This is a genomic window from uncultured Lacinutrix sp. (assembly GCF_947500605.1).
Lineage (GTDB): Bacteria > Bacteroidota > Bacteroidia > Flavobacteriales > Flavobacteriaceae > Lacinutrix.
The window spans coordinates 57,672-143,537 of record NZ_CANMSJ010000010.1; the positions used below are offsets into that span (position 1 = coordinate 57,672).

Below are 85,866 nucleotides of genomic sequence, written 5' to 3' on the forward strand. Positions count from 1 at the left end.
TCAACGTTAAATTCACGTCTTAAACGATCTACAATAACATCAAGGTGAAGTTCACCCATACCTGATATAATAGTTTGTCCTGAAGCTTCATCTGAACGTACTGTAAAAGTAGGATCTTCTTCAGCTAATTTAGCTAAACCAATACCTAATTTATCTACATCTGCTTTAGTTTTAGGCTCAACCGCAATACCAATTACTGGATCAGGGAAGTCCATAGACTCTAAAACAATAGGATGATCTTGATCTGAAAGTGTATCTCCTGTTTTGATAGATTTAAATCCAACAGCAGCTCCAATATCTCCAGCTTCTATATAATCAATTGCATTTTGCTTATTAGCATGCATTTGATAGATACGTGAGATACGTTCTTTTTTACCTGAACGATTATTTAAAACATAAGAACCAGCATCAAGACGTCCTGAATAAGCTCTAAAGAAAGCTAAACGACCTACGAAAGGATCTGTAGCAATTTTAAACGCTAAAGCAGCAAAAGGCTCCTTTACACTAGGCTTACGAATTTCTTCTTTATCTGTATTTGGGTTAACACCAACAATACCTTCCTTATCCATTGGAGAAGGCAAGTAACGACATACAGCATCTAATAAGAACTGAACACCTTTGTTTTTAAATGCAGAACCACAAATCATTGGAATGATTGCCATATCCATTACAGCAGCTCTAAGTGCCTTATGCACTTCTTCTTCTGTAATAGAATCTTCATCTTCCATGAATTTTTCTAAAAGATTCTCATCATAACTTGCTACTTCTTCAATTAAAAGTGCACGATATTTACGAGCTTCTTCTTTCATATCCTCAGGGATTTCGATTACATCGAAAGTTGCTCCTTGAGTTTCATCGTGCCATACAATAGCACGGTTTTTTACTAAGTCAATAATACCTTTAAAATCTTCTTCATCACCAATGTTCAAAACAATTGGCACTGCGTTAGATTTTAACATATCTTTTACTTGCTGACAAACACCTAAAAAGTCTGATCCTTGACGGTCCATTTTATTAACGAAACCAATTCTTGGCACTTTATAGTTATCTGCTAATCTCCAGTTAGTCTCAGACTGAGGCTCAACACCATCAACTGCACTAAATAAAAAAACTAAACCATCTAATACACGTAAAGATCTATTTACTTCTACAGTAAAATCTACGTGACCAGGAGTATCAATAATATTGAAATGATAATCCATTGTATCTGGAGTAGACTCAGCATTTTCTAATGGAAACTTCCATGTACAAGTTGTAGCTGCAGATGTAATAGTAATACCACGCTCCTGCTCTTGCTCCATCCAGTCCATTGTAGCAGCACCATCGTGTACTTCACCAATTTTATGTGAAACTCCTGTATAATAAAGAACACGCTCTGTTGTTGTTGTTTTACCAGCATCAATATGAGCAGCAATTCCTATATTTCTTGTGAATTTTAAATCTCTTGCCATTTCTTATTAAAATCTAAAGTGAGAGAATGCTTTGTTTGCTTCAGCCATCTTGTGAGTATCAACTCTTTTCTTAACCGCCGCTCCTTCTTCTTTAGCTGCTGCTAAAACCTCAGATGCTAAACGTTGTGCCATAGACTTTTCGTTTCTTTTTCTTGAATAACTAATTAGCCATTTCATTGCTGTAGAAACCTTACGATCTGCACGTATAGGGTTTGGAATTTGAAATGTTGCTCCACCAACTCTACGACTACGTACTTCTACGTGAGGCATAACGTTAGACAATGCTTCTTTCCAGATTTCCAAAGCTGTTTTTTCTTCGTCTGTTTTCTTAGACTCTACGATATCTATTGCATCGTAAAATACTTTGAAAGCTACTGACTTTTTACCATCCCACATCATCATGTTTACAAAACGAGTCACTAACTGATCGTTAAAACGAGGATCTGGCAAAAGCGGTCTTTTTTTCGCTGCTCTTTTTCTCATGTCTTCTTAAAGTTTTTTAAAATTACTTCTTAGGGCGTTTAGCACCATACTTAGATCTACGTTGCGTACGACCATCGACACCTGCGGTATCTAATGCTCCACGTACAATGTGGTATCTAACTCCTGGTAAATCTTTTACCCTTCCACCTCTAACCAATACTATCGAGTGCTCTTGTAGATTGTGTCCCTCTCCACCAATGTATGCATTAACCTCGTTACCGTTTGTTAAACGAACCCTCGCTACCTTACGCATTGCTGAGTTAGGTTTTTTTGGAGTCGTCGTATAAACACGAGTACACACACCACGTCTTTGCGGACAAGAATCTAAAGCAGCCGATTTACTCTTCTTGGTTATTTTGGCTCTTCCTTTTCTTACTAATTGTGAAATTGTTGGCATATATCTTAATATATAAATTTAATTGACCTCTTTTAAGAGGGCTGCAAATGTAGAAATTTATTTTTGAATTTCAAACCCTAATAGATTAATTTTCAATACTTTTTTAAATTTCTCAATTTGAATATATTATATGTTTAGTTTTTCCGTTAGATTTACGCTATATAAAACAGTTTTAAATCGTGCAAAAATACATCACCATCCTAATATTATTTTACTGTTTTTTTAACTCAGAATTGTTTGCTCAAAATTTAAATCTAAAAATCATCGGAGCAAATAGCTATGAAACTGAAATTATTGATGATTTTGATTACAATAAAAATCACACAGACTATAATTCTATTTCTAATGAGGGAGATTTAATACAACAACAAATAATTGAAAATGGATACATTGAAAGTATCCGTTATGCAAACAAAAAAATAAACGATAGTACATTTCAAATAAAATTTCAACTTAATTCAAAATATGAAAATATTGAAATAGAATATAATAAGTCAGAATTAATCGAAAACATAATAAATTCTGTTTCTGAAAAAAGTTTCGAAAATCATTTTACAGTACCATTTCTAAATATTGAAGAAACACTCCTATTAATTAATACAAAATTGGCTAATAATGGTTTTCCATTTACAAAAACTAGACTCTCAGAAATAACCATTAAAAACAAAAATACTTTAGCTGCATACCTTATTATTGAAAAGGATGGAAAAAAGCGAAGTTTAGATAAAATCATTATTAAAGGATATGAAAAATTTCCGGAATCTTATTTAAAAAGGTTTTTAAAGATAGAGCCTGAAAAAACATTTAATATTGAAACAATAAAATCTAAACTGAATGCATTAGATAATTTACGATTTGCACAACAAACCAAAGAACCCGAAATTTTATTCACGAAAGATTCTACATCCTTATATATATACCTCCAAAAATCACAAAGCAATACTTTTGATGGTTTTCTAGGATTTAGTACTAATGAGGAAACAAATAAAATAGATTTTAATGGCTATATAGACCTAGAGTTAAACAATAACCTTAATTACGGAGAGACTTTCAATATACTTTATAAAAGTGACGAAAGTGAGCAAAAGAATTTCGAGGCAACTATTAATATGCCTTATTTATTTTCATCTCCGATTGGCACCGAATTTTCATTAAAAATTTTAAAAAGAGATAGCTCTTTTACATCTGTAAATCAAAAAGCAAATGTATTTTACCAAATGAATTCGAAAAACAAGCTTTTTTTAGGTTTAGAAGCCACTGAATCCAGCAACCTACTAAATGAGGAAATAAACACTGAAATACAAGACTACAAAACTAAACTTTACAATCTAAAATATGTTTTTGAAAACAGCCAAAACCGTAATTCTTTATTTCAAACTAAAAGTTTTACATCAATAGAGCTAGGTATTGGAAATCGTAAAATAAAAATAAACAGTGAAAAGCAAGAAAAATTAGAAGTTCATGCATTTCATAGCTTTTACTTAAACAACAAAAATAGCCTTTACACAAGAATAAAAGCCTCCATACTAAACTCTAATACATATCTAGAAAACGAACTCTTTAGGTTTGGCGGTATAAATTCTATTAGAGGCTTTCAGGAAAACAGCATATTAGCTAACCAATACCTAGTGTTCAACACAGAATACAGATACCATTTAAGCAACAATATATATGCACACACTATACTAGATTTCTCTAATTTTGAAAACAAGATATCCAACATAAAAGAAAATCTTTACGGGTTTGGTTTTGGTTTTGGAGTAAAAACTAAAGCAGGATTGTTAAAATTTAATTTCGCAAACGGAAAAACAGAAGCTCAAAACTTTAAATTTTCAAACAGTAAAATCCACATCAGTTTAGTATCAATTTTCTAGCATTACTTCTTAAAAAATTCTTTTTTTTCAAAAAAAATTGAAATTTTAACCATTAATTATTGTTTTATTAACTTTTTATTATGATTTTTGACACAGACTAATTCAAATAAAATATAAAATGAAAACAAAGTTTAGTGGAATTTTAACGCTATTACTAGCGTTTGTTGTGCAACTCACGTTCGCACAAGGAAAAACAATTTCAGGTACCATCTCCGATGGAGACAATCTACCGTTACCTGGAGTAAATGTTCTTGTTAAAGGTACTAGCAATGGTACTACAACAGATTTTGACGGTAAATATTCAATTTCAGCAAATACAGGAGATGTTCTTGTATTCTCTTACGTTGGTAACACAGTGGAAGAGACTGTAGGTTCTGAAAGTAATATCAGCTTTATTATGCAGGAAAATGCATTAGAAGAAGTTGTAATTACAGCTCTTGGTATCAAAAGGGAGAAAAAAGAACTTGCATATCAAGCAGAATCGATAAAAAGTGACGACTTGATAACTGTTAATCCAACTACTGCCGCTCAAGGTTTAGTAGGTAAAATTTCTGGTTTACAGATTAATGTTCAGGATAACGGTGTAAACCCTTCTTCTCAAGTATTATTAAGAGGACTTCGTTCTATTGGACAAAACAATTCAGCTTTAATTGTAATTGATGGTTCTAGAGCAACTCAAGGTGCGTTTGATGATTTAAACCCGAATGATATTCAAGACATTAACGTTCTTAAAGGTTCTACAGCTGCTGCTCTATACGGGTCAGATGCTGCAAACGGAGCTTTAATTATTACTACAAAAAAAGGTGAAAACAATTCTAAATTTAAAGTTGGTCTTAGATCTACTTCTACTTTTACTGAAGTAGCTTACATGCCAGAATTCCAAACTGAGTACGGTACGGGATGGCAAGGTGAATATGACACTATAGAAAACACGAATTGGGGACCACGTTTTGACGGTGTTGTAAGACAAGTTGGTCCTACTTTTGCTGACGGAAGCTTTCAAGAGCTTGCTTATTCTCCAATTGAAAACAATCTTTTAGATTTCTACGAGACTGGAACAAATTTTCAAAACACTGTTTATTTTAGTGGTGGTGATGAAAATAGCAAGTTTTACATGTCTTTAGGTGATCAAAAATCTGAAGGTATTGTAAAGAGAGATGAGTACAATAGAACTACAATAAGAGTAAATGCTTCTCAGAAATTAGGAGATGTTGAATTATCTTTAAACTCAAGTTTCTTTAGAGACAAAACTAATGTTGTAGGTGGATCTATTGGATCTCAAGACAGACCTTTATACTGGTTCGTACTTAACACACCAGCAAACATTCCATTATCATCTTATTCTGATTGGAGAAATGATTTATACGCATCTCCAGATGGTTACTTTAACGGATACTACCAAAACCCTTACTGGGCAATTGACACTAACAGAGATACAGATCGTACTAATAGAGTTAACGGTAACATCCAAGCATCTTGGGAAGCTGCAGAATGGTTAAATATTACTGCTCGTTTTGGATTAAACAATGCTTCTGGTACTGGTAAAAACTACAGAGCTGTACAAAACTATACTGGCGATTATACAAGACCTGATGCTGTTTCTTCTTTTGTTACAGATAGTGAATTCCAATCTACTATTTATACAACTGATTTAATTGCTAATGCAGATTTTAACTTATCAGAGGATTTTACATTAAAAGCTATTGTTGGTGCTACTAACTATACTTCTAAGTTTAGAAATAGTACTCTTACTGCAAACAACTTAAGTATTCAAGGTTTTTATGATATTTCTAATGGTACAGGAGAATTAGCTGCAACAGTTGATGAAACTCAATCTAGAACATATGGTTTCTTTGGAGAAGCTACTATAGGATACAAAAAATTCTTATACTTAACAGCTTCAGGAAGACAAGATTACACATCTACTCTTTCTCCTGAAAACAACAGTTATTTCTACCCAGCAATTGGTGTTTCATTTGTAGCATCGGATGCATTTCCAGCAATAAAGGACGGACCTATTGATTTACTTAAAGTTTCTGCAAATAACTCTACGGTATATAACGATTTACCTATCTACCAAATTAATGAGCGTTTTCAACAATCTGCTTCTTTCCCATTCGGAACAACAAATGGTTTCTTTGTATCTCCAACAGCTGTTGATGCAGATATTAAGAAAGAGAAAATTAACGCAACAGAATTTGGTTTAAATGTATCTATGTTTAGAGGTCGCCTAACATTAGATGGTGCATATTCTAAAACAGTTATTACAGATAACATTGTAAGTACAACTCCTTCTGTAGCTTCAGGTTCTGGCGCTTATTTAACAAACATTGGAGAATTAGAAAACACTTCTTTAGATTTCACTCTTGGTGCGGTTGTAATAAAAACAGATGGTGGATTTAATTGGAATACTAATATTACTTATTCTGCTGCTGAAACTGTAGTAAATACAATTGGACAAGGAGTTTCAAGTGTAAACCTTGGTTCTAATATTTATGCAATTGAAGGTTCTGCTTTCCCACAAATACAAGCTACTTCTTACGAAAGAGATCCTCAAGGAAGAATTATTGTAGATGCTGCAAATGGTAACCCATTAGTTGGTGGATTGAAAGAATTAGGAAAAACAACTCCTGATTATGTTATTGGTATGACTAATGCATTTTCTTACAAAGGATTTACATTATCTGGTACTTTAGATTACAGAACTGGACATGTTTACTATTCTCAATTAGCAGATGCTATGGAATTTACAGGTAGATCTTTAGAGAGTGTTTCTAGTAACAGACAAGATTTCGTATTACCAAACTCTGTAATCAATACAGGTACGGCTGCAAATCCAGTATATGTTGCTAACACAAACATTCCTGTAACAGGTGGTAGACAAAGTTATTGGACAGATACTTATAATGATATTAAAGAAAACTATGTAAGAGATGCTACAGCGGTTAAATTACGTGAACTTGCATTAAACTATAGTTTACCAAGCGATATTATTAAAAATTTAAAGTTATCTAGAGTTACTATTGGTATAGTAGGAAGAAATCTTGTTACTTGGTTACCTGCTGAAAATAGATTCTCTGATCCAGAATTTAACAACAGTAATACTAACGCAATTGGTACTGGTGGATATTTCCAGTCTCCTCCTACACGTTCTTACGGTGTTAACTTAAATATTGAATTCTAAAAAAAAAATAATGATGAAAAATATAAAGAAATTATTAATGTTATGTTTTGCTTCTGTAGCATTATACTCTTGTAGTGAAAGCTATTTAGATGTAAATACAGATCCAAACAATCCTACAGAAGTAGGTCCAGAATTAATACTTCCGGTTGCGCAAGTATATACTGCCAATAATTTATTTGGTAATAGATCAGCGAATACGTTAGGTAACATGTTGATGTATAACTGGAGTCAAAGTGATGGTTTTTCTTGGTACTACGATGAATTCGAATACCAAGCAGATGCAACTTTTTATGGTGGAATTTTTAACCAAGCTTATGGTTCTACTTTAAAGCAATACCATGCACTTACTACCTTAGAAGGTGCTGAATTTGCAAACTACAATGCTATTGGTGAAATCATGAAAGCGTTACAGTTTCAAATATTAGTAGATGCTTATGGTGACATCCCTTATTCAGAAGCTTTACAAAGAGGAGAAAACCCAACTCCAAAATATGATGATGCTGAAGCAATTTACGATGATTTAATTGTAAAATTAACTCAAGCAATTGCGACTATTAATAATGCTGGTGCTTCTGCATTAGTTCCTTCTGCAGACGATACGATGTTTGGAGGAGACATGGATAACTGGAAAAAATTTGCTAATACTATTAAATTAAGAATATTAGTTAGACAATCTGGTATGGCATCTAAAGCAGCATACATTGCTACTGAAATGAATGTTATTACAAACGAAGGTTCTGGTTTTATTACTAGTGATGTTGTAAACAACCCTGGTTATTTAAATGAAGAAGGTAAACAAAGTCCGTTTTATGCTGATTTTGGTTTAACTGTTTCTGGAGAAACTCAAAACAACGGTCAAGCAACATCTGCTTCAGATTTTGCAGTAGCTACATTAGATGGTTTTAATGATGCTAGAATAGATTTCATATATGCTTTACCTGTTGATCCATTAGGAGCTCCTGGTGAACATGTTGGTGTGCCACAAGGTATCTTAAATTATCCTAGTGATAATTCTTTAGAACCTGAGCACGTTTCTCTTTTAGGACCTGGAATATTAATTGATTCTACTCAAGATGCTCCAATTTTCACACTTACTGAAGCTTTATTCTTACAGTCTGAAGCAGCTTTCAAATCTATATTAGTTGGAAATGCACAAGCTTTATATGAAGCAGGTGTTACTGCATCTTTCGAAAGATTAGGAGCTACAGGAGCAGCTACTTACTTAACTCAAGGTATTCCTAATACTGGTTGGAATGCATCTACAGATAAGTTAGAGGCTATTATCACTCAAAAGTGGATTGCTTTAAACGGAATTAACGGATTTGAGTCTTGGATAGAATATAACAGAACTGGATTCCCAGCTAACTTACCTGTATCTATGTTAGCAACAACTGCTGATAGACCTGTAAGATTAGCTTATCCTAATAGTGAAATATCTTCAAATTCAGGAAATTTACCATCACAGCCTAACGTATTTACAGATAAAATCTTTTGGGCTAACTAAAAAAAAAAATCAATATGAAAAATTATAAAATATTAAGTCTATTATTATTATTCTTTGTCGCAACTTCTTGTTTAGTTGATGATGAAGTAGAATCTGATAGCTACGGAGACGCTAAAGACCTTGCAGGTTTTACATCTTCAACACGTTCTTTAAGTGGTGTTACTAATGGAGACGAATATAACTTCAACATTAACTTAGAAAGAGTTGGACCTTCTCTTACATCTGCAACAAGTAATGTTGCAATGTCTGTAACGGTAGACCCTACTTCTACTACTGCAATAGAAGGTGTACACTATACATTAGGTGCGACTTCTACTACTTTAGAAGCAAGTAACAACTATGTTGGAAACTTACCTATAACTATGCTTACTACTGGTATTGTAGCTCCTTTAGCTGAAAATCCAGTTTTAAAATTAAACATAGTTAGCGTAGATGGTGATTCTAACGTAATTTTAAATGGAAGTAAATCAAGTATCGAAATTACTTTTGTATACCAATGTTTCGCAGATTTATCTGGAACTTACATGGTAACAAATGATTTCTGTGCTCCTTCATTTACAACAACTATCTCTTCAGATGGTGCTGGTGGATGGTACATAGGTAGTGCTGATGGTGGTTTCTTACACCAATGTACAGGTAATACTACTTTACTAAATGCAGGAACAATTGTAGAGTTATGTGGAGACATTCTTCCTTCAGGTGATCTTGACTTTGGTACTGGAGGTTCTGGTAACGGAATTGGAGATGTATTAGGTGGTACTTGGGATGCTGTTAATGGTGTTTTAGTATTAAATAACCAAGATGTATTTTTTACTGGTGGACCATACTTATGGACGTCAACTTACACTAGACTATAAATAAATTTAGAAAAACATTTATTATGAAAAAAATTAAAAAATTATTATTCTTAACTTGTTTGTCTGTAAGTATTTTTGCTTGTGATGACGCAAGAGATACAAATCAAGAGGCAGAAGGTGTAGTTGGCTTTGACAAAAAAGCAATGGTTTCTGTTACTCCAGATGTTTTATCTGGTGATGTTAATGAAGGTGATGTTATTACCTACACAATTAACATGGATAAGGCTGTTACAGTAAATGTTGGTTTTGTAGCTGTACTTAAAGGAGGAACTGCTGATGCAGCTGATATAACTTTAGGAAGTGCTACAATTTCGAAGTATAATACTTCTACTACAATTTCTGTATCTATAAATGATGATTCATTTCCAGAACTTGATGAAACAGCAATTATTACAATTGAAGCTGATGGTGTAACTAGTGGTTACTCTGTTCACCCAGATAGTAATATTCCTAACTATTCTTACAACATTATTAGCCCAGTTGATCCTAGCGATTTAATAGTTGGATTAGAATGGGATACTACTAGTGCTCCAGATATTGATATGGTTTCTTTTAATGGTACTACAGAATGGGATAATCAAGCTACTGGTGATCATCCAGAAGTAAAAAACTTAGTATGGGGAGTTGACCCAGATGGAACTTACTTTTTAGGTATTGATCCTTACGAAGTTGAAGCTGGTATTACTTCTTTCTCTTACAAGTGGACATTAGGACAACCTGATGGATCTATAACTGTAATCGAAGGAACTTTTGACTATGAAAATAGAGATACTGTATACACTACTGCTGCATCTGCTGCTTTAGGTTCTACTATTTATTTATTAGTACAAGTTGAGAAGACTGGAACTACATATGTAGCAACAGGATTATAATACTTAATTAAAATTTTATTTTAAAGAGCCTGATTTATATCAGGCTCTTTTTTTATACCTTTACACCAATGAAAGATAATACACAAATATTTGGTTTAAGAGCTGTTATTGAAGCTATAAATGCAAACGAAACAATAGATAAGGTGTTTTTACAGAAAGGCCTTAAAGGAGAATTATTTACAGAATTGGAAGGGCTTTTAAGACGAAAAGGAATTAACTCGTCTTATGTTCCTGTAGAGAAACTTAACAGATTAACAAAAAACAACCACCAAGGTGTTGTTGCACAAATTTCTGCAATAGAATTTCATGACTTAGACACTTTAGTAGAAAAAACCATTGAAAGTGGTGTTACTCCCCTATTTCTTCTATTAGATCAAATTAGTGATGTTAGGAATTTTGGCGCAATAATTAGAACCGCAGAATGTACTGGAGTACACGGTATAATTATTCAGAAAAAAGGTGGAGCTCCAGTTAATGGAGATACTATAAAAACAAGTGCTGGTGCTGTATTTAAAGTGCCAATTTGTAAGGTTGACCATATTAAAGATGCTATGTTCCATATGCAATCTTGTGGTATAAAAGTAATTGCAGCTACAGAAAAAACAGACGATACTATTTTTGATGTTTCTTTTAAAGAGCCTTGCGCTATTATTATGGGAAGTGAAGGTCGTGGTATTAATCCTTCTGTTTTAAAACTTGTAGATGCTAAAGCTAAATTACCATTACTTGGTGAGATAGAATCCCTTAACGTTTCTGTTGCTTGTGGTGCTTTTTTATATGAAGCTGTAAGACAACGTCTATAATTTTAATCTTTATTTTCTTTAAATATGTAATTTATTTCTGAAATCTCATTCGAAATTTCAGACGTTTCCGAGAACCATTCATTTACGGGAGATAATTCTATAAAGTTTCCGCTTTCATCAAAGTACTTTAAGAATTCATCTTCTTCATCATTATAGTCTGGTTCTTCCCATTTATATCGCTTTACTTTAACTATTTCTTTCCTAAAAATTAAAGCGAAAACTAGTCCTGCAATCAAACCTGCAGTATGTCCTTCCCAAGATATTTGTTCATCTATAGGAAAAGCATACATAAACATACTGCCATAAATAAAAACTACTACTAACGACAAAGCGATTAGTTTATAATGTCTAGCAAATATGCCTTTGAAAAAGTTGAAACTGAATAACACATAAATTAAACCACTTGCTCCTATATGGTAAGATGGCCTACCTATTAACCATGTTATAAAACCTGAAAGCAAAATGCCATAGATTATCACTTTAAAAGCGATTGGTCTATAAAAATAAAACAAAGCTGAAGACAGCACAAACAAGGGAACCGTATTGGAATATAAATGTTTAATACCTGAATGAATAAATGGACTAAACAAAATACCTCGTAATCCTTTTAAAGTTTGTGGATAGACACCGTACTTGTTAAAACGAAGAGCAAAACGAATTTCGATTGCAAATACCAACCAAATTAGAAGTACAAATAATAATGGATACAAAAGAGTATCTGTCGAAAATGCAAAAGGTTGATGTTGTTTTTTCATATTTTAATAAATATAGCAATTTATAATCCATTTATTAAAAATTGTAACAATGTCAGTTGAATGAAGAATAGAAAGGTTTGTTTGAAATCGTATTGCCTTTTTTTGGCAAAAGATCGAGTGATGAGAGCCTGACTTTTTTGTGAAGTATGAGCAAAAAAGGCACGCCATAAAACAAAAAAAAGATTAATTTTACTTTATGAATATTCCTTTAGCCGAAAGATTAAGACCTAAAACATTAGAAGATTACGTTAGCCAGGCACATTTGGTTGGTGAAAACGGAACACTTACAAAACAAATTAATTTGGGCATGATTGCCTCGATGATTTTTTGGGGACCTCCAGGAATAGGAAAAACAACACTTGCAAATATTATTGCAGAAACATCTGGCAGACCATTTTATACATTAAGTGCTATTAGTTCGGGTGTAAAAGATGTGCGTGATGTAATAGAAAAAGCCAAACAAAGTGGTGGTTTGTTTACTACTAAAAACCCTATACTTTTTATAGATGAAATACACAGATTTAGCAAGTCTCAACAAGATTCTCTTTTACAAGCTGTAGAAAAAGGATGGGTTACTTTAATTGGTGCAACTACCGAAAATCCTAGTTTCGAGGTTATTCCTGCTTTATTGTCACGCTGTCAGGTTTACATTCTTAAACCGTTTGATAAAAACGATTTAGAGGTGCTTTTAAAACGTGCTATAGAAACTGATGCCGAAATATCTAAGAAAAATATAAAGCTTAAAGAAACCGATGCATTACTAAGGCTATCTGGCGGTGATGCAAGAAAATTATTAAATATTTTTGAGCTTATTGTAAATTCTGAAGCTTCTAACAAAGTAACAATTACTAATGAGCTCGTTTTAGATAAGGTACAAAACAATACTGTGCGTTACGATAAAACTGGAGAACAGCATTATGATATCGTTTCGGCGTTTATAAAGTCTATTCGTGGTAGCGACCCAAATGCTGCCGTGTATTATTTAGCACGAATGGTTGAAGGAGGAGAAGATGTAAAATTTATTGCTAGACGTTTACTTATTTTGGCTAGTGAAGATATTGGAAATGCTAATCCTACGGCATTAGTAATGGCAAATACTACATTTCAAGCTGTTACTACTATTGGTTACCCGGAATCTCGTATAATATTGAGCCAATGTGCAACGTATTTAGCCTGTTCTCCTAAAAGTAATGCTGCGTATATGGCTATTGGTCATGCTCAACAATTAGTTAAGCAAACGGGTGATTTATCTGTGCCATTAGCAATGCGAAATGCGCCTACCAAACTTATGAAAGAGATTGGTTATGGTGAAGATTATAAATATTCTCATGATTATGAGAACAGCTTTGCCTCTCAAGAATTTTTACCTAAAGAGATTGTTAACACAAAACTTTATAATCCTGGTGACAATGCTAGAGAAAAAGCACAGCGCGATTTTTTAAAATCGCGCTGGAAAGAAAAATATGGTTACTAGTTTTAAATTTTATATAAACTAAAACTTGATGTTTACAATTTTTGTTTGCAGGATTTCATTTTTGTAATATTCTAATATCCAGTTTGCATCTAACTTATATAATATTGCATTTTCACCTTCAACTAAATAAACATTAGACATACCAGTTTCTTTTATATTGTAAACCACTTTTGGTGTACTATCTACTAGTTGAAATCCGTTTTCTATTTTTTGTGCATATAAAACATCTACTCTCTTAAAAGTTTCTGGCGATGGAGAAACAGCAACTATTTCTTTAGCTTTAGCCACTACTACATCTTCTACTTTAGATTCTTTAACAACTACTTCCTTTTCGTTTTTTAAGTTTTCTATTTCTTCTTTTAACATCTTAATCTCCTCTTGCTCTTTAGCTATATCTGGCGTATTACTCTTTAATAAAAGCATATTTTCGGGATTATAACTATAATTAGCACTTTCAATACTTTTAAACGCATTTCTTAACGCTTGATTATAGGCAATTTTAAAATTTTTATCTCTAGATTCACCTTCTGTACTTGTAAAAACAACTTGATTTTTACAATTTGTTAATTGTACAACTAACTTTGTTTTAAACATTGTAGATTCCTTTAATAGATTTGCTTTTAAACCAAGACAGTTATTTTTCGCGTAGTCACTTGGTAAAACTTCATCTTCTATTAAGGCTTCGAAATTATATTTTTCGAATAGAAATTTTGTTAATGAATTTAATCTATACTGATCTGCTTCTTTTAAGAAATCGAACTTATTTGGAATAATAATATATTTATAATCGTTTAAGCTTTGTTGTGCTGATACTGATGTAAAAGCGATTAAAGCAAGTAAAATTAAAACTGTTTTTTTCATAATAATATTTATAAGTATTTCTTTAATTCAAGTAAGTGGTTGACTTCTTTTATTTCGTTTTCTAAATCCACATTATGGTAATTATAACAAATAGCATCTAAACCAATGTTTAATGCTCCAAGAATGTCGGCTTCATAATTATCTCCAATCATTATGCCACTCTCTTTAGAGATATTAGCCATTTTTAAAGCATGATTAAACACTTTAGGATTTGGCTTTTTAACACCAACGGTTTCAGAACTTGTAACAGTATTGAAGTAATGTGCTATTTTAGATTTTTCTAATTTTACTTGTTGCACTTCTTCAAAACCATTTGTAATGATATGTAATTTATATTTTGATTTTAAATAGTCTAAAATTTCAATGGTACCATCGAAAACATGATTGTAAGTTGTTAAATAGTCAATATAATCTATAGATAATTGATGTATTACATCATCTTGAACAACCATCTCCAATGCATCGAAAGAATCTTTAAGTCTTCCATAGCGCAAATTACTTTTAGAGACTTTTTCGTTTGTAAACAATTTCCAATATTTTAAATTTATTGGTTGGTAAACTTCCGAAAAACGATCTAAATCCACAACAACATTATTTTTTTCGAAAATAATTTCAAAGGTTAATGCTGAGTTTTTATCGAAATCCCAAAGTGTATGGTCTAAATCGAAAAAGACATCTGTAATTTTAGTTTTCATGTGAAGAATCGAGTATTATATTAAAAAGTTCCTTGTAGGCTTTCCAAATTGGATAAGCGCCAAAGGTATAATTATGAAACACAGAAACAAACTCACCATTAACATTTTTAACCTCTTTAATTATTCGGTTAAGATGCATTTTCTTATCTAAAGTAGACTGGTATTTTAATAATGCGTTATCAAGAACATGATAAGTATTTATACGTAATGGTGTTTGAATTTCGTAATCCAAATCGTAGAAAAAGAAAGGTGTACAGGTTCCTGCACGAAAACCAATATGATTAATATAACCCATTGTGAAATCTTCTGGAATTTCTAATTCCATTAGGTTTCTATAAGATTCTGGCAAGTTTAATTTTGAGAAAGACTGTCTAGATGCACATAAATCTTGGTTAATTATCGCTTCCATTCTCAACTTTTCGGTTTTAAGAATTGAAATATTATTTAAAGCAAAATAAGAGGCTTTTAGTCCTATTCTAGAGTAGTCTCCTACTTCTTTTATTAGGGAAATAAACTTGCTTTTTTGGGCATTTATATTTTTATCGTAAGTAGATAAATCACCAATTAAAAAGAAAAACACAAACTTATCTTTAACTTGTTTCTGCCTATTAATAATATACTTGAAGGTATCGAAAGGATCGTGTTGAAATCCAAAAATTACAGAATATCTCTTGTATACATTTTTTAATCTAAGACGAAACAAGTCACTAAACGTACCACCAATAGTACGCATAATTCCTTTTAATTTATAATTATATGCCATTGGCACATCTATTACTGGTGTAATTTTATACTCTCGTTCTGGAAATAAAAATTCTGGGTATTGTATCTCTAATGCTTTTCTAAATTTAAACGCCCAAATATCTACAACCGGTTGTCTTAAAAAACCATTATTAAAAGCCAAACTTTCCTCTGCTGTAAAACGACCAAACTCATCTTTTACGTGAGGTAAATATTCTTCGTAACGGCTTAATAAATAAAATGATGCTGCAAAAATATCGAATGGTAACGCGCTTTGTTCTCCATTAGCAAAAAAACATTTTGTTTCTTCCCAATCGCTTACCTTAGTTTCTACATCGCTTAAACCTTGCTCGAAAAGTAACTCTTGAGAACGAATAAAAAACTCGTTGCCTAAAGGTTGCCTTGAATAAGACATTTTCATGCTGTCGTGCGCTATAAAATCTTCTACTGTTGCAGTAAAACTCACTGGTATACCTAAAATTCGCGTACATATTTGCTTAAATGTATAGCGTAGTCTTGGTGTAATTTTATGAGTGTAAACTAATAACATAGGCAGTGACAAATTCTAAAAGGTTAAAAATACCAAATTCCAACCGCAATTGCTGTAAAACTATAATTGTTTAAGTAATATTAATAAGAATTTAGGATTCTAAAGAATACCTTCATCAGCAAAGCTAAAATAAGCGCTTTCTGTAATAATTAAATGATCGAGCACTTTAATATCTAAACTTTGGCCTGCTGTTTTTAACTTTAAAGTAAGGTCTTTGTCGGCTTGACTTGGTTTTAAGGTTCCTGAGGGATGGTTATGCGCTAATATAATACCAATAGCTCCAACTTCTAAAGCTATTTTAAGTGCCAACCGCACATCTACCAAAGTACCAGTAATACCACCTTTACTTAATTGATTTTTTTGAATAACTTTATTAGAATTGTTTAAATACACTATCCAAAATTCTTCGTGTGGCAGCTCTCCAATTAAAGGCTGCATAAGTTCGAATACAGATTTGCTAGAAGTTATCTTTTTACGCTCTAAAGCCTCACCTCCTCTTCTACGTCTTCCCAACTCTAAAGCAGCTACAATAGAAATGGCTTTTGCTTCGCCAATACCTTTAAATTCCATAAGTTGTTTTATGGATAGTTTACCAAGTTCGCTTAGGTTATTATCTGCGCTTGCTAGAATACGTTTGCATAAACCAACGGCACTTTCCTCTCTATTTCCAGAACCTATTAATATGGCAACCAACTCGGCATCGCTTAAAGTTGCTTTACCTTTATCTCTTAGTTTTTCTCTAGGCTGATCGTCTTGAGACCAGTTTTTTATGGAGAATGAAGCTAATTTTTCTGTCATTTAGTAAATCTACATATTTTTAACGACTTTATAATGAAGCACTTTCACCTCAGCACTATTAATTTATAAGTTCGTTTAATTGTTGTAAATTTCAGTTTATTATACAATAAATTTTGAGTTTGAAATATCCACCAAAACATCACCAAGACAACGATAGAAATCATATTATTAATGTCATTAAAACCTATCCATTAGCAACGCTTGTTTCTGTAAAAGACAATGAGCCTATAATTACACATTTACCATTAATTTTAAAGAATGATAAATTGGTAGGGCACATAGATATTTACAATCCACAAACCGAATTACTAAAAGGCAATAACGATGTAACAATATTGTTTTACGGTCCGCAATGTTATATTTCTCCAAGTATTTACAGCACAACACAATTACCAACCTGGAACTATATTCGCGTACACCTAAAAGGAAAAGTAAATGCTATAGAAAGCACAGAAAATTTAAAAGAATCGCTTATAGATATGACCGAGTTTCTAGAAGCGCCCGACCATAAATATGTTTTAGGTGCAGATAATCCAAGATTAGATGCTAACCTTAACTATATAAAAATGTTTGAGATTGAAATTGAGTCTTGGGAAGGTAAATTTAAACTCTCACAAGACAAACACCCAAAAGATATTAAAAGTGCGAGAGCCGAATTAGTTCGCGCTAACCAAGAGAGTCTTAAGGTGTTTTTGGATGGAGTCTTTGAGTGATTTTCTCAACTTGACTTTGTCAAAAAAAAAGCCTGACTTCGTTTAACTTATCATATAAAACATTGAAACGATTTTATCTTTACAAAAAATTATACAAATGAAAAAAAATCGATATTTATTAATAATCCTTATTAGTTTTCTGTTACTTAACTCTTGTTCAGATGATGATGATAATGATGCTATACAAACTTGTCCTCAAACTGAAATTGCTTCAATGAAAATTAATGGAGAATTAAAACAATTTGAAATTAATGGAAGAGGAATTGATTTAGATAACGATGGCTCAGGTCACACTTTAAGTTTGTGGCTATTTACAGGTGTTTTTCAACCACAGCAAGACTCATATGCAGTAACCATAGAACTGCCATATAAAAAAACAGGCACTAACATCATTGAGGGATTTAATTATTTTAGAGTTCAAAATGCAACTTCTACAGAAGGTGATTTTGTTGAAGGTGAATTTGAAAGTAAAGTTATAGTTAATACAAATTCGTGTTTTAGCGCTTCTTTTTCAGGACATGCAATAATAGACGGAAATGAAATTGTAATCACGGAAGGAATTGTTAAACATGTTTACGATGAACCTTTCGACTAATAATCTCATTTAAAAACGTTATATGACTTACGACTTGATCTTTGCTTATTTGTAAAATACTGCTAAATTTTTCAAGACCAATTTTTATTTGGGAAACTCTGTACTAAAAAAAGCAACTAACCATACACAAAACCGTTAAACAAAAGCTTCAAAAACTACCCAATAACCGCCTGCAAAGCCTCAAAATCCAATCCACCATAATTACCAGAACTCATTAATAATAATGCTTTATCTTCAAAATTCTGAGAGAATAAAAAGTCTTTAAATTCCTCTGGATTAGTATAGATAATTAAATCGTTGCGCTCGAAAGCACTAGCTATTTGTTCTTTTGTAACTTCTTCAAGCTTTTTAATTTCTACTGCATGAGGAGAATAAAAAACAACGGCAACATCGGCAGCATCAAGTGCGCCTTTGTATTCTTTTAAAAACTCAGCATTTAAACTACTATAAGTATGTAATTCTAGACAAGCAACTAACGTACGGTTTGCGTACTGCTCTTTAACAGCATTTGTAGTCGCTTCTACTTTACTTGGTGAGTGTGCAAAATCTTTGTAAGCAACACTGTTTTTGCTTTCTGCTATTTTCTCTAAACGTTTACTTGCACCTTTAAAAGTGGAGATTGCTTCGTAAAAATCGTCCTCATCAATTCCCATGTGTTGGCAAATCCATTTTGCTCCTGCAAGATTGTTTAAATTATGCTTCCCAAAAACCTCTATTGGCAAAGGACCTTCTGGTGTTTCTAATAATGTTTCTCCGTTTTCTACAGTATATTCTGGAGTTTGGTAAGCAATTTTTCTAATTTGGTTTTCGCTAGCTTCCACTACTCTTTTAACCTCAGCATCTTCTTCGTTATAATTAATGCTTCCGCCTTGCACTATCGAATCTACAAAAATACTAAACTGCTCTACATAGTTTTCGTACGTTGGAAACACATTAATATGATCCCAAGCTATTCCGCTTAACAAAGCAATATTTGGTTTGTATAAATGAAATTTTGGTCGTCTATCTATTGGAGAACTTAAGTACTCGTCTCCTTCAAGAACAATAAAATCGTTCTCTTCTGTTAGTTTCACCATAACATCAAAACCTTCCAGTTGTGCACCAACCATATAATCAACATCGCGATCATGATAATGCATAACATGCAAAATCATAGAAGTAATAGTTGTTTTACCATGACTTCCACCAATTACTACTCTGGTTTTATGTTTAGACTGCTCGTATAAAAACTCTGGGTAACTGTATATTTTTAGTCCAAGTTCTTGTGCTTTTAGCAACTCTGGATTATCCTTTTTAGCATGCATTCCTAAAACAATAGCATCTAAATTAGATGTTATTTTTTCTGGAAACCATCCAAAAGCTTCAGGCAATAAACCTTTAGTTTCTAATCGCGATTTAGAAGGCTCGAAAATAGTATCGTCACTTCCTGTTACTTGGTATCCTTTGTTATGTAATGCTAGTGCTAGGTTGTGCATTGCACTACCGCCAATGGCTATAAAATGTACGTTCATGTTCTTATTTTGAAGTATTCAAAGATAGTAATTGATAGCTGAATTTTGAAGTGAATTTTATAGTTGTTTTATATATGAAATAAAAATATGCATTCCATGTTACTTGTCATTCAGAAGGAGGAGCGACTTAAGAATCTTTAATCACCTAAACAAAGAGATTCTTCGCTGCTCTCTGAATGACAAGCATTATACAAAAGTACTCTATAAATCTCAACGTAACCTCAACGAAAATAAGTGTTATAAAAACAAACTCTCATGCCACTTGTCATTCAGAAGGAAGAATGACTGAAGAATCTTTAATCACCTAAAAACAAGATTCTTCGCTGCGCTCTGAATGACAAAACAAAGACTACAAAAAGTACTCTGTGAATCTCTGCTTAACTTCAGCAAAACTAAGTGTTATAAAAACAAACCCTCATGCCACCTGTCATTTAGAAGGAAGAATGACTGAAGAATCTTCAACCATCTAAAAAACAAGATTCTTCCCTGCGTTCTAAATGACAGAACAAAGCCTATAAACTCTCAATCTCTTCCTTAAACGCCTTAAAAACTTCAATTTTAGGCAAACTAACTATAGCTTTATCTATCCAAACTGTAGCTTGTTCTTTATTCTTTTTATGCTTATAAATTTGTGCTAATCTGTAATATGCCCAAGCTTTCGGCACACCATCTTTAGCACTATAATTCTTGATATAAACTTTAAGGCAAAACTCACCTTTTTCTAACTGCACATTATAATCTGCACACACCTTCCCAATTTGGTAATGCATCGCATTGCGTTTGTGCTTTAAATGTGCTGCTTCAATGTTGCTTATTGCCTCAGTAGATTTCCCTTCTTTTTCGTAAAGCTTTGTTAGCTTATCGTAACAAGTAATAGAGCCACCTTCCTCAATGGCTTTCTTATAAAATTTTTCGGCTAATTCTGGTTCGTTATCGTATTCATAAATATAACCTTTGGCCAAATAACCATCTACTTTAGATAGGTTTTCTAACTCATTGGCATACTTAAAACTTTTGCTTTTACTACCTCCAATAATACCTGGCAATTGCATGTATAACTCTACTAATGCCCAACGTGTATCTATATGTTTAGGATCTAGTTCTGCAGCTTTTAAAAAAGCACCTTTAACATCGCCTATAATTCCTAATGCCTTTATTTTACTAATTGTTAAGGCTTTCATGCCTAAAGCACCACCATATTTATAATGATAATTAGCCTCGTTTGGTTTTGTTTCAACTAACTTTTTATAATACACAATAGCATTGTCCCATTTTTCTTGATGTCCGTAAGCATCACCTAGTAATTCGGTTGCCTTAATATCATTAGGATTTGTTTCTAAATAAGAAATTAAACTTTTTTCGGCTTTGATAAATTGCTTATTATTCATCATTACTTCTGCTTCAGAAACAGAAGTTTGCCCTAATAAAATTAGAGGCAGAAAGAATAATACTAGCAAGATGTTTTTCATAATTTATAAGTTAGCGCTAAAATAATAATCTATTGGTATTGTTTTTGATTTCCTCAACGAAAATAAAAGCTTTACTTTTAATAACGCTTAGTTTACTCATTGAAACGTCTATGTCACACATTTAGTGTTTTCTTAATGAGACTTCGTAATTATATTGCCTTAAAAATGTACAAAATGAACAAATTAGTTTCCATATTAATGATTATCCTTTTTGCCAATACTTCTTTTTCTCAAACCAATAATTATTCCAATTTATGGACAGACGTTGAGAATTTTGAAATTGAAGGTTTGCCAAAATCTGCATTAAAAGCTTTAGAGAAAATTAAAGCTAAGGCTAAAGCCGAAAACAATTCACCTCAACTTATTAAAATAATGCTGTTTAAAAGCAAGTTTATGCTTACGCTGGAAGAAGATGCGCAGCTTAGTATTATTAATGCTTTTAAAACTGAAATAAATAAAACTAACGCACCAACTAAAAATGTGTTAGAGAATATTTTGGCAACTTTATACTGGCAATATTTTCAGCAAAACAGATATAAATTCTACAACCGTACAAAAACGAATGAAAAAGCAGATAATGAAGATTTTAGAACTTGGGATTTAGAAACACTTTTTGAAGAAGTCCATTTACACTATAAAAATTCTTTAGACAACGGATTGATTTTACAGCAAACCGATTTAAAAGATTTTGATGTTTTACTAAATAAAAATGAAGGTTCTAAAATTTACAGACCAACGCTATTTGATTTTTTAGCACACAATGCGCTTATTTTCTATAAACATAAAGAAAGCCGAATCACAAAACCTGCATATAAATTTATTATTGATGATGAAGAATATTTATCGGCTTCATATAAATATGCGAATTTAAGAATCGTATCTAAAGACACATCTTCCTTAGAGTTGAATGCGTTAAAACTATATCAAGAGCTTATCAAATTTCATTTAAAAGACAAAGAACCTTACGCTTTAGCCGATGCCAATATCGAACGTTTAAATTTTGTAAAACAATACGCTACTTTTAGTAATAAAGAAGCCGTTTATATTGACGCCCTTAAAGCAGAAATTGAAAAACATAAAGCGCACGAGGTCTCTGCTTTATACAGTTTTCAGTTAGCCTCAATTTATAATACCCAAGGCACATCTTACGATGCAGAAGCAAACCCAGAGCCGCGATGGAAAATTAAAGAAGCCATTGCCATTTGCGATGCTGCTATTTCCAAATTTCCAAAAAGTAAAGGTGCAGAACAGTGTAGCGTGTTAAAGCAACACATGGAGAACCCGAATTTACAAATAATGACAGAGGCAACACTTCCTATTCAAAAAGAAGCGAGACTTTTAGTTACTTACAAAGAATTAAATGCTGTTAATCTTACGGCTTATAAACTTTCAGAAAAACAATATAACGCCTTTGCAAAAATTTATAAAAAAGACGAGCGAGATGCCTTTATTAAGAACCTTGATCCATCTAAAAACTGGGATGCATCACTTAAAAACGACAAAGATTACCAAATTCATACTACCGAAATCCTGATGCCTAAACTGGATAACGGTCGTTATCTAATAACCGCTAACACTTCAGCTTTAAAAGAAAACTTTACTGCATATACGTTGGTTCAGTTTACCAACATTGCAATGTTGGAACATGACGATTCAGAGAAAAAATACCTGCAATTTATTGATAGAAATAATGGTGAACCAATTGCGAATGCAAAAGTAACTATTGAATACACGTATGGAAATGAAAAAGTTGAAACCGTTAATACAACAACCGATTCTAAAGGTAAACTAACCATTACTAAATCTAGAAAAAGAAGAAATAATGCCAATATAAAAATTGAAAAAACTGGTGATATTGCATATTATCAAAACATTTACATAAATAGTTATTATAGAGATAGAAATAGAGATGATAAACCAAGGTATAATACTTTTGTTTTTACAGATAGAAGTATTTACAGACCAGGACAAACAGTCTTTTTTAAAGGTATTACAATAAAAACCGAAGACAACAAGTCTCAAGTTATTGCAAACAAAAAAATAAAAGCCATCCTTTTTAATGTTAATGGCGAAACGGTAAAAGAACTCGAATTAAAAACTAACGATTATGGTTCTGTTGCCGGTGAGTTTATTTTACCAGATGGCGGATTAACAGGTAATTTTACTGTTCGTTTACAAGGTAACAACTCACATAGTGGTTATACTAGTATTCAAGTTGAAGAATATAAACGTCCTAAATTCGAAACCAATTTTAAACCTATTACCGAAACCATAAAGGTTAACGATAGCGTAAACATTACAGGAGAAGCTTTAGCTTTTGCAGGATCGACTATTAGCGATGCAAAGGTAGTTTACCGTGTAAAACGTAATGTGCAATATCCGCGTTGGTACTATTGGAGACAACCTAACAACTCTTCAAATCAAGGACAAGAAATTACACAAGGCGAAACCACTACAGATGCTGCTGGTAATTACGAGATTACTTTTAAAGCCATTCCAGATGAAACTGCAGACAAAACAAGCTTGCCTATTTTTAACTACGAAATTACCGCAGATGTTACAGACATTAATGGAGAAACCAGAAGCACATCTACAATTGTTAATGTTGGTTATCATGCTTTAACGGCAACTATTGCTATTGGAAACAGTTTAGACAAAACAAGTAAAGATCATAAAATAGCAATCGATACACGTAATCTAAACGGTGAGTTTGTTCCTGCAAAAGGCACACTTAAAATATATAAGCTTAATGCTCCAGATAATGTATTAAGAACAAGACCTTGGCTAGCTCCAGATTATCAAAATTTTACCGAAACCGAATTTAAACAACGTTTCCCTCACGATGCTTATACAAACGAACACCAACCTGAAAACTGGAAAAAAGGAAAACTTGTTTTCGATAAAAAATTCGATACCGAAAAGTCTAAAACATTAGATTTAGGAAACATTAAAAAATGGAGTTCTGGTGAATACATTATACTACTAGAAACCAAAGATAAATTTGGACAAGCTGTAAAAGACGAAGCAAAAACAAGAGTGTTTAGCGAGAAAGACCAGCTATTGGCAGACAACCAATTATTCCAGATTACAACAGACAAAGAGACTTACACTACTGGTGATACCGTAAAATTAACATTAGCGACTGCTGCAGATAATATTTGGGTTACTGTAGACGTAGAAAAGGATCACAAAATTATTAATACATACATCGTAAAACTAAACAAAAACAAGAAATCTATTCGTATTCCTGTAACACCAAAAGATCTTGGTGGCTTTGCAATACATTACAGTTTTGCTGCTTTTAATAGTTTCCATACTAATACGGTTAAAATAAATGTTCCGTATCCTAAAACCGATTTAGAAATTGAAACGCTAACCTTTAGAGACAAGCTTCAACCTGGAACAGACGAGACTTGGAAATTTAAAATTAAAGGCCCAAAAGGAGATAAAGTAGCAGCCGAGCTATTAGCAAGTATGTACGATGCTTCTTTAGATGAATTTAAACCTCATAACTGGAATTTTAATCCTATTTATCGTTATACTTATTACTCTAGCTTTAGACGTAATGCTTACAAGAGTTTTTCTAATACTAATTTTAATGTGCAACGCAATACGGCTTTTAAGAACTACCCTAATTATGAACCACAACAGTTCGACCAATTAAACTGGTTTGGCTTTAATTTAAGCAGCCCATGGATGTACGAACAATATTTATGGAAACTACAACAAAAAAAGACTATTACTAGTTATGATAAAGACCTTAAAAAAGGAACTATTATAGGATATGTTTTTGGCATAGACAATTTGCCGCTTCCAGGAGCAAAAATATATGTTTCAGGAGAAAAAACAACAGCAACTTCAGATTTCGATGGCTACTTTTCTATTGCAGCTAAAGTAGGAGATAAAATAGTAATATTCTATGTTGGCCAAGAAACCTCCATTACATTAGGAAAAGACAATACTTTAAAAATTTATTTACATACAAGTGAAAGTAATTTAGAAGAAGTTACAATTACTGCTTTGGGAATTAAAAGAGAAAAAGATGAAACAACAACAGTTAATCAAGAACGAAAAATGACTCCTCCTGCAATGAAAATGGAAGATAGTGATGATAATGGAGATCCTGAATATTATTTTTACTTGAATAAAGCTAAATTAGTTCCTAACGATAAAATTTCAGCTAGTTCTGCACAAATGTTTATTTACGATGTTCCTAAAAAAACAGATTTCATTGGAGTGAAAATCCGTAAAAACCTTCAAGAAACAGCATTTTTCTTTCCGCAATTACAAACCGATAAAAACGGAAATGTCTCATTCAGTTTCACAACGCCAGAGGCACTTACCAAATGGAAATTACAACTGCTTGCACATACTAAAACATTAGAAAATGCAACCACATCTCTTACTACGGTAACTCAAAAAGAATTAATGGTATTACCTAATGTGCCTCGTTTTTTACGTCAAGGTGATCAAATTAAAATATCGACTAAAATATCTAATCTAACAGATAAAGAATTAAAAGGTGTTGCAGTGCTTCAGTTGTTTAATGCCTTAACAGGAGAATCTATAGATAACGAATTGTCTAACGCTAATAACGAGTTAGGTTTTACAGTAGACGCTAAAGGCAATACAAGCGTCACTTGGGATTTAGATGTTACAGACAATGTACAAGCCATTCAATATAAAATAATAGCAAAATCTGGTAATTATAGCGATGGAGAACAAAACGCATTACCTGTGCTAACCAACAGAATGTTAGTGACAGAGAGTTTACCAATGTGGATTCGTAGTAACCAAACTAAAACATTCACTTTAGATAAGCTTAAAAACAATACCTCAACAACACTTAAAAACCATAAGTTAACGCTAGAAATGACTAGTAATCCAGCATGGTATGCAGTACAAGCATTACCATATTTAATGGAGTATCCTTATGAATGCAACGAGCAAACCTTCTCTCGTTTTTATGCAAACGCATTAGCTAGCCACATTGCAAACTCAAATCCTAGAATTCAAGAGGTATTTAACCAATGGAAAAACACTGATGCTTTATTAAGCAACTTAGAGAAGAATCAAGAATTGAAATCTATTTTAATTCAGGAAACACCTTGGTTAAGAGATGCGCAAAGTGAAACCGAACAAAAAAAACGTATCGCGTTGTTATTCGATTTAAATAAAATGAATAACGAATTAGCGCGTGCTAAAAACAAGCTAAAACAAAACCAAATGTCTAATGGTGCATGGTCTTGGTTTGGAGATTATCGTGCTAATAGATATATCACTCAACACATTATTACAGGTTTTGGACACTTAGATAAACTAAATGTCGTTAAAAGCGATAGCGAAGAATCTATGATTAATAAAGCACTAAATTATTTAGATGCCGAATTTATTAAAGAATACAAAGACATTAGAAAATACAATAAAGAGGCCGATTTAAACACAGACCGCTTAAGTTACACACAATTGCATTATCTATACATGCGAAGCTTCTTCCCAGAGAAGAAACCAAGTAAAGAAGTTAGTGAAATTATGGCTTATTACCATTCTCAAATTAAAAACTATTGGTTAAAAAGACCTTTATACGCTAAAGGGATGATGGCTTTAGTAACATATAGAATGAAAGACGAAGTAACTTCTAAAAAGATTTTAAACTCTTTAAAAGAAACAAGTGTTACTAGCGAAGCATTAGGCATGTATTGGAAAGAAAACACAAATTCTTGGTATTGGTATCAAGCACCAATTGAAACGCAAGCATTAATGATTGAAGCCTTTTCTGAAGCTGGAACTACTATACAAACTGAAGCGAAAAATCTAGAAACTATAGACGAGCTTAAAATTTGGTTACTTAAAAATAAGCAAACCAACCGTTGGAAAACAACTAAAGCAACAACAGAAGCTGTTTACGCTTTACTGCTTCAAGGAAGCGACTGGCTTAGTGTTACGGATATGGTAGAAGTTATTGTTGGCGGACAACCTATTGAACCATCAAAATTAGAAGCAGTAAAAGTAGAAGCTGGAACTGGTTATTATAAAACAGCTTGGAATGGTTCTGAAATTACACCAGAAATGGCAGAGGTTAAGATTACTAAAAAAGGAAATGGAATTGCTTGGGGAAGTTTATACTGGCAATATTTTGAGGATTTAGATAAAATTACCTCAGCCGAAACACCTTTAAAACTGAAGAAGAAACTCTTCAAAAAAACAAATACAGATAAAGGTGAAGTAATAACTGATATTACTAAAGACACTAAGCTGGAAGTTGGAGATTTAGTTCGTGTTCGTATAGAGTTACGTAGTGATCGTGCTATGGAATTTGTACACATGAAAGATATGCGTGCAGCTGGTTTAGAACCTGTAAATGTATTATCGAAATACAAATACCAAGATGGTTTAGGTTATTATGAAGCAACAAAAGATGCTTCAACCAATTTCTTTTTCGACTATTTACCTAAAGGTATTTATGTTTTTGAATACGATTTACGTGTGAGTAATGCAGGAAATATGAGTAACGGTATTACAACAATACAAAGTATGTATGCTCCTGAATTTAGCAGTCATAGTGAAGGTACTCGTATTACTGTGGAATAAAATTCCTTTGAAAAAAGGAATCTCAGACTATGGAACCCTTATTACATACTTTCAGTTACACTGAGATTCACAGAGCTAACAAAGAGTTTACACAAAGAAAACACAGAAAGCTTTAAAATAACTCATGAACATTTGTCATTCCTGCGAAGGCAGGAATCCATTTTATCGTTATGCATTATAGATTCCTGCCTTCGCAGGAATGACAAATAGATGTAAGCTCAAACATAAGTTAACGACCAAGGAAAGCAATTAGATAGAATATAATCCTTAACTTTAAGTACTAACCAAAAACAAATAATATTATGAACTCAAAAGTATTTATGATTCTAAGAATTTTACTTGGAATCTTCGTTTTAATTTTCGGAATAAATAAATTTTTAAACTTCCTACCTGCTCCAGAAGGTATGAGTGCAGATGCAGGTGCTTATTTTGGCGCATTAGTAAACTCAAAAACTATGGTCTTAGTTGCTATAGTAGAAATAGCTGCAGGTTTAGCCTTAATCTTAAATAAGTTTGGAGCACTAATGGCTTTAATTTTAATGAGTGTATCTGTAAACGCAGTATTATTTCATGCCATTTTAGACCCTGCAAATATTGCTCCAGCACTAGCTCTATTAGCTTTAAACATTGTTGCATTAATTGGCTATAAAGATAAATACAAAACCTTATTGAGTTAATTCAATAAATTACTGTATAAAAAAAAGGCTTCCAAATTGGAAGCCTTTTTTATTCTATATTATCTATAACTAGTAATACTATTTTAAACTCGCTAAACTTGTTTTCACCGTTTCAATTTTAGCTAAAGCATCAGCTTCTTTTTTCTTTTCAGAAGCAACAACTTGCTCTGGAGCTCCTGCTACAAAACGTTCGTTAGAAAGCTTCTTTTGTACAGATTTAAGGAAACCTTCAGTATAGTTTAATTCTTCTGTTAACTTTATAATTTCTGCTTCAACATCAATAGCACCATCCATTGGTATAAAATACTCGTTAGATTTTACTCTAAAAGTTAATGCACCATCTACAGCTTCATTTACGTACTCTATACTTTCAAGATTACCCAATTTAGATATTACTTCGTCAAAAGTAGTGTTAGACTTTTCGTTATTAATTACAGAAAAACCTATAGCATCTTTAAACGCAATATTCTTTTCTTTTCTAACTGTTCTTATTCCTGAAATAACTTCCGAAGCAAACTCAAATTGAGAAATTAATTCTTTATTTATTGGTTTAGCTTCTGGCCATTTTGCAATAATTAAAGCTTCTTCTGGAGTACGCTCTGCAATATATTGCCAAATGTCTTCTGTTAAAAATGGCATAAAAGGATGTAATATTATCAAGTTCTCCTCGAATATCGCCATTACTCTATTGTATGTTTTAGCATCAATAGGTTGTTGATAAGCAGGCTTAACTATTTCTAATAACCATCCACAAAAATCATCATAAATCAATTTATAAATAGACATTAAAGCATCGCTTAAACGGTATTTACTAAAGTGATCTTCTATTTCTACTAAAGCGGTTTGAAACTTAGCTTCGTACCAATCTAAAGCAATTTTACTTGAGTTAGGCTGCGGTATTGTATCGTTAACTTCCCATAAATTTGTTAAGTTAAAAGCATTCCAAACCTTGTTTCCAAAACCTTTCCCTTGTTGGCAAAGTGCTTCGTCAAACATTAAATCGTTTCCTGCTGCACTACTAAATAACATACCAACACGTACACCATCTGCACTATATTCTTCGATAAGCTTTAAAGCATCAGGAGAGTTTCCTAAAGATTTAGACATTTTACGTCTTTGCTTATCGCGAACTAAACCTGTTAAGTATACATTGTTAAAAGGTTTTTCGTCTTTATACTCGTAACCTGCAATTATCATACGTGCTACCCAGAAGAATAAAATATCTGGACCAGTTACTAAATCGTTAGTAGGGTAATAATATTTAATTTCTTCGTTTTCTGGATTTCTAATACCGTCGAAAACACTCATTGGCCATAACCAAGAAGAGAACCATGTATCTAAAGCATCTGTATCTTGTTTTAAATCTTCAGCTTTTAAATCTGATTTACCTGTTACTTTCTGAGCTTTTTCTACTGCAGCTTCAATAGTTTCTGCAACTACAAAATCTTCTTTTCCATCTCCATAGAAATACGCAGGAATTTGTTGTCCCCAAAGTAACTGTCTAGAAATATTCCAATCGCGAATATTCTCTAACCAGTGACGATATGTGTTTTCAAACTTCTTAGGAAATAATTTAATTTCAGCATCTTCACCTAAAACAGCTTCTATTGCTGGCTTAACTAACTCTTCCATTTTTAAGAACCACTGGTCGCTTAATCTTGGTTCGATAACTGCTTTTGTTCTTTCGGAAGTTCCTACTTTATTAATATGCGTTTCAGTTTTAACTAAAACACCTGTTTCTTCTAATAATTTAGCAACATTTTTTCTTGCTACAAAACGATCTTGACCTTGAAATTGAAGTCCGAAACTATTTAAAGAAGCATCATCATTAAAAATATCGATAACCTCTAATTTATGCTTGTCTCCTAAAACTTTATCATTTTCATCGTGAGCAGGTGTTACTTTTAAACAACCTGTACCAAATTCTAAATCTACGTATTCGTCCTCTATAATAGGAATAATTCTTCCGCAGATAGGCACAATTGCTTTCTTACCTTTTAAATGAGTAAAACGCTCATCTTCTGGATTTATACATATTGCTGAATCACCAAAAATAGTTTCTGGTCTTGTAGTAGCGATGGTTAAAGTATCGTCGCTTCCTTCAATTTTATAATTTATATAATATAGGTTTCCTTGACGCTCTTCGTGTATTACTTCTTCGTCAGATAATGTTGTTTTAGCTTCAGGATCCCAGTTTACCATACGGTAACCTCTATATATTAATCCTTTTTCGTGTAAATCGACAAAAACCTTAATTACAGCTTCAGACATATCGTCGTCCATTGTAAATTTTGTGCGTTCCCAATCGCAAGAACAACCTAATTTTTTAAGTTGATCTAAGATTACACCACCATATTCTTCGGTCCATTCCCAAGCGTGTGCTAAAAACTCATCTCTTGTTAAGTCGTTTTTATCAATACCTTGTTCTTTTAAACGCGCAACAACTTTTGCTTCGGTAGCAATAGAAGCATGATCTGTTCCTGGTACCCAACATGCATTTTTACCTTGTAAACGTGCACGACGAATTAACACATCTTGAATTGTGTTATTAAGCATATGTCCCATGTGCAGTACACCTGTGACGTTTGGTGGAGGAATTACAATGGTGTAAGGTTCTCTTTCGTCTGGTGTAGAATGAAAATAATTATGCTCTGTCCAGTAGCTGTACCACTTGTCTTCTACGTTCTTTGCATCATATTTAGATGGAATGCTCATACTTTGGAATAGTTTTTGAATATTGATTAGCAAAAATACTTATATTTCTGTTTCTGCGAAATTTTAACCTGTATTAATGTATAGTTAAATGTGTTGAATGTACTTGCGAGATTGTATTACATCTAATATTTTTGCAGAAGGAATAAAAAGTAGTTAAATTTACGAACATTAAAAATCAAAATAAAATGAAAAATTTAATAACATTATTATTTGTAGGATTGATTACATTTTCAATTAATGCACAAGAAAAAGTAGCAAAAATTGAATTTAAAGAAACAACAATAGATTACGGTACCGTAGAGAAAGGAGCCAATGGCGTTAGAACTTTTGTATTTACAAATACTGGAGATGCTCCATTAATTGTATCTAAAGCAAGTTCCACTTGTGGCTGTACTGTTCCTAAGGCACCTAAAGCTCCAATTATGCCAGGAATGACTGGAGAAATTGAAGTAAAATATGACACTAAACGTGTTGCACCTATTAGAAAAACAATTACTGTTTTATCTAATGCAGTTACTCCAACAGTATCTTTAAAAATTAGAGGAGAAGTTATTGATCCTTCTAAAACAAGTGTATTAGAAAAGTCTAAGAACAAAAGCGTAATGGAGAAATAATCCATTAACCTTAAATATTTTAAAAGCCGAAAACTTAAGTTTTCGGCTTTTTTTATTTTATTAAAGATTCTAGTTTAAATTTAAACTTTATTTTTCGACCAAATCTGTCTACTACTAAATTTATTTGGTTGCCCTCTTTACCATAAAATTGATATATTAATTCCTGTAAACTACATTTTAACGTGTCATTTCCATTAACCCTAATAATTATGTCACCTATTTGGAGTCCTGCTTTAGCACCTGGAGAGTTAGCCCTAACAAAAACAATAGTGTAAGCACTTTTTACAACTAATTTTCTTGTGTTTGCAAATACAGCTTGAACATTAAGAGAATAACCATTTTTTTTGTCAGTTATATAATTTGTATTATTACTTTTATCGTACTCTGTAAAAAGCCTTACGCCTTCATTTTCGACTTCAATACCACTTTTATTATAGCTAAATTCCTTATTAAAATTAGAGTTACGCTTAAATACAACTTGAGCTTTGTTATAGTCCATGGTAATGTTAAAACGTTTTAATATTTCACCACCAATACTTCCACTTCTTCCTTTTATCTCTCTTAACAAAGATGTATATAAAGAATCTGGATAGGCGACTAAAGGTCTATTTAGGGTAAAAGATTTTAATTTAAAACCATCAATCTTAGAGCGCTTACCATGTACGCTTCCACTTAATCCATAACCTAAGAAATCGTTGAAATAATTATTTTTAGCTCCTATATCTAAACTATCATTTTCAAAAAGCCATAAAGCATCACTACTACCGGAGTCTATTAATAGTTTTACAGGAATATTTTTATCCTTAACAATAGCCGAAGCATTTAAATACGGTTTATTATTAACAAATTCCAGTTCAAAAGTTTCACATTTTTTACATGTTTTATACTTATAACTACTTGGATTACTTATTTTTATTTGTTTTTTTGAATAGTTAATATCTACCACTAAATCCTTAAATAGATCGTATCCAATAATCCCATGAATTGGAATTCCTAATTTTGGAGCGAAATTTATTGAAGAATCAAAAACAACATAAAAATCTTGATTATTATTTACTGCATCACCAATCTTAAAAGTGTTTCCAGAAGATTTTAAAGCAGGTAATTTAGCATTATTACCTAACCCTTTAAGAAAAATAGTTTCCGCATTTAATATTTCTAGAGAGTCTGAAGCTTTTAAAAAATTAAATATAATAGGCTTACTAACTCCAGAATCTAAAAGAAAAGACTGTTTTACACCATTAACTTCAACTGGAATAACAATTACATTATTAATTAATTTAAAATTAATTTTATCGAAACCGCTTTTATTATCTATAACATATTTGCTTTGTGTAAAACAAAAAAGCGGTAACCATACTAAAATAAAAAATAAATTAATTTTCATAGCAAAGGAAGTTAAAAAATTTAATAACACAATTTAGACTTTTTTTTTGCAACTTTGTTTTTTAAAATACAATCATATGCCATCGATTTCTAAAAAAGGGCTATCAATGCCTGAATCTCCAATAAGAAAGCTTGTTCCATTTGCAGAAAAAGCATCTAAACAAGGGAAAAGTATTTACCATTTAAATATTGGACAACCTGATATTAAAACACCTCAAATAGCTTTAGACGCTGTAAAAAACAACTCTTTAGAGATTTTAGCTTATACTAGATCTGAAGGTTCTGAAACTTACAGACAAAAAATAGCAGACTATTATGCTAAAAATGATATTAATGTAAAACATGATGACATTATTGTTACTACTGGAGGAAGTGAAGCACTTTTATTTGCCTTTGGAAGTATTATGGATGTCGATGATGAAGTTATTATTCCAGAACCATTTTATGCAAACTACAATGGTTTTTCAACAGCATCTGGAGTAAAAGTTGTTCCTGTGATTTCTAAAATTGAAAATAATTTTGCACTACCTCCTATAGAAGAGTTCGAAAAATTAATTACGCCAAAAACTAAAGCGATTTTAATTTGTAACCCAGGAAACCCTACAGGTTATTTATACTCTAAAGAAGAAATTAAAAAACTAGCAGACATTGTAAAAAAGCATGATTTGTTTTTAATTGCTGACGAAGTTTATAGAGAATTCGCTTACGATGGTGCTAAACATTATTCTATTTTACAAGAAGAAGGGTTAGACGATTATGCAATAGTAATCGATTCTGTTTCTAAACGTTATAGCATGTGTGGCGCTAGAATTGGTTGTTTAGTTTCAAAAAACAAACAAGTAATAAAAACGGCTTTAAAATTTGCTCAAGCAAGATTAAGTCCGCCTACATTAGCACAAATTGCAAGTGAAGCTGCTTTAGAAACTCCACAAAGTTATTTTGATGATGTTATTGAGGAATATGTAGAAAGAAGAAACACTTTAATTACAGAATTAAATAAAATAGAAGGCGTTAAAGTTGGCAATCCAAAAGGTGCTTTTTACTGTATAGCAGAGCTACCTATAAAAAACAGCGATAAATTTGCACAATGGCTTTTAGAAGAGTTTGATGTAGACGGAGAAACAATAATGGTTGCTCCTGCTGCAGGTTTCTACTCTACTCCTGGCGTTGGTTTAAATCAAATTAGAATTGCGTATGTATTAAATAAAGAAAGTTTAATTAAATCTGTAAATATTCTTAAAGAAGCATTAAAAATTTATAAAGACTAGTGCGAATTTCACACAACATATCTTTAAAAGACTATAATACATTTGGTATTGATGCAAAAGCCAGACATTTTATTTCTGTGAATAATTTTCCTGAGTTAATTTCTGTTTTGCAACTTAAAGACTATCCTAATAAATTAATTCTTGGTGGAGGCAGTAATATACTTCTAACTAAAGATGTAGATGCACTAGTAATACATATTAATTTAAAAGGAGCCACAATTATTAACGAGGACACCAATCATGCATTTATTAAAGCAAGTGCAGGAGAAAACTGGCACGAGTTTGTACTTTGGTGTTTAGATAATAATTTTGGAGGTTTAGAGAACATGTCTTTAATCCCAGGAAATGTTGGCACATCTCCAATACAAAATATTGGAGCTTATGGTGTAGAATTAAAAGATCATTTTGTGTCTTGCGAAGCACTAAATCTTGATACTTTAGAAATTGAAATTTTTAAAAATGAAGACTGTAATTTTGGTTATAGAAATTCAATTTTTAAAAATGAAGCTAAAAACAAATACATAATACTAAGTGTTGTCTTTAAGCTAACTAAAAAGGAACACCAATTACATACTAATTATGGTGCTATTATTTCGCAACTAGAAGAGATGCAAATAAAAGCACCAACAATTAAAGATGTTTCTAACGCAGTTATAGCGATAAGACAAAGTAAACTTCCGGATCCCAAAAAAATTGGCAATAGTGGTAGCTTCTTTAAAAACCCAGTTATTTCTATTGACGTTTTCAACAAGCTAAAGGAGAATTTCCCTAAAGCACCTAGCTATCCTGTTACAGAGAATACGGTAAAAATTCCAGCGGGTTGGTTAATTGAAACTGCAGGTTTTAAAGGCAAAACTTTTGGTAATTATGGTGTACATAAAAACCAAGCGCTTGTGCTTGTAAATTATGGAGGCGCAAAAGGAAAAGACATTCTTGAGCTTTCTAAACTAATTCAAAAAACAATTTATCGTATCTTTAATATCTCGATTGAAGCCGAGGTAAATATATTATAAGCAATAAGTTTGCAATCGTAAAGTTAAACTAACTAATAAAAGACACCAACATAGTTTGAGTACTTCAATTGAACAAGATATTATAGCATTATTAGAAGAAGGCGATAAAAAGGCCATTTCGCTATTATACGAGCACTACTCTGGTGCTCTATTAGGTGTTGTTAAAAAAGTAATTTCAGACGATGATATTGCTCAAGATGTACTACAAGAAAGTTTTATAAAAGTTTGGAAAAAAGGCAAAACTTACGATGCCTCTAAAGCTAAGCTATTTACATGGCTATATCGTATTTTTTACAATTCAGCAATAGATAAAGTCCGCTCTTTAAATAATAAAACAAACAAAGAAGTCCAGATTGAAGATTCTAACGTATATAAACTGACGACCAATAGTTTAAATCAAGACACTCTAGATATACAAAAGCATTTGAGTAGTTTAGAATTAAAATATCAGGTGGTTTTGAGCGCGCTGTTTTTTGAAGGCATGACCCAACAAGAAGCAAGCGAAGAACTAAATATTCCGTTAGGAACAATTAAATCTAGATTAAAAATAGGTTTACGTGAATTGAAGAAAATTTACAACCCTTAATTGTAATGTGATGACTGTTGATAAAGACACATTTTTAAAATCTGATTTGTTAGAAAGATATCTAACAGGTCTAACCAATACCCAAGAGAGTCTTGAGGTAGAAAACTATATAAATAAGTTTCCAGAAGTTAAGGAAGCCTATAATATTCTTGAAAGCAAACTACAGCTAGTAGCCTTTGCAAATGCAGAAGAAGCTCCAACTCACCTACTAGGTTCTATATTAGAATCTTTAGATGAGAAACCTGTTATTGCTCTAAAAGCAAAACCAAAAAAATCAAGATTTAACTTTGGAATTGCAGCAAGCGTAGCAGCATTAGTATTTGCTGGAAGCTCTATGTATTTCTATTTACAGAATCAAGACTTACTAAATGAGAATCAAGTAATTGTTGATGAACTATATGATTTAAGAAGCGATATAGACCAAAATAATTCAAAACTTGAAGCTTTAGCCGAACAATTTTCTCAGTTAAATAATCCTGAAACGGAAAAATATATTTTAAATGGGAATCGTCGTGCTAAAAACTTAAAAACTATAGCCTATATAAACCCTAAAGAAAAAACCTCCATGATAGATGTTGTTTCTCTACCAACTTTACCAGATAATCAAGAATATCAAATATGGGCAGACTTACAAGACAAACAAGTTAATTTGGGTATCCTAAGTGTTAGAGATAGACGCTTACAGCAAATACCTTATACTAAAGATGCTTTAGGTTTAAGTATTACAATCGAACAAAAAGGCATAAAACGAAATGACAATTCTGCAGACACTCCTGTTGCGGAAATAGAATTAAAACTTGAAGATTAATATTTACAAATAATTAAAATAAAAAGAGCCTCATAATATTATGAGGCTCTTTTTATTTATGAACAATATATAGCTTAATTACTATTATTTGGCGCCATAAATTTATAAACGATACCTGCTAAAACAGCACCTACTATTGGAGCTACCCAAAACAACCATAATTGTCCCATAGCATTTGCTCCTGCAAATATGGCAACAGCGGTACTTCTTGCTGGATTAACAGATGTATTTGTAACTGGTATACTAATTAAATGAATTAATGTTAAAGCTAAACCAATAGCCATACCTCCAAAACCTGGAGAAGCATTTTTGTGAGTTGCTCCAAGAATAACAATTAAAAACATAAAGGTCATAACTACCTCAATTATTAACGCTCCTACTAAACCGAAATTAACACCATAAACGTTAGCATCATAAAAATTTGTTGCAAAAGCACCTGGACTAGAGCCAATACCCGAAAAATCTACAGAACTACTTACAATTAAATATAATATCGCTGCACCTGCAAAACCTCCTAATACTTGAGCAATAATGTATCCTGGCAAATCTTTACCATCAAATCGGCCACCCATAAATAAACCAATAGAAACAGCCGGATTAAAATGACCTCCAGAAATATGACCTAATGCATATGCACCGGTAAGTACCGTAAGACCAAAAGCAAGAGATACACCTACTAATCCTATTCCAACATCTGCAACACCTGCCGCTAATACTGCGCTTCCACAACCACCTAGTACTAACCAAAAAGTACCAATAAATTCTGCTAATAGTTTTTTCATAATTATAATTAATTTAAAGTTATAGCAATCAATGTATTTGATTTTAGATCTTTGAGACAAATAGCGATTGTTTTTATAAATAATTACGACTAACGGTTAATAATACAGATAAATAAACGAGTTTTATTAAGATACTTTTATGTGGTATAAAACTATTATCTTTGTAACATTATTTATTAAAATTAAAATAACGTGAAACTTTTACTACTTACTTTAGCATTATTAGGCATTGCAGTTGCAGGAATTGCTATTAAAATTTGGGCAAAAAAAGATGGTAAATTTGCAGGCACTTGTGCCAGCCAAAATCCTATGCTTAATAAAAATGGAGATGCTTGCGGTTTTTGTGGTAAAACTCCAGATCAATTCGATAACTGCAACGAAACACAACACTCATAAAACTTTATGATTTTACTTGATGTTATTTTCTACAGCTTTGTTGTTGTAGCATCTATTCAAGTGGTATACTATGGTGTACTTTTTGGTAGTTTTTCTTTTAAAGAAGAAAAAACAAGCAAACAAAAAAGCAGTCCTGTTTCGGTATTAGTATGTGCTAAAAACGAAGCAGAAAACTTAAAACAGTTTCTCCCTTCTATTCTTAACCAAAGCTATAAGGATTTTGAAATTGTTTTAATAAATGATGCCTCTATTGATGATACATTAGAAATCATGGAAGGTTTTGCCGAAAAGCATGACAATATAAAAATTGTTAATGTAAAAAATATCGAAGCCTTTTGGGCAAACAAAAAATACGCACTCACACTGGGAATTAAAGCTGCAAAACATGATCATTTATTGTTTACAGATGCCGATTGCCAACCTGTCTCAAACCATTGGATTAGTGAAATGGCTTCACATTTTAGTAATGAGAACACCATAGTTTTAGGGTATGGAGCTTATAATAAAATTAAAAACTCATTTCTAAATAAAATAATACGTTACGAAACACTATTAACAGCAATTCAGTATTTTTCGTTTGCAAAATTAGGCATACCATTTATGGGTGTTGGCCGTAATTTAGCATACAGTAGAGAGGAGTTTTTTAAAACAAATGGTTTTATAAAACACATAGACATTAGATCTGGAGACGACGATTTATTTATTAATGAAGCTGCAAATTCTAAAAACACATCTATTTGTTATACAAAAGATAGCTTTACAACCTCTAATCCTAAAACAACTTTTAATCAATGGTTTCGCCAAAAGCGTCGCCATATTTCTACGGCAAATAACTATAAATTTATACATAAAGCTTTACTCGCTTTATTCTATATTTCCCAAATTTTATTTTGGACACTATTAACCATATTGTTAATTAATCAATCTTATTGGCAATTTACTTTAAGCTTATTAGCGTTTAGATTAATAATTCAATATCTATCTATTGGCTTTTCAGCAAAAAAACTAAATGAAATAGATGTATTGTATCTACTCCCTTTACTAGAACTGTTTTTAATTGGTTTTCAATTAACTATATTTATCGCAAATCTTATATCAAAACCTAAATATTGGAAATAGAAGAAGCTATTGCAAAAGCAAAACAGAATAACCAAAAAGCGTTCAATTTTTTATTGGACGAATATTGGGATTATGTTTATGGATTTCAGTTAAAGCGCGTTACAAACGAATATGATGCTGAAGATATAACCATACAAACCTTTTCTAAAGCTTTTGATAAAATTGATAAGTTTGATGAAAAATACGCCTTTAAAACATGGCTTATTACCATTTCTAAAAACATACACATAGATTTAGTTAGAAAAGAGAAAAGCTCTATCTACTCTAAAATAACAGACCATCAAGACGATAAAATTTACCGTGTTCAAGACGATTCACCTTCTCCTGAAGACAAGTTAATTACCGAGCAAAATTTAGCAAAATTACTTCGAGATATAAAAAAGTTAAAACCACATTATCAAGATGTAATTAACCTGCGTTATTTTCAAGAATTAAGCTACTCCGAAATTAGCCAAGAGCTTAACGAACCAATGAATAATGTAAAAGTAAAATTGCTTCGTGCTAAAAAATTATTAGCAGAAATTATTAAAAGATAATAGATAAAGTTAGCACTTACTATTTTATAGAATACTTCGTATCTTTGTAGCTCGAAAGAAAACCTATGAGCACAGAAACTCCTTCAACTATAGTTACAAAAGAAAGACAACCAAAACCAAAATGGCTACGTGTAAAACTGCCTACAGGAAAGAAATACACAGAGCTTCGCGGTTTAGTAGATAAATACAAGTTAAATACAATTTGCGCCTCTGGTAGCTGCCCTAACATGGGTGAATGCTGGGGAGAAGGCACAGCTACTTTCATGATATTAGGTAATGTTTGTACACGATCTTGTGGTTTTTGTGGTGTAAAAACTGGAAGACCAGAAACTGTAGACTGGGACGAACCAGAAAAAGTATCGCGTTCAATTAAAATAATGAAAATTAAACACGCCGTACTTACAAGTGTAGATCGTGATGATTTAAAAGACATGGGAAGTATAATGTGGGCAGAAACTGTAAAAGCTGTTCGTAGAATGAATCCTGATACGACGCTTGAAACATTAATTCCAGATTTTCAAGGTATAGAAAAACATATTGATAGAATTATAGATGTTGCTCCAGAAGTAGTATCACACAATATAGAAACAGTAAAACGTTTAACGCGAGAAGTTAGAATTCAAGCAAAATACGAACGTAGTTTAGGTGTTTTAAAATATTTAAAACAACAAGGACAACGCAGAACTAAATCTGGTATTATGCTAGGTTTAGGCGAAACTCGAGAAGAAGTTATAGAAACTTTACACGATTTACGTAATAGCGATGTAGATGTTGTTACTATTGGGCAATACCTTCAGCCAAGTAAAAAACATTTACCGGTTAAAGAGTTTATTACGCCTGAACAGTTTAAAGAATACGAAGAAATTGGATTAGCTTTAGGTTTTCGTCATGTAGAAAGTAGTGCATTAGTGCGCTCTTCTTACAAAGCTCAAAAACACATAAACTAAATGATTACAGTTACAATAAACGGTTTTGGTCGAATTGGCCGTCGTGTTTTTAGACTGTTACAAGATCATAAAAATATTAAAGTCGTTGCTATTAACGATTTGGCAGATGCCAGAACGTTAAGCCATTTACTTAAATACGATAGTATTCATGGTGTTAATAATGCTGAAATTTCTAATACAGAAAATAGCATTATAGTTAACACTAATGAAGTTATTCTATTAAATCAAAAACATCCAAAAAACATAGATTGGAAACCTTTTAGTCCGGACTTTGTTATTGAAGCCACAGGGAAATTTAAAACTACAGAGGATTTAGAATACCATTTAAAAAATGGCGCTAAACGTGTAATTTTAAGTGTTCCTCCAATAGATGACACTATAAAAACCATTGTATTAGGAACCAACGAAAACATTTTAGATGGTACCGAAACAATAATTTCTAACGCTTCATGTACCACAAATAATGCAGCTCCAATGATTGCTATTATTAATAAACTTTGTGGTATTAACCAAGCCTATATTACCACTATTCACTCATATACTACAGATCAAAGTTTACACGATCAACCGCATCGAGATTTACGTCGTGCAAGAGCAGCAGGCCAATCTATAGTACCAACTACAACAGGTGCAGCAAAAGCTTTAACTAAAATTTTCCCAGAATTAGCCAACGTTATTGGTGGTTGTGGCATTAGAGTTCCAGTTGCTAATGGCTCATTAACAGACATTACTTTTAATGTTAAAGAAACAGCTACAATAGAAACCATAAATGCGGCTTTTAAGAAAGCAGCTGAAAATAAATACAAAAACATTCTTGAATATACTGAAGATCCAATTGTGTCTATAGACATTGTTGGTAATCCACACTCTTGTATCTTCGATTCTCAAATGACTTCTGTTATAGGGAATATGGTAAAAATTATTGGCTGGTATGATAATGAAACAGGCTATTCGAGCAGAGTTATTGACTTGATTATCAATTTATCGGAAAGAAAGACACTTTTATCGGTTTAATAATTATATTTGTTATTGAAAAATCATCCTAAAATGTCCCAATTCTGCAAAATACTCTGTGCTATGTTTTTGTTTCTTGGAGCACTTGCAAATGCGCAAGAGCCTACACAAGAAGAACTTGAAACGCTTCAAACACAAGTGAATGCAGAACTTTCTTTTGCTCAAAAAAGTATTGAAGACTCTCAATATCCTCAAGCCAATGCAAGTTTAGAAAATGCTTTAATTAATGCCGAAAAACTAGCAAACAAAAAGAGCTTAGGAATAATATATTCTAAATTAGGTAAAATTCAACACTTACAAGAAAAGCACGACCAAGCAATTACTACGCTTATAAAAGCAGTAGAAGTTCAACGTTTTGCTAAAGACAACTTTAATATTGCTGAAACATACAAAACACTTGGAGATGTTTATTTTAGCACTAATAGATATGAAAAAGCTTTAGATTATTACAAATCTGCCGAAACATTATTTAAACAAGAAGATTTACATAAATACGAAACAGAAGCTGTATTAAAAAAAGGACAAACCTTTTTAGCTTTAAACGAATTTAAAAATGCCGAAAGCACTTTTAACGAAGCCATCTCTTTATCTAGACGCTTTCAATTCGAAAAACTACTAAGCCGCAGTTTACTTCAATTAGGTGAAGCACAAGCAAAGAATGGAAGCTTAGGCCTAGCTTTAAAAAATGCTAACGAAGGCTTTAATATTGCAAAAGAAAACAAAATACTAGATGTCTTAAGCGCTGGTTATTTAACATTAAGTAATTTAAAAGAAGCAGATGGCAACTACCGTCTTGCAAATAAGTACTTAAGAGCACATTTAAAACTTTCTGATTCATTAATGACTATAAAGAGAGCATTAATCTCATCAGAAAAAACAAGCGAACTTTTAGTATCAAATCAAATTAACTACCAAAAACAAGCGCAAGCAGATTTAGAAGAAGTAGCCAGTTCTAACACATTTACTCAATTAATTACAATATTAAGTATAGCACTAATTACTATTCTTTCTCTTTTAACCTTATCACTTTACAAAAACAACAATATTAGATTAAAGTCTAACAACGTTTTACATAAAAAAAATAGCGAGTTAATAGTAAGTAAAGAAAAAGCAGAGCTAGCTTCTAAAACAAAAGCAAACTTTTTATCTACTGTAACCCACGAGCTACGCACACCATTATATGCCGTTACAGGTTTAACAAACATGTTGTTGGATGAAAACCCAAAGCCTGAGCAGATACCGCATTTAAAATCGTTAAAATTCTCGGGAGATTACCTACTAACTTTTATTAACGACATCCTTCAAATTAATAAAATTGAAGCTAATAAAGTAGAGGTAGAAAGCGAAGTTTTTAATTTAAAAAAGAAAATCGCAAATGTTATTTCGGCATTAAACAACTCAGCAGTTGGAAACAATGTAAAATTACATTTTGAATACGACGATAATTTACCACACAATTATAATGCCGATCAACTTAAGATATCTCAAATATTAATTAATCTTATTGGTAACTCGATTAAGTTTACTAAAAATGGAGATATATGGGTACGTGCTTCAAAAATTAGCGAAGAGAACGGCGTTTATAACGTTCGTTTTGAAGTTCAAGATAATGGTATTGGAATAAGCACAGAAAAGCAAGAACATATGTTCGAAAGTTTTTCTCAAGGATCTATTCAAATAAATAGAAAATACGGAGGAACAGGATTAGGACTTTCTATTGTTAAAGGATTAATAGATATTTTAAAAGGAAAAATATATCTTAAAAGTATGCTTGGACAAGGCTCTACATTCTTTTTCGAACTTCCGCTTCAGTTTGCTGAAGAAGCAATAGAAAAAGAACAAATAAGTTACTTTAAAGATATAAGTGAGGTGGAATTAAGCGATATTAAAATTCTTATAGTTGAAGACAACAAAATCAACCAAATGATTACTAAGAAGATTTTAAATAAAATGAAGCTTAAATGTGAGGTTGTAGAAAACGGAGAAGATGCTGTAGAAAAAATAAAAACTAATACATACGACGTTGTATTAATGGATATTCACATGCCTGGAATTAGCGGTATCGAAGCAACTAAAATTATTAGAACCTTTAATAAAGACCTTACCATTTTTGCACTTACTGCTGTAACTATTGAAGATAAGATGGTAGAATTTGACGAGGCAGGTTTCACAGATATTATTAGCAAACCATTTAAACAAGAAGATTTCGAAAAGAAACTATTCGATGCTTTAATTCTTAAAGAAAATGCTTAATCTTCAATTTTAGTTTTTACTAATTTATCGAAAGCCTCATTGTTATCTATTGCTACTTCTATTGGTAAATAATAGAGTTTAGAATTTAAGTTTTCTTCAGCAATTAATCTTACATAATCTTTTTCTGTAGTAATAATCAATTCGTTTTTAGATATTGTTTCAATCTCTTTTTTAGAAAAATCATGATGATCACTATATTCTAAATGATTAAAATCTAATCCTTTGTTTCTTAAAAAAACAACTAATGGTTTTGCATTTGCAATACCGGTAACAAGCGTAAATGTTTTTAAATTCGATAAAGCAATATTGCCTTTTAAACCAATAACTTCTTTCCCATAAGTTATACTACTAAAAAAAACATTTTGATACGGTTTAGGCTTCAACCTGGCTTCTACCTTATTTTTTTCTTCAATAGATAAATTATTAGGACACTTAGTAACCACAATAATTTGCGCACGCTTTGCTCCTTGTCTTGGCTCTCTTAAATCACCTGTTGGCAAAACAATATCCTTGTAATATAAATTTGAGTAAGTGGTTAATAAAATATTAAGCTTCGCTTTTACTTTTCTATGCTGAAAGGCATCATCAAGAATAATTAAATTAGGTTGTTTATCGAGAGTTCTAAGATTAGAAATTCCATTTTGTCTATCCTCATCTACTGAAACTTTAATATCCGCTTTAAATTTATTATAAAACTGAAAAGGCTCATCTCCCAATGTTTGCGCAGAAGCCTCATTAGAACCTAAAACAAAACCTTTGGTTTGCCTGCCGTAACCTCTACTTAAAGTTGCTAAGCTATACTTGTTTTTTAATAACCGTATTAAATACTCTACCATTGGCGTTTTACCAGTACCTCCTGCACTCAAATTCCCAACGCAAACAACTGGAAAATCGTAAGATTTAGAAGTTTTAATATCTAAGTCATACAACTTATTACGCAACCAAGTAATAACATAGTAAAAGGGAACAATAGGAAATAATAAGACTCTAATAAATTTCATTAATAAGGTTTAAGCATAACGAAAGTAAAAATTTTATATTTGTTAAACAGAAATTCAATTAATCAATTCCTAAAATATATGATAATTCAAGATGTTATTAATCATTTAGAAGACTTTGCTCCTTTGGCTTACGCCGAAGACTTCGATAATGTAGGCTTACTTGTAGGAGATAAAAACACAAAACTTACAGGCGTTTTAGTAACACTTGACACTTTAGAAGCCGTAGTTGACGAAGCTATTAAAAACAACTGTAACCTTATTGTTAGTTTTCATCCTATAATTTTTAAAGGATTAAAAAAGCTTACAGGTAAAACATATGTAGAACGTACTGTTCAAAAAGCAATAAAAAATGACATTGCTATTTATGCTATTCACACAGCATTAGACAACCATATAAATGGTGTAAACGATATGATTTCTGAACAATTAGGTCTTTCAAATCGAAAAATATTAATTCCACAAGCACAAACCATAAAAAAACTAACCACTTATGTTCCAAAAGATGAGGCCGAAAATTTAAGACAAGCTCTTTTTAATAGCGGTGCTGGCACTATTGGCAATTACAGTAATTGTAGTTTTAATATTGAAGGTGTTGAAACCTATAAAGGCAACGAGAATTCTAATCCTACAAAAGGAAATAAGGAAAATATTCATTTTGAAAAAGAAACCCAGATAAATGTAACATTTGCAAAGCATTTAGAAGCTAAAATTCTAGACACTTTATTTAAAAATCATTCTTATGAAGAAGTAGCATACGAGATTACAACTCTAGAGAATAAAAACCAAAATATTGGCATGGGAATGGTTGGAGATTTAGCAAAACCAATGTCCGAAACCGAATTTTTCGACTTCCTTAAAACTAAAATGAATACAAAAAACATTCGCCATTCAAGTTTTTTAAATAAGCCTGTTCAAAGAATTGCCGTTTTAGGTGGTTCTGGCAGTTTTGCAATTCAAGCAGCAAAGTCAGCAAAGGCTGATGTTTACGTTACTTCAGACCTAAAATATCATGACTTCTTTTCTGCAGAAAGCAATATTATTTTGGCAGACATAGGACATTATGAAAGCGAACAATACACAAAAAATGGTTTAGTAGCGCATCTTACAAAAAAAATTAGTAATTTTGCAATCGTTTTATCGACGACAAACACCAATCCTGTTAAGTATTTTTAAAATATGGCAAAGAGTAAAGAAATAAGTGTAGAACAACGTTTAAGAGCTTTATACGATTTACAACTAATCGATTCTAGAATCGATGAAATAAGAAGTGTTCGTGGAGAACTACCTTTAGAAGTTAGCGATTTAGAAGATGAAGTCACTGGGTTAAAAACAAGATTAGCGAAACTTGAAGACAATTTAGCGTCTACAGATTCTCAAATTAGTGAAAAAAAGAACCTAATTGAAGAAGCTAAAACGTTAATAAAAAAGTACAGCGAGCAACAAAAAAATGTTAGAAATAACAGAGAATTTAACTCGATTACTAAAGAAGTAGAGTATCAAGAACTTGAAATAGAGCTTGCTGAAAAACACATTAGAGAGTTTAAAGCACAAATTGAGCAGAAGAAAGAGGTTATTGACAAAACTAAATCTCATGCTAAGGAACGCGAAACGCACCTTAAGCACAAAAAGAATGAATTAGATGCAATTTTAGCTGAAACTGAAAAAGAAGAAGAAGCTCTACTTAAAAAATCTGAGGATTATAAGAAGAAAATTGAAGAGCGTTTAGTAAAAGCTTATAATAGAATACGTACTAATGTAAAGAATGGTTTAGCTGTTGTACCAATCGAAAGAGGTGCTGCTGGAGGTTCTTACTTTACAATTCCACCACAAGTACAGATGGAAATTGCTGCTCGTAAAAAAATTATTACAGATGAGCATTCAGGACGTATTTTAGTTGATGAAGCTTTAGCTGAAGAACAAAAAGAAAAAATGGCTAAAATGTTTAAAAAACTATAATTCCATTTTAAATTATATAATTAAGCCTTCATTTTTATGAAGGCTTTTTTTTTGCTTAATACCCAACAAAGCTAAGATAGCATTTAACAAAACTTTAAATGATTCTTTGTAAAATACACGACACTTATCCGACTTAACTAAAAACACATATTAAAGCACTTATGAAAAAGATAATACTGTTAGTTGCAATAAGTTTAGCATTTAGTTGTAAAAACACTGCTCAAAATAAAGAAGACAAAACAAATAGCCAATCTGTAAAAACCGCTAAAGCTATAGAAGTTCCATTAGAAAACGGAATGGCAAAGGCTTATTTTGCAAGTGGATGTTTTTGGTGTGTAGAAGCCGTTTACGAAAGCGTTAAAGGTGTACAAGAGTCTATTAGTGGATATTCAGGCGGACATACAAAAAACCCAACTTACCAAGGTAGTAACACAGGTAGAACTGGACATGCCGAAGCTGTTGAAATAATTTATAATCCTGAGACAGTAAGTTTTGAAACTTTAGTAGACGTTTATTTTGCTTCACAAAACCCTACACAGGTTAACGGACAAGGTAATGATAGAGGTTCTCAATACCGCTCAATTATTTTTTACCAAAACGATGAGCAAAAACAAGTTATTGAAACAAAAAAAGCTGCATTAGCAAAAAAACTAGGCAAGACTATTGCTGCCGAAGTTTATCCTTTTCAAAAGTTTTGGATTGCTGAAGACTATCATCAAGATTATGAGAAATTACACCCTAATAATTCTTACATTCAAAATGTATCTGTTCCAAGGTTAAAACGTTTTCAAGCTAAAATGCCAGAAGTTTTAAAAGAAAAACATTAGAGTTTAGTCGCTTTAATTTCAAAAATAAGAGGATATAATTTATCCTTTGTAACATAATTGCCCGATTTGGTTTCGACTAATTCGGGCAGTACGTTATATGGGCTTTCGTCATACTCGTTTAAATACTCAATTTTTAAACCAGCACTTGTTAAAGCATTTATGACTTCACTTAAACCATGATTCCAACCGTATTCTTTACTCATCATTTTTGAGTCTTGATTTGCATACGTCCCTTCATATTCCTCGTAGATTACTTCATCTTGCATATAACCGTATTTCATAATTGGTTTGCCTTCTAAGTAATCGAACATCCAAACTATTGGATGAAATTCTACCATATAAAACGTGCCTCCCTTTTTAAGTTTCTCAGCAATCATTTGTCCCCAAGGCTTTAAATCTGGTAACCAACCTATTACACCATAACTAGTAAAAACAATATCAAAAGCACCTTCAACATGCTTACTGGCATCTAAAACATTACAGCATACAAATTGGGCTTCTAAGTTTAATTCATCATTAAGCTGTTGCGCTAATTTTACGCCCTCATCACTTAAGTCTACACCAACACATTTGGCTCCTAACCTACTCCAACTTAAAGTGTCTTGTCCGAAATGACATTGCAAATGCAATAACGATTTACCGCTTACATCTCCTAATGCATCAAGTTCGAAACGCATTAAAGAAGTTTTCCCTTTTTTAAAAGCTTCCATTGCGTACATATCGCTTTCAGCATGCACTTTTACTTTGTCATTCCATGTTGCTTTGTTTGCACTAAAGTATTCCGAATTATTACTCATAATCTCACAGTTGGTTTATTTCATGTGTTGCTATTCATTACTTTTTAGCGTCACATATTGTTCGTTATTAATCATTTCTTTTAACAATCAAATTTTGAACAAGCTCGTTTCAAAACTAATTAATATTTCTTAGCTTTGAAAGAAAACCAAAAACCATGTATAGATTATTAATTGTTTGCTTGCTTATTCTTTCATCTTGCAAAAAAGAAACGCCTCAAAAAGAATATACGTTAGCCGAAAAAATAGCTAATGCACATGGTTTCGAAAACTGGGATAAAGTAAAAGAATTTCATTTTTCATTTAATGTCGATAAAGACAGTTCTCATTTTGGTCGCTCATGGATTTGGAAACCAAAAGCTAATGAAGTAACGATGCTTACAAAAAAAGATACGATTACATATAAGACCTTTAAAATTGAACAAGAAAGTTTAGAAGCAGATCGTGCTTTTGTTAATGATAAATATTGGGCGTTATTTCCATTTCAATTAGTTTGGGATACTAGTGCAACTCTTGGAGAAACTTCTAAAACCGAAGCTCCAATAAGTAAAAAAGAACTTAATAAAGTTACGTTAACCTATCCTGTAAAAGGAGGTTATACTCCTGGTGATGCATACGATATTTATTACGACGATACTTACACTATAAAAGAATGGACTTTTAGAGAGGCGAATGCAAAAGAGCCATCTATGACTAATACTTTTGAAAACTATAAAGATTTCAACGGAATAAGTATTGCACAAGATCATAAAAAAGCTGACGGTAATTGGAACCTCAACTTTACAAACATTAAAGTAATTACAGAATAATTTATAAAACCAACCAAGTGTCAAACTATAATTTAGGTAGCGACTTCGCTAAGCAATTAGACAAAGAAGATAAAATTTCGCATTACAGAGATCAATTTCATATTCCAAAAGATAAAGACGGAAACGATTGGTTATACTTTACTGGTAACTCTCTTGGTTTGCAACCAAAAGCTACAAAAGAATACATTCAACAAGAATTAGACGATTGGGCAAATTTTGGTGTAGAAGGTCATTTTGAAGCCAAAAACCCTTGGATGCCTTACCATGAATTCTTAACAGAATCTATGGCGAAAGTCGTTGGCGCAAAACCTATTGAAGTAGTTATAATGAACACCTTAACTACCAATTTACATTTGTTAATGGTTAGCTTTTATCAGCCTACAAAAACCAAATACAAAATTGTAATTGAAAGTGATGCGTTTCCTAGCGATCGTTATGCAGTACAAACACAATTAGAATTTCATGGCTTTGATGCAAATGAAGGTGTTATAGAATGGAAGCCAAGACAAGGCGAAGAACTTTTAAACATTGAAGACTTAGAAACGATTCTTGAAGAACAAGGAGACGAAATTGCATTGTTACTTATTGGAGGTGTAAACTATTACACAGGACAATATTTAGACATAAAGAAAATTGCAGAACTTGGTCATGCTAAAAACTGTATGGTAGGTATCGATTTAGCACATGGTGTTGGAAATATCAATCCAGATTTTCATGAGTCTGGAGTAGATTTCGCAGCTTGGTGTACATATAAATATTTAAATTCTGGACCAGGAAGTTTAGGAGGTCTTTTTGTGCACGAAAAACATGCACATAATAAAGACTTAAAACGCTTTGCTGGTTGGTGGAGCCATAATAAATCGACTAGATTTAATATGAGACAACCATTAGACGTTATTCCTGGAGCCGAAGGTTGGCAACTTAGTAATCCTCCAATTTTATCTATGGCAGCAATTAAGGCTTCTTTAGATATGTTTAATAACGTTGGAATGGATGCACTTCGTGAGAAGTCTGAAAAGTTAACAGGTTATTTTGAGTTTTTAATTAACGAGCTGAATAACGATAAAATTAAAATTATCACACCATCTAACCCGAAAGAAAGAGGATGTCAATTATCCATACAAGTAAAGGATGCTGATAAAAATTTACATAAAAAATTAACCGAAGCAAATATTATTACAGACTGGAGAGAACCAGATGTAATACGTTGCGCTCCGGTGCCGCTATACAATACCTTTGAAGATGTGTATAGAATGGTTGATAAGTTGAAAGAGATATTGAATTAATTTGTCATTCCTGCGAAGGCAGGAATCCATTATTAATGCAAACTAAAAAAAAGATTCCTGCCTTCGCAGGAATGACAAAAATATGAGTAAAAAAGAAAACATAGTAATCATTGGAGCTGGACTTTGTGGCTCTCTCTTAGCATTACGTTTAGCCCAAAGAGGCTATACAGTAAACGTTTACGAAAGCAGACCAGATTTACGTACAACAGATATTTCTGCAGGACGTTCTATAAATTTAGCACTTTCGGATCGTGGCTTAAAAGCCATGCGATTAGCAGGAGTTGAGGACAAAGTAAAACCATTGTGCATACCAATGTATGGTCGTTTAATACATGATATTGAAGGCAATACGTTTCCTTCAAATTATTCTGGAAGAGATAACGAATACATTAACTCTATTTCGCGTGGAGAACTTAATGGCTTGTTATTAACTGAAGCCGACTCATATGATAACTTAACCATTCATTTCAACAAAAAATGTAATGGAATAGATATAGAAAACAATACTGCGCTTTTATACGATTACAGAACCAAAACAGAATTTGAAGTAAAAGGCGATGTTCTTTTTGGTACAGATGGCGCAGGTTCTTCATTAAGAAAAAGCTATTATTTAGAACGCAAATTCTTGTTTAGCTACTCGCAAAATTACTTAACTCACGGTTATAAAGAATTAGAAATCCCTGCTTCCGCAGATGGAAAACACCTTATAAGTAAAGATTATTTACATATTTGGCCAAGAGGAGATTACATGTTAATTGCACTTCCTAATTTAGATGGAAGCTTTACAGTAACACTATTTTTAAGTTATGAAAAAGGCAAATACAACTTCAAAAACTTAACAACAGAAGAAACCATAAACGAATTCTTTGTAACACAATTTCCAGATGCGTTAGCATTAATACCAAATATAGCAGACGAGTTTTTTAACAACCCAACTGGTGCCTTAGGAACAGTAAAATGTTCACCTTGGCATTACAAAAACAAAAATGTTTTATTAGGAGATTCTGCACATGCTATTGTTCCTTTTTACGGACAAGGTATGAATGCATCTTTTGAAGATGTAACCGTTTTCGATGCGATTTTAGATAAACACGAAGGCGATTGGGAAACTATTTTTAAAGTTTACGAAAAAACTAGAAAAGCAGATACAGATGCCATTGCAGATTTAGCAATAGACAATTATTACGAAATGCGTGATCATGTTGCTAATCCTATTTTTAAAGAAAAACGTACTATTGAAATGGCTTTAGAAAAAGAATTTCCAAACGATTATTTTTCAAAATATTCTATGGTAACTTTTAAAGAAGACATTCCGTATCACGAAGCTATGACAAAAGGAAGAGCACAAGACAAAGCTATTTTAAATTTATTAGTAAATAAAGAAATTACTACAACCGAAGATTTAAATAGTATCTTAAAAAAAGTACAAGAAGAAACCGAAGCGATTTTGCAAGATGATAAGATTGCTGGATTGAAATAGGCCTGTCATTCCTGCCTTCGCAGGAATAACAAAAAGAAAGAAGAAATTAAGCTAACATTAAAAAGATTCCTGCCTTCGCAGGAATGACAAATATGGAAGGAACAAAGGTAACACCAAGAGGAGCATATCCACACGTAAAACAAGTGGGCGATTTTATTTTCGTTTCAGGAACAAGTTCTCGTAGAGCAGATAACACAATTGCTGGAGTTGATATTATCGACGAAATGGGAACAAAAAAACTAAACTCCTACACACAAACACAAGAAGTTTTAAAAAACATAGACACCAATCTTAAAAAAGTTGGAGCCAGTTTAAAAGACGTTGTAGATGTTACTTCATTTTTAGTAAACATGAATGACTTTGCAGATTACAACAAAGCTTACGGTGAATTTTTTGACAAAGAAACCGGGCCAACCAGAACAACTGTTGCAGTACATCAATTACCGCATCCCGATTTAGTGGTGGAGATTAAAGTTATGGCTTATAAGAAGTCTTAACTGTCATTCCTGCGAAGGCAGGAATCTCATTAACGAAACGAAATTTTTAATTTGAAAATAGCTTTTAAATATTTATCTGTAATAATTCTACTGATTTCTATTTCTTGTGAAAAAGAGAAAAAGTTAGTTACTAAAGAAATTGAAACACCAATTATTACTGAAGAGTTTAAATTGAATTTTTTAGATGAGATTTTAAGTAATAAAGGAGATGAATATTTATATCCTTATGATTACAAGAACCCTTACTTAATGTTTCAGACTTTTGAATATACTGGAAATACAGATATTATTTATCATAAACGAATGGGTAAGCCATCAACTTTTCCTGAATTCATTAATTCTTATTTCAAAAGCATTGACACAACTTTTATTATCAGTCAATTGAAAGAAAATAAAAGTTTAGATGTGTATAAACTTTCAGAAAAAGGATACAACATTATTGATTGGTCTAAAATTAATTATTATGATGGAGTAAAAGAAATTAAATTAGTTTCTGAAGATTCAATTCAAAAATTGAGAGATGAAAATGAAAAAGAAGGACAATTGATGTTAGGTAAACCTATATTTAATAAAAAACTAAATAAAGCTTATATTTCTATGGGATATTTTATGTCTCATGGATATCAGTTACTTTATAAAAAAGAAAGTAATAAATGGATTTTAGATAAAACGATTATGGAATATGTCAATTAAAAAACTGTCATGAAAAAAGAAAATGAGATTCCTACCTTCACACGAATTAAAAACTACATAAACGGAGAATTCCACAATCCAACACAAGACAACTGGATAGACAACTATAATCCTAGTAATGGAGAAGTTTACGGACAAATTCCAAACTCGTCAAAAGAGGATGTAGAAAATGCATATATCGCTGCAAAATCTGCTTTTCCTAGTTGGTCACAAACTAGTATCGAAGAACGTAGTAGAATACTAATAAAGATTTCGGAGTTAATAGAAGCCAATTTACAACGCTTCGCGGAAGCAGAAAGTAAAGACAACGGAAAACCAATTAGCTTAGCAAAAGCAGTAGATATACCAAGAGCAGCAAGCAACTTTCGTTTCTTTGGAAATGCAATCACACAGTTCGCTAGCGAAAGTCACGAAAGCGTTGGACAAGCCATAAATTACACTTTACGCCAACCCATTGGCGTTGTAGGTTGTATTTCACCTTGGAACCTTCCACTTTATTTATTTACATGGAAAATCGCTCCAGCAATTGCAGCAGGAAATTGCGTAGTTGCTAAACCAAGCGAAGTCACACCAATGACCGCTTATTTATTAGGTGAGATTTGTAACGAAGCAGGACTCCCAAAAGGTGTTTTGAATATTGTACATGGTTTAGGAGGTTCAACTGGACAAGCCATTATAGAACATGAAGACATAAAAGCAATTAGCTTTACAGGAGGAACAGCAACAGGAGCGCATATTGCAAAAGTAGCAGCTCCAATGTTTAAAAAACTATCGTTAGAATTAGGAGGCAAAAACCCAAACATCATTTTTGCAGATTGCGATTATAATGATATGTTAGACACAACAGTACGCTCATCATTTGCCAATCAAGGACAGATTTGTTTATGTGGCAGTCGCATTTTTGTGGAAGCATCTATTTATGAGAAGTTTAAAAAAGATTTTATTAAAAAAGTGAAGGCTTTAAAAGTTGGTCATCCATCTGAAGCGTCAACTAATATTGGAGCATTAGTATCCAAACCACATATAGAAAAAGTAAAAGAATATATAAATATCGCTAAAGCGGAAAACGGAACAATACTCTGTGGAGGAAATGAAGTGACTGTAAAAGGTTATGAAAACGGTTACTATCTAGAGCCTACAGTTATTGAAGTTCCAAACGATGAATGCAGAGTGAACCAAGAAGAAGTTTTTGGACCTGTAGTTACCATTATGCCTTTTAATACGGAAGACGAAGTCTTAAAAATGGCAAATAAAGTAAAGTATGGTTTGTCTGCAACACTATGGACCAACAACTTAAAACGCACCATGAAAATGAGTAACGAGTTACAAGCTGGAATAGTTTGGGTTAACACTTGGATGATGCGCGATTTGCGTACACCTTTTGGAGGTGTAAAAGCTTCTGGTGTTGGACGCGAAGGAGGTTTTGAAGCTTTACGCTTTTTTACTGAAGCTAAGAATGTTTGTATTAAATATTAGTCTATTAAAAATGAGAAAAGTAATATTTGTATTCATACTAGTTTTATGTAGTTGCTCTAGAGAAGATAAAACAGATAAGGCGCTTTTAGAAAAAGATAAACAGGCACTTATTGAAAGCCTAGATGCAGGAAAAGTAGCAGGTTATAAGTTTGGTAAAATATTAATTAGAGCATCTGCAAAGAAGGACTCTACCTTTTATTCGCAAGAAGAAACTAAAATAGATGCAGAAGAATTTATAAAGTTTAAAACCAACTTAGATAATACATTTAAAAAACTAGAGAAGCTAAGTAAAAATGAAGAGCTCTCAGTTTTAGAGTATATTTCTATATATCGCGATTATAAAAAAATGCAAGATTTTATAATGGAAACAGATGAAGATTTGTTCCCAACACTAACCGAAGCATTAAATAATACATATGGAAATTCATCTCAAAACGAACCTTATTTAACAGGACTTAAAAAGAAAGAAGCAGAGGCTTTTGAGCATGCTATTTTAAGTGCAATTGTTTTATTAAGTAAAGATTTGGGTAAAGAAGTTGCTTTATATGAATGTTCAAAAACACAACCCGAATTTTTAGCAGATTCAGAACTTAAAACACTTATTCAATATTTTAGAGGTTTTGTTTTTTTTGAAAAAGGATTAAACTACCTTTCTGAAGATGAGATTACCAGAAATATAAATTGGCTCGATGAGAATCAAGATGTAGATCTACCTTTAACAAGAGCAATGTTTAAATGGGGAAATTTAGATAACAAACAAACGCATATTGGTTTTCATTCTATAAATCATCTATTCAGAGGTTTTGATAGACTTATGATGGATAGAGAAATAGATGAGCAACGAGCACTTGAAGATTTTGAGGTGTTTTTATCCGATTCAAAAAAATTAGGAGTAGACAATGAAGTTGTTTGGTCTATTGAAACTTATTTATATCTTAAAAATGAAGACAACGAAAAAGCAATAGCATCTTTACAAAAATTAAAAACAAGTGTATTTGTATCTAGTAGTGATAAAGCCAATATTGATGAGTCGATAGGCTATTTAAAAAATAGAGAACCAGACAAAGTATTAAATGGTTTTTACGATAAATATTTTTTAAGTAAAATAGCAACAAAATATATCTTTTCAATATTATCTGCTATTGATTGGGAAAAAGTATTAATTGAAAACGATGTTTCGCATACCAAAGAAATTTTTGAAATGATAGAGACTTTAAAAACACTATCACAAAAAATAGACGATCAATTAAGCGGTAAAGCATTAGAAGAAGCAGGTAAATCGTTAAAAGATAAAAGTAACAGCCTGTTTAATAAAGCAAAAGGACTATTTGATGATGAGTAACTTAGTTTCTTAAATAAAACAAAAATGTAACCTCCAGAATAGACGAGAGATTTACAAATAAAAAAATAATTAAATTAACATTAAACAGATTCCTGTCTACGCAGGAATGACAGAAATATGGATTTACAACTTAACAACAAATACGCATTAGTTTGTGGAAGTACAGCAGGAATAGGAAAAGCAACAGCAATGGCTTTAGCCGAAGAAGGTGTACAAGTAACACTTATTGCTAGAAATGAAGATAAATTAAAAGCAACATTAACCGAGTTACCTCAACATAGAAATCACGATTACATAGTTGCAGATTTCTCTAATCCTTCGGAATTAAAATATAAAGTGTCAAAATATGCATCTAACCATCATGGCTTTCATATTTTGGTAAATAATACTGGCGGACCAAAAGGAGGACCAGTTTTTTCTGCTCACGTAGATGAATTTGAAGCAGCTTTTACACAACATTTAAAATGTAACCATGTATTAGCACAAGCGGTTGTTCCGTTTATGAAAAGCGAAGGATTTGGTAGAATTATAAATGTAATCTCAACGTCAGTTAAACAGCCTTTAGATGGTCTTGGAGTAAGTAATACTATTCGTGGTGCAGTTGCCAATTGGAGCAAAACCTTAGCTAACGAACTTGGGCAATTTGGCATTACTGTAAACAATGTTTTACCAGGAGCTACAGGAACAGATCGTTTGGCTGAAATTATTAAAAACAAATCGGCTAAATCAGGAAATACAGAAGAGGAATCTGCAAACGCCATGAAAAGTGCCGTACCTGCAAAACGTTTTGCTAAACCAGAAGAGTTAGCAGATGCTATTACCTTTTTAGCAAGTGAACGCGCAGCTTATATTAACGGAATTAATCTTCCAGTTGATGGAGGAAGAACGAAAAGTTTGTAATATCAAACTTGATTTGATATCTTATAAATTGAAAAGTAATTATTAACTTTATAGCACTTTGTCATTCCGCACTTGATGCAGAATCCAAAATAAGTAAAGTGTTAACTAGATTCCTGCTTACGCAGCAATAAAAAAAGATTATACGATGAGTAAATTATTTCCACCTATAAATTTTAAAGCTTGGATAGAAGAAAATAGACATCTTTTAAAGCCACCTGTTGGTAACAAAGTGGTGTGGAAAGATGGTGATTTTATTGTTATGGTTGTTGGTGGACCTAATAATAGAAAAGATTATCATTATAATGAAACTCCTGAGTTTTTCCATCAAATTGAAGGTGATATTATTTTAAAAGTAATTGAAGACGGCACTCCAAAAGACATACATATAAAAGAAGGCGAAATATTTCTATTACCTCCAAAAGTACCGCACTCACCACAACGAGGAGCTAATACGGTTGGATTAGTAATTGAATATCCTAGAGACAAAGGAGTACAAGATGCATTATTGTGGTTCTGCGAAAACTGCACAACCAAATTATACGAAGAGGACTTTACTGTAAAAAATATAGAAACTGATATGCCAAAAATATTCGATAAATATTATGGTGATCAAGACAAACGTACTTGTCCTAATTGTAGCGAAATAATGCAACCACCTTCGAAAGTTAAATTAGATAAATAAAAACCAACCTTTAAAGATTCCTGACCTCTCAGGACATAATTATGAAACGTAAACTTAGAATTAACGGTCACTCACATCTATTGCCTTATCCAGAGGAAATCCCTCAGTTTATGCAAGACAAAGAAATTTTTTGGGTAGATAAAGATCGAAAATTCATGCTTCAAAAAGATTGGAACAGACCAATTACAGATTCTAGTTTCTTTTTAGATGAGAAATTAGCTTGGATGGAACGTTTTAAAATTGACCATGCCGTAGTTTTAAACTTATCGCAATTATACGGTAACGGTTTACGTGTGGAAGAAATGAAGCAGGCACTTAAATTTCAAAACGATTTTAATGCCAAAGTGCAGCGCGAAAACCCAAGTAAGTTTACTTGTGGTTTTGTAGTACATCCTGGTTTTGTACGTGGTGCTTGCTGGGAAATAGAACGTTGTGTAGAAGAGTTAGGTATGCAATTACTTTGTTTGCCAACCCACTACATGGATACTATTGGAACTTGGCGTTGTATTTTTGATGAAGAAAACGAGCCTATTTTTGAAATGGCTAACAAGTATAATTTGGCTGTAGAAATACATCCTTACGATGGTGAGAAATTTATAAAATTAGAAAACACGTCTTGGCGTTTTCATTTAATATGGATGTTAGCACAATGTGCAGATGCATACCACTTTTTAACTTTAAACGGTTACCAAGATAAATACCCAAATATGAGAACTTGCTTTGCTCATGGTGGACAATTAGCACAAATAAATTTAGGACGACGTATTCAAGGTTTCGATGGAAGACCAGATTTATTTGAAGGTAAAAGTCACCCAAGAAAAGCGGTTGGACATAAAAATATCTTTTTCGATACTTTAGTACACGATACTGGAGGATTAGATTTATTATTAAAAAACCAAGGTTCTAAACAAGTTTTAATGGGACTTGACGATCCATATCCTTTAGGAGAAATGGAAAGCGAGAAACAAAGTTCTTATCCTGGAAAAATTTTAGATTTAGCAATAGACCGAAAAATTATTACAGAACCAGAACGTGATGCTATTTGGGAAGATAACGTAATCCAATGGTTATGCGGAGACGACCAAGCTGCTAAAGATAAATTGGTAAAACGAATTTTAGGTTAATTAAAAAAATAGGTGTTGTAAGGTTTTAACACCTTTAGATCTAGTAAATATACATGCATTTTATACCAGAAAAATTAGACGACTACGTAGTAGCGCATTCTGAAAACGAACCCGAATTACTACAACAATTAACACGCGATACTTTTAGAAAAATATTGCAACCTCGTATGTCTAGCGGACCTTATCAAGGTCGTGTTTTGAGTATGATTTCTAAATTAATTAATCCGAAACACATTCTAGAAATAGGAACCTTTACAGGTTATTCAACTTTGTGTTTGGCCGAAGGTTTGCAAACTAACGGAACTCTTGATACTATAGATATAAATGAAGAACTCTTCGATTTTCAACGTGAGTTTTTCGATAAGTCTGAATACGGAACACAAATCAATCAGCATTTAGGTAACGCTTTAGAGATAATTCCGGAGCTTAACAAAACCTTTGATTTGGTATTTATAGATGCCGACAAGGATAACTATGTTAACTATTTCAACTTAATTATCGATAAAATGAATCCTGGCGGAATTATATTATCTGATAATGTTTTATGGAGCGGAAAAGTAATCGAAGTGCTTAATCCTAAAGATAAAATGACGAAAGCGGTTTTAGAATATAACACGCTTTTAAAAGAAGACAAAAGAGTAGAAACGGTAGTTTTACCTATTCGTGACGGCTTAACTATTAGTAGGAAGTATTAAACGTTTAATATAATAAAAAAAAATCAAGCTTTTTGCATTAATACTTGTGGGATAAATCTTATTATTATCTTTGTTATAAATACTAAACAAACCAAAATGATAAAAAAAGTCCTATTCGTTTTCATCGCATTAATTAGTTTTAACTGCTATTCTCAAATCACTTATGAAAAAGGTTATTTTATTGATAATACAAACAATAAAATAGACTGTTTGATTAAGGATTTAGACTGGAAAAATAATCCTACAGAATTTAAATATAAAATATTGCAAGATGATGATGCAAAAACCATAACAATTAAATCTGTTGTAGAATTTGGTGTATATAATAAATCAAAATATATAAGAGAAACCATTAACATTGATCGTTCAAGTGATTACACTAGAAAATTATCAATTGATGAAGATCCAATATTTAATCAAGAAGAATTATTTTTAAATGTTTTAATTGAAGGGAAATCGAATTTGCTTGAGTATGTAGAAGGAGATTTAAGAAGATATTTCTATACTAATAATAATTCGGAGATTGAACAATTAGTATATAAAAGATATATTAGTAATTCACCTAACAATGATGTTAATCCTTTAAATTACAATGCAGGAAAAGGAGATGGAATTTCAGAAAACAATGGTTTTAAAAAACAATTGTTTGGACTAAAATGCCCAAGTATTACGTTAAAAAACGTTAAAAACTTACATTATAAAAAAAAGGACTTAGTTAGTTTTTTTACAAAATATAATAGTTGTAATAATAATTCATTTACCTCTTTTTCTGATAAAAAGGACAGAGATTTATTTAACTTAACGCTTCGACCTCGTATAAATAGTTCGTCTTTAACGTTGGATAACTCAGTAACAGTTGATTTTGGTAATGCAACTAGTTACGGGTTTGGGCTTGAAGCAGAATTGATTTTGAATTTTAATAAAAATAAATGGAGCATATTGTTGGAGCCAACTTATCAATACTTTAAAGCAAAAGCAATAACAGAATCAAGTACTTTTTCTGGTGGTGAAATTCATGCAGCTGTAGATTACAAATCTATTGAAATTCCTTTTGGATTAAGACATTATATGTTTATTAATGATAATTCAAAAATTTTCATCAATGCTTCTTATATCTTTGATTTAGAACAAAAATCATCAATCGAATTGAATAGAAAAGACGGTTCTAATCATACTTTATTAAATGTTATCTCAACATCAGATATAGCTGTAGGAATTGGATACAAACAAAATGATAAATATAGTATAGAATTGAGATATTTTAAAGGTAGAACATTATTAAATGATTATGCATTTTGGGATTCGAATTATAAAACAGTTTCATTAATAATTGGCTATTCTATTTTATAAGAACAATAAAAAAGCCTCTTCAATATTGAGGAGGCTTTTTGAATTATAATATACATTATGAGTAAACTAAACATAAGAACCGTTGATGTCACACAATACATTACGCCCTTAAGAGAAGGTGGCTCTTTACCTGCTATTGTTAAAGCTAGCGACGATTTTCTATATGTATTAAAATTTAGAGGTGCTGGTCAAGGTAAAAAAGCTTTGATTGCCGAGTTTATTGGTGGTGAATTAGCACGAGCTATTGGTTTAAAAGTACCTGAGTTGGTGTTTATGAATTTAGACAATTCCTTTAGTAAAACAGAGCCAGACGAAGAAATACAAGACTTACTTAAATTTAGCGTAGGCTTAAATTTAGGTTTACATTATTTAAGTGGCTCAATAACCTTTGATCCATTAGCGTCTCTTGCAGATGCTAAAACAGCGTCTAAAGTTGTATTATTGGATAGTATTATTAGTAATATCGACCGAACGGCTAAAAATCCAAATGTATTAAATTGGAATAAAGAATTATGGGTTATAGATAATGGTGCGAGTTTCTATTTTCACCATAATTGGGAAACATGGAGAAATCATTTAACAAGAACGTTTCCGTTAATTAAAGATCACGTGCTTTTAAGTCGTGCTACAGATTTGGAAAATGCATCTAAAGACATAATAAAGGCTTTGGATAAAAATACGATTGAAGAGATTATAAATACTATTCCTGAAGATTGGTTATTAAACGAATCTGACACCTTAAAACCAAACGAAATAAGAGCTGCTTATATTGAGTATTTAAATGCTAAGTTATCGATGATTGATTCACTAGTTAAAGAGGCTCAAGATGCAAGATAAAGTAACTTTTGAATACGCGATTATAAGATTAGCACCTCGAGTAGAACGCGAGGAGTTTTTTAATATTGGAGTGATTTTGTTTTCTAAAAGAAAGAAGTTTCTTGATGTTAAATACAGCATTGACAGTGCAAAATTAAATGCTTTTTCATGCGAACTCGATTTAGAAGCCTTAAATAGCTATCTAAAATCTTGGGATTTAATTTGCAAAGGAGATAAATCGGCTGGAGTTATTGGTGCGTTTGAATTATCCGATAGGTTTAGATGGTTAGCTGCATCAAGAAGTACTGTTATACAAAGTTCTAAAACACATTCTGGTTTAACAGATAATCCGGAAAAAGAATTGAAAGATATTTTTGAAAAATACGTTTTAAACTAACATGTAAATTATAATTACTAAATGGATTTTACTTTATCTATAGAAGAAAACGAAGATTTTTTTACTAACAGCATGATTACTTTCGAAAAAAGGTATATTCTTCAACATTACTTTAAAAATAGAATACAAATAAACGACGTTGAAAGGTCTATACTAGAAAAATGTCATTCAAATGAAATAGAACCTATTGCTTTAATTGGTTATTTATTGGGAGACAAAACGCCATTAAATGTTTTAAGGTTAAGAATTGGATCTATATTTAAAAGTGATCTTGATTTAGCCAAATGTTGCAAAGAATTAATTACAGAAGAAGATATCGCTAAAGCAGAAGCCATAATTTGTCATTATGAATATGAAGAAAAAGAACTTATAGAGAGACCTGTTGTAGACTATTATTATAATATGTTTAAACCTCGATTTAACTAAAAAACCTCTTCAATATGAAGAGGTTTTTTAGTTTTAAATATTAAATAAAAATTTTATTGTACAGCTTGTAAAGCATCAATATTTCCATAACCAAAACTTGAACTTTTGCTCGGGTATAAATCTGCCGATTGCTTTAATTTCGTTAATACTTGGTCTTTATTCCAAGTTGGATGTTTAGCCCAAACTAAAGCGGCAATACCAGCAGTAGTTGCTGTTGCTACAGACGATCCTCCTGTGTAACTTCTTTGGTTATTATAGAAACCTAAAACTGGTGGATGTTTACTAGTATTATTATAGCCTTCCATAATAATAGTAAAATCTATTTTACTTCCAGTATGGCAAACATCGCATCTTTCGTAGTTACTACCATCTGTTACTCCTGTTACTGCAACTGTTTCACTCATAGTTGCTGGAAAAATAACACCATAACCATTTGTAAAACTTGTAGATGTACCACCTGCAGCAAAAATAAGTTTCCCTTTACTATTTGCATATTTAACAGCATCTTTAATATTACCAATAGACCATAAATATCCAATAGACATTGAAATAATTTTAACGTCACTTCTATTTCCTAAAGCAATTAACGCATTAGAAACACCTTTACGTTCATGATAGTCGTTTAATAACACATCTTCTGTTGCTCTATAAGCAATAAGGTTTGCATTATAAGCTACACCTACCGGCATCCCATTATCATTTCTTGGTGCAGCCATTGTTGATGCCATTGCTGTACCATGCCCACATTTATCGTGTACACCATCGTAGTTACTAGACCACCACCAATTAGAATCTATAAACGTTCCATATTTTTGAACGTACCTTGAATTAGAAGAATAACCATCTTTAAATCCGTTTCCATTTAAAAGTGACTGAGATTGAGAAACTCCTGTATCTATTAGCCCAATACCTATTCCAGCTCCAGTACTATAGTTCCATGCTTGAGGAATATTATGTTTATTAAAATGCCACGATATTTGTGCATTATTCGGATTAGTAGTTGTGTAATGTGAACTATTTATAGATTCTCCACTTTTACTGCAACCAGAACTTGATTTCATAGTATAATCGGTACCAAAATGGTTATAGCCATTTGCTTCTAGGTAACGTACATTCTTTGTAGCTCTTAACTGTCTAATGGTTTCTATGTTTTCAACCTTAACGTCAATAACATTAATAATTTCATGTTCTACAACCGTTTCATTACTACGCTTATAATTTTCATTGGTTTCAACAATTTTTAAAAGATTATCTTTTTTAGTTTCTAATGCAGAAGAGCGCTGTTCGCTGAAGTTTTCATTTTCTGCTCCATAGCCTATTGTTAAAATATTACCGCCATGCATAACTGCACTCCATAGAAAATGATCTGATTCATTTTTCCAATCGAATGCTTCACCTTTATTGAGTTGTGATTCAATTTCGGAATTAATTTCTTGAATGGTTAATGGTTTAGATTGGTCTGTAATTTGTTGCGTTTCCTCTTGAAAATCACTAGTAGTGTCTTTTGCACATGAACTCACAAGGATAAGTGTTACTAGGAGTAACTTAATAGTGTTGGTTTTCATTTAATATATTTTTAATGGTTATAGCCTAAATATATTAAATATTTCACATTTTATTAACTTTTAAAATATGAAATTCATAAAAAACAATCTAAAGGAGATAGAAATTACATTTTTCTACTAATAGAACCTGTAAAATCCTCAAACTCGTCTTTTACTTTTTTAAGTTCTTCTTGCACATCTTTAGTGATGCTTGTGTCTAAGCCTTGTTTCTCGGCTGTTTTAGTGATCTCGGTTTTAATATCGTTACTAGCATCTTTTAGCATACGCATGCCTTTACCTAATCCACGAGCAATTTCGGGAATATTTTTTGCACCAAAAATCATAACTACTGCTAGTATAATTAATATAGCTTCTTGGCCGCCTATAAATAAAAATGTTGCTAATTGTATCACGGTACAAATATAGTAAGTAAAAACTTTTTAAATGTTAAAAGCCTTTCAAAAATTAAATTCTGAAAGGCTTTTATTTTATAATATATAACGGTAAAAATTATATTTTAAAATTTCCGTTAGTTTTGTGTTCACTATTCTCATAACGCTCAACACATTTGTTTAAAATCTCGTAAGCTTCTTTTGCATCTCCCCAAGCACCAATATCAACTTTCTTCTTTTCTAAGTCTTTATACACTTGAAAGAAATGAGTGATTTCTTTTACTCTGTGTGGGTTTAAATCGCCTATGTCATTATAACTATTCCAAATAGGATCTGTAACTGGTACACAAATTATTTTTTCGTCTGGTCCTTTTTCATCTGACATATGGAAAACTCCAATCGGCTTAACTTCTACAACACACATTGGAAATGTAGGTTCAGTTCCCATTACTAAAACATCTAATGGATCTCCATCTAATGCTAAAGTTTCTGGAATAAAACCATAATCTCCTGGATACATCATTGAAGAAAATAACATACGGTCGAAACGAATTTTATTCAATTCGAAATCGTACTCATACTTATTTCTACTTCCTTTTGGTATTTCTATTAAAACGTCAAACGTTAATTTTCCTGCTGGACTCATATTCTATTTTTTTTATTTCCTAAATTATTTAAAGATTATAAAAAGGAAAACGTGTTTCTTTTATTTTCTTTCGAAAAACCATTCGTTTTTCGGGGTGCAAAAGTACAAGATTATTTAGCTTTCTACAAGTAAAATACAGTTAGATAACAATTTAATGAAACTAAAACGTTGTAAAATGCATAATTACTATAATTAACCTTTGTATTTAATAGGTAAGTGTACTACTTTTTTTGTTTCATAGAAATCTTCAGAATAAAAATCTGAAATATTATATATAGTTGCAGTTCTGTAATCTTGAAGCTCCTCGTCTAAATCACCTCCTTTAAGATATAAAATCCCGTTTTTAACATCGTGTTCTTGATGTTTAGATACTCTACCTTTAATCCAATGTACAAAAGTAGGCATTGCTGCTACTGCTCTACTTATAATAAAATCGTAGGTTTCTTTAATTTCTTCAACTCTACAATGTGTCGTTTTAACATTTTCAAGACCTAAACCTTCTACAACTTCATTAACTACTTTTAATTTTTTCGCTATACTATCTACCAAATGGAAATTACATTCTGGATATAATATTGCTAAAGGAATTCCTGGAAATCCTCCACCTGTACCAACATCCATAATACTGGCGTCATCTTTAAAATCAATAACCTTTGCTATAGCTAGAGAATGTAATACATGGCGTAAATACAGCTCGTCAATATCTTTTCTAGAGACTACGTTAATTTTCAAGTTCCAATCTTGATATAAAGCTTCAAGTTTTGTAAACTTTTCTATTTGATCTTGTGTTAAATTTGGGAAGTATTTTAATATGAGTTCCATAAGCTTTTGTTAATGTGCAAAAATAGAAATTAATAGCTCATATTTTTATGAAATTCTCTATTAGTTCACTCGCAATTATTAATTATCTTTGTATCATAAAATATGAGTGGTACATTTTTTGCACCTGTTACTATTCAAAAAAATAATTATGTCAAAACAAACAATAACATTTTCAAGAACTGATCCTGCAAAGTTTTTTAAAACACTAAACAAGCGTGTTAACAATTACTTTAAGGAGAATGAAATTAAAAAAACTGGTAATTGGAGATTATACATTAAAGCCATAGTAATGTTTACATTATTACTTGGACCTCTAGTACTATTACTAACAGTCGATTTATCTGCATGGCTTCAAATATTATCTGTAATGGTTATAGGTATAGGAATGGCCGGAGTAGGAATGAATGTTATGCATGATGCAAATCATGGTTCTTTTTCTAGTAAGAAATGGGTTAACAGATTAATGGGGAGCAGCATACACATATTAGCTGGTAACGATTATAACTGGAAAGTACAACACAATGTATTACACCATACTTATACAAACATTGAAGGTCATGATGAGGACATCGATGCGGGTAGAATAATTCGTTTCTCTAAACATTCTGAATGGTTAAAAATCCACAAGTATCAAAAATATTATGCTTTCTTACTTTATGGCTTATTAACAGTAAACTGGGCGATTACTACAGATTTTAAACAAACTTATATTTACTTAAAACGTAAATTGTCTTATGGAGATTTCCCTAAGCCAGCAACACAGTGGACTAAATTAATTATTGGTAAAATATTATATTACTCAATTTGGGTAGCCTTACCTTTATTTATTGGTTTTGCTTGGTGGCAAGTTTTAATAGGCTTTTTAATCATGCATTATACTGCTGGAATTATACTAAGTGTTGTTTTTCAATTAGCACACGTTATGCCTAATACAGATATGCCTATTCCTGATGAAAATGGAAATATGAAAAACACATGGGCAATACACCAATTGTTTACTACTTCTAATTTCTCTCCTAAAAACTGGTTAGTAGAATTTTACACAGGCGGTTTGAACAGGCAAGTAGAACACCATTTATTTGCACATATTAGCCATGTACATTACAAAAACATAGCAAAGATAGTAAAAGAAACTGCTCACGAATTTAGCTTACCATATAATGAATACAACACGATGTGGAAAGCAATAGGTGAGCATTACCAACAATTAAAAGTGTTAGGTCAAAAACCTAATATGGCATAACACAAATTTGTATTTTAAATAACACTTCATACATGAATCAACTTTCAGAAAGAATAACAAACATGTCTACGTCTGCCACTTTAGCAATGGCAGCAAAAGCAAGAGAACTTAGAGCAGAAGGTAAAGATATAATAGGTTTAAGTTTGGGAGAACCAGATTTTAATACTCCAGACTTTATTAAGGAAGCTGCAATACAAGCTGTAAATGACAACTACAATTCTTACTCACCGGTTGATGGTTATGTAGATTTAAAAGAAGCTGTAATTACAAAATTTAAGCGCGATAACAACTTAACATATACTTTACCTCAAATTGTAGTTTCAACTGGAGCTAAACAATCTTTATACAACATTGCACAAGTAATGTTAAATAAAGGAGACGAGGTTATTTTACCTTGTCCATACTGGGTAAGCTATAGCGATATTGTTAAAGTTGCAGAAGGCGTTCCTGTAGAAGTAAAAACATCTATAGAAAACGATTTTAAAATGACTGCCTCACAACTTGAAGCAGCTATTACACCAAAAACAAAAATGCTTTGGTTTAGCTCTCCTTGTAACCCAAGTGGATCTTTATATAGCAAAGAAGAATTAGAAGCTTTGGCTTCTGTTTTGATAAAGCATCCTAATATTTATGTGGTTTCAGATGAAATTTACGAACACATAAACTACACAGGAAAGCCACACGCAAGTATGGCTGGTATTGATGGAATGTTTAACAACACAATAACCGTAAACGGTGTTTCTAAAGCTTTTGCTATGACAGGTTGGAGAGTTGGATTTATTGGTGCTCCAGATTGGATTGCTCGTGCTTGTAACAAAATGCAAGGACAAGTAACTAGCGGAACAAACTGTATCGCACAACGTGCTGTTATAACTGCTTTAAATGCAAACCCAAGTGTTGTTGATTATATGATTGACGAATTTAAAGTACGTCGTGATATGGTTTTAAATTTACTTGAAGGTATCGAAGGTTTTAAAACCAACACACCAGAAGGTGCATTTTACGTATTCCCAGATGTTACTTATTTCTTTGGAAAAACTTTACGTGGAAAAACAATAAACAATGCTACAGATTTCTCTCTATACTTATTAGAAGAAGCACTTGTTGCTACAGTAACAGGAGATGCATTTGGCAATCCAGATTGCATTAGAATTAGTTATGCTGCTTCACAAGATCAAATTAAGGAAGCTATAAAAAGAATTAAAGCGGCTTTAGTTTAAGTCACATTATTTATAAATTATTAAAGCCTCTGAAATTATTCAGAGGCTTTTTTTATAACATAATATATACAAAAACTGTAATTAGCATTAGCATAAACAAGCTTATTAGCACTAATCGTTTTTGCTTTCTTAATTTATTTTCGTGTGTAAATTTCTCCTGAATGCGTTTTAATTCATCAGGTGTAGCTTTGGGTAAATTATATTCTATTTTTTCTTTACTACTATGCACAAAGCTAAACCTGCTCTCTTTTCGTTTACCTACTAATTTCCTATTAGCATTTAAAGATTGATTTGCTGCTGCCATAGATCCTCCTCCTCCCATAAGTTCTAAGTATTATTCCGAAAATTTCGGCATTAAACAATAAGTTAAATGAATAGATATATTAACGTAGAACTTGCAAATTCTAAATATCTATTGACTTTAGCAGAAATAAAATACATCTACTAAAAGGAAAGCTGCTTTAACTATAAGTAACACTTTTTATAAAATAGTTACAGTTTTAAATAAAAATATTAAATACTCAGCTGAAAAAAAAAAGAGACTTATATAAAACCAATAATAGTTGCTACAAAGAAAATCAAGACTTTTAAACTCGTGCCTACAGAACAGCACGTTTGAAATTGATTACTCTTAACACGTTGCTTTATACTATATAAAGAAGATGATTTGAAGTTTTTAAAATTAGCTTTTACAATGTTTTTATAATCTGAATTTAATAAACCTAAATAAGAATTAACTTTAGATGTTTGAACATTTGAGTTTGAAACTAAATTTGAAGTAATTGAGATTGATTCCATGATGATTGATGTTTTGTGGTTATATTATTACGACGAAGCATAATCAAAAATGTTACAGACAACCACTAAATTATCAAAATAGAAAAACTAAAAAAGAAACGCAACTACCTATTTCTCCAGAAGAAAGGCGTTAATAAAATTAATACCGTAAACAACTCTAATCTACCAATAAGCATTAAAAAAGAAGACCACCATTTACCTACAGCAGGTAAAGCATCATAATTATTAACTGGTCCAAAATCTCCCAATGCAGGACCAACATTACCTAAACTTGAAGCCGCTAAACCAATAGAAGATTCAAAGTCGATTTCCATCATCGAGAAACCTAATGTTCCAGCAATAAACGCCAGAAGGTAAAGGATAAAAAATCCAAGAATATTAAATACAATATCTCCAGAAACCGACCTTTTATTATAACGTACTGGTAGTATAGCATTAGGATGCAAAGCACGCTTAAACTCATAAAAACCATTTTTAATGGTAATTAAATGTCTTACCACTTTTATTCCTCCAGATGTACTTCCAGCCGAACCACCAAGAAACATCATCCCGAAGAAAAATATTGTTAAAAAAGGTGTCCAAAGCGTATAATCTGCAGATATAAAACCTGTAGTTGTAATTATCGTTAATACTTGAAATAAACTATGTCTAAAGGCACTCTCTGCTGCTCCCCAAACTTGTGGATGTTCTATTGTAGAAATGCTCATATCTGCATTAAAATAGATAATTACAGCCGCTACAAGAGTAAAAATAGCAATAAACTTAAAATAGAGTTTAAATTCTTCGTCTTTATAAACTTTAGATATCTTTCCTTTAAAAGCAAAGTAGCTTAATACAAAGTTTGTACCTGCTAAAAACATGAATACAATAATTATGTATTGTATTAAAGGTTTATCATTCCAATATGCAACACTAGCATTTTTTGTAGAAAAACCACCTGTAGACAATGTAGTCATTGAGTGATTAATGGCATCGAAAAAAGACATTCCTGCTACTTTAAGTAATATTGTTTCGGCCGCAGTATACCCAAAGTATATTAACCATAAACGTTTAGCAGTATCTGTAATTCTTGGATGTAACTTATCTGCACTTGGTCCAGGTGCTTCAGCGGCAAAAAGCTGCATACCACCAATTCCTAATAGTGGTAAAATAGCTACAGCGAGTACAATAATACCCATTCCACCAATCCAATGCGTTAAACTTCTCCAAAACAATATACCTTCCGGAACAACTTCAATATCATTTAAAATAGTAGCGCCTGTGGTTGTATAACCAGACATTGTTTCGAAAAAGGCATCTGTGAAATTTGGTATCGCTTCTGTAAAAACATATGGTAAGGATCCAGATAAAGTCATTACTATCCAACCAAAAGCTACAACAATATAACCTTCACGTTTGTTCATTACTTTTTTATGATTCCTTGTATAAAACATAGCAGAAACACCAATAAGAACAGTAATTATCCCAGATAAAAACAACTTTAAAGTAACACCATCATTATAAATCAGACTCACTAAAGTCGATAAAAGCATGAAACCTCCATTAAAAAGGAACAGCAATCCGAAGAAATGAAAAATAATTTTATAGTTAAGCTTTATCCTTTTGTACATAATAAATTATAAAAATAATTTCTCTACTTCTTTAATAGACTTCGGTAAACAACAAACTACAATATAATCGCCTTCCTCAACAATAAAATCTCCTAAAGCAATTAAACCTTTACCATCTCTAATAACACCACCAATAATAGCAGAACGTGGAAATGAAATAGTTTTAATTTGTTGATTACATATTTTAGAATCGCGCTTAACTCTAAACTCTAACAACTCTGCATTCATGTTGTTAAGCTTAGTCATAGCTACAACCTCTCCTTTACGTATATATCTAAATATATTGTTTGCAGCAAGTAATTTTTTATTTACTAAAGTATCGATACCTATGGATTGGGATAACTCAAAATAATCCATGTTTTCTACTAGAGCAATAGTCTTTTTCACGCCTTTAGATTTGGCAACAAGACAAGACATTATATTAGTTTCAGAATTACCAGTAACAGAAATAAAAGCATCCATATCGCTTATATTTTCTTCCTCTAGTAATTCTACATTTCTTCCATCTCCATTAATAACTAATATTTTTTCTAGCTCATCTGCCAGTTCAAAAGCAACATCTCTATTGCTTTCTATCAGTTTAATATTAAATTGTTTTGAACTTAAATCTCTAGCTGTTTTATAACCAATTTTACTACCACCAAGAATCATAACATCCTTAATAGTTGTATTGGCTTTACCCGTCATCCTACATAATTCCTCTCCACCTCCTGCACAAGTAATAAATACAACAGTATCACCTACTCGAAATTGAGTATCACCTCTTGGAATTGTAGTGTACTGCGTACCAAAACGTTGAATTGCAATAGGCACAAAGTGAATTTCTGGGAAATATTGAGCCGCTTCTTTTACCGATTTACCAACAAAAGATGCTGTTTTAGATAAGTTTAAACTTACCATTGTAAGTGCGCCACCTTCAAACTCGTAACTTTCATTAAAAGCAGATTGGTTTAACAACAACTGAATTTCTGAAGCAGCAAGTGCCTCAGGCGAAATAAGCTCGTCGATACCTAAACGCGTAAAACCAACCTCTTCTTTATGTGTAATAAATTCAGTATTAGAAATACGTGCAATAGTACGTTTAGAGCCTAATTGTTTGGCCAAAACGCAAACCGTAATGTTTGTAGTTTCAGATGCAGTAACTGCAATAACAAGGTCACTACCTTCTACTCTTGCCTCTTTTAATATGGCAATAGAAGTAGCATCTCCTTTTAAAACTTTTATATCTAAATGATTGTCTGCATACGATAGACTCGCTTTATCAGTGTCTATTAACGTAATTTCTTGAGATTCGTAGGACAATAATTTTGCTAAATGAAATCCTACTTCACCAGCTCCAGCAATAATTATTTTCATTCTTTATTTTATATGAAAGGAATAGCAAAGGTAATTAATTAATTGTTTTCATGTTTCTTAAAGCATATACAATGTATTATCTTTGAAAAAAAATTATTTTGAAAAAAGTAAACCCCTATAAAGACAGTAGTCTTGGCAAAAAAGAACAGGTTACAAAAATGTTCGATACTATTTCTGGAGAGTACGATGGTTTAAATCGTGTAATCTCTTTTGGAATTGATATTAAATGGAGAAAGAAAGTAGTCGAGATTGTTAAAGCCACAAATCCAGAAACTGTTTTAGATATTGCTACTGGAACAGGAGATCTAGCTATTAATCTTGCCGAAACTAGTGCAACCAAAATTATTGGTTTAGACATTAGTAGTGGTATGCTTGAAGTTGGAAAAACCAAAATTGCAACTAAAAATCTGGATCATAAAATTGAAATGATTATTGGAGACAGCGAAAACATGCCGTTTGATGATAATACTTTCGATGCTATTACAGTAGCTTTTGGTGTTAGAAACTTTGAAACATTAGAAAAAGGTTTAAAAGATATTTTACGTGTTTTAAAACCTGGTGGCACTTTTGTTATTCTTGAAACTTCTGTACCAACAAAATTTCCTTTTAAACAAGGTTATAAATTTCATTCTAAAGTGGTATTACCAACTGTTGGGAGATTATTTTCTAAAGACAAAACAGCGTACAAATATTTAAGTGATAGTGCTTCGGTTTTTCCTTATGGAGAAGCTCTAAACAATATTTTAAGAAATATTGGGTTTATAAATGTGAAAGATTTACCACAAACTTTTGGAGTGGCCACAATTTATACAGCAACAAAACAATAACATGAGGAAACTAATTGCCCTATTTATATGTATTACAGCAACCACTGTCTGTTCTGCACAGTTGTTTACTAAAGAAAAAGTACAAAATAACCAAAGTATGGATAAGCAATCCTTAAGTTGGGGATATTACTTTGGTACTAATAATCTAGATTACAAAATTGATTACAACGATAATAAAGGTGATATAGAAACGGTAAAGACTTTTGGTTTTAATGTTGGTTTGGTTGGAGATATTCGTGTAAACGATTTTATTAATTTTAGACTTGAGCCAGGTTTGGTTATTGCTGCAAGAACTTTAAATTATCCTGAAAATTATTTTGATGGTATTCCTGCCGATGATTTAAATAAATCGGATTTTTTACGTGAAGTAAAGTCTACTTACATCTACATTCCTTTATTAATGAGGTTATCTACAAAGCGTCATAATAACTTTAAGCCTTTTATTACTTTTGGTATTGCAACATCTCTTAATTTATCGAGTAACGAAAAGAATCCTGAAGATAATAGTGGCGGCGAATTTAGAACCACTAAAAGCACACAGTTTTACGATATTGGTTTTGGTATAGATTTCTATTTAGAATGGTTTAAATTCACACCTTCTATTCGTGGTATTTTTGCTTTAAACGATGAGCTTGTTAGAGATGAAGATCCTAATAGCCCGTGGACAGGAAATATAAACTCTATGAAAACGCGTGGTATTTTTATTAATTTTACATTTAGATAAAATTAATTATCAGTCGTAGGTTTCAATGTTTCGTCTTTGCATACATTTTCATTAGAAAAATGTATGGTAATTACTTCATGTTTTTCAATTATTAAAAATGGATTTCTGCCTTCTCAGAAATGACATACAAGAGTGAGAAACTTAAAATAGTTTTAATTTAACTCCTTTTAAACTCACTCAGCAATATTGCAGTTGCAGTAGCTACATTTAAACTTTCGGTCGCTTGTAAATCTCCAAAACGAGGAATAGCTATTCGATCTGTTACTTGTTTTTCTATAGCTTCAGAAATACCATTTGCTTCATTACCCATAATTATAATACCTTCTTTGGGTAATTTGCTTTTGTAAACATTTTTGCCATCCATAAATGCTCCAAAAATGGGAGTTTCAGCTTCAGCTAAAAAAGTATTTAAATCTAAATAACTAATATTTACTCTTGTAATAGATCCCATTGTAGCCTGTACAACTTTAGGATTATAACAATCTACAGTCTCTTTACTACATACTAATTCTTTTATGCCAAACCAATCGCATAATCTTATAATAGTACCCAAATTTCCAGGATCGCGAACACTATCTAAAGCAACAATTAAGCCTTGAGTCTCAATGTTTTTTTGTTCTGGAATTTTAAAAACTGCAAGTGCTTTATTTGGAGTCGTTAGAAAACTAATTTTCTTTAATTCGTTTTCTGTTATTAATGTTTCACTTTCGGTATGACTTTTGAAAGGCTCTGTTGTAAATAAATAATGCAACTCTAATGAAGATTCTAGAAGTTCTTTAATTACTTTTATTCCTTCAGCTACAAAAAAACCATCAGCGATTCTGTATTTTTTTTGCTTAAGACGCGTTATTAGTTTTATTTGGCTTTTTGATAGCATTTAAAAAATGTATTTTTGAATCTTAAGTGATTCAAATTAAAAGTTTAGAGTCGAAACAAATCCTTTTAAAGACCGTTTAATTGAAAATACAAGATTCAAAAATACTACTTATTATTTTAATTTTTGGTTTTCTAACCGCATGTAACTCTGTTAGACGCGTACCCAAAAACGCCCACTTATTAACTAAAACAACAATTAAGGTTAATGATAACACAGAAGAAAGTGAGTCTGTTACCAACCTTATATACCAAAAGCCAAATAGTAGTATTCCTTATATTAATTTTAAAACTAGACTTTATCTATATAATTGGGCGCGACCTAATTTAGATTCTATTTTAAAAGCTAAAATTGAGAACAACCCAAAACGTACTAAAAGACAAATTAAATTTTTATCTAAAAAGCAGTTTGATCAAGGTCAGAAAATGAAGTTAGGCATTAATAAATGGCTTAAAAAAACTGGTGAAGCTCCAGTTATAGTAGACGATACACTTTCTGAAAAAACAATAAAAAGACTAGAAAATTATTATTATAATAATGGTTGGTTTGAGGTTAAAGCAGATTATGAAACAGTAAGAAACGATAACCAAAGAGCAACTGTTACTTATAAAATTGACACAGGTGAGCCTTATTTAGTAGATTCTTTAACTACAAATATTACTACTCCAGTTATAGACTCCTTATACCAAAGTACGTTAAATAAGTCTTTAATTAAGCCGAATACACAATATCGCACCAATAATTTTATAGATGAGCGCGATCGTATAACCGAAACATTAAGAAATTCTGGTGTTTATCATTTTTCTCAAGACAATGTCTTGTTTAAAATGGATAGTATGGGTAAAACAAAAAAAGTTAATGTAGAATTATATATTACCGAAAAACCAATTAGACAAGAAGACACTACGCTCTACGAACCTTTTAAAATTTACAAAGTAAAAGATGTAAATATATATACCAATAGTGCTTTTGAAACCAAAGACAAGCCAATTACAGATTCTACATTGTATAATGGCTTTAATATATACAGTAAAGAAAAATTACGTTATAATTCTAAAATGCTAACAGATGCTGTTTTTATTAAACCAAATACTCTTTTTCGAGATAAAAACAAACCACTAACATCAAGACGAATTAGTAATTTAAAAACTTTTAAATACCCGAAAATAGATTACGTAGTAAATGATGCGGATACTACCTTAACTGCTAATGTTTATTTAACACCTTTAAAGAAATTTGGTTTAGATTTTAGAGCCGAAGCCTCCCAAAGCAACATACAAACTATTGGTTTTTCCTTAAACCCAAGTGTATTAATGAGAAATGTGTTTAAAGGAGCCGAAACACTTGAACTATCTGGGATAGCATCTATTGGCGCTTCTAAAGATGGCTCTGATGAAGGTGATCCATTTTTTGATATTAATGAGATTGGAGCAAATTTAAAATTAACAATACCTCGTTTATTTTCTCCTTTTAATACCTCTAAAATAATACCAAGCTCTATGTTTCCTTCTACAAGAATTAGTTTAGCTGCTACTAGCCAAACAAATGTAGGATTAGATAAACAAACAGCAACAGGAGCTTTTAATTACAGGTGGTTTCCTAATAGTAAAGTAACTAATAGTCTGGATATGTTTAATATTCAGTTTGTAAAAAACTTAAATACCGATAACTATTTTAATGTTTACGAAAGTTCTTTTAATACACTAAATGCAATCGCTGTAAACTCTGGTTACATTAACGCAGGTGAGCAACTATCGCTTCCAGAAGAAGCTGAGCAGTTTATAGACAATGCCATTAACGGAACAAATAGTATAAGTTCAGACGATTTACAAACGGTGAACTCTATAAACGAAAGAAAAGAAAGATTAACCGAAGACAACCTTATACTCGCTACAAACTTTAGTTTTACTAAGGATGGTAGAGACAATCTTTACGATAATCAATTTTCTATTTTTAGATTAAAATTAGAACTTGCAGGAAATGTTTTTTCTGCAGCTTCAAATATTTTAGGGCTTCAAAAAAACGACAATGAGAAATACGAATTATTTAATGTTGCGTTTTCTCAATATGTAAAAACAGAATTAGACTATGTTAAGTATTGGGATTTAGGAAGCAAAAACATTATAGCCATTCGTACCTTTTTTGGAATTGCAATTCCTTATGGTAATTCTACTAACATTCCGTTTTCTAAAAGTTTCTTTGGTGGTGGAGCGAATGATAACCGTGCATGGTCTGCATATAATTTAGGACCAGGAAGCACACAATCTGTAAATGAATTTAACGAAGCAAATATGAAAATTGCTTTAAGTGCCGAAAATCGTTTTAATCTTTTTGGAGCTCTTAATGGTGCCATATTTATAGACGCAGGAAATATATGGAATGTACTTGATGATGTTAAAGAAGACGAAGCAACTTTTAACTCAATTGCATCTATAAAAGATATCGCAATAGGTTCTGGGTTTGGTTTTAGATACGACTTTAATTTCTTTATCCTAAGAGGTGATATTGGCTTTAAAACATACGATCCTTCTTACGGAGATAACAACCGTTGGTTTAATGATTATAACTTCTCTAACGCCACCTATAACATAGGTATTAACTACCCTTTTTAATAGCTTATTCACTAGATTAAACTACATCGTTTTCGACGTTTTATTACCTATTCTAATAAAAAATATTTAAAAATTGTTTACTTTTGAAATTCAATTTTTAACTAAAACATTAGATAAATGTCACACAATATTAAACCAGGTGTAGCTACTGGAAAAGAAGTTCAAGCAATATTCAATTTAGCAAAAGAAAAAGGCTTTGCTTTACCTGCTGTAAATGTTGTTGGATCAAACACAATCAATGGTGTTTTAGAGACAGCAGCAGCTTTAAATGCTCCAGTAATTATTCAATTCTCTAACGGAGGAGGTGTTTTTAATGCAGGAAAAGGTTTAAGTAACGAAAATCAAAAAGCTGCAATTGCGGGATCAATTGCTGGTGCAAAGCATGTTCACTTAATGGCAGAAGCTTATGGTGTTCCTGTAATTTTACATACAGATCATGCAGCAAAGAAACTATTACCTTGGATAGACGGTTTATTAGATGCTAGTGAAAAACACTTTGCAGAAACTGGAAAATCTCTTTACAGCTCACATATGATTGATTTAAGTGAAGAGCCTCTTGAAGAAAATATAGAAATTTGTAAAACATACCTTGAGCGCATGAGCAAAATGGGAATGACTTTAGAAATAGAATTAGGTATTACAGGAGGAGAAGAAGACGGTGTAGATAATAGTGATGTAGACGAATCTAAACTATACACACAACCTGAAGAGGTAGCATACGCATACGAAGAGTTAAGCAAAGTAAGCGACCAGTTTACAATTGCAGCCGCTTTTGGAAACGTTCATGGTGTATACAAACCTGGAAATGTAAAACTAACTCCAAAAATTTTAAAAAATTCTCAAGAATATGTTTCAAAGAAATTTGGTGTAGAGCATAACCATATAGATTTCGTTTTCCATGGTGGTTCTGGTTCTACAGAAGAAGAAATACAAGAAGCTATTGGATATGGTGTAGTAAAAATGAATATTGATACAGACATGCAATATGCATTTACAACTGGTGTTCGTGATTACATGAAAGAAAAAGCTGAGTATTTAAAATCTCAAATAGGATCTCCAGATGGTCCAGAATCTCCAAATAAAAAACACTACGATCCAAGAAAATGGTTAAGAGAAGGTGAAATTACTTTTGTTGAAAGATTAAAGAAAGCATTCGAAGATTTAAATAATGTGAATACATTATAATACATAAAATAACATTTTATTAATCCCGCTTTAACACCGTTAAAGCGGGATTTCTTATTAAAAAGAACAAGCTATTATGATATAGACATACCAAATGTTGAGTTGTATCGATAAAAATAGTAATTTTGTCATCTTGTGTTATCACAAACCCGAAAACTAACTAATAGCAACTATTCTAATAATATTAGAATTATAAACTAAAAAAAAAGTAAATCAATATGGCTTGGTTTAAAAGAAAAGATAAAGGAATTCAAACTTCAACAGAAGACAAAAAAGACATCCCAAAAGGATTGTGGTATAAGTCTCCTACTGGAAAAATTATAGACTCTGAAGAATTAGCTAAAAATTTCTACGTAAGCCCAGAAGATGGCTATCACGTAAGAATTGGAAGTAAAGAATACTTCGAAATATTATTTGATGACAATAAATTTAAAGAATTAGATAAAGACTTATCGTCTAAAGATCCTCTTAAATTTATTGACACTAAAAAATATCCGGAACGCTTAAAAGCTGCACAGGAAAAAACTAGTTTAACAGATGCTGTACGTTGCGCTGTTGGAAAATCTAAAGGTAAAGACCTAGTAATTGCTGCAATGGATTTTGCTTTTATTGGTGGCTCTATGGGTTCTGTTGTTGGAGAAAAAATTGCACGTGCTGCAGATTATGCTCTAAAAAACAAATTACCTTTTATGATTATATCTAAATCTGGAGGAGCTAGGATGATGGAAGCTGCATTATCTTTAATGCAATTAGCAAAAACATCTGTAAAATTAGCACAACTAGCAGATGCAGGATTACCATACATTTCACTTTGTACAGATCCAACTACAGGAGGAACAACTGCTTCTTTTGCAATGTTAGGAGATATTACTATTGCAGAGCCTGGAGCTTTAATTGGTTTTGCTGGACCAAGAATTGTAAGAGATACTACAGGAAAAGAATTACCTGAAGGTTTTCAAACTTCTGAATTTCTATTGGAACATGGTTTTCTAGATTTTATAACACTACGTAAAGATTTAAAAAATAGAGTTAACCTATATATAGACTTAATAACAAATGCTCCTTTAAGGGCATAAAGAAATATTCTATTACTTTAAAAACCTCATAATATTAAATTTGTGAGGTTTTTTTTATGCCTTTTTTAAATACACCGTAAAACTAGTTCCTTTATTAAGAGTACTAGTTACAGCCACTTTACCTCCCAAAGATTCAATTTGGTTTTTTGTAATAAATAAACCTAAACCTTTAGATTCTATATGAGTATGAAATGTCTGATATAAAGAAAATAAGCGATCTCCATACTGTTCTAAATCTATACCTAAACCATTGTCTGTAATTGTTATTAAAACAAAATCACCTTCAACTTTAGAACTTAATTTTATTTCACATTTCCTATCTTCACATTTGTATTTGATACTATTAGTTAGAAAATTTAGGAAAATACTATCCAAATAAGCCTCTATACCAACAACAAATAAAGAATCATCAACATTATTTTCAATAAAACAAGAGTGATATTTAGCTAAGGCACTAACATTTTGTATTGCGCTTTTTACAAAACTATTAAGGTTAATCTTTTTTAACTTCGATTTATCATAATGTGTTTCGTTAGCAATTTCATTTAAATGACTTACTGTTTTTTCTAAATTATCAAAGGCTTCATAAAGCATTGGAACATTCTCATAAGACTTAAAATCATCTATATCTTCTTCAATAAAGGTAAGTAAAGTCTTTAAATTCCCAGAATGTGTTCTTAAATTGTGAGTAACAATATTAGAAAAATTAACTAACCTCTTATTTCTTTCTTTAATAATTTCAACTAGTACTTTTCGAGCTTCAATCGCATTAATTTTATCTGTAATATCTTGTAACTGTGAAATGAAGTACTTAGGATTATTAAGTTGATCTCTAACCAAAGTAACAGATAATTGAGCCCAAACAATAGAACCGTTTTTTTTTAAATAACGTTTCCTTAGTTCATAGTTTTCAATTTCATTATTCATTAACTTATTTAACTCTACCAAATCAGTAGCTAAGTCTTCTTTTACTGTAATTTCTTGAAATGTCATCTCCAGTAATTCAGACTCAGTATATCCTAACATATCACAGATGCTTTTACTAACCAATATCCATTTTCCATCTAATCCTACAATAGCAATTCCATGATAACTATGGTTAAGAATATTGGATAAGAGATTAGAATCAATAGAATCTGTAATAATTTCCTTCATTTAATAATAACAATTTAAACACTGTTTAAAAATATAAAAAAATTCCTACTTATATTAAATAATAATTGGGTTTTTATTCAAACATTTTTTTTAAATGTTATTCTCTTAAATATATCTTCAAATAATTATTATTTACTATATTTGCGGCTCGAAAGACAAACTTTCGATTACATAACAATCATTTACAATAATATTAGAATGTATTTAACAAAAGAAGGTAAAGAGGAACTCTTTAAAAAACACGGTAAAAACGCAAAAGACACTGGTTCTGCAGAAGGTCAAATAGCATTATTTACTCAAAGAATTGAGCACTTAACACAACACTTAAAGAAAAATCGTAAAGATTATAATACTGAGCGTTCGTTAGTAATGTTAGTAGGAAAAAGAAGAAGCTTACTAGATTACCTAACTAAGAAAGATGTCTTAAGATATCGTGCTATAGTAAAAGAATTAGGATTAAGAAAATAATCTCAATATAAAGACCACGCCAAACAGCGTGGTTTTTTAGTATAAAATAACTCGATTTGGAAGAGTCTAAACACCAAAATTGAAGAAGCTAATTATAGTTTTTCATTGGGCACTACTACTACACAACACAACTACCAATGTTTAACCAAAATTCCGATAGAGAAACTAATCATCGGTATTAGAATTAAAACTTATTTATGATTCCAAAAGTTTTTAAAGAGGTCATAGACCTAGGAGACGGTAGAGAAATTACTATCGAAACCGGAAAGTTAGCAAAACAGGCACACGGTTCTGTTGTTGTTACATCTGGAAAATGTATGATGTTATGTACAGTTGTTTCCAACTACGAACAAAAAGATCTTAACTTTTTACCATTAACGGTAGATTACAGAGAAAAATTTGCTGCTGCAGGTCGTTACCCAGGTGGTTTCTTCAAAAGAGAAGCAAGACCAAGTGATGGTGAAGTATTAACGATGCGTTTAGTGGATCGTGTTTTACGTCCATTATTCCCAAAAGATTATCACTCTGAAACACAAGTGATGATACAGTTAATGTCTCATGACGAAAATGTTATGCCAGACGCTATGGCAGGATTAGCAGCATCAGCAGCAATTCAATTATCAGATTTCCCTTTTGAATGTGCTATCTCTGAAGCTAGAGTTGGACGTGTAAACGGAGAATTTGTAATCAACCCAACTAGAGCTCAATTAGCAGAGTCTGACATCGATATGATGATTGGAGCTTCAGCTGATTCGGTAATGATGGTTGAAGGTGAAATGGATGAAATTTCTGAAGACGAAATGGCTGACGCTATTAAGTTTGCTCACGAAGCGATTAAAGTACAATGTGCTGCTCAGTTAAGATTAGCTGAAGCCTTTGGAAAAAAAGCTGTTCGTGAATATGAAGCTGAAAGAACAGATGAAGATTTAGAGAAAAAAGTACATGATATGGCATACGATAAAGTATATGCTATAGCAAAAGCTGGATCTTCTAAACATGAAAGAACGGCGGCCTTTCAACAAATAAAAGAAGATATTAAAGCTACTTTTTCTGAAGAAGAATTAGCAGATTATGGTGGTTTAGTTTCTGACTACTACCGTAAAGCTGAAAAAGCAGCAATTAGAAACTTAACTTTAGATGAAGGTTTACGTTTAGATGGTCGTAAGACTGACGAAATCAGACCAATCTGGTGTGAGGTAGATTACTTACCATCAACACACGGATCTTCTATTTTTACTCGTGGAGAAACTCAAGCACTAGCAACAGTTACTTTAGGAACCTCTAGAGATGCAAACAAAATAGACATGCCCTCTTACGAAGGTGAGGAAAATTTCTATTTACATTACAACTTCCCTCCTTTTTGTACAGGTGAAGCTAGACCAATTCGTGGAACCTCTCGTAGAGAAGTTGGACATGGTAATTTAGCACAACGTGGGTTAAAAGGAATGATTCCTGCAGACTGTCCTTACACAGTACGTGTAGTGTCAGAAGTATTAGAATCTAACGGATCATCTTCTATGGCAACTGTTTGTGCTGGTACTATGGCATTAATGGATGCAGGTGTACAAATGATAAGACCTGTTTCAGGTATTGCAATGGGATTAATTTCTGACGCAGAAACTGGAAAATATGCTGTATTATCTGATATTTTAGGTGATGAAGATCACTTAGGAGATATGGACTTTAAAGTAACAGGTACTTCAGAAGGTATTACTGCTTGCCAAATGGATATTAAAGTAAAAGGATTAAGCTACGAGATTTTAGTGAATGCACTAAAACAAGCTCGTAATGGTCGTTTACATATCTTAGGTAAACTAACAGATACAATTGATACTCCTAATGCTGAAGTTAAAGAACACGCACCAACTATGGTTACAAGACGTGTACCTAACGAATTCATTGGAGCTTTAATTGGACCTGGAGGAAAAGTGATCCAAGAGATGCAAAAAGAAACTGAAACCACTATTGTTATAAACGAAGATCCAGTAACAGAAGAAGGTATCGTTGAAATCTTAGGTGTAGGTAGTGCAGGAATTGATGCTGTCATGGCAAAAATAGATGCGATATTATTTAAGCCACAAGTAGGTAAAACATACGAAGTAAAAGTAATCAAAATGTTAGATTTTGGTGCTGTTGTTGAGTATATGGATGCACCAGGTAACGAAGTATTACTTCACGTAAGTGAATTAGCTTGGGAACGTACTGAAAATGTAACCGATGTTGTAAATATGGGAGACATTTTTAATGTAAAGTATTTTGGACAAGATCCAAGAACTCGCAAAGAAAAGGTGTCTCGTAAAGCGTTATTAGAGAAACCGGAAGGTTATGTTGCTAGACCACCAAGAGACGATAAACGTTCAGGAGGTCGTGACAACAAAGGTTCTAGAGACAATAAAAGTCGTGATAACAAACGTGACGATAGAAAGCCAAGAGAAAATAAAAAAGAAGATTAATTCTTTCTATTTACATTCTTAATAAAAGCCCTAAATGTTCATTTCATTTAGGGTTTCTTTTTGCGATGAAAAAACATAAAACAATGTTAAATAAAAATTAAAAACAATCTAAATTGTAATACTAAACGTAAATCTATTTTAAACCAATCACAATAAAGATTCATGACTTCAAAAAAACTAGCTTTTACAAATTTTATATCATCTTCAAAAAGTAAAATCAAAAAATCATCCAACGATTTTACATCATTCCTTAGTAGTAAATCAAAAACATCTAGTTCAGAAAACAAATTAGTTTTACTTAGTACATTTTCACTCTTACTTTTAGGAGTTTATTTTTTCACTGTTTTTCATGAAGACTTCGAAAAATTTAATGCACATAAAATAAGTTCTACATTAGGTATTACTTTTATAGCAGTAGCAGTTTCATTATTTACATTTAAAGTTTTATTTTTTTTATACAAAGCGTTTAATTACTATCAATATAAACCAATTGCATCTGCTCCAGATAAAGAATTACCAACCTGTACTATTATAGTGCCTGCCTACAATGAAGGTAAGCAAGTTTGGGATACTTTAATGAGTATTGCGAATAGCAACTATCCAAAGCATAAAATTCAAATTATATCCATAGATGATGGAAGTAAAGACGACACATGGAAATGGATGTTAGATGCTAAAAGGAATTTAGGAAATCGTTTAGAAATTTACCAACAGCCAGAAAACCAAGGAAAACGTCAAGCGCTATATCGTGGCTTTAATTTAGCAACGGGCGATATTTATATAACTGTAGATAGCGATTCTATTGTAACAGAAGATACGATTAGAAATTTAGTAAGTCCATTTATAGAAAATGAACAATGCGGAGCAGTTGCTGGAAACATTAGAGTTTTAAATAATAAAAAAGAAATGCTTCCAAAAATGCTGGATGTAAGTTTTGTTTTAAGTTTTGAGTTTGTCCGTTCTGCAGAAAGTAATTTAAATTCAGTTTTATGCACACCAGGAGCTTTAGCTGCATACAAGAGTACTGCCGTTCATAAATGTTTACCAGAATGGATTAATCAAACCTTTATGGGTAAACCGTCAGATATTGGTGAAGACAGAGCGCTAACTAATATGATTTTAAAACAAGGCAAGCATGTGTTATTTCAAAAAAATGCAATAGCATATACTAATGTTCCCGAACAATACATTGGATTATACAAAATGTTTATTCGTTGGGGACGAAGCAATGTAAGAGAGAGTCTTGAAATGGCAAAATATGTTTTTACAAATTTTAGAGATAAAGGCAAATCGGGAACAAGAATTTTATTTATAAGTCAGTTCTTAAAAATATTAATGAGCTATCCATTATTAATAGCCATGTTATTTTTCGTATCAGTACACCCACTATTGTTTATAGGGTCAACCTCTGTAAGTATTTTAATAATATCTACATTTTCTGTTATATTCTTTTCGACTAAATATAAAACTACCCAAGGTATTTGGGCTTACTCATATAGTATCTTATACACTTTCGCTTTGTTTTGGATCACACCTTATGCTATTGCAACTGCTAGCAAAAGAGGTTGGTTAACAAGAGATTTGTCACCAACAAAATAGTATAAAACATTTTTTTTAAGAAGTAAGACTTCAAATTCATAGTACTATACTAAAATTTGAAGTCTTTTTTTTATTCAAAAAATATAATTTCTAAGATACATCTGAAGATAATTTATACTAATTTTCTAAGTGATAACAAAAAAACATTGGTATTTAAAGTATTTCTATGGTCATACTAACTAGTACATACTATTTAAAATCAAAGTGTAAATAAATGGAGTAAAAACATGAGTTTAAGCAATGAAAAATATTATCTAATATAATTACATACAAAATAATATTTAAGCTCTTGTAATTGTTAATAATCAAAAAACAGCTACTAATACACGTTGATAAGTGAGAAATCAATTTATTAATGGCGCGTTTTTATAAAAATAAAAACCGTGCTATCCGCTATATCTTTTTTTTGCATAAGTGCA

Annotated in this window: 75 protein-coding genes (1 of these 75 cut by a window edge); 50 read left to right on the plus strand and 25 right to left on the minus strand. The window is 31.8% G+C overall.

Annotation, left to right across the window (positions count from 1 at the left end; all coding sequences use genetic code 11):
* The 3 genes in view from fusA to rpsL are tightly spaced (at most 22 nt apart) and all read right to left on the minus strand, a layout consistent with a single transcriptional unit that may run on beyond the window.
* On the minus strand, positions 1-1,451 hold the 5' portion of the coding sequence (gene fusA / locus Q0935_RS13425) for an elongation factor G (RefSeq protein ID WP_299254082.1). Its footprint begins 676 nt before the window's first position; the window shows 1,451 of its 2,127 coding nt (coding positions 1-1,451); it begins with the start codon at positions 1,449-1,451; the stop codon falls past the left edge of the window.
* A 6-nt stretch (positions 1,452-1,457) separates the two neighbouring features.
* Positions 1,458-1,934, minus strand: a complete 477-nt coding sequence (rpsG, locus tag Q0935_RS13430) for a 30S ribosomal protein S7 (RefSeq protein WP_055435702.1) — start codon at positions 1,932-1,934, stop codon at positions 1,458-1,460.
* A gap of 22 nt (positions 1,935-1,956) precedes the next feature.
* Complete coding sequence (rpsL, locus tag Q0935_RS13435) at positions 1,957-2,331, minus strand: 30S ribosomal protein S12 (RefSeq protein WP_013869047.1); 375 nt, start codon at positions 2,329-2,331, stop codon at positions 1,957-1,959.
* 179 nt (positions 2,332-2,510) lie between these two features.
* Between rpsL and Q0935_RS13440 the strand changes: the two genes are divergently transcribed.
* The 6 genes from Q0935_RS13440 (at position 2,511) to rlmB (ending at position 11,425) form a co-directional block, all read left to right on the plus strand.
* On the plus strand, positions 2,511-4,205 hold the full coding sequence (locus tag Q0935_RS13440) for a hypothetical protein (protein WP_299387108.1): 1,695 nt from the start codon (positions 2,511-2,513) through the stop codon (positions 4,203-4,205).
* Between the two features lie 118 nt (positions 4,206-4,323).
* Positions 4,324-7,389, plus strand: a complete 3,066-nt coding sequence (locus Q0935_RS13445; RefSeq protein ID WP_299254071.1) for a SusC/RagA family TonB-linked outer membrane protein — start codon at positions 4,324-4,326, stop codon at positions 7,387-7,389.
* Positions 7,390-7,399: 10 nt separating this feature from the next.
* Entirely contained in the window at positions 7,400-8,893 is a 1,494-nt protein-coding gene (locus tag Q0935_RS13450; protein WP_299254068.1) for a SusD/RagB family nutrient-binding outer membrane lipoprotein, read from the plus strand.
* A 14-nt stretch (positions 8,894-8,907) separates the two neighbouring features.
* On the plus strand, positions 8,908-9,750 hold the full coding sequence (locus Q0935_RS13455; RefSeq protein WP_299254065.1) for a hypothetical protein: 843 nt from the start codon (positions 8,908-8,910) through the stop codon (positions 9,748-9,750).
* A gap of 23 nt (positions 9,751-9,773) precedes the next feature.
* Positions 9,774-10,622 carry a hypothetical protein gene (locus tag Q0935_RS13460; RefSeq protein WP_299254062.1) on the plus strand — a complete coding sequence of 283 codons (849 nt, stop codon included), beginning with the start codon at positions 9,774-9,776 and terminating at the stop codon, positions 10,620-10,622.
* A 68-nt stretch (positions 10,623-10,690) separates the two neighbouring features.
* A complete protein-coding gene (gene rlmB, locus Q0935_RS13465) occupies positions 10,691-11,425 on the plus strand; it encodes a 23S rRNA (guanosine(2251)-2'-O)-methyltransferase RlmB (protein WP_299254059.1) in 735 nt (244 codons plus the stop codon).
* 2 nt (positions 11,426-11,427) lie between these two features.
* On the opposite strand, the gene Q0935_RS13470 is transcribed toward rlmB, so the two are convergent.
* Positions 11,428-12,180 (minus strand): rhomboid family intramembrane serine protease, encoded by a 753-nt coding sequence (locus Q0935_RS13470; protein ID WP_299254056.1) that lies wholly within the window; start codon positions 12,178-12,180, stop codon positions 11,428-11,430.
* A 196-nt stretch (positions 12,181-12,376) separates the two neighbouring features.
* Here Q0935_RS13470 and Q0935_RS13475 point away from each other — a divergent pair, with 196 nt between their 5' ends.
* Positions 12,377-13,654, plus strand: a complete 1,278-nt coding sequence (locus Q0935_RS13475) for a replication-associated recombination protein A (protein WP_299387114.1) — start codon at positions 12,377-12,379, stop codon at positions 13,652-13,654.
* Positions 13,655-13,672: 18 nt separating this feature from the next.
* Here the strand turns inward: Q0935_RS13475 and Q0935_RS13480 are convergent, their stop codons facing one another.
* The 4 genes from Q0935_RS13480 to radC form a co-directional block, all read right to left on the minus strand.
* Positions 13,673-14,515: a hypothetical protein gene (locus tag Q0935_RS13480; RefSeq protein ID WP_299387117.1), complete on the minus strand. Its 843-nt coding sequence runs from the start codon at positions 14,513-14,515 to the stop codon at positions 13,673-13,675.
* A gap of 8 nt (positions 14,516-14,523) precedes the next feature.
* Positions 14,524-15,210, minus strand: a complete 687-nt coding sequence (locus Q0935_RS13485; protein ID WP_299254047.1) for a YjjG family noncanonical pyrimidine nucleotidase — start codon at positions 15,208-15,210, stop codon at positions 14,524-14,526.
* Positions 15,200-16,501 (minus strand): polysaccharide deacetylase family protein, encoded by a 1,302-nt coding sequence (locus Q0935_RS13490; RefSeq protein ID WP_299387122.1) that lies wholly within the window; start codon positions 16,499-16,501, stop codon positions 15,200-15,202. The genes Q0935_RS13485 and Q0935_RS13490 overlap by 11 nt, the downstream gene beginning before the upstream one ends.
* Before the next feature lie 99 nt (positions 16,502-16,600).
* A complete protein-coding gene (gene radC, locus Q0935_RS13495) occupies positions 16,601-17,299 on the minus strand; it encodes a DNA repair protein RadC (protein ID WP_299387126.1) in 699 nt (232 codons plus the stop codon).
* Positions 17,300-17,418: 119 nt separating this feature from the next.
* Between radC and Q0935_RS13500 the strand changes: the two genes are divergently transcribed.
* Positions 17,419-18,012, plus strand: a complete 594-nt coding sequence (locus Q0935_RS13500) for an FMN-binding negative transcriptional regulator (RefSeq protein ID WP_299387129.1) — start codon at positions 17,419-17,421, stop codon at positions 18,010-18,012.
* Positions 18,013-18,109: 97 nt separating this feature from the next.
* A complete protein-coding gene (locus Q0935_RS13505) occupies positions 18,110-18,607 on the plus strand; it encodes a hypothetical protein (protein WP_299387133.1) in 498 nt (165 codons plus the stop codon).
* Between the two features lie 155 nt (positions 18,608-18,762).
* Here the strand turns inward: Q0935_RS13505 and murC are convergent, their stop codons facing one another.
* A complete protein-coding gene (gene murC / locus Q0935_RS13510) occupies positions 18,763-20,118 on the minus strand; it encodes a Mur ligase domain-containing protein (protein ID WP_299387137.1) in 1,356 nt (451 codons plus the stop codon).
* 512 nt (positions 20,119-20,630) lie between these two features.
* Positions 20,631-21,587: a hypothetical protein gene (locus Q0935_RS13515; RefSeq protein WP_299387140.1), complete on the minus strand. Its 957-nt coding sequence runs from the start codon at positions 21,585-21,587 to the stop codon at positions 20,631-20,633.
* A gap of 174 nt (positions 21,588-21,761) precedes the next feature.
* On the opposite strand from Q0935_RS13515, the gene Q0935_RS13520 reads away from it, so the two are divergent.
* A complete protein-coding gene (locus Q0935_RS13520; RefSeq protein WP_299387143.1) occupies positions 21,762-28,178 on the plus strand; it encodes an alpha-2-macroglobulin in 6,417 nt (2,138 codons plus the stop codon).
* 302 nt (positions 28,179-28,480) lie between these two features.
* A complete protein-coding gene (locus Q0935_RS13525; RefSeq protein ID WP_299387148.1) occupies positions 28,481-28,855 on the plus strand; it encodes a DoxX family membrane protein in 375 nt (124 codons plus the stop codon).
* Between the two features lie 78 nt (positions 28,856-28,933).
* Here Q0935_RS13525 and Q0935_RS13530 read toward each other — a convergent pair whose 3' ends face one another.
* Positions 28,934-31,570, minus strand: a complete 2,637-nt coding sequence (locus Q0935_RS13530) for a valine--tRNA ligase (protein ID WP_299387153.1) — start codon at positions 31,568-31,570, stop codon at positions 28,934-28,936.
* Between the two features lie 185 nt (positions 31,571-31,755).
* Here Q0935_RS13530 and Q0935_RS13535 point away from each other — a divergent pair, with 185 nt between their 5' ends.
* Complete coding sequence (locus Q0935_RS13535) at positions 31,756-32,184, plus strand: DUF1573 domain-containing protein (RefSeq protein ID WP_299254017.1); 429 nt, start codon at positions 31,756-31,758, stop codon at positions 32,182-32,184.
* Between the two features lie 52 nt (positions 32,185-32,236).
* Here the strand turns inward: Q0935_RS13535 and Q0935_RS13540 are convergent, their stop codons facing one another.
* Positions 32,237-33,571 (minus strand): aspartyl protease family protein, encoded by a 1,335-nt coding sequence (locus Q0935_RS13540; RefSeq protein WP_299387158.1) that lies wholly within the window; start codon positions 33,569-33,571, stop codon positions 32,237-32,239.
* 76 nt (positions 33,572-33,647) lie between these two features.
* Here Q0935_RS13540 and Q0935_RS13545 point away from each other — a divergent pair, with 76 nt between their 5' ends.
* The 4 genes from Q0935_RS13545 to Q0935_RS13560 are packed head-to-tail and all read left to right on the plus strand — an operon-like array spanning position 33,648 to position 37,245.
* Positions 33,648-34,838, plus strand: a complete 1,191-nt coding sequence (locus Q0935_RS13545) for a pyridoxal phosphate-dependent aminotransferase (protein ID WP_299254011.1) — start codon at positions 33,648-33,650, stop codon at positions 34,836-34,838.
* The gene (gene murB, locus Q0935_RS13550; protein WP_299387162.1) at positions 34,838-35,851 is read left to right on the plus strand and encodes a UDP-N-acetylmuramate dehydrogenase; all 1,014 of its coding nucleotides are present in this window, start codon (positions 34,838-34,840) and stop codon (positions 35,849-35,851) included. The genes Q0935_RS13545 and murB overlap by 1 nt, the downstream gene beginning before the upstream one ends.
* Positions 35,852-35,906: 55 nt before the next feature.
* Positions 35,907-36,437: a sigma-70 family RNA polymerase sigma factor gene (locus tag Q0935_RS13555; RefSeq protein WP_299254005.1), complete on the plus strand. Its 531-nt coding sequence runs from the start codon at positions 35,907-35,909 to the stop codon at positions 36,435-36,437.
* A 10-nt stretch (positions 36,438-36,447) separates the two neighbouring features.
* Complete coding sequence (locus Q0935_RS13560) at positions 36,448-37,245, plus strand: anti-sigma factor (protein WP_299387170.1); 798 nt, start codon at positions 36,448-36,450, stop codon at positions 37,243-37,245.
* A 74-nt stretch (positions 37,246-37,319) separates the two neighbouring features.
* On the opposite strand, the gene aqpZ is transcribed toward Q0935_RS13560, so the two are convergent.
* Positions 37,320-38,027, minus strand: coding sequence for an aquaporin Z (gene aqpZ / locus Q0935_RS13565; protein ID WP_299253999.1), 708 nt, complete (start codon positions 38,025-38,027; stop codon positions 37,320-37,322).
* 192 nt (positions 38,028-38,219) lie between these two features.
* Between aqpZ and Q0935_RS13570 the strand changes: the two genes are divergently transcribed.
* The 6 genes from Q0935_RS13570 to Q0935_RS13595 all read left to right on the plus strand — a co-directional run bounded on the left by Q0935_RS13570 (position 38,220) and on the right by Q0935_RS13595 (position 44,292).
* Positions 38,220-38,423, plus strand: coding sequence for a membrane or secreted protein (locus tag Q0935_RS13570; RefSeq protein ID WP_299387174.1), 204 nt, complete (start codon positions 38,220-38,222; stop codon positions 38,421-38,423).
* Between the two features lie 6 nt (positions 38,424-38,429).
* Positions 38,430-39,542: a glycosyltransferase gene (locus Q0935_RS13575; RefSeq protein ID WP_299387178.1), complete on the plus strand. Its 1,113-nt coding sequence runs from the start codon at positions 38,430-38,432 to the stop codon at positions 39,540-39,542.
* Positions 39,533-40,078, plus strand: coding sequence for a sigma-70 family RNA polymerase sigma factor (locus Q0935_RS13580; RefSeq protein ID WP_299253991.1), 546 nt, complete (start codon positions 39,533-39,535; stop codon positions 40,076-40,078). Before Q0935_RS13575 ends, Q0935_RS13580 begins: the two co-directional genes overlap by 10 nt.
* Before the next feature lie 65 nt (positions 40,079-40,143).
* Entirely contained in the window at positions 40,144-41,025 is an 882-nt protein-coding gene (gene lipA / locus Q0935_RS13585) for a lipoyl synthase (RefSeq protein WP_299387182.1), read from the plus strand.
* The gene (gene gap, locus Q0935_RS13590; RefSeq protein ID WP_299387186.1) at positions 41,026-42,039 is read left to right on the plus strand and encodes a type I glyceraldehyde-3-phosphate dehydrogenase; all 1,014 of its coding nucleotides are present in this window, start codon (positions 41,026-41,028) and stop codon (positions 42,037-42,039) included.
* Between the two features lie 63 nt (positions 42,040-42,102).
* A complete protein-coding gene (locus Q0935_RS13595; RefSeq protein WP_299387190.1) occupies positions 42,103-44,292 on the plus strand; it encodes an ATP-binding protein in 2,190 nt (729 codons plus the stop codon).
* Here the strand turns inward: Q0935_RS13595 and lpxK are convergent.
* Positions 44,289-45,293 (minus strand): tetraacyldisaccharide 4'-kinase, encoded by a 1,005-nt coding sequence (lpxK, locus tag Q0935_RS13600; RefSeq protein ID WP_299387194.1) that lies wholly within the window; start codon positions 45,291-45,293, stop codon positions 44,289-44,291. The two genes, Q0935_RS13595 and lpxK, sit on opposite strands and share 4 nt — an antisense overlap.
* Positions 45,294-45,371: 78 nt before the next feature.
* Between lpxK and Q0935_RS13605 the strand changes: the two genes are divergently transcribed.
* The 3 genes from Q0935_RS13605 (at position 45,372) to msrA (ending at position 48,076) form a co-directional block, all read left to right on the plus strand.
* Complete coding sequence (locus tag Q0935_RS13605; RefSeq protein ID WP_299387198.1) at positions 45,372-46,466, plus strand: Nif3-like dinuclear metal center hexameric protein; 1,095 nt, start codon at positions 45,372-45,374, stop codon at positions 46,464-46,466.
* Positions 46,467-46,469: 3 nt separating this feature from the next.
* Positions 46,470-47,249 carry a C4-type zinc ribbon domain-containing protein gene (locus Q0935_RS13610; protein ID WP_299253974.1) on the plus strand — a complete coding sequence of 260 codons (780 nt, stop codon included), beginning with the start codon at positions 46,470-46,472 and terminating at the stop codon, positions 47,247-47,249.
* A gap of 161 nt (positions 47,250-47,410) precedes the next feature.
* On the plus strand, positions 47,411-48,076 hold the full coding sequence (msrA, locus tag Q0935_RS13615; protein WP_299387202.1) for a peptide-methionine (S)-S-oxide reductase MsrA: 666 nt from the start codon (positions 47,411-47,413) through the stop codon (positions 48,074-48,076).
* On the opposite strand, the gene Q0935_RS13620 is transcribed toward msrA, so the two are convergent.
* Positions 48,073-48,873 carry a bifunctional 2-polyprenyl-6-hydroxyphenol methylase/3-demethylubiquinol 3-O-methyltransferase UbiG gene (locus Q0935_RS13620; RefSeq protein ID WP_299387206.1) on the minus strand — a complete coding sequence of 267 codons (801 nt, stop codon included), beginning with the start codon at positions 48,871-48,873 and terminating at the stop codon, positions 48,073-48,075. The two genes, msrA and Q0935_RS13620, sit on opposite strands and share 4 nt — an antisense overlap.
* A 155-nt stretch (positions 48,874-49,028) precedes the next feature.
* Here Q0935_RS13620 and Q0935_RS13625 point away from each other — a divergent pair, with 155 nt between their 5' ends.
* The 15 genes from Q0935_RS13625 to Q0935_RS13695 all read left to right on the plus strand — a co-directional run bounded on the left by Q0935_RS13625 (position 49,029) and on the right by Q0935_RS13695 (position 62,843).
* Complete coding sequence (locus tag Q0935_RS13625; RefSeq protein WP_299387210.1) at positions 49,029-49,679, plus strand: hypothetical protein; 651 nt, start codon at positions 49,029-49,031, stop codon at positions 49,677-49,679.
* 17 nt (positions 49,680-49,696) lie between these two features.
* Positions 49,697-50,965 (plus strand): kynureninase, encoded by a 1,269-nt coding sequence (gene kynU / locus Q0935_RS13630; RefSeq protein ID WP_299387215.1) that lies wholly within the window; start codon positions 49,697-49,699, stop codon positions 50,963-50,965.
* Positions 50,966-51,047: 82 nt separating this feature from the next.
* Complete coding sequence (locus Q0935_RS13635; protein WP_299387219.1) at positions 51,048-52,445, plus strand: NAD(P)/FAD-dependent oxidoreductase; 1,398 nt, start codon at positions 51,048-51,050, stop codon at positions 52,443-52,445.
* Between the two features lie 92 nt (positions 52,446-52,537).
* Positions 52,538-52,942, plus strand: a complete 405-nt coding sequence (locus Q0935_RS13640; RefSeq protein WP_299387296.1) for a RidA family protein — start codon at positions 52,538-52,540, stop codon at positions 52,940-52,942.
* Between the two features lie 51 nt (positions 52,943-52,993).
* The gene (locus Q0935_RS13645; protein ID WP_299387223.1) at positions 52,994-53,635 is read left to right on the plus strand and encodes a hypothetical protein; all 642 of its coding nucleotides are present in this window, start codon (positions 52,994-52,996) and stop codon (positions 53,633-53,635) included.
* A 9-nt stretch (positions 53,636-53,644) separates the two neighbouring features.
* Entirely contained in the window at positions 53,645-55,111 is a 1,467-nt protein-coding gene (locus tag Q0935_RS13650; RefSeq protein WP_299387227.1) for an aldehyde dehydrogenase, read from the plus strand.
* Positions 55,112-55,121: 10 nt separating this feature from the next.
* Positions 55,122-56,453: a short-chain dehydrogenase gene (locus Q0935_RS13655; protein ID WP_299387230.1), complete on the plus strand. Its 1,332-nt coding sequence runs from the start codon at positions 55,122-55,124 to the stop codon at positions 56,451-56,453.
* A gap of 117 nt (positions 56,454-56,570) precedes the next feature.
* Positions 56,571-57,353 (plus strand): SDR family oxidoreductase, encoded by a 783-nt coding sequence (locus Q0935_RS13660; RefSeq protein ID WP_299387235.1) that lies wholly within the window; start codon positions 56,571-56,573, stop codon positions 57,351-57,353.
* A gap of 145 nt (positions 57,354-57,498) precedes the next feature.
* A complete protein-coding gene (locus tag Q0935_RS13665) occupies positions 57,499-58,035 on the plus strand; it encodes a 3-hydroxyanthranilate 3,4-dioxygenase (RefSeq protein WP_299387239.1) in 537 nt (178 codons plus the stop codon).
* Positions 58,036-58,076: 41 nt separating this feature from the next.
* Complete coding sequence (locus tag Q0935_RS13670; protein WP_193787262.1) at positions 58,077-59,159, plus strand: amidohydrolase family protein; 1,083 nt, start codon at positions 58,077-58,079, stop codon at positions 59,157-59,159.
* A gap of 53 nt (positions 59,160-59,212) precedes the next feature.
* A complete protein-coding gene (locus Q0935_RS13675) occupies positions 59,213-59,854 on the plus strand; it encodes an O-methyltransferase (RefSeq protein ID WP_299253937.1) in 642 nt (213 codons plus the stop codon).
* A 96-nt stretch (positions 59,855-59,950) separates the two neighbouring features.
* Positions 59,951-61,204: a tRNA modification GTPase gene (locus Q0935_RS13680; RefSeq protein WP_299253934.1), complete on the plus strand. Its 1,254-nt coding sequence runs from the start codon at positions 59,951-59,953 to the stop codon at positions 61,202-61,204.
* A 57-nt stretch (positions 61,205-61,261) separates the two neighbouring features.
* Positions 61,262-62,041 carry a HipA family kinase gene (locus tag Q0935_RS13685; protein WP_299253931.1) on the plus strand — a complete coding sequence of 260 codons (780 nt, stop codon included), beginning with the start codon at positions 61,262-61,264 and terminating at the stop codon, positions 62,039-62,041.
* Positions 62,031-62,417 carry a DUF3037 domain-containing protein gene (locus Q0935_RS13690; protein ID WP_299253928.1) on the plus strand — a complete coding sequence of 129 codons (387 nt, stop codon included), beginning with the start codon at positions 62,031-62,033 and terminating at the stop codon, positions 62,415-62,417. Before Q0935_RS13685 ends, Q0935_RS13690 begins: the two co-directional genes overlap by 11 nt.
* A 21-nt stretch (positions 62,418-62,438) precedes the next feature.
* Positions 62,439-62,843: a hypothetical protein gene (locus tag Q0935_RS13695; RefSeq protein ID WP_299253925.1), complete on the plus strand. Its 405-nt coding sequence runs from the start codon at positions 62,439-62,441 to the stop codon at positions 62,841-62,843.
* A 53-nt stretch (positions 62,844-62,896) separates the two neighbouring features.
* Here Q0935_RS13695 and Q0935_RS13700 read toward each other — a convergent pair whose 3' ends face one another.
* The 4 genes from Q0935_RS13700 to rsmG all read right to left on the minus strand — a co-directional run bounded on the left by Q0935_RS13700 (position 62,897) and on the right by rsmG (position 66,247).
* Entirely contained in the window at positions 62,897-64,408 is a 1,512-nt protein-coding gene (locus tag Q0935_RS13700; RefSeq protein ID WP_299387251.1) for a S8 family serine peptidase, read from the minus strand.
* Positions 64,409-64,512: 104 nt separating this feature from the next.
* Entirely contained in the window at positions 64,513-64,800 is a 288-nt protein-coding gene (locus Q0935_RS13705; protein WP_055435653.1) for a twin-arginine translocase TatA/TatE family subunit, read from the minus strand.
* A gap of 97 nt (positions 64,801-64,897) precedes the next feature.
* Positions 64,898-65,425: an inorganic diphosphatase gene (locus Q0935_RS13710; RefSeq protein WP_299253918.1), complete on the minus strand. Its 528-nt coding sequence runs from the start codon at positions 65,423-65,425 to the stop codon at positions 64,898-64,900.
* Between the two features lie 192 nt (positions 65,426-65,617).
* The gene (gene rsmG, locus Q0935_RS13715) at positions 65,618-66,247 is read right to left on the minus strand and encodes a 16S rRNA (guanine(527)-N(7))-methyltransferase RsmG (protein WP_299387255.1); all 630 of its coding nucleotides are present in this window, start codon (positions 66,245-66,247) and stop codon (positions 65,618-65,620) included.
* Positions 66,248-66,395: 148 nt separating this feature from the next.
* On the opposite strand from rsmG, the gene Q0935_RS13720 reads away from it, so the two are divergent.
* A complete protein-coding gene (locus Q0935_RS13720; protein WP_299253912.1) occupies positions 66,396-67,490 on the plus strand; it encodes an acyl-CoA desaturase in 1,095 nt (364 codons plus the stop codon).
* A gap of 32 nt (positions 67,491-67,522) precedes the next feature.
* Entirely contained in the window at positions 67,523-68,710 is a 1,188-nt protein-coding gene (locus Q0935_RS13725) for a pyridoxal phosphate-dependent aminotransferase (RefSeq protein WP_299387257.1), read from the plus strand.
* A 52-nt stretch (positions 68,711-68,762) separates the two neighbouring features.
* On the opposite strand, the gene Q0935_RS13730 is transcribed toward Q0935_RS13725, so the two are convergent.
* The 4 genes from Q0935_RS13730 to trkA form a co-directional block, all read right to left on the minus strand.
* Positions 68,763-69,032 (minus strand): hypothetical protein, encoded by a 270-nt coding sequence (locus Q0935_RS13730; protein WP_299387261.1) that lies wholly within the window; start codon positions 69,030-69,032, stop codon positions 68,763-68,765.
* 221 nt (positions 69,033-69,253) lie between these two features.
* Entirely contained in the window at positions 69,254-69,508 is a 255-nt protein-coding gene (locus Q0935_RS13735; RefSeq protein WP_299387264.1) for a hypothetical protein, read from the minus strand.
* Between the two features lie 104 nt (positions 69,509-69,612).
* Positions 69,613-71,118 (minus strand): TrkH family potassium uptake protein, encoded by a 1,506-nt coding sequence (locus Q0935_RS13740; protein WP_299387269.1) that lies wholly within the window; start codon positions 71,116-71,118, stop codon positions 69,613-69,615.
* A gap of 6 nt (positions 71,119-71,124) precedes the next feature.
* Positions 71,125-72,474, minus strand: a complete 1,350-nt coding sequence (gene trkA / locus Q0935_RS13745; RefSeq protein ID WP_299387273.1) for a Trk system potassium transporter TrkA — start codon at positions 72,472-72,474, stop codon at positions 71,125-71,127.
* A gap of 95 nt (positions 72,475-72,569) precedes the next feature.
* On the opposite strand from trkA, the gene ubiE reads away from it, so the two are divergent.
* The gene (gene ubiE, locus Q0935_RS13750) at positions 72,570-73,301 is read left to right on the plus strand and encodes a bifunctional demethylmenaquinone methyltransferase/2-methoxy-6-polyprenyl-1,4-benzoquinol methylase UbiE (RefSeq protein ID WP_299387300.1); all 732 of its coding nucleotides are present in this window, start codon (positions 72,570-72,572) and stop codon (positions 73,299-73,301) included.
* Between the two features lies 1 nt (position 73,302).
* A complete protein-coding gene (locus Q0935_RS13755) occupies positions 73,303-74,025 on the plus strand; it encodes a porin family protein (protein ID WP_299253892.1) in 723 nt (240 codons plus the stop codon).
* Positions 74,026-74,182: 157 nt separating this feature from the next.
* On the opposite strand, the gene Q0935_RS13760 is transcribed toward Q0935_RS13755, so the two are convergent.
* Entirely contained in the window at positions 74,183-74,902 is a 720-nt protein-coding gene (locus tag Q0935_RS13760) for an RNA methyltransferase (protein ID WP_299387277.1), read from the minus strand.
* Positions 74,903-74,982: 80 nt separating this feature from the next.
* Here Q0935_RS13760 and Q0935_RS13765 point away from each other — a divergent pair, with 80 nt between their 5' ends.
* The 3 genes from Q0935_RS13765 (at position 74,983) to accD (ending at position 79,772) form a co-directional block, all read left to right on the plus strand.
* Entirely contained in the window at positions 74,983-77,511 is a 2,529-nt protein-coding gene (locus Q0935_RS13765) for a POTRA domain-containing protein (protein ID WP_299387281.1), read from the plus strand.
* A 117-nt stretch (positions 77,512-77,628) separates the two neighbouring features.
* Entirely contained in the window at positions 77,629-78,696 is a 1,068-nt protein-coding gene (gene fbaA / locus Q0935_RS13770; RefSeq protein ID WP_299253883.1) for a class II fructose-bisphosphate aldolase, read from the plus strand.
* A 218-nt stretch (positions 78,697-78,914) separates the two neighbouring features.
* A complete protein-coding gene (gene accD, locus Q0935_RS13775; RefSeq protein WP_299253880.1) occupies positions 78,915-79,772 on the plus strand; it encodes an acetyl-CoA carboxylase, carboxyltransferase subunit beta in 858 nt (285 codons plus the stop codon).
* Between the two features lie 54 nt (positions 79,773-79,826).
* Here accD and Q0935_RS13780 read toward each other — a convergent pair whose 3' ends face one another.
* Positions 79,827-80,927, minus strand: a complete 1,101-nt coding sequence (locus tag Q0935_RS13780) for a PAS domain S-box protein (RefSeq protein ID WP_299387285.1) — start codon at positions 80,925-80,927, stop codon at positions 79,827-79,829.
* A gap of 198 nt (positions 80,928-81,125) precedes the next feature.
* Between Q0935_RS13780 and rpsO the strand changes: the two genes are divergently transcribed.
* The 3 genes from rpsO (at position 81,126) to Q0935_RS13795 (ending at position 85,447) form a co-directional block, all read left to right on the plus strand.
* Positions 81,126-81,395 (plus strand): 30S ribosomal protein S15, encoded by a 270-nt coding sequence (gene rpsO, locus Q0935_RS13785; protein ID WP_299253874.1) that lies wholly within the window; start codon positions 81,126-81,128, stop codon positions 81,393-81,395.
* Between the two features lie 197 nt (positions 81,396-81,592).
* Positions 81,593-83,848, plus strand: a complete 2,256-nt coding sequence (locus tag Q0935_RS13790; protein WP_299387289.1) for a polyribonucleotide nucleotidyltransferase — start codon at positions 81,593-81,595, stop codon at positions 83,846-83,848.
* 162 nt (positions 83,849-84,010) lie between these two features.
* Positions 84,011-85,447 carry a glycosyltransferase family 2 protein gene (locus Q0935_RS13795; protein WP_299387292.1) on the plus strand — a complete coding sequence of 479 codons (1,437 nt, stop codon included), beginning with the start codon at positions 84,011-84,013 and terminating at the stop codon, positions 85,445-85,447.
* The last annotated feature ends 419 nt before the right edge of the window (positions 85,448-85,866 follow it).

What these genes read in the sequence shown, in the direction of transcription:
- rpsG (WP_055435702.1), bottom strand. Translation starts at nt 1,934, where the DNA reads ATGAGAAAAAGAGCAGCGAAAAAAAGACCGCTTTTGCCAGATCCTCGT.
- rpsL (WP_013869047.1), bottom strand. Translation starts at nt 2,331, where the DNA reads ATGCCAACAATTTCACAATTAGTAAGAAAAGGAAGAGCCAAAATAACC.
- Q0935_RS13445 (WP_299254071.1), top strand. Translation starts at nt 4,324, where the DNA reads ATGAAAACAAAGTTTAGTGGAATTTTAACGCTATTACTAGCGTTTGTT.
- Q0935_RS13450 (WP_299254068.1), top strand. Translation starts at nt 7,400, where the DNA reads ATGATGAAAAATATAAAGAAATTATTAATGTTATGTTTTGCTTCTGTA.
- Q0935_RS13455 (WP_299254065.1), top strand. Translation starts at nt 8,908, where the DNA reads ATGAAAAATTATAAAATATTAAGTCTATTATTATTATTCTTTGTCGCA.
- Q0935_RS13460 (WP_299254062.1), top strand. Translation starts at nt 9,774, where the DNA reads ATGAAAAAAATTAAAAAATTATTATTCTTAACTTGTTTGTCTGTAAGT.
- rlmB (WP_299254059.1), top strand. Translation starts at nt 10,691, where the DNA reads ATGAAAGATAATACACAAATATTTGGTTTAAGAGCTGTTATTGAAGCT.
- Q0935_RS13470 (WP_299254056.1), bottom strand. Translation starts at nt 12,180, where the DNA reads ATGAAAAAACAACATCAACCTTTTGCATTTTCGACAGATACTCTTTTG.
- Q0935_RS13475 (WP_299387114.1), top strand. Translation starts at nt 12,377, where the DNA reads ATGAATATTCCTTTAGCCGAAAGATTAAGACCTAAAACATTAGAAGAT.
- Q0935_RS13480 (WP_299387117.1), bottom strand. Translation starts at nt 14,515, where the DNA reads ATGAAAAAAACAGTTTTAATTTTACTTGCTTTAATCGCTTTTACATCA.
- Q0935_RS13485 (WP_299254047.1), bottom strand. Translation starts at nt 15,210, where the DNA reads ATGAAAACTAAAATTACAGATGTCTTTTTCGATTTAGACCATACACTT.
- Q0935_RS13490 (WP_299387122.1), bottom strand. Translation starts at nt 16,501, where the DNA reads ATGTTATTAGTTTACACTCATAAAATTACACCAAGACTACGCTATACA.
- radC (WP_299387126.1), bottom strand. Translation starts at nt 17,299, where the DNA reads ATGACAGAAAAATTAGCTTCATTCTCCATAAAAAACTGGTCTCAAGAC.
- Q0935_RS13505 (WP_299387133.1), top strand. Translation starts at nt 18,110, where the DNA reads ATGAAAAAAAATCGATATTTATTAATAATCCTTATTAGTTTTCTGTTA.
- murC (WP_299387137.1), bottom strand. Translation starts at nt 20,118, where the DNA reads ATGAACGTACATTTTATAGCCATTGGCGGTAGTGCAATGCACAACCTA.
- Q0935_RS13515 (WP_299387140.1), bottom strand. Translation starts at nt 21,587, where the DNA reads ATGAAAAACATCTTGCTAGTATTATTCTTTCTGCCTCTAATTTTATTA.
- Q0935_RS13520 (WP_299387143.1), top strand. Translation starts at nt 21,762, where the DNA reads ATGAACAAATTAGTTTCCATATTAATGATTATCCTTTTTGCCAATACT.
- Q0935_RS13525 (WP_299387148.1), top strand. Translation starts at nt 28,481, where the DNA reads ATGAACTCAAAAGTATTTATGATTCTAAGAATTTTACTTGGAATCTTC.
- Q0935_RS13530 (WP_299387153.1), bottom strand. Translation starts at nt 31,570, where the DNA reads ATGAGCATTCCATCTAAATATGATGCAAAGAACGTAGAAGACAAGTGG.
- Q0935_RS13535 (WP_299254017.1), top strand. Translation starts at nt 31,756, where the DNA reads ATGAAAAATTTAATAACATTATTATTTGTAGGATTGATTACATTTTCA.
- Q0935_RS13540 (WP_299387158.1), bottom strand. Translation starts at nt 33,571, where the DNA reads ATGAAAATTAATTTATTTTTTATTTTAGTATGGTTACCGCTTTTTTGT.
- Q0935_RS13545 (WP_299254011.1), top strand. Translation starts at nt 33,648, where the DNA reads ATGCCATCGATTTCTAAAAAAGGGCTATCAATGCCTGAATCTCCAATA.
- Q0935_RS13560 (WP_299387170.1), top strand. Translation starts at nt 36,448, where the DNA reads ATGACTGTTGATAAAGACACATTTTTAAAATCTGATTTGTTAGAAAGA.
- aqpZ (WP_299253999.1), bottom strand. Translation starts at nt 38,027, where the DNA reads ATGAAAAAACTATTAGCAGAATTTATTGGTACTTTTTGGTTAGTACTA.
- Q0935_RS13575 (WP_299387178.1), top strand. Translation starts at nt 38,430, where the DNA reads ATGATTTTACTTGATGTTATTTTCTACAGCTTTGTTGTTGTAGCATCT.
- lipA (WP_299387182.1), top strand. Translation starts at nt 40,144, where the DNA reads ATGAGCACAGAAACTCCTTCAACTATAGTTACAAAAGAAAGACAACCA.
- gap (WP_299387186.1), top strand. Translation starts at nt 41,026, where the DNA reads ATGATTACAGTTACAATAAACGGTTTTGGTCGAATTGGCCGTCGTGTT.
- Q0935_RS13595 (WP_299387190.1), top strand. Translation starts at nt 42,103, where the DNA reads ATGTTTTTGTTTCTTGGAGCACTTGCAAATGCGCAAGAGCCTACACAA.
- lpxK (WP_299387194.1), bottom strand. Translation starts at nt 45,293, where the DNA reads ATGAAATTTATTAGAGTCTTATTATTTCCTATTGTTCCCTTTTACTAT.
- Q0935_RS13605 (WP_299387198.1), top strand. Translation starts at nt 45,372, where the DNA reads ATGATAATTCAAGATGTTATTAATCATTTAGAAGACTTTGCTCCTTTG.
- Q0935_RS13610 (WP_299253974.1), top strand. Translation starts at nt 46,470, where the DNA reads ATGGCAAAGAGTAAAGAAATAAGTGTAGAACAACGTTTAAGAGCTTTA.
- msrA (WP_299387202.1), top strand. Translation starts at nt 47,411, where the DNA reads ATGAAAAAGATAATACTGTTAGTTGCAATAAGTTTAGCATTTAGTTGT.
- Q0935_RS13620 (WP_299387206.1), bottom strand. Translation starts at nt 48,873, where the DNA reads ATGAGTAATAATTCGGAATACTTTAGTGCAAACAAAGCAACATGGAAT.
- Q0935_RS13625 (WP_299387210.1), top strand. Translation starts at nt 49,029, where the DNA reads ATGTATAGATTATTAATTGTTTGCTTGCTTATTCTTTCATCTTGCAAA.
- Q0935_RS13635 (WP_299387219.1), top strand. Translation starts at nt 51,048, where the DNA reads ATGAGTAAAAAAGAAAACATAGTAATCATTGGAGCTGGACTTTGTGGC.
- Q0935_RS13640 (WP_299387296.1), top strand. Translation starts at nt 52,538, where the DNA reads ATGGAAGGAACAAAGGTAACACCAAGAGGAGCATATCCACACGTAAAA.
- Q0935_RS13650 (WP_299387227.1), top strand. Translation starts at nt 53,645, where the DNA reads ATGAAAAAAGAAAATGAGATTCCTACCTTCACACGAATTAAAAACTAC.
- Q0935_RS13655 (WP_299387230.1), top strand. Translation starts at nt 55,122, where the DNA reads ATGAGAAAAGTAATATTTGTATTCATACTAGTTTTATGTAGTTGCTCT.
- Q0935_RS13660 (WP_299387235.1), top strand. Translation starts at nt 56,571, where the DNA reads ATGGATTTACAACTTAACAACAAATACGCATTAGTTTGTGGAAGTACA.
- Q0935_RS13665 (WP_299387239.1), top strand. Translation starts at nt 57,499, where the DNA reads ATGAGTAAATTATTTCCACCTATAAATTTTAAAGCTTGGATAGAAGAA.
- Q0935_RS13670 (WP_193787262.1), top strand. Translation starts at nt 58,077, where the DNA reads ATGAAACGTAAACTTAGAATTAACGGTCACTCACATCTATTGCCTTAT.
- Q0935_RS13675 (WP_299253937.1), top strand. Translation starts at nt 59,213, where the DNA reads ATGCATTTTATACCAGAAAAATTAGACGACTACGTAGTAGCGCATTCT.
- Q0935_RS13680 (WP_299253934.1), top strand. Translation starts at nt 59,951, where the DNA reads ATGATAAAAAAAGTCCTATTCGTTTTCATCGCATTAATTAGTTTTAAC.
- Q0935_RS13685 (WP_299253931.1), top strand. Translation starts at nt 61,262, where the DNA reads ATGAGTAAACTAAACATAAGAACCGTTGATGTCACACAATACATTACG.
- Q0935_RS13690 (WP_299253928.1), top strand. Translation starts at nt 62,031, where the DNA reads ATGCAAGATAAAGTAACTTTTGAATACGCGATTATAAGATTAGCACCT.
- Q0935_RS13695 (WP_299253925.1), top strand. Translation starts at nt 62,439, where the DNA reads ATGGATTTTACTTTATCTATAGAAGAAAACGAAGATTTTTTTACTAAC.
- Q0935_RS13700 (WP_299387251.1), bottom strand. Translation starts at nt 64,408, where the DNA reads ATGAAAACCAACACTATTAAGTTACTCCTAGTAACACTTATCCTTGTG.
- Q0935_RS13710 (WP_299253918.1), bottom strand. Translation starts at nt 65,425, where the DNA reads ATGAGTCCAGCAGGAAAATTAACGTTTGACGTTTTAATAGAAATACCA.
- rsmG (WP_299387255.1), bottom strand. Translation starts at nt 66,247, where the DNA reads ATGGAACTCATATTAAAATACTTCCCAAATTTAACACAAGATCAAATA.
- Q0935_RS13720 (WP_299253912.1), top strand. Translation starts at nt 66,396, where the DNA reads ATGTCAAAACAAACAATAACATTTTCAAGAACTGATCCTGCAAAGTTT.
- Q0935_RS13725 (WP_299387257.1), top strand. Translation starts at nt 67,523, where the DNA reads ATGAATCAACTTTCAGAAAGAATAACAAACATGTCTACGTCTGCCACT.
- Q0935_RS13730 (WP_299387261.1), bottom strand. Translation starts at nt 69,032, where the DNA reads ATGGGAGGAGGAGGATCTATGGCAGCAGCAAATCAATCTTTAAATGCT.
- Q0935_RS13735 (WP_299387264.1), bottom strand. Translation starts at nt 69,508, where the DNA reads ATGGAATCAATCTCAATTACTTCAAATTTAGTTTCAAACTCAAATGTT.
- Q0935_RS13740 (WP_299387269.1), bottom strand. Translation starts at nt 71,118, where the DNA reads ATGTACAAAAGGATAAAGCTTAACTATAAAATTATTTTTCATTTCTTC.
- trkA (WP_299387273.1), bottom strand. Translation starts at nt 72,474, where the DNA reads ATGAAAATAATTATTGCTGGAGCTGGTGAAGTAGGATTTCATTTAGCA.
- Q0935_RS13755 (WP_299253892.1), top strand. Translation starts at nt 73,303, where the DNA reads ATGAGGAAACTAATTGCCCTATTTATATGTATTACAGCAACCACTGTC.
- Q0935_RS13760 (WP_299387277.1), bottom strand. Translation starts at nt 74,902, where the DNA reads ATGCTATCAAAAAGCCAAATAAAACTAATAACGCGTCTTAAGCAAAAA.
- fbaA (WP_299253883.1), top strand. Translation starts at nt 77,629, where the DNA reads ATGTCACACAATATTAAACCAGGTGTAGCTACTGGAAAAGAAGTTCAA.
- accD (WP_299253880.1), top strand. Translation starts at nt 78,915, where the DNA reads ATGGCTTGGTTTAAAAGAAAAGATAAAGGAATTCAAACTTCAACAGAA.
- Q0935_RS13780 (WP_299387285.1), bottom strand. Translation starts at nt 80,927, where the DNA reads ATGAAGGAAATTATTACAGATTCTATTGATTCTAATCTCTTATCCAAT.
- rpsO (WP_299253874.1), top strand. Translation starts at nt 81,126, where the DNA reads ATGTATTTAACAAAAGAAGGTAAAGAGGAACTCTTTAAAAAACACGGT.
- Q0935_RS13790 (WP_299387289.1), top strand. Translation starts at nt 81,593, where the DNA reads ATGATTCCAAAAGTTTTTAAAGAGGTCATAGACCTAGGAGACGGTAGA.
- Q0935_RS13795 (WP_299387292.1), top strand. Translation starts at nt 84,011, where the DNA reads ATGACTTCAAAAAAACTAGCTTTTACAAATTTTATATCATCTTCAAAA.